This window comes from Conexibacter sp. CPCC 205762, from assembly GCF_030646155.1.
In the GTDB taxonomy this organism is placed as follows: Bacteria; Actinomycetota; Thermoleophilia; order Solirubrobacterales; family Solirubrobacteraceae; genus Conexibacter.
Map to the genome: position 1 here is coordinate 1 of NZ_JAUTDN010000018.1, position 98,477 is coordinate 98,477.

Annotated in this window: 97 protein-coding genes and 4 pseudogenes; 66 read left to right on the forward strand and 35 right to left on the reverse strand. The window is 73.6% G+C overall.

Annotated features, from left to right (window positions below):
- A partial coding sequence (locus Q7L73_RS15070; RefSeq protein ID WP_304715582.1) for an SRPBCC family protein occupies window positions 1–550 on the reverse strand: 550 nt, incomplete at its 3' end.
- A gap of 26 nt (window positions 551–576) precedes the next feature.
- Between Q7L73_RS15070 and Q7L73_RS15075 the strand changes: the two genes are divergently transcribed.
- The 27 genes from Q7L73_RS15075 (at window position 577) to Q7L73_RS15205 (ending at window position 26,199) form a co-directional block, all read left to right on the forward strand.
- Entirely contained in the window at window positions 577–927 is a 351-nt protein-coding gene (locus Q7L73_RS15075) for a hypothetical protein (protein ID WP_304690556.1), read from the forward strand.
- The gene (locus tag Q7L73_RS15080; protein WP_304690557.1) at window positions 924–2,123 is read left to right on the forward strand and encodes a Rieske 2Fe-2S domain-containing protein; all 1,200 of its coding nucleotides are present in this window, start codon (window positions 924–926) and stop codon (window positions 2,121–2,123) included. Before Q7L73_RS15075 ends, Q7L73_RS15080 begins: the two co-directional genes overlap by 4 nt.
- Entirely contained in the window at window positions 2,120–2,623 is a 504-nt protein-coding gene (locus Q7L73_RS15085; protein WP_304690558.1) for an aromatic-ring-hydroxylating dioxygenase subunit beta, read from the forward strand. The genes Q7L73_RS15080 and Q7L73_RS15085 overlap by 4 nt, the downstream gene beginning before the upstream one ends.
- A gap of 49 nt (window positions 2,624–2,672) precedes the next feature.
- Window positions 2,673–3,392, forward strand: a complete 720-nt coding sequence (locus tag Q7L73_RS15090; RefSeq protein ID WP_304690559.1) for a GntR family transcriptional regulator — start codon at window positions 2,673–2,675, stop codon at window positions 3,390–3,392.
- 133 nt (window positions 3,393–3,525) lie between these two features.
- A complete protein-coding gene (locus tag Q7L73_RS15095; RefSeq protein WP_304690560.1) occupies window positions 3,526–4,116 on the forward strand; it encodes an amino acid synthesis family protein in 591 nt (196 codons plus the stop codon).
- A complete protein-coding gene (locus Q7L73_RS15100; RefSeq protein ID WP_304690561.1) occupies window positions 4,113–4,823 on the forward strand; it encodes a DUF4286 family protein in 711 nt (236 codons plus the stop codon). The genes Q7L73_RS15095 and Q7L73_RS15100 overlap by 4 nt, the downstream gene beginning before the upstream one ends.
- A gap of 24 nt (window positions 4,824–4,847) precedes the next feature.
- Window positions 4,848–5,861 (forward strand): dihydrodipicolinate synthase family protein, encoded by a 1,014-nt coding sequence (locus Q7L73_RS15105; RefSeq protein WP_304690562.1) that lies wholly within the window; start codon window positions 4,848–4,850, stop codon window positions 5,859–5,861.
- A gap of 2 nt (window positions 5,862–5,863) precedes the next feature.
- Complete coding sequence (locus tag Q7L73_RS15110) at window positions 5,864–6,880, forward strand: ornithine cyclodeaminase family protein (protein WP_304690563.1); 1,017 nt, start codon at window positions 5,864–5,866, stop codon at window positions 6,878–6,880.
- Window positions 6,881–6,972: 92 nt separating this feature from the next.
- Window positions 6,973–7,878: a VOC family protein gene (locus Q7L73_RS15115; protein ID WP_304690564.1), complete on the forward strand. Its 906-nt coding sequence runs from the start codon at window positions 6,973–6,975 to the stop codon at window positions 7,876–7,878.
- Entirely contained in the window at window positions 7,875–8,615 is a 741-nt protein-coding gene (locus Q7L73_RS15120) for an SDR family NAD(P)-dependent oxidoreductase (protein ID WP_304690565.1), read from the forward strand. Before Q7L73_RS15115 ends, Q7L73_RS15120 begins: the two co-directional genes overlap by 4 nt.
- A complete protein-coding gene (locus tag Q7L73_RS15125; protein WP_304690566.1) occupies window positions 8,612–9,541 on the forward strand; it encodes an alpha/beta fold hydrolase in 930 nt (309 codons plus the stop codon). Before Q7L73_RS15120 ends, Q7L73_RS15125 begins: the two co-directional genes overlap by 4 nt.
- On the forward strand, window positions 9,538–11,277 hold the full coding sequence (locus Q7L73_RS15130) for a thiamine pyrophosphate-dependent enzyme (RefSeq protein WP_304690567.1): 1,740 nt from the start codon (window positions 9,538–9,540) through the stop codon (window positions 11,275–11,277). Before Q7L73_RS15125 ends, Q7L73_RS15130 begins: the two co-directional genes overlap by 4 nt.
- Window positions 11,278–11,299: 22 nt before the next feature.
- Window positions 11,300–12,820, forward strand: coding sequence for an aldehyde dehydrogenase family protein (locus Q7L73_RS15135; protein WP_304690568.1), 1,521 nt, complete (start codon window positions 11,300–11,302; stop codon window positions 12,818–12,820).
- A 30-nt stretch (window positions 12,821–12,850) separates the two neighbouring features.
- On the forward strand, window positions 12,851–13,720 hold the full coding sequence (locus Q7L73_RS15140) for a polysaccharide deacetylase family protein (protein WP_304690569.1): 870 nt from the start codon (window positions 12,851–12,853) through the stop codon (window positions 13,718–13,720).
- Window positions 13,721–13,785: 65 nt separating this feature from the next.
- The gene (locus tag Q7L73_RS15145) at window positions 13,786–15,084 is read left to right on the forward strand and encodes a Rieske 2Fe-2S domain-containing protein (RefSeq protein WP_304690570.1); all 1,299 of its coding nucleotides are present in this window, start codon (window positions 13,786–13,788) and stop codon (window positions 15,082–15,084) included.
- On the forward strand, window positions 15,081–15,617 hold the full coding sequence (locus tag Q7L73_RS15150; protein WP_304690571.1) for an aromatic-ring-hydroxylating dioxygenase subunit beta: 537 nt from the start codon (window positions 15,081–15,083) through the stop codon (window positions 15,615–15,617). The genes Q7L73_RS15145 and Q7L73_RS15150 overlap by 4 nt, the downstream gene beginning before the upstream one ends.
- Window positions 15,614–15,808 carry a ferredoxin gene (locus Q7L73_RS15155; RefSeq protein ID WP_304690572.1) on the forward strand — a complete coding sequence of 65 codons (195 nt, stop codon included), beginning with the start codon at window positions 15,614–15,616 and terminating at the stop codon, window positions 15,806–15,808. The genes Q7L73_RS15150 and Q7L73_RS15155 overlap by 4 nt, the downstream gene beginning before the upstream one ends.
- Window positions 15,809–15,816: 8 nt before the next feature.
- Complete coding sequence (gene fni / locus Q7L73_RS15160; RefSeq protein WP_304690573.1) at window positions 15,817–16,929, forward strand: type 2 isopentenyl-diphosphate Delta-isomerase; 1,113 nt, start codon at window positions 15,817–15,819, stop codon at window positions 16,927–16,929.
- Between the two features lie 55 nt (window positions 16,930–16,984).
- Window positions 16,985–17,446, forward strand: coding sequence for a hypothetical protein (locus tag Q7L73_RS15165; RefSeq protein ID WP_304690574.1), 462 nt, complete (start codon window positions 16,985–16,987; stop codon window positions 17,444–17,446).
- Entirely contained in the window at window positions 17,443–18,018 is a 576-nt protein-coding gene (locus Q7L73_RS15170) for a UbiX family flavin prenyltransferase (RefSeq protein WP_304690575.1), read from the forward strand. Before Q7L73_RS15165 ends, Q7L73_RS15170 begins: the two co-directional genes overlap by 4 nt.
- A gap of 172 nt (window positions 18,019–18,190) precedes the next feature.
- A complete protein-coding gene (locus Q7L73_RS15175) occupies window positions 18,191–19,012 on the forward strand; it encodes an ABC transporter ATP-binding protein (RefSeq protein WP_304690576.1) in 822 nt (273 codons plus the stop codon).
- Window positions 19,009–19,815 (forward strand): ABC transporter permease, encoded by an 807-nt coding sequence (locus Q7L73_RS15180; RefSeq protein WP_304690577.1) that lies wholly within the window; start codon window positions 19,009–19,011, stop codon window positions 19,813–19,815. Before Q7L73_RS15175 ends, Q7L73_RS15180 begins: the two co-directional genes overlap by 4 nt.
- Window positions 19,815–20,597 carry an ABC transporter permease gene (locus Q7L73_RS15185; RefSeq protein ID WP_304690578.1) on the forward strand — a complete coding sequence of 261 codons (783 nt, stop codon included), beginning with the start codon at window positions 19,815–19,817 and terminating at the stop codon, window positions 20,595–20,597. The genes Q7L73_RS15180 and Q7L73_RS15185 overlap by 1 nt, the downstream gene beginning before the upstream one ends.
- 40 nt (window positions 20,598–20,637) lie before the next feature.
- Entirely contained in the window at window positions 20,638–21,741 is a 1,104-nt protein-coding gene (locus tag Q7L73_RS15190; protein WP_304690579.1) for an ABC transporter substrate-binding protein, read from the forward strand.
- A 5-nt stretch (window positions 21,742–21,746) separates the two neighbouring features.
- On the forward strand, window positions 21,747–23,384 hold the full coding sequence (locus Q7L73_RS15195) for a CocE/NonD family hydrolase (RefSeq protein ID WP_304690580.1): 1,638 nt from the start codon (window positions 21,747–21,749) through the stop codon (window positions 23,382–23,384).
- Window positions 23,385–23,400: 16 nt separating this feature from the next.
- The gene (locus Q7L73_RS15200; protein WP_304690581.1) at window positions 23,401–24,756 is read left to right on the forward strand and encodes an MFS transporter; all 1,356 of its coding nucleotides are present in this window, start codon (window positions 23,401–23,403) and stop codon (window positions 24,754–24,756) included.
- Between the two features lie 78 nt (window positions 24,757–24,834).
- Window positions 24,835–26,199, forward strand: a complete 1,365-nt coding sequence (locus tag Q7L73_RS15205) for an aldehyde dehydrogenase family protein (protein WP_304690582.1) — start codon at window positions 24,835–24,837, stop codon at window positions 26,197–26,199.
- A 61-nt stretch (window positions 26,200–26,260) separates the two neighbouring features.
- On the opposite strand, the gene Q7L73_RS15210 is transcribed toward Q7L73_RS15205, so the two are convergent.
- Window positions 26,261–28,342 carry a methyl-accepting chemotaxis protein gene (locus tag Q7L73_RS15210; protein ID WP_304690583.1) on the reverse strand — a complete coding sequence of 694 codons (2,082 nt, stop codon included), beginning with the start codon at window positions 28,340–28,342 and terminating at the stop codon, window positions 26,261–26,263.
- Between the two features lie 226 nt (window positions 28,343–28,568).
- On the opposite strand from Q7L73_RS15210, the gene Q7L73_RS15215 reads away from it, so the two are divergent.
- The 5 genes from Q7L73_RS15215 to Q7L73_RS15235 are packed head-to-tail and all read left to right on the forward strand — an operon-like array spanning window position 28,569 to window position 32,727.
- On the forward strand, window positions 28,569–29,549 hold the full coding sequence (locus Q7L73_RS15215) for an ABC transporter substrate-binding protein (RefSeq protein WP_304690584.1): 981 nt from the start codon (window positions 28,569–28,571) through the stop codon (window positions 29,547–29,549).
- Window positions 29,546–30,355, forward strand: coding sequence for an ABC transporter permease (locus Q7L73_RS15220; protein WP_304690585.1), 810 nt, complete (start codon window positions 29,546–29,548; stop codon window positions 30,353–30,355). Before Q7L73_RS15215 ends, Q7L73_RS15220 begins: the two co-directional genes overlap by 4 nt.
- Window positions 30,352–31,113: an ABC transporter permease gene (locus tag Q7L73_RS15225; RefSeq protein WP_304690586.1), complete on the forward strand. Its 762-nt coding sequence runs from the start codon at window positions 30,352–30,354 to the stop codon at window positions 31,111–31,113. Before Q7L73_RS15220 ends, Q7L73_RS15225 begins: the two co-directional genes overlap by 4 nt.
- A 13-nt stretch (window positions 31,114–31,126) precedes the next feature.
- On the forward strand, window positions 31,127–31,900 hold the full coding sequence (locus Q7L73_RS15230; protein WP_304690587.1) for an ABC transporter ATP-binding protein: 774 nt from the start codon (window positions 31,127–31,129) through the stop codon (window positions 31,898–31,900).
- Window positions 31,897–32,727, forward strand: coding sequence for a D-glutamate cyclase family protein (locus Q7L73_RS15235; RefSeq protein WP_304690588.1), 831 nt, complete (start codon window positions 31,897–31,899; stop codon window positions 32,725–32,727). The genes Q7L73_RS15230 and Q7L73_RS15235 overlap by 4 nt, the downstream gene beginning before the upstream one ends.
- A gap of 41 nt (window positions 32,728–32,768) precedes the next feature.
- Here the strand turns inward: Q7L73_RS15235 and Q7L73_RS15240 are convergent, their stop codons facing one another.
- Entirely contained in the window at window positions 32,769–34,106 is a 1,338-nt protein-coding gene (locus tag Q7L73_RS15240) for an FAD-binding oxidoreductase (protein ID WP_304690589.1), read from the reverse strand.
- Window positions 34,107–34,158: 52 nt separating this feature from the next.
- On the opposite strand from Q7L73_RS15240, the gene Q7L73_RS15245 reads away from it, so the two are divergent.
- Genes Q7L73_RS15245 through Q7L73_RS15255 form a run of 3 tightly spaced genes read left to right on the forward strand, consistent with a single transcriptional unit; the run spans window position 34,159 to window position 37,562 of the window.
- Window positions 34,159–35,004: a nucleotidyltransferase family protein gene (locus Q7L73_RS15245; protein ID WP_304690590.1), complete on the forward strand. Its 846-nt coding sequence runs from the start codon at window positions 34,159–34,161 to the stop codon at window positions 35,002–35,004.
- Window positions 35,001–36,215 carry an XdhC family protein gene (locus Q7L73_RS15250; protein WP_304690591.1) on the forward strand — a complete coding sequence of 405 codons (1,215 nt, stop codon included), beginning with the start codon at window positions 35,001–35,003 and terminating at the stop codon, window positions 36,213–36,215. The genes Q7L73_RS15245 and Q7L73_RS15250 overlap by 4 nt, the downstream gene beginning before the upstream one ends.
- A gap of 45 nt (window positions 36,216–36,260) precedes the next feature.
- Complete coding sequence (locus Q7L73_RS15255) at window positions 36,261–37,562, forward strand: hypothetical protein (RefSeq protein ID WP_304690592.1); 1,302 nt, start codon at window positions 36,261–36,263, stop codon at window positions 37,560–37,562.
- 17 nt (window positions 37,563–37,579) lie between these two features.
- Here Q7L73_RS15255 and Q7L73_RS15260 read toward each other — a convergent pair whose 3' ends face one another.
- The 3 genes from Q7L73_RS15260 to Q7L73_RS15270 are packed head-to-tail and all read right to left on the reverse strand — an operon-like array spanning window position 37,580 to window position 38,982.
- Window positions 37,580–37,927 carry a type II toxin-antitoxin system PemK/MazF family toxin gene (locus tag Q7L73_RS15260; protein ID WP_304690593.1) on the reverse strand — a complete coding sequence of 116 codons (348 nt, stop codon included), beginning with the start codon at window positions 37,925–37,927 and terminating at the stop codon, window positions 37,580–37,582.
- Window positions 37,927–38,160 carry a ribbon-helix-helix domain-containing protein gene (locus Q7L73_RS15265; RefSeq protein WP_304690594.1) on the reverse strand — a complete coding sequence of 78 codons (234 nt, stop codon included), beginning with the start codon at window positions 38,158–38,160 and terminating at the stop codon, window positions 37,927–37,929. The genes Q7L73_RS15260 and Q7L73_RS15265 overlap by 1 nt, the downstream gene beginning before the upstream one ends.
- 45 nt (window positions 38,161–38,205) lie before the next feature.
- Window positions 38,206–38,982: a hypothetical protein gene (locus Q7L73_RS15270; RefSeq protein ID WP_304690595.1), complete on the reverse strand. Its 777-nt coding sequence runs from the start codon at window positions 38,980–38,982 to the stop codon at window positions 38,206–38,208.
- A gap of 126 nt (window positions 38,983–39,108) precedes the next feature.
- Between Q7L73_RS15270 and Q7L73_RS15275 the strand changes: the two genes are divergently transcribed.
- Both Q7L73_RS15275 and Q7L73_RS15280 read left to right on the forward strand, forming a co-directional pair.
- On the forward strand, window positions 39,109–39,354 hold the full coding sequence (locus Q7L73_RS15275) for a hypothetical protein (RefSeq protein WP_304690596.1): 246 nt from the start codon (window positions 39,109–39,111) through the stop codon (window positions 39,352–39,354).
- A gap of 57 nt (window positions 39,355–39,411) precedes the next feature.
- Window positions 39,412–40,176 carry an SDR family NAD(P)-dependent oxidoreductase gene (locus tag Q7L73_RS15280; RefSeq protein ID WP_304690597.1) on the forward strand — a complete coding sequence of 255 codons (765 nt, stop codon included), beginning with the start codon at window positions 39,412–39,414 and terminating at the stop codon, window positions 40,174–40,176.
- On the opposite strand, the gene Q7L73_RS15285 is transcribed toward Q7L73_RS15280, so the two are convergent.
- Window positions 40,173–41,621, reverse strand: a complete 1,449-nt coding sequence (locus tag Q7L73_RS15285; RefSeq protein ID WP_304690598.1) for an MFS transporter — start codon at window positions 41,619–41,621, stop codon at window positions 40,173–40,175. The genes Q7L73_RS15280 and Q7L73_RS15285 overlap by 4 nt on opposite strands.
- Before the next feature lie 47 nt (window positions 41,622–41,668).
- Here Q7L73_RS15285 and Q7L73_RS15290 point away from each other — a divergent pair, with 47 nt between their 5' ends.
- Window positions 41,669–42,244 carry a TetR/AcrR family transcriptional regulator gene (locus Q7L73_RS15290; RefSeq protein WP_304690599.1) on the forward strand — a complete coding sequence of 192 codons (576 nt, stop codon included), beginning with the start codon at window positions 41,669–41,671 and terminating at the stop codon, window positions 42,242–42,244.
- On the opposite strand, the gene Q7L73_RS15295 is transcribed toward Q7L73_RS15290, so the two are convergent.
- Window positions 42,241–43,077, reverse strand: coding sequence for a helix-turn-helix transcriptional regulator (locus Q7L73_RS15295; RefSeq protein ID WP_304690600.1), 837 nt, complete (start codon window positions 43,075–43,077; stop codon window positions 42,241–42,243). The genes Q7L73_RS15290 and Q7L73_RS15295 overlap by 4 nt on opposite strands.
- A gap of 123 nt (window positions 43,078–43,200) precedes the next feature.
- On the opposite strand from Q7L73_RS15295, the gene Q7L73_RS15300 reads away from it, so the two are divergent.
- From Q7L73_RS15300 to Q7L73_RS15310, 3 genes are all read left to right on the forward strand, one after another.
- Window positions 43,201–43,974: an SDR family oxidoreductase gene (locus tag Q7L73_RS15300; protein WP_304690601.1), complete on the forward strand. Its 774-nt coding sequence runs from the start codon at window positions 43,201–43,203 to the stop codon at window positions 43,972–43,974.
- A 153-nt stretch (window positions 43,975–44,127) separates the two neighbouring features.
- The gene (locus Q7L73_RS15305; protein ID WP_304690602.1) at window positions 44,128–44,301 is read left to right on the forward strand and encodes a hypothetical protein; all 174 of its coding nucleotides are present in this window, start codon (window positions 44,128–44,130) and stop codon (window positions 44,299–44,301) included.
- Window positions 44,302–44,407: 106 nt separating this feature from the next.
- Window positions 44,408–44,767, forward strand: a complete 360-nt coding sequence (locus Q7L73_RS15310; RefSeq protein WP_304690603.1) for a hypothetical protein — start codon at window positions 44,408–44,410, stop codon at window positions 44,765–44,767.
- Between the two features lie 311 nt (window positions 44,768–45,078).
- Here Q7L73_RS15310 and Q7L73_RS15315 read toward each other — a convergent pair whose 3' ends face one another.
- The 3 genes from Q7L73_RS15315 to Q7L73_RS15325 are packed head-to-tail and all read right to left on the reverse strand — an operon-like array spanning window position 45,079 to window position 47,905.
- Window positions 45,079–46,248, reverse strand: a complete 1,170-nt coding sequence (locus tag Q7L73_RS15315) for a CaiB/BaiF CoA-transferase family protein (RefSeq protein WP_304690604.1) — start codon at window positions 46,246–46,248, stop codon at window positions 45,079–45,081.
- Window positions 46,245–47,372, reverse strand: a complete 1,128-nt coding sequence (locus Q7L73_RS15320) for a zinc-binding dehydrogenase (RefSeq protein ID WP_304690605.1) — start codon at window positions 47,370–47,372, stop codon at window positions 46,245–46,247. The genes Q7L73_RS15315 and Q7L73_RS15320 overlap by 4 nt, the downstream gene beginning before the upstream one ends.
- Window positions 47,369–47,905 (reverse strand): cupin domain-containing protein, encoded by a 537-nt coding sequence (locus Q7L73_RS15325; RefSeq protein WP_304690606.1) that lies wholly within the window; start codon window positions 47,903–47,905, stop codon window positions 47,369–47,371. Before Q7L73_RS15325 ends, Q7L73_RS15320 begins: the two co-directional genes overlap by 4 nt.
- Window positions 47,906–48,103: 198 nt before the next feature.
- Between Q7L73_RS15325 and Q7L73_RS15330 the strand changes: the two genes are divergently transcribed.
- From Q7L73_RS15330 to Q7L73_RS15375, 10 genes are all read left to right on the forward strand, one after another.
- Complete coding sequence (locus Q7L73_RS15330) at window positions 48,104–48,865, forward strand: GntR family transcriptional regulator (RefSeq protein ID WP_304690607.1); 762 nt, start codon at window positions 48,104–48,106, stop codon at window positions 48,863–48,865.
- Window positions 48,862–49,863: an ABC transporter permease gene (locus Q7L73_RS15335; protein ID WP_304690608.1), complete on the forward strand. Its 1,002-nt coding sequence runs from the start codon at window positions 48,862–48,864 to the stop codon at window positions 49,861–49,863. The genes Q7L73_RS15330 and Q7L73_RS15335 overlap by 4 nt, the downstream gene beginning before the upstream one ends.
- Window positions 49,860–51,464, forward strand: a complete 1,605-nt coding sequence (locus Q7L73_RS15340) for a sugar ABC transporter ATP-binding protein (RefSeq protein WP_304690609.1) — start codon at window positions 49,860–49,862, stop codon at window positions 51,462–51,464. The genes Q7L73_RS15335 and Q7L73_RS15340 overlap by 4 nt, the downstream gene beginning before the upstream one ends.
- 25 nt (window positions 51,465–51,489) lie before the next feature.
- Window positions 51,490–52,587, forward strand: a complete 1,098-nt coding sequence (locus tag Q7L73_RS15345; RefSeq protein WP_304690610.1) for a sugar ABC transporter substrate-binding protein — start codon at window positions 51,490–51,492, stop codon at window positions 52,585–52,587.
- 96 nt (window positions 52,588–52,683) lie between these two features.
- A complete protein-coding gene (locus Q7L73_RS15350) occupies window positions 52,684–54,162 on the forward strand; it encodes an aldehyde dehydrogenase family protein (protein ID WP_304690611.1) in 1,479 nt (492 codons plus the stop codon).
- Window positions 54,163–54,221: 59 nt separating this feature from the next.
- Entirely contained in the window at window positions 54,222–55,109 is an 888-nt protein-coding gene (locus Q7L73_RS15355) for a hydroxymethylglutaryl-CoA lyase (protein ID WP_304690612.1), read from the forward strand.
- A gap of 45 nt (window positions 55,110–55,154) precedes the next feature.
- Complete coding sequence (locus Q7L73_RS15360; RefSeq protein ID WP_304690613.1) at window positions 55,155–55,769, forward strand: type IV toxin-antitoxin system AbiEi family antitoxin domain-containing protein; 615 nt, start codon at window positions 55,155–55,157, stop codon at window positions 55,767–55,769.
- The gene (locus tag Q7L73_RS15365) at window positions 55,766–56,641 is read left to right on the forward strand and encodes a nucleotidyl transferase AbiEii/AbiGii toxin family protein (protein ID WP_304690614.1); all 876 of its coding nucleotides are present in this window, start codon (window positions 55,766–55,768) and stop codon (window positions 56,639–56,641) included. The genes Q7L73_RS15360 and Q7L73_RS15365 overlap by 4 nt, the downstream gene beginning before the upstream one ends.
- A gap of 40 nt (window positions 56,642–56,681) precedes the next feature.
- Window positions 56,682–57,953 carry a hypothetical protein gene (locus Q7L73_RS15370; RefSeq protein ID WP_304690615.1) on the forward strand — a complete coding sequence of 424 codons (1,272 nt, stop codon included), beginning with the start codon at window positions 56,682–56,684 and terminating at the stop codon, window positions 57,951–57,953.
- Window positions 57,950–59,344: a DUF4041 domain-containing protein gene (locus Q7L73_RS15375; protein WP_304690616.1), complete on the forward strand. Its 1,395-nt coding sequence runs from the start codon at window positions 57,950–57,952 to the stop codon at window positions 59,342–59,344. Before Q7L73_RS15370 ends, Q7L73_RS15375 begins: the two co-directional genes overlap by 4 nt.
- On the opposite strand, the gene Q7L73_RS15380 is transcribed toward Q7L73_RS15375, so the two are convergent.
- Window positions 59,341–60,000: a 3-oxoacid CoA-transferase subunit B gene (locus tag Q7L73_RS15380; protein WP_304690617.1), complete on the reverse strand. Its 660-nt coding sequence runs from the start codon at window positions 59,998–60,000 to the stop codon at window positions 59,341–59,343. The genes Q7L73_RS15375 and Q7L73_RS15380 overlap by 4 nt on opposite strands.
- On the reverse strand, window positions 59,997–60,701 hold the full coding sequence (locus Q7L73_RS15385) for a CoA transferase subunit A (protein WP_304690618.1): 705 nt from the start codon (window positions 60,699–60,701) through the stop codon (window positions 59,997–59,999). Before Q7L73_RS15385 ends, Q7L73_RS15380 begins: the two co-directional genes overlap by 4 nt.
- Window positions 60,702–60,773: 72 nt before the next feature.
- Here Q7L73_RS15385 and Q7L73_RS15390 point away from each other — a divergent pair, with 72 nt between their 5' ends.
- The 3 genes from Q7L73_RS15390 to Q7L73_RS15400 all read left to right on the forward strand — a co-directional run bounded on the left by Q7L73_RS15390 (window position 60,774) and on the right by Q7L73_RS15400 (window position 62,220).
- The gene (locus tag Q7L73_RS15390; protein WP_304690619.1) at window positions 60,774–61,649 is read left to right on the forward strand and encodes a LysR family transcriptional regulator; all 876 of its coding nucleotides are present in this window, start codon (window positions 60,774–60,776) and stop codon (window positions 61,647–61,649) included.
- 92 nt (window positions 61,650–61,741) lie between these two features.
- Window positions 61,742–61,957 (forward strand): hypothetical protein, encoded by a 216-nt coding sequence (locus Q7L73_RS15395; RefSeq protein WP_304690620.1) that lies wholly within the window; start codon window positions 61,742–61,744, stop codon window positions 61,955–61,957.
- Window positions 61,958–61,983: 26 nt separating this feature from the next.
- Window positions 61,984–62,220 (forward strand): type II toxin-antitoxin system HicB family antitoxin, encoded by a 237-nt coding sequence (locus Q7L73_RS15400; RefSeq protein ID WP_304690621.1) that lies wholly within the window; start codon window positions 61,984–61,986, stop codon window positions 62,218–62,220.
- A 78-nt stretch (window positions 62,221–62,298) separates the two neighbouring features.
- Here Q7L73_RS15400 and Q7L73_RS15405 read toward each other — a convergent pair whose 3' ends face one another.
- On the reverse strand, window positions 62,299–65,280 hold the full coding sequence (locus Q7L73_RS15405; protein ID WP_304690622.1) for a LuxR family transcriptional regulator: 2,982 nt from the start codon (window positions 65,278–65,280) through the stop codon (window positions 62,299–62,301).
- Window positions 65,281–65,362: 82 nt separating this feature from the next.
- Between Q7L73_RS15405 and Q7L73_RS15410 the strand changes: the two genes are divergently transcribed.
- Window positions 65,363–66,925: a calcium-binding protein gene (locus tag Q7L73_RS15410; RefSeq protein WP_304690623.1), complete on the forward strand. Its 1,563-nt coding sequence runs from the start codon at window positions 65,363–65,365 to the stop codon at window positions 66,923–66,925.
- Here the strand turns inward: Q7L73_RS15410 and Q7L73_RS28755 are convergent.
- The 4 genes and pseudogenes from Q7L73_RS28755 to Q7L73_RS15425 all read right to left on the reverse strand — a co-directional run bounded on the left by Q7L73_RS28755 (window position 66,922) and on the right by Q7L73_RS15425 (window position 70,073).
- On the reverse strand, window positions 66,922–67,326 hold the full coding sequence (locus Q7L73_RS28755; protein ID WP_370552393.1) for a VOC family protein: 405 nt from the start codon (window positions 67,324–67,326) through the stop codon (window positions 66,922–66,924). The two genes, Q7L73_RS15410 and Q7L73_RS28755, sit on opposite strands and share 4 nt — an antisense overlap.
- Window positions 67,327–67,341: 15 nt before the next feature.
- A pseudogene (locus tag Q7L73_RS28760) lies at window positions 67,342–67,665 on the reverse strand (VOC family protein); the annotation flags it as partial.
- A 10-nt stretch (window positions 67,666–67,675) separates the two neighbouring features.
- Window positions 67,676–68,896, reverse strand: coding sequence for a S9 family peptidase (locus Q7L73_RS15420; RefSeq protein ID WP_304690625.1), 1,221 nt, complete (start codon window positions 68,894–68,896; stop codon window positions 67,676–67,678).
- 16 nt (window positions 68,897–68,912) lie between these two features.
- Complete coding sequence (locus tag Q7L73_RS15425; protein WP_304690626.1) at window positions 68,913–70,073, reverse strand: serine hydrolase; 1,161 nt, start codon at window positions 70,071–70,073, stop codon at window positions 68,913–68,915.
- An 86-nt stretch (window positions 70,074–70,159) separates the two neighbouring features.
- On the opposite strand from Q7L73_RS15425, the gene Q7L73_RS15430 reads away from it, so the two are divergent.
- Window positions 70,160–70,600 (forward strand): hypothetical protein, encoded by a 441-nt coding sequence (locus Q7L73_RS15430; RefSeq protein ID WP_304690627.1) that lies wholly within the window; start codon window positions 70,160–70,162, stop codon window positions 70,598–70,600.
- Between the two features lie 552 nt (window positions 70,601–71,152).
- Window positions 71,153–71,923, forward strand: coding sequence for a hypothetical protein (locus tag Q7L73_RS15435; RefSeq protein WP_304690628.1), 771 nt, complete (start codon window positions 71,153–71,155; stop codon window positions 71,921–71,923).
- Between the two features lie 6 nt (window positions 71,924–71,929).
- On the opposite strand, the gene Q7L73_RS15440 is transcribed toward Q7L73_RS15435, so the two are convergent.
- Window positions 71,930–72,625, reverse strand: coding sequence for an SDR family NAD(P)-dependent oxidoreductase (locus tag Q7L73_RS15440; protein ID WP_304690629.1), 696 nt, complete (start codon window positions 72,623–72,625; stop codon window positions 71,930–71,932).
- A gap of 117 nt (window positions 72,626–72,742) precedes the next feature.
- Between Q7L73_RS15440 and Q7L73_RS15445 the strand changes: the two genes are divergently transcribed.
- The gene (locus tag Q7L73_RS15445; protein ID WP_304690630.1) at window positions 72,743–73,588 is read left to right on the forward strand and encodes a helix-turn-helix transcriptional regulator; all 846 of its coding nucleotides are present in this window, start codon (window positions 72,743–72,745) and stop codon (window positions 73,586–73,588) included.
- Between the two features lie 10 nt (window positions 73,589–73,598).
- On the opposite strand, the gene Q7L73_RS15450 is transcribed toward Q7L73_RS15445, so the two are convergent.
- The 3 genes from Q7L73_RS15450 to Q7L73_RS15460 all read right to left on the reverse strand — a co-directional run bounded on the left by Q7L73_RS15450 (window position 73,599) and on the right by Q7L73_RS15460 (window position 77,260).
- On the reverse strand, window positions 73,599–74,180 hold the full coding sequence (locus Q7L73_RS15450; protein ID WP_304690631.1) for a TetR family transcriptional regulator: 582 nt from the start codon (window positions 74,178–74,180) through the stop codon (window positions 73,599–73,601).
- 94 nt (window positions 74,181–74,274) lie between these two features.
- Window positions 74,275–76,365: a methyl-accepting chemotaxis protein gene (locus Q7L73_RS15455; protein ID WP_304690632.1), complete on the reverse strand. Its 2,091-nt coding sequence runs from the start codon at window positions 76,363–76,365 to the stop codon at window positions 74,275–74,277.
- A 109-nt stretch (window positions 76,366–76,474) separates the two neighbouring features.
- Window positions 76,475–77,260, reverse strand: coding sequence for a hypothetical protein (locus tag Q7L73_RS15460; RefSeq protein WP_304690633.1), 786 nt, complete (start codon window positions 77,258–77,260; stop codon window positions 76,475–76,477).
- Window positions 77,261–77,383: 123 nt separating this feature from the next.
- Between Q7L73_RS15460 and Q7L73_RS15465 the strand changes: the two genes are divergently transcribed.
- The 4 genes and pseudogenes from Q7L73_RS15465 to Q7L73_RS15475 all read left to right on the forward strand — a co-directional run bounded on the left by Q7L73_RS15465 (window position 77,384) and on the right by Q7L73_RS15475 (window position 80,275).
- A complete protein-coding gene (locus Q7L73_RS15465) occupies window positions 77,384–77,905 on the forward strand; it encodes a PepSY domain-containing protein (RefSeq protein ID WP_304690634.1) in 522 nt (173 codons plus the stop codon).
- A gap of 82 nt (window positions 77,906–77,987) precedes the next feature.
- Window positions 77,988–78,926 (forward strand): annotated as a pseudogene (locus Q7L73_RS28765) (histidine kinase dimerization/phospho-acceptor domain-containing protein); the annotation flags it as partial.
- Window positions 78,927–79,091: 165 nt separating this feature from the next.
- Window positions 79,092–79,598, forward strand: a pseudogene (locus Q7L73_RS28770) (sensor histidine kinase); the annotation flags it as partial.
- Window positions 79,598–80,275: a response regulator transcription factor gene (locus Q7L73_RS15475; protein WP_304690636.1), complete on the forward strand. Its 678-nt coding sequence runs from the start codon at window positions 79,598–79,600 to the stop codon at window positions 80,273–80,275. The pseudogene Q7L73_RS28770 and the gene Q7L73_RS15475, both read left to right, overlap by 1 nt.
- A 79-nt stretch (window positions 80,276–80,354) precedes the next feature.
- On the opposite strand, the gene Q7L73_RS15480 is transcribed toward Q7L73_RS15475, so the two are convergent.
- Both Q7L73_RS15480 and Q7L73_RS15485 read right to left on the reverse strand, forming a co-directional pair.
- Window positions 80,355–81,746: an ATP-binding protein gene (locus Q7L73_RS15480; RefSeq protein ID WP_304690637.1), complete on the reverse strand. Its 1,392-nt coding sequence runs from the start codon at window positions 81,744–81,746 to the stop codon at window positions 80,355–80,357.
- The gene (locus Q7L73_RS15485; protein ID WP_304690638.1) at window positions 81,743–82,402 is read right to left on the reverse strand and encodes a response regulator transcription factor; all 660 of its coding nucleotides are present in this window, start codon (window positions 82,400–82,402) and stop codon (window positions 81,743–81,745) included. The genes Q7L73_RS15480 and Q7L73_RS15485 overlap by 4 nt, the downstream gene beginning before the upstream one ends.
- 82 nt (window positions 82,403–82,484) lie before the next feature.
- Here Q7L73_RS15485 and Q7L73_RS15490 point away from each other — a divergent pair, with 82 nt between their 5' ends.
- Both Q7L73_RS15490 and Q7L73_RS15495 read left to right on the forward strand, forming a co-directional pair.
- Window positions 82,485–83,171, forward strand: a complete 687-nt coding sequence (locus Q7L73_RS15490; protein ID WP_304690639.1) for a DedA family protein — start codon at window positions 82,485–82,487, stop codon at window positions 83,169–83,171.
- Window positions 83,168–84,058, forward strand: a complete 891-nt coding sequence (locus Q7L73_RS15495) for an undecaprenyl-diphosphate phosphatase (protein WP_304690640.1) — start codon at window positions 83,168–83,170, stop codon at window positions 84,056–84,058. Before Q7L73_RS15490 ends, Q7L73_RS15495 begins: the two co-directional genes overlap by 4 nt.
- 7 nt (window positions 84,059–84,065) lie before the next feature.
- Here Q7L73_RS15495 and Q7L73_RS15500 read toward each other — a convergent pair whose 3' ends face one another.
- Both Q7L73_RS15500 and cysC read right to left on the reverse strand, forming a co-directional pair.
- Complete coding sequence (locus Q7L73_RS15500) at window positions 84,066–84,899, reverse strand: hypothetical protein (protein ID WP_304690641.1); 834 nt, start codon at window positions 84,897–84,899, stop codon at window positions 84,066–84,068.
- Window positions 84,900–84,980: 81 nt separating this feature from the next.
- Window positions 84,981–85,580: an adenylyl-sulfate kinase gene (cysC, locus tag Q7L73_RS15505; protein WP_304690642.1), complete on the reverse strand. Its 600-nt coding sequence runs from the start codon at window positions 85,578–85,580 to the stop codon at window positions 84,981–84,983.
- A 187-nt stretch (window positions 85,581–85,767) separates the two neighbouring features.
- Between cysC and Q7L73_RS15510 the strand changes: the two genes are divergently transcribed.
- Complete coding sequence (locus Q7L73_RS15510; RefSeq protein ID WP_304690643.1) at window positions 85,768–89,811, forward strand: family 78 glycoside hydrolase catalytic domain; 4,044 nt, start codon at window positions 85,768–85,770, stop codon at window positions 89,809–89,811.
- A gap of 60 nt (window positions 89,812–89,871) precedes the next feature.
- Here the strand turns inward: Q7L73_RS15510 and Q7L73_RS15515 are convergent, their stop codons facing one another.
- Entirely contained in the window at window positions 89,872–91,257 is a 1,386-nt protein-coding gene (locus Q7L73_RS15515) for an amino acid permease (RefSeq protein ID WP_304690644.1), read from the reverse strand.
- 49 nt (window positions 91,258–91,306) lie between these two features.
- The gene (locus Q7L73_RS15520) at window positions 91,307–92,737 is read right to left on the reverse strand and encodes an AarF/ABC1/UbiB kinase family protein (protein WP_304690645.1); all 1,431 of its coding nucleotides are present in this window, start codon (window positions 92,735–92,737) and stop codon (window positions 91,307–91,309) included.
- 39 nt (window positions 92,738–92,776) lie between these two features.
- Here Q7L73_RS15520 and Q7L73_RS15525 point away from each other — a divergent pair, with 39 nt between their 5' ends.
- Window positions 92,777–93,322: a PadR family transcriptional regulator gene (locus Q7L73_RS15525; protein WP_304690646.1), complete on the forward strand. Its 546-nt coding sequence runs from the start codon at window positions 92,777–92,779 to the stop codon at window positions 93,320–93,322.
- 84 nt (window positions 93,323–93,406) lie between these two features.
- Here the strand turns inward: Q7L73_RS15525 and Q7L73_RS15530 are convergent, their stop codons facing one another.
- The 7 genes and pseudogenes from Q7L73_RS15530 to Q7L73_RS15560 form a co-directional block, all read right to left on the reverse strand.
- On the reverse strand, window positions 93,407–94,450 hold the full coding sequence (locus Q7L73_RS15530; RefSeq protein WP_304690647.1) for a substrate-binding domain-containing protein: 1,044 nt from the start codon (window positions 94,448–94,450) through the stop codon (window positions 93,407–93,409).
- A complete protein-coding gene (locus Q7L73_RS15535; RefSeq protein WP_304690648.1) occupies window positions 94,447–95,166 on the reverse strand; it encodes an ABC transporter permease in 720 nt (239 codons plus the stop codon). Before Q7L73_RS15535 ends, Q7L73_RS15530 begins: the two co-directional genes overlap by 4 nt.
- Window positions 95,167–96,096: an ATP-binding cassette domain-containing protein gene (locus Q7L73_RS15540; protein WP_304690649.1), complete on the reverse strand. Its 930-nt coding sequence runs from the start codon at window positions 96,094–96,096 to the stop codon at window positions 95,167–95,169.
- On the reverse strand, window positions 96,093–96,812 hold the full coding sequence (locus tag Q7L73_RS15545; RefSeq protein WP_304690650.1) for an ABC transporter permease: 720 nt from the start codon (window positions 96,810–96,812) through the stop codon (window positions 96,093–96,095). Before Q7L73_RS15545 ends, Q7L73_RS15540 begins: the two co-directional genes overlap by 4 nt.
- A 4-nt stretch (window positions 96,813–96,816) precedes the next feature.
- Window positions 96,817–97,143 carry a DUF2149 domain-containing protein gene (locus Q7L73_RS15550; protein WP_304690651.1) on the reverse strand — a complete coding sequence of 109 codons (327 nt, stop codon included), beginning with the start codon at window positions 97,141–97,143 and terminating at the stop codon, window positions 96,817–96,819.
- On the reverse strand, window positions 97,140–97,808 hold the full coding sequence (locus Q7L73_RS15555) for a MotA/TolQ/ExbB proton channel family protein (protein WP_304690652.1): 669 nt from the start codon (window positions 97,806–97,808) through the stop codon (window positions 97,140–97,142). Before Q7L73_RS15555 ends, Q7L73_RS15550 begins: the two co-directional genes overlap by 4 nt.
- Window positions 97,808–98,477: pseudogene (locus Q7L73_RS15560) on the reverse strand (hypothetical protein); the annotation flags it as partial. The gene Q7L73_RS15555 and the pseudogene Q7L73_RS15560, both read right to left, overlap by 1 nt.

The window sequence follows — 98,477 nt, forward strand, 5'->3', positions numbered from 1 at the left end:
CGGCGGGCGTCGCGGGCGCGGCGGCGCCGACGGGCGGCGCGCCGGGCGCGGCCCCGGCTCCGGCGGGCGGCGCGGCCGCCAGATCGGCCAGCTCCGGCTGCTCGACCAGCTGCTGCTCCAGCCGTCTCGCGAACTGTCTCAGCAGGCGGTCGGCGACCTCTCTCATCACGCCGCCGCCGAACTGGGCGACGCGGCCGGTGACGGCGACGTCGGTGAGGAGGTCGATCGTGGTCCGCTCGGGGTCGTCCTCGACCGGCCGCAGCAGCGCGGTGATCGTCGCCTCGACGGTGCCGGAGCCGCGCGCCTCCTGGCCGCTGGCGCGCAGCACGACGGTGTTCGACGCCGGGTCGGCGGAGACGACGGTGACGCCGGCTCTGTAGGTGACGCCGATCGGGCCGACCTTGACTCTCATCGTCGCGCGCAGCTCGTCGCCCTCGTAGCCGTCGACGCTGACGCCGGGCATCGCCGGGGCGATCCGCTCGAGGTTCGTCAGCAGCGGCCAGGCGCGCTCGAGCGGCAGGCCGAGCGAAAACTCGTTGGCGATCTCCATGACAACAGTATACACTCGCCACTACGATGGATACCTCGCATGACGGCGGCATCGGCGGCTCGTGGACGGCGACGGCGAACGGCGACGTGGCGGCTTCGCGCACGACGGCGACGGCCAACGGCGACGCGGCAGCGCCGCGCGCGCTGGCGTCCGAGCGCCGGCTGGAGCTGGAGAACGAGTTCGGCCACGTGATCGTCGCGCTCGACCTCGGCGCGAACGGTCCCCGCCTCCGGATCGAGGACCTGCGCAACGGCCGCACGATCCACCTCGACCCGCTCGAGCTGGCCAGCCTCACGTGGCTGACGCACGATCGGCTCGGCCCGTTCCTCGACCCCAGTCAGACCGGCTGGCGCAGCGACGAAGGAGCATTCGAATGACGGCGATCACCGACCCCGCCGACCTGATCACCGACGACTGGCGCGTCCACGGCAGCATCTACACCTCGGAGGCGATCTTCGCCGCCGAGCAGGAGCGGATCTTCCGGACGAGCTGGCTGTACGTCGCGCACGAGAGCGAGCTGCGCAACCCCGGTGACTACAAGACGACGTACGCCGGCACGCAGCCGGTGATCGTCACGCGCGGCGCCGACGACGGCAGGCTGCGCGTGATGCTCAACCGCTGCCGCCACCGCGGCGCCGCCGTCTGCCAGGCGGAGTCGGGCTCGGCCAACTTCTTCCGCTGCCCGTATCACGGCTGGACGTACAGAAACACCGGCGAGCTGCGCGGGATCACCTACGACGACGCCTACTCCGACCTCGATCGCGAGCAGCTCGGCCTGACGCAGCTGCCGCGCGTCGACGTCGCGCACGGCTTCGTCTTCGCCAGCTTCGCGCAGGAGGGCCCGTCGCTGCAGGAGCACCTCGGCCACGCGCTGCCCTACCTGGAGCTGATCTCGCGGCAGGGGCCGGAGGGGATCCGGCTCTCGGCCGGCTCGCACCGGCTGGAGTACGAGGCCAACTGGAAGCTGCAGGTCGAGAACACGATCGACAACTACCACTTCGGCTTCGTCCATCGCAGCTTCCTCGAAGTGCTCGCCGACCGCGTCGGCGAGGCGCCGCCGATCATGCAGCAGATCCTCTTCAACGAGACCTACCGCACGGTCGACCTCGGCAACGGCCACTCGGTCCACGAGTTCGGCGACCCGCGCGCAGGCAACAACGGCGCGCAGCTCGGCGACCTGCCGTTCAACCTGATCGTCTTCCCCAACCTCTGCTTCGTCGGGGCGCAGGTGCGGCACGTGCTGCCCAAGCGCGCCGGCCACACCGAGGTGCGGCTCTACCCGATGTTGCACGAGGGCGCCAGCGACGAGTACAACACGGCGATCCTGCGCACGCACGAGGGCTTCTACGGCGCGGCCGGGATGGGCGGGCCCGACGACGTCGAGGTCGCCTTCGAGCGCGTCGCCGACGGCATGCGCGCGACCGAGCAGGAGTGGCTGGTGATGAGCCGCGGCGCCCACCGCGAGCAGCCGCAGCCGGACGGGACGATCGTCGGCCACTCGGCCGACGAGGTGCCGCAGCGGGCCTTCTACCGCGGCTGGCGCCGCGCGATGGCGATCGGCGGTGCGGCATGAGCGCGCTGACCCCGGAGGCCGCCGCGACCGGCGACCTCGCCGCCGTCGCCGCCTTCCTCTACCGCGAGGCCGAGCTGCTCGACGGCTACGAGCTGGAGGCGTGGCTGGAGCTGTACGCGCCCGACGCGACCTACTGGATCCCGCAAGGCGGCCGCGAGACGGACCCGCGCTTCGACGTGCAGCTGATGCTCGACGACCGCAGACGGCTGCGCGAGCGGGTGCTGCGGATCAACGGCGGCCACGCCTACTCGCAGGATCCGAGATCGAGCACCGTCCACCTGGTCGGCAACGTGCGGATCGCGGGGGAGGAGGAGGGCGCGCTCGACGTCCGCTCGGTGCAGCTGATCACCGAGCTGCGCAAGGGCAGGCAGCTGCTCTACTCGGCTCACGTGCGCCATCTGCTCGTGCCCGACGCGGCGCACGGCTTCCTGATCCGCGCGAAGGAGATCCGGCTCGTCAACAACGAGGTCCCGCTCGGCAACCTGACCTTCCTGCTGTAGGGGGTCAGAGAAGTGGAGCCAGCTCGGCCGCATTCTGTATACTGTTGACGTGAAGCCTTCCGATCTCTCCGCGGTGAAGCTGGAGCGCGGCTTCAGCGAACGCCGCATCACCGCCGATTACGTCGCGGACGCGCTGCGCGACGCGATCCACCGCGGCGAGCTGGCAGACGGCGCCGAGCTGAACCAGGCCGCGCTCGCGACCCATTTCGGCGTCTCGCGCGTGCCGGTGCGCGAGGCGATGCGCCAGTTGCAGGCGGAGGGCCTGATCGACACGCGCGCGCACAGACTCGCGGTCGTCAGAGCGCTCGACCTCGAACGCGTCGTGGAGCTGTACGACGTGCGCGCGCTGCTGGAGGGGTTCGCGATCGAGCGCGCCGTCCCGCGGCTGTCGGCGGCCGACCTGCGCGCCGCGAAGGTGCTCGACGAGCAGATGCTCGGCGACGTCGACCACGCCCGCTGGCTGGAGCTGAACGCGCGCTTCCACCGGCTGCTGTACGCGCCGTCGGAGGCCGAGACGACGCTGGAGCTGATCGACCAGCTGCGCGCCCGCGGCGAGCGCTACGTGCGCCTCTGGAGCCACGGGCCGGGGATCCACCGGCCGCTGGAGGCCGGCGAGGAGCACACCGCGATCGTCGCCCTCTGCGAGGCGCGCGACGCCGCCGGCGCCCGCGCCGCGATCGAACGCCACATCCATCACACGCGCGATCGTCTGATGGAGCACGGCAGCCGCGCCGCGGCCGCCGCTGCCGCCGCCGACGGCGCCGCCTGAGCATCGCCGGAGGCACGTGAGCCGCCGTCTCCCGCCTGGGGAGGGGGCGGCTTTCGCATGCCCGCAGATCCTCGGGTGAGCGCACCGCGATCGGCTGGCATTCGTCAAGAGAATGCTGTATACAGTTGCCAGTATGACCGTGACCACTGATTCGCTCGTCGTCCGCAAGTGGGTGACCGTCGTCGAGGAGATCGACCACGACGGCGGCCCGGCGGTCGAGGAGCCGCTCGTCAAGGCGGCCGTCGGCGTCGTCATCGCCAACCCCTACGCCGGCCGCTACACGGAGACGCTGGAGGCGCTGATCGAGCCGAGCATCCCGCTCGCCAGAGAGCTGGTCGCGCGCTGCAGAGCCGCGCTCGGCGGGCGCGAGCCGCAGAGCTGCGGCAAGGCCGCGATCGTCGGCACCAACGGCGATCAGGACCACGGCGTCGCCTGCGTCACGACCCCGTTCGGCGACGCGATGCGGGCCGAGATCGACGGCATCACCTGGGTCACCTCGACCTCGAAGGTCGCCGTCGCCGGCACGCCGATCGACGTCCCGCTCGCCTACAAGCGCGCGCTCTACGTGCGCGAGTACTACGACACGATCACGCTGACCGTGCCCGACGGCCCCAAGCCCGACGAGATCCTTGTCGTCGCGGCGATGGCCTCGCGCGGCCGCGTCCACCACCGTGTCGGCGGCCTCCGCAGAGACGAGGTCAGCGTCGGGGACGGCCTCCGATGAGCGCTCCCGCGACGCGCGCCGACGCCGGCGCCACCGCCGGCCTGCTCTTCTCCCAGATGCAGCCGCCGGCCGGCGGCGACCTGGCCGACTTCCACGACTGGTACGAGTCCGAGCACATCCCCGCGCGGATGGCGATCCCCGGCTTCGAGCAGGCGGTGCGGTACGAGCTGGCCACGCAGGAGGGCGGTCCCGAGACCGCCCGGTGGCTTGCCTGCTACTTCCTCGACGACGTCGCCGCGCTGGAGACCCCGGAGTACCTGCGGCTGAAGGCCGACCCGGGCGAGCGCACCGCGCGCATGCTCGCGAGCGTCGACCTCTTCACGCGCTACATCTGCGACCAGCTGTCCGACACGGGCAGAGCCGACGAGCAGCCGCACGCGCTGCTCGCGATCGCCTTCGCCGTCCCCGGCCACGACGAGGACGAGTTCAACGGCTGGTACGAGGAGGAGCACGTCCCGCTGCTGATGCAGGTCCCCGGCTGGCTGCGGGTGCGCCGCTACAAGGTGCGTCCCGGCTCGGCCGGCCCGCCGTGGACCCACATCGCCCTGCACGAGCTGCGCAGCGAGGAGGCGCTCAGCCGCCCCGAGCGCGCCGCCGCCCGTGACACCCCCCGCCGTGACGCGCTCGCCAAGCGCGACTGGTTCGACAGCGGCCGCTGGGTCTACCGACCGATCCACAGCGCCGCCCCCGCCGCCACCACCGCCTGACCCGAGAGAGGACCCACCCGCGCCATGGCACTTCCCTACACCCGCGCCGAGATCAAGGATCGCGCCCGCACCGAGTGGAGCGGCGCGTGCAACGTCACGCTGCCGTCGTTCAGCGCCGACTTCAAGACCCTGAACGAGGCCGGCATCGCGCACGACGTCAAGCTCGCCGCCGCGCAGGGCTACTGGGGCACGCTCGTCGCGTCCGAGTCGGGCACGACGACGGAGGAGTACAAGCGCTTCCTCGAGGTCGCCGCCGAAGCGGCGCCGGAGGGCTTTAAGCTCGTCGCCCACCTCAGCTTCTCGACCGTCGAGGAGTCGATCGAGGTCTGCAAGCTCGCCGAGGGCCTCGGCGTCGAGGCCGGCCTGCTGTCGTACCCGCCGATCTTCCGCCCCAAGAGCAGCGCCGAGATCGTCGCGCACACCAAGCACGTGACCGACAGCACGGATCTCGCGATGATCCTCTTCGGCGTCAACACGTGGGGCTTCAGACCGCTGCACCCGGCCGGCTTCCCGATGGACGCGCTGGTCGAGATGAGCAAGCTCGAGACGGCCGCGGCGCTCAAGTACGAGGGCGGCGGCGCTGCGCTCTTCAGCGCCTTCGAGGAGGCCCACTGGCGCTGCCACGAGCACGTCATCGTGCAGAACCCGATGGAGGTCCACATCCCCGCGATGGTGGCCAACTACGACGTCAGATGGTTCGGCACCAGCGGCTACGAGGCGTACGCCGACCGGATCCCGAAGCTGGTCGAGGCGGCCGTCGCGGGCGACCGCGAGCGGGCGATGGAGATCTTCTGGTCCTACCACCCGGGCCGCGAGACCAGAGGCGCCTTCCACGCCACCTTCGCCGGCGCGAACTTCATCCACCGCGTCGGCTGGAAGTACCTCGGCTGGCTGCAGGGCTACAACGGCGGCCTGCTGCGGATGCCGCAGATGCGCCTGCAGCCCGGCCAGATGAAGGCGCTGCGCGGCGGCCTGGCCGCCTCCGGCTTCGAGCTGCCGGCCGACGACGCGGAGTTCTACGCCGGCCGGACGGTGTGACGATGACGCTGTACCTGGGTGCCGACGACATGCGCGCGCTGGCGACGCATGCCGTGACGATGAACGCCGCGCGCGCCGCCGTCGAGGCCGAGGCGGCGGGGCGGACGGTCGTGCCGCCGCGGATGGACGTCGACCTCGAGCGCGGCTTCCTGCGCGTGATGCCGGCCGCCTACAACGACCTGATGGGCCTGAAGGTGATGACGCTCGTCAGAGGCCTCGGGACGCGCTACCTGATCCTGCTCTACAGCCAAACCAGCGGCGAGCTGATCGCGATGTTCGACGCCGACGAGGTGACGCGCCTGCGGACCGCGGCGACGACGACGCTGGCCGGCGAGATGCTCGTGCCGGGCGGCAGCGAGACGCTCGGCCTGGTCGGCTCCGGCTTCGAGGCCGAGGGCCATCTGCGCGCCTTCGCGGCGCAGTGGCCGCTGCGCGAGGTGCGCGTCTTCAGCCGCGGCCGCGAGCGCCGCGAGGCGTTCGCGGCGCGGATGAGCGAGGAGCTGGGGATCGCGGTCGAGCCGGTCGAGACGGTCGCCGCGGCGACCGGCAGCGCGCCCGTCTGCGTGCTGGCGACGAAGGCGAGCGAGCCGGTCGTCAACGGCGCCGACTTCCAGCCGGGCGCGGTCGTGCTGTCGATCGGCTCGACGCGGCCCGACCTGCGCGAGCTGGACGCCGCGACGCTGCGCCGCTCGGCCGCGCTGCTGGTCGACGACGCGCGCCAGGTCAAGCTGGAGTCGGGCGACATCATCGAGGCGCTCGCCTGCGGCGCGCTGAGCGCCGACCACGTCGTCGGGATGGCGCAGGCCGAGCCGGCGAAGCTGGTGCGCGACGGCGATCGCGACCTGCTCGCGTTCAAGTCGGTCGGGACCGCGATCCAGGACCTCGCGCTCGCCTCCGCCGTGCACGCGGCGGCGGTCGAGGCCGGGCGCGGTCGCGACGTCGGCGAGCTGACGCGGCTGAAGCCGTTCGCGGCCCCGCCGCCCGACGCGCTGCAGGCGATCGCCGAGGGCACGGCATGAGCCAGGACCGTCTGTCGAGCGCGCCCGGACCGACTGCCGGAAAAGACCCCTTGAGCAATCGCGAACGTGAGATGCTGCCGCCGATGGCGGGCATGGATGCCACCGCGGCGGCCGCACAGGAGAGCGCGGCCGCGACGCTCGGCCGGCTGGCGGGCGTCACCGTCGCCGTGCCCGATCCCGCCGCGACGGCCGCCTTCCTCGGCGACGGGATCGGCTTCGCCGTCGAGTCGCTGCCCGGCGGCGACGTCGCCGTCCGCTGCGAGGGCGACTACGGCCCGCGCGGCCAGACCGCCGTCGTGCTGCGCCAGGCACAGGGCGGGGCCGAGTCGCAGGAGCTGCTCGCGATCACCTGGGAGGTCGCCGACGGCTACGACTTCGCCGCGCTCGCCGTGCGTGCCGCGGAGGCCGGCGCGACCACCACCGAGACCCCCGCCGGCGGGCTCGCGCTCGCCGACCCCGCCGGCAACCCGCTCGTCGTCGAGCCGGCGGCGGCCCACACCGTCGCGCCGCCGGCGCCGGGCCTGCTCGGCCCGCGCCGCCTCGGCCACATCAACGTCAAGAGCGACGCGCCGCCGCGCTCCAGCGCCTTCTTCCAGCGCGTGCTGGGGCTGAAGCTGTCCGAGCAGATCGGCGACAACCTCTTCTTCCTGCGGATCGGCGCCGAGCACCACAACCTCGGGATCCGCCCCGGCGAGCGCGGGATGCTCCACCATCTCGGCTGCGAGCTGGCCGGCTGGCACGCCTACCAGCCGATCCTCGACCGGCTCGCCGCGCACGGCTGGAAGGTCGAGTACGGGCCGGGCCGCCACGTCCCGGGCCGCAACCTCTTCACGTATGTCGTCGACCCGTCCTCGGGGCTGCGCGTCGAGCTGTTCGCCGACATGGCGCAGATCGCCGACGAGCGCGGCCACGAGCCGGTCCGCTGGGAGGCCGGCGACCGCATGACGAAGACGATCAACACGTGGGGCCCGACCCCGCCGGCCAGCTTCCTGGCGTGAGCGGCTTCGACGGCAGAACGCTGCTGGTCGTCGGCGGCGCGTCCGGGATCGGGCTGGCGGCGGCGCGGCTGGCGGCCGCGCGCGGCGCGCGCCTCGTCGTCGCCGACGTCGCGGCCGACGGCGCCGAGACGGTCGGCGCGCTCGACGGCGAGGTCGCCTTCGTCCACGCCGACGCGACCGACGCCGACGCGATGCAGCACGCCGTCACGACGACGGTCGCCCGCCACGGCGGCCTCGACGGCCTGCTGGCGACGGTCGGCGGCGCGGTCATCGGCCCCGCCGACGAGCTGGACCCGGCGACCTGGGAGCGCGAGCTGACCTTCAACCTCGGCTCCGCCTACCTCTGCTGTCGCGCCGCGATCCCGCAGCTCAAGCAGCGGCCCGGCTCCGCGATCGTGCTGACCAGCAGCGGCCAGGCGGTCATGTCAGCCGCCGACCGCGCCGGCTACGCCGCCGCCAAGGCCGGCGTGATCTCCTACACGCGCTCGCTCGCGGGCGCGCTCGCGCCGGCGCGGGTGCGCGTCAACTGCATCGCCCCGGGGCCGACCGACACGCCGCGCTTCCGCGCGATGAACGGCGGCGACGAGGGCGTCGAGCGGGTCCGCGCGCTGATGCCGCTCGGCGAGATCCCGCAACCGGAGGACTGCGCCGAGGTGGCGCTCTTCCTGCTGTCCGGCGCCGCCCGCCAGGTGACCGGCCAGACCGTCCACGTCAACGGCGGCCTGTTGATGCCATGAGCGCTTCCCGTGCACGCGTCGGCCACGAGCCGAAGACCGGCCTCTACTACGAGCTGCTCGGACCGCAGACGGCGGCCGGCCCGCCGCTGCTGCTGATCCACGGCGGCGGCGCGACCGGCGCCTGCTGGCGCGCGACGCCCGACGGCCGCCTCGGCTGGGCCGACCAGCTCGCCGACCGCGGCCACCGCCTGTGGGTGACCGACTGGCCCGGCACCGGCCGCTCCGGCAACCGCGACGGGCTGGAGATCGACTACGCCGCCGTCGTCGAGGGCTACCGCACGCTGCTGCGCGAGACGATCGCCGAGCCGGTCGTCGTCGTCTGCCACTCGATGGGCGGCGCGGTCGCCTGGCAGCTGGTCGAGCACGAGAGCGACCTCGTCGCGGGCGTGCTGTCGGTCGCCGGCGCCTACCCGGCCAACGTCGCGCCGAGATCGCAGGTCGTCTCCGACGACGGCGCGGTCGCGGTCGTCGACTTCGCCGACACGGGCGTGCGGATGACCGTCGACCGGCGCGTGATGAACCTCTACGGCGACGGCTACGTCTACCAGCAGGGGATCGCGACCAGCACCCGCTTCCCGCTGGATCGCGTCGACGCGATGCGCGCCGGCTTCGTCGGGCTGCCGCCGCGGATGCTGCTGCAGCGGCTCGGCGTCGAGCCCGGGATGCCGACGATCGACTCCGGCGCCGGCTTCGCCGGCACGCCGATCCGCCTGCTCGCCAGCGCCGAGGATCCCGCCCACACGCGCGCGATCGAGGAGCGCACGCTCGGGCTGCTGCGCGGCTGGGGCGCGGAGGCGGAGCTGATCTGGCTGCCGGACCTCGGGATCGAGGGCAACGGCCACTTCATGATGTTCGAGCAGAACTCGGACGAGCTGCTGGAGGTCGTCGCAACCCAGCTGACGGCGGTCGGGGCGGTGGCGCGATGAGCGTCCGTCACGGCTCCGACGCGATCGTCTCGCACCTGATCGAGGCGGGGATCGAGCAGGTCGCCTTCAACCCCGGCGCGAGCTTCCGCGGCATCCACGACTCGCTCGTGCACACGCCCGGCGCGCCCGCGATCTCGCTCTGCATGCACGAGATGGTCGCCGTCTCGATGGCGCAGGGCTACGCGAAGGCGGCCGGCACGCCGATGGCGGCGCTGCTGCACAACGTCGTCGGCCTGCAGAACGCGAGCATGGCGATCTACAACGCCTGGTGCGACCGCGTCCCGCTGCTGCTGCTCGGCGGCACCGGGCCGAAGTCGAAGGCCAATCGGCGGCCGTGGATCGACTGGATCCACACCGCCTCGGTGCAGGCGAACATCGTCCGCGACTTCGTCAAGTGGGACGACGAGCCGCACGACATCGCCTCGGTCGCGGAGTCGTTCGCGCGCGGGCTGACGGCGACGAAGGCGCTCCCGTCCGGCCCCGTCTACCTCTGCTACGACGTCGACCTGCAGGAGGATCCGCTCCCGGCGGGCTTCGTCGAGCAGTCGATCGCGCAGTACGCCGTGCCGAGCCCGCCGGCGCCCGCGCCGGCCGACGTCGACTGGCTCGTGGAGCGGCTGCGCGCCGCGCGGCGGCCGCTGATCCTCGCCGGCTACGTGGGCGAGTCGCCGGCCCAGTTCGCGGCGCTGACGGCGCTCGCTGAGGCGCTCGGCGCGCCGGTCGTCGATACCGGCGTCCGTCACGCCTTCCCCAGCGGCCACCGCCTCAACGGCGCGGGCGTGCCGGGGCTGGTGGAGGAGGCCGACGCGATCCTCGCGCTCGACGTCGAGGAGCTGCACGGCCCGCTCGGCGCGCGGCTCGCCGCGACGACGACGGCGAGCGCGTCCGGCGCCGCCGACGCGGTCGCCGCGCCGCTGACGCTGCTGAACGTCACGCTCTCGACGCTGAAGCTGCGCGCCTGGGCGCACGACTACCAGCCGCTGGCGCCGGCCGAGCGGCAGATCACGGCCTCTGCCGACCTCGTCGTCGAGGCGCTGCTGCAGCGGCTGAAGGCCGACCCGCTCGACGCCGCGACCGTCAACGCGCGCGGCGACGCCGCCGCCGCGCGGATCGCGAGCGCACGCGCAGGGTGGAGCAGCGCGGCGAAGAACGCCACCGCCGACGGCGTCGTCCCGCTGGAGCGGCTGATCCACGAGCTGGGCGGCGCGCTGCGCGACGTCCCGTTCGTGCTCGGCGGCGGCACCAACGGCAGACTCGAGCAGCGCCAGTGGGCGCTCGACAGAGCGCGCCAGTACGCCGGCTGGGCCTCCGGCGGCGGGCTCGGCTACGGCGTCTCCGGCGCGCTCGGCGTCGCGCTGGCGCAGGAGCCGGGCACGATCACCGTCGACCTGCAGGCCGACGGCGACCTGCTGTTCCTGCCCTCGGCGCTGTGGACGGCCGCACACAAAAGGCTGCCGGTGCTGATCGTCGTCAACGACAACCGCCAGTACGGCAACACGGTCGAGCACGCGCAGAAGATCGGCCGCCTGCGCGGCCACGGCGACGGCAGCCGCTACGCCGGCGCCGGCCTCGCCGACCCGCCGGTCGACCTCGCCGCGATGGCGCGCTCGTTCGGCCTCTGGGCCGCCGGCCCCGTCTCCGATCCCGAGACGCTCGCCACCACCCTGCAGGAGGCGGTCGCGGTCGTGCGCTCCGGCCGCCCCGCGCTCGTCGACGTGCTGACCCCCGGCTTCTGATGACCCGCCAGAGAGGACCCCGATGACCGACACGCTCGTCCAGGACCCGATCGCCACGTACGTCGGCGGGCGTCAGTTCAGGATGCTGATCGGCGACGCGTTCGTCGACGCCGCCGACGGTGCCACCGCCGACGTCTTCGACCCCTCGACCGGCGAGCGCCTGACGACCGTGCCCGACGGCGGCGCGGAGGACATGCGCCGCGCGATCGCCGCCGCCAGAGCGGCGCAGCCGGCGTGGGAGCAGCTCGGCGTCGCCGGCCGCTCGAAGTGCTTCGCGCGCTTCGGCGAGCTGCTGCGCGAGCACCGCGAGGAGCTGGCGATGCTCGACGCGATCGACTGCGGCAACCCCGTCAGAGCGATGCGGATCGACGTCGACCTCTGCCACGCCTACCTCGACGGCTGGCCGCACATCGCCGGCGCGCTGACCGGCGACGTCTACCCCGCCAGCCCCGGCAACCTGCACTACACCGCGCACCGCCCGTACGGCGTCGTCGGCCGTATCACGGCGTTCAACCACCCGCTGATGTTCGCCGTCACGCGCCCGCTGCCGTCGCTGATCAGCGGCAACACGCTCGTGATGAAGCCCTCGCCGGACACGTCGCTGTCGACGCTGCGGCTGGCGGAGCTGTTCGCGCAGGCGTTCCCGGCCGGCGTCGTCAACATCGTCACCGGCGGCGCGGAGGCCGGCGACGCGCTCGTGACCGATCCCGAGGTCAAGCGGATCGCCTTCACCGGCTCGGTTCCGACCGGCCTGCTGATCCAGCGCCGCGCGGCCGAGTCGGGCACCGTCAAGCACCTGTCGCTGGAGCTGGGCGGCAAGAACGCGATGATCGTCTTCCCGGACGTCGATCTCGACGCGGCCGTCGAGGGCGCGATCTACGGCATGAACCTCGACGTCTGCCAGGGCCAGTCGTGCGGCTCCAACTCGCGCGTGCTCGTCCACAGCAAGATCCACGACGCCTTCGTCGCGAAGATGGCCGACAAGCTGGCCGCGTTCAAGGTCGGCGTCGCCTACGACGAGGGGACCGACGTCGGCCCGGTCGTCACCAGAGCGCACCACGACCGCGTCGCGAGCTACGTCGACTCCGGGATCGAGGAGGGCGCCGAGCTGGTCTTCGGCGGCCATCGTCCCGACGGCCTCCCGGCCGGCGGCAACTTCGTCACGCCGGCGCTGTTCGCGGGCGTCCGGCCGGAGATGAAGATCGGCCACGAGGAGATCTTCGGGCCGGTCGTCTCGACCTTCCGGTGGGACGACTACACCGGCATGCTGGAGCTGGCCAACGCCGTCGACCTCGGCCTGACCGCGAGCGTCTGGACGCAGAACCTCGACGTCGCGCACAAGACCGCCGACGCGCTCGACGCCGGCTACGTCTGGGTCAACGACTCGACCCGCCACTACTTCGGCACCCCCTTCGGCGGCTCCAAGAACAGCGGCATCGGCCGCGAGGAGTCGCGCGACGAGCTGCTCAGCTACCTCGAGCAGAAGGTCGTCCACACCCGCCTCGGCGACGCCGCCGCCGCGCTCGCGCGGATGGTCGGCTGAGCCCCGGACCCTGACCAGGAGCAATCAGCGATGGAGCACTCCTTCTTCGACTACTCGCCGATCGTCCGCCGTCAGGCGCCGCGGCTGCCCGACGGCAAGCGGCTGGCGGTCTGGATCGGGCTCAACGTCGAGCACTACCAGTACGGCCAGCAGGCGATGAGCCTCGCCCAGTTCACCGCCCAGCTCGTGCCCGACCCGCTCAATTACGGCTGGCGCGACTACGGCGTCCGCGCCGGCATCTGGCGGCTGATGGAGCTGCTCGACCGCCACGGCTTCCGCGCCAGCGCGATCACCAACGCCGAGGTCTTCGAGCGCTATCCGGAGATCGTCGAGGAGGGCGCCAAGCGCGGCTGGGCGTGGGTCGGTCACGGCAACGACAACTCGTCGTGGTGGGTCGGGATGGACCGCGCCAGCGAGATCGCGGCGGTCAACGGGATCGTCGAGGCGTTCACGCGCGCGACCGGCGCCGCCCCGAGAGGGTGGCTCGGCCCGGCGCTGACCGCGACCGAGAACACGCTCGACGTGCTCGCCGAGCTGGGCTTCTCCTACAGCCTCGACTGGGCCAACGACGACCAGCCGTACCGCTTCAACACCGGCACCGGCGCGCTCGCCTCGGTCCCGTACAGCAGCGAGGTCAACGACATCCCGGCGTTCGTGCTGCACCACCACACGGGCGAGCAGTTCGCGCAGTCGGTGGTCGACCAGTTCGACCAGCTCTACGAGGAGGGCGCTGAGGACCTGCGCGTGATGGGGATCGGGATCCACCCGTTCCTCGTCGGCCAGCCGTTCCGCGCGCGCCACTTCGCGCGGGCGCTGGAGCACATCGCCGGCCACGACGACGTCTGGCTGGCGACCAGCGACGAGATCGCCGACTGGTACCTCGGCGCGTCGAGAGCGTGACAGCGACCAATGGCAACTGTATACTGTCGGCCGACTGACCGGACTGGAGGCAGACGTTGTCGCACGTGACGCACCCCGAGAAGCTGTACGACCGCTTGCGGGCGACCGTCCGCCCCGAGGAGGGGGCGATCCCGCTGTTCGTCTACTCGGACCCCGAGGTCTACCGGCTGGAGCTGGAGCGGCTGTTCGGCAGAGTCTGGCTGTTCGTCGCGCACGAGTCCGAGCTGGAGGAGGAGGGCGCCTTCGTCGTCCGCCAGATGGGCGAGCAGTCGGTGATCGTCGCGCGCGGCGACGACGGCGAGATCCGCACCTTCCTCAACGCCTGCCGCCATCGCGGCATGAAGCTGACGAGCGAGGACTGCGGCGTCGCCTCGATGTGGCGCTGCCCCTACCACGGCTTCACGTTCGCCAACTACGGCAACTTCATGGGCACGCCGTTCGAGCGCGCCGCCTACCCGCCCAACGGCCTCGACCGCGAGCGGCTGAGACTGATCGAGGCGCGCTGCGAGTCGTACGCCGGGCTGATCTTCGCGACCTGGGACAAGGACGGCCCGTCGCTGCCCGACTTCCTCGGCGACCTGCGCTGGTACCTCGACATCTTCGCCGGCCGTGCGCAGATGGAGCTGGTCGGCGAGGCGCAGCGGTGGATCATCCCGTCGTCGTGGAAGCTGCCGTCGGAGAACTTCGCCTCCGACGCCTACCACACGGCCACCGCGCACGCCTTCCTCGCCAGACTCGGGCTCGTCAGAGGCGTCGACTTCGGCAGAGACGGCTACCACGTCGACGCCGGCGGCGGCCACGGCCTCGGCATGGGCGTCCACGACGACAGACCGGGCTCGTGGTTCCCGCAGGAGCTGGAGCCCGAGTACGCCGCGAAGCTGAGCCCGGACCAGCTGGCGCTGCTGCACCGCGTCAAGAACTTCCACGGCAACGTCTTCCCGAACCTGTCGTTCCTGATCCCGAACTTCATCCCGGTCGACGGGCAGCTCGTGACCGGCATGATGCTGCGGATGTGGCAGCCGGTCGGGCCCGACAGGCTGATGGCCTGGTCGTGGTTCCTGGTCGAGAAGAACGCGCCCGCCTGGTGGAAGGAGAAGGGGCGCAGAATGTACGTGCAGACCTTCTCCTCGGGCGGCATGTTCGACCAGGACGACACCGAGAACTGGGAGGCGCAGACCGAGGTCGCCAACTCGGCGCTGACGCGGCCCGACGAGGTCATGCTCGACTACACGATGGGGCTCGACGCGACCCCGCTGAGCGACTTCCCCGGCCCCGGCGACGTCTACGACGGCAAGTTCAGCGAGGCGGCGGCGCGCAGCTACTACCGCACCTGGCTCGACCTGCTGCTGGAGGAGGGCAGATGAGCTCGATCTGGATCCTGCCGGCGGAGGCGATCTCGCCGCAGGCGCGGATCGCGGCCGAGGACTTCCTCGTCGCCGAGGCCGCGCTGCTCGACGACCGCAGGTTCGACGAGTGGCTGCAGCTGTTCACCGACGACCTCGAGTACATCGTCCCGACGCGCACGATCCGGCGCCGCGGCAACGGCTCCGACGTCGACTGGTCCAGCCGCCACTACGACGACAACAAGGCGTCGATGTCGCTGCGCGTGCGGCGGCTGACCGAGACCGACGTCGCCTGGGCGGAGGATCCGCCGTCGTTCACGCGCCGGCTGATCTCCAACTACCGCTACGCGGCCGGTCCGGGCGAGACCGAGCTGACGGTCAAGACCAACCTGCTGCTGTTCCGCTCGCGCGGCATCAGCGGCCAGCACGATCTGATCGCCGGCGAGCGCACCGACGTGCTGCGCCTGGTCGAGGGGCGGCTGAAGATCGCCAAGCGCCACGTCGTGCTCGACCAGGCGACGCTCGGCACGAAGAACCTGGGAGTGTTCCTGTGAGAGTCACCGTCGACCTCGGCAGATGCAACGCGTACGGCAACTGCGTGATCGAGGCGCCCGACGTGTTCGACATCGACGACGCCAACGGGCTCGCGATCGTGCTCGACGCGAACCCGGCGGAGGAGAAGCGCGCGCAGGTCCAGGCGGCCGCGCGCCTCTGCCCGGTGCTGGCGATCGAGATCGAGGACTGAGGCCCGCGATGGCCGCGCTGGTCGGGCAGTCCTCGCACGCCGAGACGATGCGCCGGCGCAAGGCCGAGCACCTCGAGGTCGCGCTCGACGACGCCGTCGAGACGGCGACGCGGCCCGGCTGGCACGACGTCCACCTCGTCCACGAGGCGTTGCCGGAGGTCGACCTCGACGCCGTCTCGCTGCGCACGCCGCTGCTCGGCAAGACGCTGGAGCTGCCGCTGCTGATCGCCGGCATGACCGGCGGCCACGAGGGCGCGACCGCCGTCAACGGGACGCTCGCGCGCGCCGCCGAGCGCCACGGGCTCGCGATCGGCCTCGGCTCGCAGCGCGCGGCGCTGGTCGACCCGTCGCTGGAGCCGACGTACGCGGTCGTGCGCGAGCAGGCGCCCAACGCGCTCGTGATCGGCAACATCGGGGCGGCGCAGCTGATCGACCAAGCCGAGCGGCCGGCGCTGACGTTCGCGCAGCTGCGGCGGACGGTCGAGATGATCGACGCCGACGCGCTCGCGGTCCACCTGAACGTGCTGGAGGAGAGCGTCCAGCCGGAGGGCGACCGCCGCGCGCGCGGGATCGCGGAGGCGATCGGCGAGCTGACCGCGACGCTCGGCGTGCCGGTCGTCGTGAAGGAGACCGGCGCCGGGATCGCCCGTGAGACGGCGCTGAGGTTGCGCGCGCTCGGGGTCGCGGCGCTCGACGTCGGCGGCCTCGGGGGGACGAGCTTCGCGCTCGTGGAGCGGATGCGCGCGCGGCTGCAGGACGACGCGCGCGGGCTCGCGCTCGGCGACGACGTGGGGGAGTGGGGGATCCCGACCGCGGTCACGCTCGCCGGCGCACGCGCCTGCGGCCTGCCGCTGATCGCGACCGGCGGCGTGCGCAGCGGGCTCGACGCCGCGAAGGCGCTGGCGCTCGGCGCGACCGCCGTCGGTGTCGCGCGCCCGCTGCTGCTGGCCGCGCGCGAGGGCGAGGCCGCCCTCGACCTCTGGATCGAGCGGTTCGCGACGACGCTCGCGACCGTGCTGCAGCTGACCGGCTGCACGGAGCCGTCGCACCTGCGCGACCGCCCCTGCGTCGTGACCGGCGCCACGCGCGCGTGGATCGACGACCTCGGGTGGCGGGCGTGAGCACCGCGCCCGCAAGCCCGCGCCGCCCGCCCGCGACGCCGCCCGAGGCGCCGCGATGAGCCGCCCGCTCGACCCCGTCGTCCCGGGCCCGCTGCGGGCGCTGCTCGACGCCGACCCCGGCGACCCCGCGGTCGACGGCTTCACGCTGCTGCTGCTGACGCTGCGCGCGGACGGCTGGCCGCATCAGGCGATGCTGTCGGTCGGCGAGGTCGCGGCCGTCGCCGGCAACCGCCTCAGGCTCGCCGTCTGGCCGGGCTCGACCTCGACCGCGAACCTGCGCGCCCATGGCCGCGCGACGCTGACGGCCGTCGTCGGCGGCGTCGCCTACGCGCTCTTCCTGGCCGCCGAGCCGACCGCGGACGCCGGCACGCTCGCCTGCTTCGACGCGCGCGTCGAGCAGGCGACCGCTGACGAGGCGCCGTACGCCCGCCTCGACGGCGGCGTCCGCTTCACGCTGACCGATCGCGACGCGACGATCGCGCGCTGGCGCGAGACGCGGGAGGCACTGCAGCGGTGAGACGGATCGTGATCGGCATCAGCGGCGCCAGCGGGCCGCACTACGGCGTCCGCATGGTCGAGGTGCTGCGCGAGCAGACCGACACAGAGGTCCACGTGATCCTCTCCAAGGGCGCGCGCGCGACGATCGAGTACGAGATGGAGCGCGACCCGGACGAGCTGCTCGCGAAGGCGCACGTCGTCCACGACGAGCGCAATCTCGCCGCCTCGATCGCCTCCGGCACCTTCGTCACCGACGGCATGGTCGTCGCGCCCTGCTCGATCAAGACGCTGAGCGCGATCGCGACCAGCTTCAACGACAACCTGATCGTGCGCGCGGCCGACGTCTGCCTGAAGGAGCGGCGGCCGCTGGTGCTGCTCGTGCGCGAGACGCCGCTCCACCTCGGCCATCTGCGGCTGATGGAGCAGGCGACGGCGGCCGGCGCGGTCGTGCTGCCACCGGTCACGGCCTTCTACCACCGCCCCAGAACGATCGAGCAGCTGATCGACCACACGGTCGTCAAGACGCTCGACCAGTTCGGCATCCACCTCGATCTGATCGAGCGCTGGAGCGGGCCGCCCGCGGGCGGCTGACGCGCCCCGCAGGCGCACCCGCGCCTGCCCCGCCTGCTCCGCGTGGACAGAACGAACTGTCCGACTTTCGCCGCAGGGAGCGGTGAGCGGTTGACAGGGCGTAGTAGCCTGCATATCGTAATCTGTATACAGTCGGCACATGGAGAGAGACGACGGTGGTGAGGAGCGAGCGATGAAGGAGGCCACGGTGCAGCACGACCACGGCGCCATCGCGACGAGGTCGGCGACAGTGGTCGCGACCGGCGTCGGGAAGGTCTTCGGCAGTGGCGCGAACAAGGTCCAGGCGCTCGATGACGTCTCGTTCGAGGTGCCGCAGGGCAGCTTCGTCTCGATCCTCGGCCCCTCCGGCTGCGGCAAGTCGACGTTGCTGCGGCTGATCGCGGGCCTGCAGCCGATCTCCAGCGGTGAGATCCAGGTCAACGACCACACGCCGGACGAGATGCGCAAGGCGCGCGAGTTCGGCATCGTCTTCCAGCAGCCGATCCTGTTCGACTGGCGCACGGTCGAGCAGAACGTCGCGCTGCCGCTGCAGCTGATCGGCACGCCGAAGGAGGAGCGCAAGCGCCGCGTCAGCGAGAACATCGAGCTGGTCGGCCTCAGCGACTTCCGCAAGCACCGCCCCTGGCAGCTGTCGGGCGGCATGCAGCAGCGCGTCGCGATCGCCCGCGCGCTCGCCTTCGGCCCGCGCTTCCTGATGATGGACGAGCCGTTCGGCGCGCTCGACATGATGACGCGCGAGCGGATGCAGACCGAGCTGCTGCGGATCTGGGCCAGCCGCCCGGGGACGACGATCGTCTTCATCACGCACTCGATCTCCGAGGCCGTGCTGCTGTCGGACCGGATCGTCGTGATGAGCGCGCGGCCCGGCCGCGTGATGAGAGTGATCGACGTCGACATCGAGCGCCCGCGCACCGACGAGGCGCGCAAGGACGAGCGCTTCCTCGAGATCGAGGCGGAGATCCGCGATCTGATCTTCTCGCAGGAGCACGCGTGACCGAGCCGGGCTACAACCGCACGCGCGAGGCGCTGATCACCGCCGCGATCGTCGTCGGTGTGCTCGCGCTCTGGTACCTCGCCGCCGGCATCCTCGCAGCCGGCGACGACCCGCTCGCGAACTCGAAGCTGCCCTACCCGCACGTGATCGTCGAGCGCTTCTTCGACGACTTCTCGGAGGTCACCTCGGCCGCCTGGACGAGCCTCTCGACCGCGCTGATCGGCTTCGCGATCGGCACCGCCGTCGGGATCGTCCTGAGCGTGATCATGGTGCAGGCGGCGTGGATCGAGTCGGCCGTGATGCCGTACCTGCTCGCCGCCCAGATGGTGCCGATGATCGCGCTCGTGCCGATCTCGCAGACGGTCTTCAAGAACGACACCGCCACGCGCCTCTTCATCGCCGCGTTCATCACCTTCTTCTCGGTGACCGTCGCGGTCGTGCGCGGCCTCAAGGCGGCGCCGCCGCCGGCGCGCGAGCTGATGCGCTCCTACAACGCCGGCCGCCTGCGCACGCTGCGCTACCTCGACCTGCCGGCCGCGATGCCGATGCTGTTCAGCGGCCTGCGCGTCGCGGCGCCGCTGTCGCTGGTCGGCTCGGTGCTCGTCGACCTGATGGGCGGCTCGCAGGGGCTCGGCTATCTGATGCTGGCCGCGCAGACGTTCGGCCCGGCGCAGGCGACGCTCGTGTGGGTCGCGATGTTCGTGCTGCTGGCGCTCGGCTTCCTGCTCGCGCAGGCGGTCGTGATGGCCGAGAAGGTGCTCGCCCCGTGGCAGCCCGCGATGCGGCAGGGAGGCGGTCACTGATGCCGGTCTCGGTCAAGCAGCTGCGGGCGGTGCTGGCGCCGCTGGTCGTCTTCGTCGTCTTCATCTGGCTGTGGCAGACGAAGGTCTTCCACAATCTCTTCGGGCTGGAGACGTTCGCGGTCCCGCTGCCGGACAGAATCTGGAGATCGTTCGGCGACGACTCGAGCAGACTGCGCGAGGCGTTCGGCGAGACCTTCCTGCCGGCGACGATCGGCTACGTCGGCGGCAACCTGCTCGGCTTCGCGCTCGCGCTCTGCCTGATGGCGCTGCCGCCGGCGCTCGGCCGGCGCGGCTCCGCGCTCGGCGCGGCCGTCGCGGCGCTCCCGATCATGGCGGTCGCCCCGATCGTCGCGCTCTGGATCGAGAGCGAGCTGTGGTTCAAGTCGGTGACGGTGATGATCATCGTCTTCCCCTCGATGCTCGTCTACGCCTACCGGGGCATGACGAGCGTCGATCCGACGGCGCTGGAGCTGATGTACAGCTACCGGTCGTCGCAATGGCAGGTCCTCCGTGAGCTGCGGCTGCCGCATTCGGTGCCGCAGATCTTCACGGCGCTGAAGTACACGACGGTCCTGACGCTCGTGGCCGCCGTCATCTGCGAGATCCTGCGGGCCCACAACGGCCTCGGCTTCGAGATCCACGACGCGCTCGTCTCGTTCGGGACGGCGCGGGCATGGGCGGCGGTCGTGCTGCTGGGCCTGACCGGAATCGTCATGTACGTACTGCTGCTCCTCGTGGAGCGGTTCGGCTTCCCCTGGGCGCTGCGGCAGGACACGCCGTGAGCGCCCACCCCCGAAACCAGGAGGTATAGGCGTGCGAAGCATGCGCTGGCTGGTCGCCCCGGCGGCGATCCTCGCCCTGGCCGCAGCAGGTTGCGGCAGCAGCGACGACAGCAGTGACGACGGCGCGGACACGGCGGCGGCGACGACGGCCGACGGCGGTACCGCGACGACGGCCGACGCCTCGGCGCCCGTCTGCAGAGGCGACGACATCCGCTTCCAGCTGTCGTTCTTCCCGAACGCGCAGCACACCGGCTACCTCGTCGCGGACTCGCGCGGCTTCTACAGAGACGCCGGCGTCAACGTCAAGACGATCCCCGGCGGCCCGACCGTCAACCCGTCGCTGCAGCTCGCGCAGGGCAACGTCGACATGGCGATGATGGACTTCTCGGAGGCCGTCAACGCGAAGGTCAACGGCGCCGAGATCGTCTGGGTCGCGCAGACCTACCAGTCGGATCCGCTGCGCTACGTCTCGATCAACAGAGACTTCCCGCTGTCCGGTCCCGAGGCGCTCAGAGGCGCGGTCGTCGGCACGCAGCAGGTCGGCGAGCTGGAGCCCGAGCTGCGCGGCATGCTCGAGCAGGCCGGCCTGTCGCTCGACGACATCAAGATCAGATCGATCGACCCGTCGATCGAGACGCTGCTGAACAGACGCATCAACGTGCTCCCGCTGCAGACGTTCTTCCACATCTCGCAGCTGGAGGAGGCCGGCTACAGAATCCCCGGCGACATCGACGTGCTCGACCCGAACGAGCTGGGCGTCGGCGTGGCGGCCAACGGCGTCGGCGTCAACAAGGCCTTCTACGAGGGCCACAGAGACGCGGTCGCCTGCTTCCTGACCGGCGCGCTGAGAGGCTGGCAGACGGCGATCGACGACCCCAGATCGGTCCAGAGAGACGTCGAGGGCGCGCAGGAGGCCGGGCTCGCCTCGCCGAGAGCGACCGCCGAGAACATCGAGCAGACGATCGACCTCGTGACGAGAAAGACCGACGGCAGCGCCGCCGATCCGCTCGAGCTCGACATGACCTACCTGGAGGAGTCGCAGAGACGCCTCGCCGACGCGAGAGTGATCGAGGGCGAGGTCGACCTCAACGAGCTGATCGACCCCGAGCCGCTCGCGCGCGCGAAGGCCGCGGCGAGAGGCTAGGCACGATGGGATCGCGCACCGTCGCCGTCACCGTCGAGCGCGACGCCGAGTGCGTCGCGCGCGACGGGACGGTGCTGCGATCGGACGTCTACCGCCCCGCGGAGGCGGGGCGGCATCCGGTCCTGCTCGGTCGCACGCCCTACGGCAAGGAGACGTGGGGCCGCTGGATCGAGCCGGAGCGGACGGCCGCGGAGGGCTGGGTCGTCGTGATCAACGACATGCGCGGCGGCTTCGCCTCCGATGGTGAGTTCAACCCCTTCTTCAGCGACGTCGAGGACGGCTACGACGTCGTCGAGTGGTGCGGCGCGCAGGCGTGGAGCAGCGGCAGGGTCGGCATGTTCGGCTCCTCCGCGCCCGGCTTCATGCAGCTGCTGGCGGCGTCGGCGAGACCGCCGTCGCTGACCGCGATCGCGCCGATGCAGACGTGGACGAGCTTCGGCCGCGGCTGCGTCTACGACCCGGGCGGCGCCTTCATGCTGTTCACGGCGCAGTGGGCGCTGATGCTGGAGGGTGCCGATCCGGAGCGGCGGCTGGACGCCGCCGCGCCGGGCTGGGCGGAGCGGCTCGAAGCGGTGCGGCGGGCGCAGTGGGCGCCGGGCGCATGGCTCGGGGCTCCTTCGCTGCGGGATCACCCGCACCTCGCGCCGCCGTGGGCCGGCTTCTACCACACGTGGCTCGACCATCCCGACCACGACGACTTCTGGGCGCCGCTCGACCTGGAGACGCGCTTCGACGCGATCGACCTGCCCGCGCTGCACCTCGTCGGCCTGTTCGACAAGTTCCGCCTCGGCTCGACGCGCAACTACCGCGCGCTCGCCGACCGCGGCGTCGCGCCGCAGCGGCTCGTGCTCGGGCCGTGGACGCACGGGATCCCCGTCAGAGCGGAGGCGAGCCAGCGCTTCTTCGGCCCCGTGTCGGAGGTCGACGTGCGCGCGCTCGTGCTGCGCTGGTACGCGCACTGGCTGAGAGGCTCCGGGGACGGCCTCGTCGAGGAGCCGCCGGTGCGGATCTGGGTCCAGGGCACCGACGCGTGGCGCTCCGCGGAGGACTGGCCGCTGCCGTCGACGCGCGTGACGCCGCTGCACCTGCGGGCCGGCGGCGCGCTGTCGTGGGAGGGACCGGGGGAGGGGGAGGCCTCCGCCGCGTTCGTCCACGACCCGGCCGCGCCTGCGCCGACGACGCCCGACCCGCGCCAGACGCGCTCGGAGGGTCCGCTCGACCTCGCCCCGCTGGCGGCGCGCGAGGACCTGCTGGCGTACGCGAGCGAGCCGCTGGACGACGACCTCGAGGTGATCGGCGAGCTGACGTGCGAGCTGTGGGCGGCGGCGAGCGCGCCGGACGCCGACTGGGTCGTGACGATCACCGACGTCGGCCCCGACGGGACCGCGATGCGCGTCACCGAGGGGATGCTGCGGGCGCGCTACCGCGACGGCCACGACAGACCGGCGCCGCTGGAGCCGGACGCGGTCGTGCCGTATTCGATCCGCCTGCGCCCGACCGCGATCCGCTTCGCCGCCGGCCATCGCATCGGCGTGACCGTCGCGGGCGCGAGCTTCCCGCAGTACGACCGCGGCCCGGCCGCCGCCCAGACCGTCCTGCATGACGCCGCGCACCCGTCGCGGCTGCTGCTGCCGCTCGTGTGATCCGGAGCCGGCCGGCGTGAGCCGCAACCGCCGCGTCGTCGCGAGCCTCGTGCTCGCGGCGCTCGCGTACTCGACGATGCAGATGATGGTCGTGCCCGCGCTGCCGGCGATCCAGCGCGACCTCGGCGCCGACGCCGGCGCGACCGCCTGGCTCGTCTCGGCCTTCCTGCTCAGCACGACGATCGGCACGCCGGTGCTGGGGCGGCTCGGCGACGTCTACGGCAAGGAGCGTGTGCTGGTGCTCGTGCTCGTCGTCTTCGCCTGCGGCGGCGTCGTCGGCGCGCTCGCCGACTCGCTCGCGACGGTGATCGCAGCGCGCGTGCTGCAGGGCCTCGGCGGCGCCGTCTTCCCGCTCGCCTACGGCGTCGCGCGCGACACGCTGCCGGCGGGGCGCGTCGCGCTGGCGGTCGGGCTGATCTCCGGCTCCTTCGGCGTCGGCGGCAGCCTCGGGCTGGTGCTGTGCGGGCCGCTGGTGGAGCTGCTGTCGTGGCACGCGATCTTCCTGACGGGGACGGTCCTGCCGCTGATCGCGATCGTCGGGATCCGGCGGTCGGTGGCGGCGTCCGCGCGGCGCTCGCGCGTCTCGCTCGACTGGGTCGGCGCGGTCGGGCTGGCGGCGGCGCTGCTGCCGCTGCTGGTCGGCGTCGCGCAGGCGCGCGCCTGGGGCGTGCTGTCGGCCGGCGTGCTGGGGCTGGTGGCCGGCGGGCTCGCGCTGCTGTGCGCGTGGGCGCGCTGGGAGCTGACGCGGACGGCGCCGCTGATCGATCTGCGGCTGATGGCGCGGCGCTCGATCTGGCCCGTCAACGCGGTCGCGGTGCTGGTCGGCTTCTGCATGTACGCGACCGGCTACCTCGTGCCGCAGTTCGTCCAGCGCGACCCGGCGGTCGACGGCTTCGGCTTCGGCGCGGGCGTGACCGAGACCGGGCTGTTCCTGCTGCCGGAGCTGGGCGCGGGCCTGCTGTCGGGCGCGGCGGCGGGCGCGCTCGGCTCGCGGACCGGATCGAAGCTGCCGCTGCGGCTGGGGATCGCGACGATGGCCGGCGGCTACGCCGTGCTCGCGGTCGCCCACACGGTCGCCTGGCCGGTCTACCTCGGCACGCTGCTGGCCCACGGCATCGGCCTGAACCTGGCGTACACGGCGATGTCGAACCTGATCGTCGCCGCGGCGCCGGCCGAGCAGGTGGGGGAGTCGTCCGGGATGAACACGATGCTGCGCACCGTCGGCGGCGCGCTCGGCGCCCAGCTGGCCGGCGCGCTCGTCTCCGGCAGCGCCGACGAGCGCGCCTTCACGACGGGGTTCCTGCTGCTGGGCGGCGTCGCCCTGACCGCGCTGATCCTCTCTCGCACGGTGCTCGCCGAACGAGCTCCGTGAAGTTGCTGCGGTTTATCGACAGTAACTTCACGGGCCTCCGTCCAGGCGGCTGTCTCGATAGGTGTCTACTGTATACGGATGTCTTCAACTCACGTCCTCAGCGTCGACCCGGCGACCGGCGCCGAGCTGGCGCGCCATCCGCTCCACGACGACGCCGCGCTCGATGCCGCGCTCGGGCGCGCGCACGCCGCCCAGCGCACGTGGCGGACCGCCTCGTTCGAGCGGCGCGCTGAGGTCCTGCGCGCGATCGCCGTCGCGCTGCGCGCCGAGCAGGAGCGGGCCGCGCTGCTGATCACCGCCGAGATGGGCAAGACGCTGCGCGAGGCGCGCGCCGAGATCGAGAAGAGCGCGTGGGTCTGCGAGTACTACGCCGACCACGGCGCCGCCCAGCTCGCGCCGGAGACGGTCGCGACCGACCTCAGCGAGACGTACGTGCAGTTCCCGCCGCTCGGCGTCGTGCTCGCCGTGATGCCGTGGAACTACCCGGTCTGGCAGGTGATGCGGGCGGCCGCACCGGCGCTGATGGCCGGCAACACGATCGTCCTCAAGCACGCCTCCAACGTCACCGGCTCGGCGCTGCTGCTGGCCGAGATCCTCGGCGGCGTCGAGCCGTCGCTGCTGGAGACGATCGTCGTCCCTGGCCGCGCCGTCGCCTCCGTGATCGCCGACGACCGCATCGCCGCGGTCACGCTGACCGGCTCCGAGGGTGCCGGCGTCGCCGTCGCGCACGCCTGCGCCGAGGCGCTGAAGCCGTCGGTGCTGGAGCTGGGCGGCAGCGACCCGTTCATCGTGCTGGCCGACGCCGACGTCGAGGCCGCCGCCGCGACGGCCGTCAAGGCGCGCTTCTCCAACAGCGGCCAGAGCTGCGTCGCCGGCAAGCGCTTCATCGTCGTCGACGCGGTCGCGGAGGCATTCGAGGAGGCGTTCGCGGCGGCTGCCGGCGCGCTCGTGATGGGCGACCCGCGCGAGGCGGTCGACCTCGGCCCGATGGCGCGCGTCGACCTGCGCGACGAGCTGGCCGACCAGGTCGCCCGCGGCGTCGCCGCCGGCGGCCGCGTGCTCGTCGGCGGCAGCGTCCCGGACGGGCCGGGCGCCTTCTACCCGGCGACCGTCGTCGGCGCCGTCGCGCCCGACAGCCCGCTCGCGCGCGAGGAGACCTTCGGCCCGGCGGCGGCCGTCCTGCGCGTCGCCGACGCGGATGCCGCGATCGCGCTGGCCAACGCCTCCCCGTACGGACTCAGCTCCTCGCTCTGGACCCGCGACCTCGACCACGCCAAGCGCCTCGCGCCGCTGATCGAGGCCGGCGCCGTCTTCGTCAACGCGATGACGATCTCCGACCCGCGGATGCCGTTCGGCGGCGTCAAGCGCTCCGGCTGGGGCCGCGAGCTGGGCGCCTACGGCATCCGCGAGTTCGTCAACGTCCAGGCGATCTCGATCGCCTGAGCGCAGGACCCGCGGTCGATCGCTGTCGTTTATCGACAGCAATCGACCGCGGCTCGCCGGGTCAGAGCCGGAACTGGCCGACGAGACGCTGCAGCTCGTCGGCCGTCCGCGCCAGCTCCTGGGCGGAGGCGGCGATCTCCTGGGTGGAGGCGCTGGTCTGCTGGGTGGAGGCGGAGACCTGCTCGGTCGAGGCGGAGGACTGCTCGGCGACGGCGATCACGTCGGCCATGCTCGACTGCATCCGCGTCGCGCGGGTCGAGATGTCGCCCACGGCGCCGGCGATCTCGCCGACGCGGTCGGTCATCGCCTCGACCGCCGCGGCGATCTCCAGGAACGACTCGCGCGCCTGCTCGACTGTCTCGGCGCCGGTCTCGGTCTGCCGCGCGCCGGTCTCGACCGCCTCGACCGCCTTGCCGGTCTCGCGCTGGATCTCGTCGATCAGCTCAGAGATCGAGCGGGCGGCTGTCTGCGACTCCTCGGCGAGCTTGCGGACCTCCTCCGCCACGACCGCGAAGCCGCGGCCCTGCTCGCCGGCGCGGGCGGCCTCGATCGCGGCGTTCAAGGCGAGCAGGTTGGTCTGCTCGGCGATGCCGGTGATCGTGGCGACGATCCCGCCGATCTGCTCGGACTTGTCGCCGAGCGTGCGGATCGTGTTGGTCACGTCGGCGGAGGCGGCGCGCACGGACGACATCGCCGTCGTCGCGTCGGCGACCGTCTCGGCGCCGCGCTCGGCGACCGCGCGCGCCTGCTCGGCGACGCTCGCCGCGGCGTTGGCGCTGTCGGTCGAGCTGCCGGTCGCGGCGACGACGTCGTCGGTCAGGCGGCGGGCCTCGCCGACGGTGCGGACCTGCCGCTCGGCGCCGGTCGCGACCTCGCCGACGGCGGCGGCGATCTCGCCGACGGCGCGGCCGGTCTCCTCCGAGGTCGTCGCCATCTGCTGCGCGGCGCTCGCGACCGCCTGCGACTCCTGCGTGATCTGGCCGAGCATCGCGGCGACTCTCGCGCGCATCTCGTCGTAGCCGCCGACGGAGGCGTCGAGGCGCGCGAGCATCGCGTTGAAGATCTCGCCGAGGCGGCCGAGCCGGCGGCCCTCAGCGGCTTCGATCGGGCGCGTCGTCGTCGCCGCGGCGACGGTCAGGTCGCCGGCCGCGACGGCCGCCAGCGCCTGCTCCAGCGCCGCCAGGTCGTGCTCGGAGAGCGAGTCCATCCGCGCGACGAGAGCCTCCAGCGACGAGTCGTCGCCGAGCGCCTCGCGCAGCTGCGCGCCCATCTCGGCGAAGGCGTGGCGGAGCGCGTCCCGGTCGGACTTCGGCTCGACCGCGACGGCGAGGTCGCCGGCCGCGATCGCGCGCGCCGCGTCGGCGGTCTCCTCGAGGTAGCCGACCATCTGCTGGAAGGCGGCGGCGGTCTGGCCGATCTCGTCGCGCGATCTGATCGCGACACGCTGGGCGACGTCGCCGAGCGCGATCCCGCGAGCCGCGTCGCGCAGTTGGCGGACGCCGCCGGCGATCCCGCGCGAGAGCCACAGCGCGAGGCCGATCGCGATCAGCGCGACCGCGCCTATGAGGATCAGCACGATCGTGCGCGTCTCGCCGACCGAGTCGCTGGAGCGCGCGACCTCGGCGTTGGCGAGCGTCTGCTGATGTCTGAGGACCGGCTCGGTCGCCTCCGCGACGGCCGCGGCGGCGGCCTGCGCGGCGGGGCCGACGAGCGTCGCGTCGGCTGCGGCGCGGTCGCCCGCGGCGAGCTGCGCGGCGACCGCTCTGGTCGCGCCGAGGTAGGCCTGGAAGGCCTCGCCGAGTCTGGCGGCGTTGGCCTTGTCGGCCTCGTCGCTGCCCTCGGTCGCGCCCGTGTGGAGGATGCCGCCGATCATCCCGGCGCTCTCCTCGATTCTTCTGAGCAGTCTCGCGCGCGCGGGCCCGGCGGGCGTCGCGAGCAGCGCCAGCTGGTCCTCGCGGAAGTCCTTCAGCAGGCCGTCGAGGCCGTAGACGATCACGAGCGTCTCGAGCCGCTCGCCCCCGATCTCCTTCGTCACCGCGTCGACCTCGCCGAGCCGGGTGATGGAGACGGCTCCCACCACGCCCATCAGCGCCACGAGCGCGAGAAAGGCGCCGAGCAGCTTGCTCCGAACGTTGAACGTCACCTGAATAGTCCCCTTTCGCAAACCGGTTCTCGGTCCCGCTATCGGCAGCGATCGGTGGAGCTTCAGTGCGCCAGGACATTCTGTAGACAGTTGTCCGACTCGCGCGCTTGATTCGAACGGGACAACTGAATACAGTAGGCCGCCCGTCGCTTTGGGTCGTTTTTGAGGGAGGATTCACATGCAGGGTCGGTCGCTTCGCAGCCGCGGTACGTGGCGTGTTCTGGCGTTGGTCGCAGCGCTGCTGGCCGCGGTGACGTTCGCCGCCTGCGGCTCGTCGGATTCCGACGAGTCCTCGGGCAGCGGCGGCGCCGCCACGAGCGCCGCAGGCGATGGCGGCGGCGAGCTGACGAGCGTCAAGATCGGCGTCGTCCCGGCCGCGACCTTCGCGCCGATCTTCGTCGGCGTCGAGCAGGGCTTCTTCAGACAGCACGGGATCGACCTCCAGCTCGACGTCGGCGGCCTCGCGCCGACCGTCTTCCCGCGCATCCTCAAGGGCGAGCTGCAGCTCGGCGCCAACACCTGGGGCACGCTCGTGACCGCCAAGGCGCAGAACCTGCCGCTGACCGGCATCGCCCCGGTCGACTCCGGCGGCACGACCGCCGAGGACGACTACCAGGGGATCGTCGCCGCGCCCGGCGGCGTCAGAGACCTCAGCGAGCTGGAGGGCAAGACGGTCGCCGTCCCGACGCTGAAGTCGTTCACCGACTCGCAGGTGAAGGCGGTCCTGAGAGAGAACGGCGTCGACGTCTCGAAGGTCAGATTCACCGCCCTGCCGTTCCCCGACATGCCGGCCGCGCTGAAGGCCGGCCGCGTCGACGCCGCCGGCGTCGTCGAGCCGTTCATGGGCCAGATCGTCGGTGATGGCGGCACGCTGCTGGCGCCGCTCTCGCGCGGCCAGCTGATGGGCGCGATCGTCGCCTCCGAGAAGTGGGTCGAGGACAACAGAGAGACGGTCGCGAACTTCGACGCCGCCTGGCAGGAGACGCTCGACTACGCCGACAGAAACCCCGACGCGGTCCGCAGAGCGCTCGTCACCGGCCTGAGACTGCCGGAGGCCGTCGCGCAGAGAATCACGCTGCCGATCTGGGTCCACGAGATCGACGAGGCGAAGGTCCAGGAGATCTCGGACATGATGCTCGAGACCGGCGCGATCACCGAGCCGGTCCCGGCCAGCTCGCTCATCACCCCGTTCCCGCTGGCGCCGTGACGGCTGCGGCGCGCGTCCAGTCGCTCCCGCGCACGCGCGCGGGGTCGGCCCTGCTCGGCGGCGTCGGCGTGCTGCTGGCGCTCGCCTGCTGGCAGCTCGCGCCGGCGATCGGGCTCGTGCCCGGCGACGACATCCCGCCGGCCGCCGACGTGCTCTCGAAGCTGGCCGAGCTGGTCGGCACGAGCGGCTTCTGGAGCGCGACCGGGGCGACGCTGGCTGGCGCGGGGATCGGCCTCGCGATCGCCGTCGTCGCCGGCGTCGCGCTCGGGATCCTGATGGGCTCAAACACGCTCGCGTGGCACGCGCTGCGCCCGACGGTCGAGTTCCTGCGGCCGGTGCCGGGCGTCGCGCTGATCCCGGTCGCGATCCTCGTCTTCGGGCCGTCGCTGAAGGGCGACGTGCTGCTGGTCAGCTTCGGCTGCCTCTGGCCGATGCTCGTGCAGACGCTCTACGGCGTCAGAGCGGTCGACGAGGTCGCGCTCGCGACCGCGCGCTCCTACGGCCTCGGCCGCTGGGAGCGGGTCCGCTTCGTGCAGCTGCCGAGCGCGCTGCCGTACATCGCGACCGGCCTGCGGATCTCCTCCGCGATCGCGCTGATCGTCGCGGTCACGGCCGAGCTGGTCGCCGGCAACGACGGCCTCGGCGACTCGATCGCGCTGGCGCAGTCGGCCGGCCAGACCGAGGAGATGTACGCGCTGATCGTCACCGCCGGCATCCTCGGCGTGCTCGTCCACATCGTCTTCGCGGCGTTCGAGCGGCGGCTGCTGCACTGGCACCAGTCGCAGCGTGCGGGGGTGGAGGGATGAGCCGCGTCCGCTGGCTCGGCGTCGAGGTCGGCGCGACCGCGCTGATCGTCGCGCTGCTGTGGCTGTGGGCCGACGGCAACGAGAGCTACGCGGTCGCGCCGCTCTCCGACGTGCTGTCGTCGTTCCGCGAGACGTGGCTGTTCGCGCACGTCGGCAGCGACGTCGTGCCGAGCCTCGTGCGGATGGGGCTCGGCTACGCGATCGCGATCGTCGCCGGGGTCGCGATCGGCTTCGCGCTCGGCCTCTCGCCGGTGCTGGCCGCGGTCGCCGCGCCGGTCGTCAGCTTCCTGCGCGCGATCCCGGCCGCGGCGCTGCTGCCGCCGGCGATCATCCTGTTCGGGATCGGCGGCGGCACGAAGGTCGCCGTGATCGCCTTCGTCTGCCTCTGGCCGATCGTCCTCAACACCTCCGACGGCGTGCGCGAGCTGGACTCGACGATGCTCGCGACCGCGCGCGTCTACGGGATCAGAGGGCTGGAGCGGCTGCGGATGGTGATGCTGCCGGCGGTCGCGCCGCGGATCTTCGCCGGCATGCGCACCAGCCTCGCGATCGCGATCCTGCTGCTGGTCACCAGCGAGATGGTCGCCAGCACCGACGGCATCGGCTACTTCGTCTTCCAGGCGCAGCAGCAGTTCGCCGTCGACGACATGTGGGCCGGCGTGCTGCTGCTCGGCCTGCTCGGCTTCGGACTCAACATGGCGTTCGGCGCCGTCGAGCGACGCGTGCTGCGCTGGCACGTGCGCGACGGCGCCGACTGAAAGGAACGGTTTCGTGCTGGAAGTTGTCGGATTGTCGAAGAGCTACCGCTCGGGCGCGAAGGTCACGCACGCGATCGAGCGGCTCGACTTCGCCGTCGAGGAGCACGAGTTCGTCGGGATCGTCGGGCCGTCGGGGGCGGGCAAGACGACGCTGCTGAAGTGCATCGCCGGCCTGCTGGAGCCGACCTCCGGGCAGACGCTGCTGCGCGGCGCCGTCGTGACGGCGCCGCCGCCGGAGCTGGCGGTCGTCTTCCAGGACTACAGCCGCTCGCTGTTCCCGTGGCTGACGGTGCGGCGCAACGTCGAGCTGCCGCTGCGGCACAAGGGCGTCGCGGACAAGGGCGCCGCCGCCTCCGAGGCGCTGGCGGCCGTCGGCCTGGCCGGCTTCGAGAGCCACTACCCGTGGCAGCTGTCGGGCGGGATGCAGCAGCGTGTCGCGATCGCGCGGGCGCTCGCCTACCAGCCGAAGGTGCTGCTGATGGACGAGCCGTTCGCTTCCGTCGACGCGCAGACGCGCGCCGAGCTGGAGGACCTCGTGCTGCGCGTGCGCGAGCAGTTCGGCGTGACGATCGTGCTGGTGACGCACGACATCGACGAGGCGGTCTACATGTCAGACCGCGTCGTCGTGCTGAGCAGGCCGCCGTCGACGGTCCGCGAGATCCTGCCGGTCGAGCTGCCGCTGCCGCGCGACCAGATCGAGACGAAGGCGCTGCCCGCGTTCGCGTCGCTGCGCGCGCGGGTGTACGAGGAGATCATGCAGGGGCAGGCGAAGGCGCCGGCCGCGTGAGTGCCGGCGGCGTCAGCGGCGGCCCCGGCGCGGCGGGCGCGGGGGTCGACCTCGGCGCCTACCGCGCGGCCGTGCGCGCCGGCAGGTGGGAGGGGCCGACGCGGGCCGTCGCGCGCGGGCGCGTGCAGTGCAACCTGATCGTGCTGCCGTTCGAATGGGCGGAGGCGTTCGGCGCCTGGTGCGCCGCCAATCCGGCGGTCGCGCCGGTGCTGGCGCGCTCAGAGCCGGGCGATCCGCGCCTGCCCGCGCTCGGCGCGATCGACCTGCGCAGCGACCTGCCGCGCTACCGCGTCTTCCGCGACGGCGTCGCGGTCGAGGAGGTCGGCTCGCTCGACGGGCTGTGGCGCGACGACCTCGTCGCGTTCGCCTTCGGCTGCTCCTTCTCGCTGGAGGAGGTGCTGCGGCGCGGCGGCGTCGACCTTGCCTACGAACGGCGCGGCTTCGGCGGCGCGATCTACCGCACCACGCGCGAGACGGTGCCGGCGGGGCCGTTCGCAGCGCCGCTGGTCGTCTCGATGCGGCCGCTCGCGCCCGCGGCCGCCGCGCTGGCGGTCGAGCTGAGCGAGCGGTACCCGCAGCTGCACGGGGCGCCGGTCCACGTCGGCGATCCGGCGGCGCTGGGCGTCGTGCTCGACGAGCCGCTCGACGCGATCGGCGCGGTCGACGTGGCGGAGGGCGAGCTGCCGGTCTTCTGGGCCTGCGGCGTCACCCCGCAGCTGTCGCTGGAGGGCGCGCGACCGCCGCTGGCGATCACGCACCTGTCCGCCCACATGCTCGTCACCGACCTGACGCTCGACGCGCTCGACGCGCTCGACGCGGCGGCGTAGCCGCGCGCACGCGTCGGGCCGTCGCCGCGTTCGGCCGCCCCTCACCACGCGGGCGGGAAGAGGCCGCGCGGGTCGTACTCGCGCCGCACGTCGAGCAGCCGCTCCCATGCGGCGGCCGTGAAGCAGCGCCGCGCCCGCTCCGGGTGGCGGACGACGTCGGTCTCGTTGACGTAGGAGCCGGCGCTGAACGGCTCCAGCGCCGCCTGCGTGACGTCGTTCCAGCCGACGTTGATCGCGTCGTCGTCCTGGTCGCCCCACTTCGCGCCCCACGACAGGAAGCCGCGCGCCGCGATCGAGACCGCCATGTCTGGCAGGGATCTCGAAGGCGCTGGGCGGTAGTCGACCATCGCGATCGTGCGCGGACTCGGCGCCAGCTCGACCCGCCGCGCGAGCGCGACCGTCGCGCCGACCGGGTCGTCGGTCCAGATCGTGTCGTTGACGGTGCGACCGGGCTCACCGGTGATGCCGCCGGCGTAGAGGCGCGCGAAGCTGACCGGCGCGGGGCCGGCGGCGTCGAGCGCGCCGGGCGGGGCGCTGTCGGCGAGCGTCGCGAGCGCGGCGCGCGCGTCCGCGATCTCGCGCTCGAAGGCGATCGCGACCGCCTTGCAGACGTGGCCGCCGGTCGCCGTCGCCTCCAGCGAGACGAACCGCTCGACGTTCGCGCCGTCAGGGCCGTCGGCGTGAGCCTGCAGCCACTGCGCGACCGCCCGCGCCGCCTCGAACGGGTAGGTCCAGCGGCTGCTGTGCATGCCGGCGGGGAGCGGGAAGGTCCGCAGCCGGAAGCCGACCGCGACGGCCGGGAAGCCGGGTCCGGCGCCGCGCGCGGCCCAGAACAGGTCGGGATGCTGCTCGGCGCTGACGGTCAGCAGCTCGCCGGCGGCGGTGACGACGTCGACCGCCTCGACGTTCGCGGCCGAGAACTCGCCCCAGGCGACGCCGTTGAAGCCCATCCCGCCGCCGAGCAGGAAGCCGCCGATGCCGACGCCGCCGCTGTGGCCCTGCGGAAAAGCGCGGCCGTGGCCGGCGAGGAAGGCGGCGACCTCGGCCGAGCGGATCCCGGGGCCGACCTGCGCGGTGATCCCGTCGTCGAGCATCCGCGCACAGGCGAGCGCGGAGACGTCGAGCATGATCCCGCCGTCGCGCAGGAAGGCGGCGGCGTGGCTGTGTCCGGTGCCCTTGACGGTGACGGGCATCCGCCGCTCGGCGGCGTGCCGCACGACCGCGACCACGTCCTCGACGCTCGCCGCTCTGACGATCAGCTCGGGCCGGCGCGGCGGGACGTTCAGCACCCACGTGCACTCGCGGCGGACCTGCTCGTAGTCGGCGTCGCGGCGGGCGGTGACGGTGCCGGTGAGGGCGGGCAGCAAAGCCTCGATCATGAGGCAACAGAATACAGTAGCCTCTTCTCATGCCAGTGGTCTCGCTGGACGAATGGATGCCGCGCCTGTCGCGCCCGTCGCCGTCGCCGGCACGAGGCGGGCGATGACGGCGGAGCGGGTCGTCGCGCTCGTGCTCGCGGCGGGCGCCGGGCGGCGCTTCGGCGGCGCGAAGCAGCTCGCGCAGATCGACGGCCGGCCGCTGCTCGAACGCCCGCTGCGCGCGCTCGCCGGCGTCGCGGGCATCGCCGAGACGCTCGTGACGCTCGGCGCCCGCGCCGACGAGGTGCGCGCCCAGGCCGACCTCCACGGCGCCCGCCCCGTGCTCGTGCGCGGCTGGGACGAGGGCATCGCGGCTTCGCTGCGCGCGGGCCTCACGGCGGCAGCGGATGCCGACGCGCTGCTCGTCGTGCTCGGCGATCAGGCGTGGCTGCGGGCGGAGCATGTCGAGCACCTGCTCGCCTGCGCACGCGCCGCGCCGCCGTTCCCCGCTGTTCGCGCCGTCCATGACGGCGTTCCCGGCCACCCGGTCCTGCTCCGCCGCCCGCTGTTCCCGGCGCTGGCCGAGCTGCGCGGAGATCGCGGCGCCGGCGCGCTGCTGCGCGGGATCGGCGTCGTCGAGGTCGAGCTGGGCGCGGCGGCGGTTGCGGACGTCGACCGGCCCGCAGACGTCGCCGCTCGCGGAGGGCCCGCCCCTCGTCCGGCGCCGACCCCGCACGCGGCGCCGACCCCTCGCGCTGCGCCCGCCCCTCGTCCGGCGCCGACCCCGCACGCGGCGCCGACCCCTCGCGCTGCGCCCGCCCCTCGTCCGGCGCCGACCCCGCACGCGGCGCCGACCCCTCGCGCTGCGCCCGCCCCTCGTCCGGCGCCGACCCCGCGCGCGGCGGAGGCCGCGCGATGAGCGTCGTCAGCGACCAGGCGGGCGTCGTCGGCGACTGGCTCGCGCGCGGGCGGCGGGTCGCGCGGGCGGTGCTGGTCGCGGTCGACGACTCGGCTCCGCTGCCGGCTGGCGCGGCGATGTTCGTCACAGCGGAGGGCGAGATCGAGGGCTCGATCAGCGGCGGCTGCGTCGAGTCGGCGGTCGTCCACGAGGCGACCGAGGTGCTCGACGGCGCCCCGCCCGCGGTCCACTCCTACGGCATCTCCGACGCGCTCGCCGGCACCGCCGGCCTCACCTGCGGCGGCACCGTCCACGTCTTCGTCCACGCGCTCGACGAGGACGACGCCGCCGCCGTCGCGGCCGTCGCGAACGCCGTCCGCGCCGGCCGCCCCGCCTCGCTCGCGACCGTCCTCGACGGCCCCCGCGCCGGCGCGACCGCTGCGCTGATCCCGGGCGGCGACGCCCGCGACGACCCCGCCATCGCCGCACCGCCGGCGTTCCGCGAAGAAGCCGCAGCCCTCGCCGCGACGCCGGCCCGTCGCGCTGACGTCGTCGCGCGCGGCGTCCTGCGCGGCGTCCCGCCGCTGCTCGCGCGCGCGGTCGCACGCGATGCCGCCGGGCTGCTCGACCAGGGCGTCACGACGATCCGCTGCTACGGCGCCGACGGCGCGACGCTCGGCGCCGACCTGCGCGTCTTCATCCGCTCCTTCGCCCCGCCGCCGCGGCTGCTGATCTTCGGCGCGATCGACTTCTCGGCCGCGCTCGCGCCGCTTGCCCGCGAGCTCGGCTACGCCGTCACGATCAGCGACCCGCGCAGGCAGTTCGTGACCGCGCCGCGGTTCGCGCGCGCGGCGTCGGTCCACGTCGGCTGGCCCGACGAGGCGTTCGCGGCCGGCCGCGACCGCTTCGGCCCGCGCGACGCGATCCTCGTTTTCTCGCACGACCCGCGCCTCGACGTGCCGGCGCTGCAGCGCGCGCTCGCGACGGAGGCCGGCTACGTCGGCGCGCTCGGCAGCCGCCGCACCACCGTCGAGCGCAACGAGCGCCTCGCCGCGGCCGGCGTCACCCCGGTCCAGCTCGCCCGCCTGCACGCGCCCTGCGGCCTCGACATCGGCGGCCGCACGCCGGAGGAGACGGCGATCTCGATCCTGGCCGAGATCGTCGCCGTCCGCGCCGGCCGCTCCTCCGCGCCGCTGCGCGAGACCGCCGGCTCGATCCAGACGCGGCCGTAACGCCACGTGCACAAGCGGCCGGAAAGCGGTTGGTAGCGTCGCCGCATGCGACAGGGGCAGAGGGGGTGGGCGGCTGCCGCGGCGGCCGCGATCGGGGCGTCGGCGCTGCTCGCGTCCGCGCCGGGAGCGTCGGCGGAACTGACGCCTGAGGGGCCGGCGACGCTGTCGAGCGTCTGGCGCGGCGTGGTCACGCTGGAGGGGATCCCTCCGCGCGTGCTGCAGGCGGTCAGGATCACGGTCGGCGAAGGGAGTCAGGCCGGGCTGGTGCGGCTGCGCGTCAGCGATCGCTCAGAGGACCCGGGGCGCGGCGTGCAGCTCGGCGACTGGTTCACGCTGCCGGCGGAGCCCGGCGTCTACACGTTCCCGGCTCCGCGCGTGGTGACGGACTATCGCTCGCTCGTGCTCGGACTCGACCAGCAGAGCGGCGGCCACGCGATCGTCGACCAGGCCGCATGCCGCCCCGAGCTCGGCTTCCTGGGCGACGTCTGCCAGGTCGTGAGCCTCGACAGCTGGACGCCGTTCCTTGCCGACTGCCTCGCAGCTCTGCCGCCGGAGCGCGGAGAGGGAGAGCCTGCGCCGTCGTCGCGGCGCCCCGGCGAGCGGCTGCGGATCGCGCCCGTCAGCGAGGTCGACGCCGACCGCGACCTCGCCGGCGACAGAACGGAGGACCGCACCGATCTGACGGTCAGCGCCGCCGTCGGCAGAGACAGCATGCTCAGGGCCACCATCACCAACCGCGGCCCGCGCGCGGCCGACCTGCCATGGGTGACCGTCGACCGCCCGCTGCAGAACGGCTGGTGGCCGGCTTGTCTGGTGGCCGGGCCGCGCCAGTTCGGGTTGGCGGAGCCGTGGATCGACGGCGCCAGCAGTTGCCGGCAGGAGCCGCTGACGCCGGGAGCGTCGCGCACGGTCACGCTGCCGGTGATCGACGACAGAGCAATGAAGGTGATGGTCAGCTCCGAAGGTCCCGATCTCGCGCCGGCAGACAACACTGCCGTCGTCGCTCCGCGTGGGTGGGGCCCGGAGCGAGCGACCGGCGGCCCGCGCTCCAAGCCGGTCGTCAAGGCACGGCTGACGGTCCGCTCCCGCGTCGGCGGCGTGCGGCTGCGCCTGCGCGGCGCCAGGAGCGGCACCGCGCGCCTGGCGCTGATCGTCCGCTATCGCGGCAAGCCCCGCCGCACGGCCCGCACCGTCGCCTTGAGAGCCGGCGTCGCGCGCACGTTGACGGTCCGCCCCCTGCGCGTCCGCGGCGTCTTCCCGACCGGCAGAGCGAGGCTGACCGTGACGATCACCGCCCCCGGTTACGCGCCCCGCACGCTCCGCCGCAGCGTCCGCCTGACGCGCTGAAGGACGGGGCGGGCGAACTACCCGCGCGTCAGCGCGAGCGCCCGCTGCAGGCCGTTGTCGACCTGCGCCATCAGCCAGTCGGGCAGCGTGTCGATCCGCTCCTCGAGCGCGTGGCGGTCGATGGTCGCGAGCTGTGTGACGTTGACGACGGAGTCGGTCGGCAGACGGGTGAGGTCTGCCGGGACGGCCACGTTGCCGGGGAGCGCGGCGAGCCGCGCGGTGCTCGTGACGACCGCGACGGTCACCGTCCGCAGTCGAGAACGGTTGTAGGGGTTGGCGCTGACGATCAGCGCCGGACGTCGCAGGGCGGGCGCCGAGCCGCGCGGCAGACCGAAGTCGGCCCACCAGATCTCGCCGCGTCGCATCAGCCGCGGTCGTCGCTGGCGAGTGCGGCGGCGGCCGCGTCGGTGAAGGCGTGGTCGGCCGGCAGGTCGGCGATCGCGGCGTCGATCGCGGCGGTCGTGCCGTCGTCGTCGAGTGTGTCCAGCCACCGCTCGGCAGCGCGGGCGAAGAATTCGCTACGCGAGACACCGAGCTGCTTCGCCGCGATCTCGACGCGCTCGAAGGTGCTGTCGGGGACCGAAATGGCCGTCTTCATGGTGTGGAGTATAACCCGTTTATACCGGCGTTCTCTTGCACGCCGTCATCTCAGCCGCTTCAGCTCGACGTTGATGGTGCCGTCGACGTAGCAGTCGCCGTCCTCCAGCGGGTTGAAGGGGGAGGAGACTCTTCTGCCGTGGGTGGCGGTGACGGCGTCGCAGGTGCCGACCAGCCGCATCACGCGGATCAGCTTCTTCGCGCGCCCGAGCGTGAGGGCGGAGGAGACGCGCAGGTCGAGCGGGACGGTGATGCTCGCCGCCGGCCACTGGAGGGCGGAGAGGACGAGGCCTGGCGTTCTGCCCCGCATGTCGGGCGTGGCGCAGTCGCCGCCTCTCTGCGTCGGGCCCTCGACGCGGCCGATCCGCACCGCCAGCTGTCTGCGCCCGTCGCCCGCGAGCCCGCTGGTCGTGATCCCGATCTGGCTTCTCGGCAGCGCGAAGCCGCTGCAGGCCGGTCTCGTCAGCTCGATCGGCTCGTACGGCGCGCAGAAGTTGCGCTCGTCGTAGCCCGTGATTCTGCTGCCGAAGCTCGCGCCGCGGATCCAGCCTCTGGCGTTGGCGACGCCGATCCCGCCGGAGACGGAGACCGTCACGCGCTGTCTGAGGCTGAAGTCGGCGCTGTTGACGAGCGTCCACCACTGCGACGGCGAGCAGTCGAGCAGCTCCCCGTGCGCGCGCTTGACGGTGATCCCGCCGGTCACGGTCAGCTGGGCGGGGTAGAGCGCCGACCTGCCGGCGGCGCTGGCGGCATCGGAGGCGACGACGCCGGCGGCGAAGACGATCAGCAGCGAGACGGCGAGAAGGCGAAGACGAGCGAGCATCCCGGCATCGAACAGCGGCCGCCCCGCACGCGCATCGGTGGAAGCACGGGAGCCGGCGCGCGTCGCCGCGCGACGATCCGCTGACGCGCGTGTTTGCGCACCGCGACGGCGGGCAGTTGAGCCGTCATGGAAGGCGGAATCGCAATTCTCCTCATCGTGATCGTGCTCGTCGTCGCGGGCGTGGTCGGACTGGTGATGTACCTGTCGGGCATCTCGCTCGGCGCGAAGGCAGACGCCGAGTCCAACCACCTGGCGCCCGAGCCGGTCGAGCGCAGAGTCTCGGCTCGCGAGGCCGAACGGCAGCTGAAGCCCGAAGCGCGCGACGCGCGTGAGCACGAGCATCAGCCGCGTCGCTCGCGGGCGGCCGGCTGAGCGCGGCGGGCACGACGTCACGGCGATCGGGTCGGCCTCGCGCCTACCCTGGTCGTCATGACCTCCGTGCTCATCACCGGCTCCGCTGACGGCCTCGGCCACGAGGCCGCGCGCCAGCTGCTCGCCGACGGCCACGACGTCGTCCTCCACGGGCGCTCGCCCGCGCGCGCACGCGAGGCGCTCGCGGCGTTGCCGCGGGCGCGCGGGACGGTCGCCGGGGATCTCTCGACGCTCGCCGGGATGCGCGCGGTCGCCGAGCAGGCGAACGCGCTCGGCCGCTTCGACGCGGTGCTGCACAACGCCGGCGTCTACCTCGGCCCGCGTGCCGCGACGGCCGACGGGCTCGAGCGCGTCTTCGCCGTCAACGTGCTCGCGCCGTACGTGCTGACGGCGCTGATCGAGCGGCCGCAGCGGCTCGTCTACATGACCTCCGGGATGCACGAGTCGGGCGTGCTGCGGCTCGACGACGCGCAGTGGCAGCAGCGCGAGTGGAATGCGACGCAGGCCTACTGCGACAGCAAGCTGCACGACGTGCTGCTCGCGTTCGCGGTCGCGCGCCGCTGGCCGCAGGTGCGCGCCAACGCCGTCGACCCCGGCTGGGTGCGGACGAAGATGGGCGGCGCCGGCGCGCCCGACGGCGTCGAGGAGGGCTCCGCGACGCAGGCGTGGCTGGCGGCGGCGCCGGAGGCGGCGCAGGAGACCGCCGGCTACTGGCACCACCTGGAGCGCCGGCAGCCGCGCGCGGAGACCGCCGACCCCGCCGTGCAGGAGGAGCTGCTCGCCCTCTGCGCGCAGCTCAGCGGCGTCACGCTCCCGGACTAGTGCCCGCCCGTCGGTTCGGCCGGCGCGCGGCGAGGCAGCAGCCGCGCCGGCCCGAGGCAGGCGACGACGGCCGCGAGCACGACGATCAGCGTCACCGTCATCGCATGCGTGAAGCTTCCGCCGACCTGCAGGAAGACGGTCGTGACGAGCGCTGAGCCGGCGCCGGCCGCGAGCTGCTGGACCGCCGACAGCGAGCCGGAGGCGCTGCCGGCCTCGTCGGCGTCGATGTCGCCGAGCGCGATGTCGAAGATCGTGCCGTAGCAGGCGCCCATGCCGAGGCCGGTGACGAAGATCGCCGGCGCCAGCTGCCACAGCGTCAGCTCGGCGCCGTTCACGATCACGAGCGTCAGCAGGCCGCCGACGCCGAGCGCGAGGATCGCGAGGCCGGCGAAGATCAGCGTCCGCCCGAGCTTCGCCATCAGCCCCATGCAGGCGCCGGCGGCGACGATGATGCCGGCGGTCAGCGGCAGCAGCCCGAGCGCCGTGTCGCCCGGGTCGGCGCCGAGCGCCTGCTGGATGAACAGCGACAGCACGTAGGCGAGGCCGCTGGTCGCGGCGAAGACGACGAGGCCGGTGACGAGGCCGGAGGAGAAGCCGCGATTGCGCAGCAGCGACGGCTTCAGCAGCGGGTCGGCGGCGGTCACCTGGCGGCGGCCGAAGGCGGCGAAGGCGAGCAGCCCGGTCAGCAGGGTCGCGATCGGGAGCGGCGACCAGCTGTCGGAGGAGCCCTCGATCAGGCCGAACAGCGTGCCGCCCATCGCGAGCGCGAGCAGGCCCGAGCCGATCGCGTCGATGCTGACGGACGGGTCGCCGTCGTCGTCGCGCGGCAGCAGCTTCAGCGCGGCGACGGTGCCGATCGTGCCGAGCAGGAGGTTGACGAGGAAGATCGGCCGCCACGAGAGCCCGGCGACGTCGGCGTCGATCAGGAAGCCGGCGATGATCGGCCCGCCGACGGTCGCCAGCCCCAGCAGCGGCGCGAACAGGCCGAAGGCCGTTCTCAGCATCTGCGGCGAGAAGGTCTTCGTCATGATCGCCATCCCCTGCGGGATCAGCAGCGCGCCGAAGGCGCCCTGGACGACGCGCGCGCCGATCAGCACGGCCGGCGTCGGCGCCAGCCCGCAGACGGCGGAGGCGGCGGTGAAGCCGACGATCCCGACCAGGAACAGCCGCCGTTGGCCGTAGCGGTCGCCGAGGCGGCCGCCGACGACGAGCAGCACGCCCATCGCGAGCGCGTAGGAGGCGCCGAGCCACTTCAGCAGGCTCGCTCCACCGCCGATCTCGCCGCTGATCGTCGGCGCGGCGATGTTGGTGACGGTCGAGTCGATCATGTCGAGCGCGTCGGCGAGCAGGACGAGCCCGAGGATGGCCCACATCAGGCGGGTGCTGGCGGAGCGGGCGGCGGGCGCCTCCGCAGCTTGGGTGAGCGATGCCGAAGTCGTAGTCATACAAAAAGCATAGTCGTTCTACTTTTGGAGTCGATATGCTTGTCCGTATGGAGACCGTCGGCCGTCGCGAGCGCAAGAAGGCGCAGACCCGCCAGGCGCTGTCGGACGCCGCCACGCGGCTGTTCCGCGAGCGTGGCTTCGACGCCGTCACCGTCGCGCAGGTCGCCGAGGAGGCGGACGTCTCGCTCGCGACGCTGTTCAAGCACTTCCCGGACGGCAAGGAGAGCCTCGTCTTCTCCAGCGGTGAGGAGGACGGGCGCTCGGTGCCGGAGCTGGTGCGCGAGCGGCCGGCGGGCGTGACCGTGCTCGACGGGCTGGAGGCCGTGATGCGCGAGCGCGGGCCGTTCGAGCTGGAGCCGTCGCCCTGGGTGGCGCAGCGGATCGAGCTGATCATGGCGACGCCCGCGCTGCGCGACCACGCCCGCCGCCGCTGGCTCGCCAGCGCCGATCCGATCGCCGCGCTGCTGGCCGCCGAGGCCGGCCGCGACGCGCCCGCCGTCGAGGACCGCGCGCTCGCCCGCTACGCGCTGGAGATCCCCGACGTCGCCGGCGACGCGCCCGACCCGCGCGCCGCGCTGGAGTCGCTGTTCGCGCGGCTGCGACGCGGGTGGGCGGGGGCCTAGAGGCTCCAGTCGCCGAGCAGCGCGAGCGCCTCGGCCGACGGCGAGCCGGGCTCGGCCGAGTAGACGAACAGCGTCTGGTCGGGATCGTCGGGCAGCGGCAGCGCCTCGTAGGAGATCGTCAGCGGCCCGACGACCGGGTGGTGGTAGCGCTTCGTGCCGTGGCTGCGTCTCAGCACCTCGTGGCGCGTCCACCAGCCGGCGAACTCGGGGCTCTTGATCGTCAGCTCGCCGATCAGCGCCGACAGCTCCTGGTCGTCGGGGTTGGCGCCGGCGTCGAGCCGCAGCATCGCGACGTTCTCTCTCGCGATCGTCTCCCAGTCGACGTACAGCTCGCGCGTCGCCGGGTCGAGGAAGATCCAGCGGGCGTGGTTGCGCGCGGCCGGCGGCAGCGCGTCGAAGTCGCACAGCAGCGCCCGCGCCATCCGGTTGGTCGCGAGGATGTCGAGCCGCCGGCCGAGCACGAACGCCGGCGTCGGCAGCGTGTCGAGCAGCAGCCGCACGCCGGGGCGGACGCGCTGCGGCCGGGAGGCTCTGCGGCGGGCGGTCTGCGGGGCCGGCTTGGCGAGGTCGAAGAGGTGGGCGCGCTCGTGCTCGTCGAGCCGCAGCGCGCGGGCGATCGCGTCGAGCACCGAGGCCGAGACGCTCGCGTTGCGGCCCTGCTCCAGCCGCACGTAGTAGTCGACGGAGACGCCGGCCAGCCGCGCCAGCTCCTCGCGCCGCAGGCCGGGGACGCGGCGGTGGCCGTCGCCGCGGTCGAGCCCGACCGCCTCCGGCGCCAGCCGCGCGCGGCGGGAGCGGAGGAACTCGCGCAGCTCCTGCTTGGTCGTCGTCATCGCCTGCCGAGTGTAGGCGCGGCGGGGTGCCGGCTGGGTGGGGAAGCTGGACCCCCTGTCGGCCCGTCCCCAGGCTGGACGCGCCTCTTCTCGCGCGGCGCCGGCGGTGGTGTCGTGGTCGCCATGACCAACGACACCACCTCACTCGCCGGCCGCGTCGCCGTCGTCACCGGCGCCTCCAGCGGGATCGGCGCGGCGACCGCGCTGGCGCTCGCGGCCGGCGGCGCGAAGGTCGCGCTGACCGCCCGCCGCCAGGATCGTCTCGACGCGCTCGCGGCGCAGATCGCCGACGCCGGCGGCGAGGCGCTGCCGCTCGCGCTCGACGTCACCGACCCCGACGCCGTGCAGCGCGTCGCGTCGCTGGTCGGCGAGCGGCTCGGCCGCGTCGACCTCGTCTTCGCCAACGCCGGCGTGATGCTGCCGGCGCCGATCGAGGAATTGCGGCGCGACCAGTGGGACCGGCAGATCGACCTCAACCTGAAGGGCCTGCTGTACACCGTCGAGGCGTTCGTGCCGAGCCTCGTCGCCGCGGCCGCCGCCGATGACGGCGTCGCCGACCTCGTGCTGACCTCCTCGATCGCCGCCCAGCACCTGTTCCCGAACTTCGCCGTCTACTCGGCGACGAAGGCGTTCGTCTCCCACCTCGGCGACCACCTGCGAACCGAGCTGGGCCCGCAGTTCGTCCGCACCGCGGCGATCGAGCCGGGGATCGTCGCGACCGAGCTGCAGAGCCACGTCACCGACGCCGGCGTGCAGGCCTGGCTGGCCGGCGCGGCCGAGTCGATGGAGCTGCTCGTCGCCGAGGACGTCGCCCGCGTCGTCGCCTTCATCGCCGCCCAGCCGCGCCACGTCAACCTCTCGCACGTGCGCGTGATGCCGACGCAGCAGGAGGCCTAGCGGGCGGCGGCGCCTCCCGTCCGCATCCTCGCGCGCCCATAGGATCCGGCGCATGCCCATGGACAGCGCCGAGGCGCAGCGCCGGATCGACGCCGAGATCGCGACCCTGCGCGCGCACAGCTACGAGATGGCGGAAGCGTGCAGGAAGTGCGGGTGGTGATCGAGCTCGTCCACGTCGATGCGCCGCCACGCGCGGTCGATTCAGAGCGGGCGGCGCTCCGCGCGGCGGCCCAGGCGGAGCGGGAGTGGCAGAAACGGATCGAGGGCACGGCCGACGATCCGTTGGTGAGAGCGCTCGAGGGCGCGAGGCGGCTTCGCGGTCTCTGACCCAGCGGCGACTACCGCGAGACTGACAGAGCACGGGCGACTCAAGGTTTCCGGTGCGTGGCCGTCCACTGACGGTAGAAGCGAATCCCCGGAGTCAGGAGCTGCCGTGTCCCGTCGTCTGAAGTCCGCCGTGCTCGTCCCGCTCGTCGCGCTCGCCGCCGTCCCCGCGCTCGCCCACGCCGATCGCACGCCGACCGGCGCCGAGGCGAAGGCGATCGCGACCGCCGCGAAGGTGCCGGCGAGATGCCTGAAGATCCGCGTCTCGACGGTCAACGAGGCCTACGCCGGCATCTGGCGCCGCAACCTCAAGAAGGGCTGCGAGAAGTACCAGGCCGACGGCATCGCGGTCTACAAGAAGGGCCACCACGGCTGGAAGTTCGTGACCGCCGGCAGCTCGTTCGACTGCCCGGTCCCCGGCACGCCGAAGGCGGTCGCGAAGGACCTCGGCGTCACCTGCCACAACTGAGCCGCTCTCTTCCGAACGGCGCGCGCGTCTCCCCCGATGGGGCGACGCCGCGGGCACGTTCTCCGGTGCCGGTGACGTGCGCCGATGCGCGAGCGTTGGCGGCGTCACCACACCGGAAGAAGGGACGTTCGATGTTCTCTCGTCTGCTCGTCGCCAGCGCCTGTGCGCTCGGCATCTCCGGGGCGCTCGGCGCCTCCTCCGCGCTCGCCGAGGAACCGATCCGGTGACCTGCTCGTCGGCAGACAGGACCCGGTCGCGGCCGAGCGCGCCGGGCAGCGGATCCCCGGGCACCGGGTCGCGACCGGCTGACCTCAGCCGCGCGCCGCGTCGATCCCCAGCTCGGCCAGCACCTCCTGCGTGTGCTGGCCGAGCGCGGGCGGCGGCGTGGGCGTGGCGTCCGGGCCGAGGAAGGGCAGGCGCAGGTGGGGGAGCGCGCGATCTGTGGGTCTGTCAGACCCGGAGATTGCGTCCTGCGACAGAAACAACTGGCGCTCGACCGTCAGCGGGTCGGCGAGCGCGACATCGAGGCGGTTGACGGGGGAGACGGGCACCTCCGCGTCGCGCAGCAGCGCGGCCAGCGCCTCGCTGCCGTGCCGGCGCGTCTCCGCCTCCAGCAGGTCATGCAGCTCGGGTCGGTTCGCCAGGCGGTCGGCGACGGTCGCGAAGCGCTCCTCGCCGGCGAGCGACTCGATCCCAAGCGCGCGGCAGAGGCGGCGGAAGATCGCGTTGTTGCCGGCCGCGACCATCACCGTCCCGTCGGCGGTCGCGAAGGTCTCGTACGGCGCCGCGATCGGGGTCGCCGCACCGGTCCGCTGCGGCGGCGTGCCGGTCGCCAGCATCGACAGCAGCTGGTGGCACATCAGGAAGAAGCCGGCGTCGACCAGCGCCGTCTCGACGCGCTCGCCGGCGCCGGTCGCCGCGCGCCGCGCCAGCGCCGCCTGGATCGCCGTCGCCGCCCACATCCCGGTCGTGATGTCGATCAGCGACGGCGGCACGCGCGCCGGCTCGCCGTCGGGGTGCCCGTTGGCGGCCATGATCCCGCAGAACGCCTGCACGACCGGGTCGTAGCCGGGCAGGTCGCGCCCGAGCGGCCCGGTCCCGTAGGCGTTGACCGAGCAGTAGACGAGCCGCGGGTTGCGCGCGCGCAGGGCATCCCACGACAGCCCGAGGCGGTCGAGCTTGCCGGGGCGGAAGCTCTCGACGAAGACGTCGGCGCGGTCGACCAGCCGCAGCACGGCGTCGAGCCCCTCGGCGGTCGTGAGATCGAGCGCGACGCTGCGCTTGTTGCGGTTGAACGCCTGGAACAGCGTCGCGACCTCGTCGTGGAACGGCGGCAGCCAGCGGCCGTCGTCGCCGTGCGGCCGCTCGACCTTGACGACGTCGGCGCCGAGGTCGGCGAGCACCATCGTCGCCATCGGGCCGGCGATCATCGCCGTCAGGTCGACGACCCGCAGCCCCTCGTACGCGCGCGCGAGCGTCATCGATCGAGCGCCGGGCGGATCAGCGGCTTGATCTGCTCCATCCGCCGCATCGCCGCCATCGCCTCGGCGAGCTGCCCGAGGCCGTACTCCTGGCCGAGCATGCGGCCCCATTCGAAGCGGTCGCGGTAGCGGTCGAGCGCGCTCATCGCCGTGTGGTAGTCGCCGATCGCGCCGCTCATCGAGCCGCGCATCTGGATCCCGCGCGTGACCATCGTCGCGACCGGCAGCGGCTGCGGCGGCCCGCCGAGCGTCCCCATCAGCACGTAGCGGCCGTTGCGGGCGACCATCTCGACGCCCTCGCTGACGACGCCGGGCGCGCCGGCCAGCTCGAACAGGACCGAGGCGCCGCGGCCGGTGATCGCGCGCACCGCCTCGACGCGCGCTCTCGGATCGCCGTCGGGGTCGACCAGCACGACGTCGGTCGCGCCCCACTCGCGTGCCAGCTCGAGCCGCTCGGCCGGGCCGCCGACGACGACCAGCCGGCGCGGCTGGTGGAGCGACAGCAGCGCGGTCGCGAACAGGCCCAGCGGCCCCGCGCCCTGCACGACGACGGTGTCGGTGAAGTCGATCGGGCCGGCGATCTCCAAGGCGCGGACGACCGTTCGCAGCGCGCACGAGCCGGCAGACGCCCAGCCGCTCTGCACCGCGTCCGGCACGCGCACGCGCCCGGCCTCCGGCCGCACGATCCCCAGCTCGGCGAAGGTGCCGGTGAAGTGCGGCGGCAGCGAGCAGTCGTTGAGGTAGCCGATGTAGCGGGTCGAGCAGAGGACGGGCTCGCGCTCGACTGTGCACTCGTGGCAGTGGCCGCAGGGCGCATGCGCCCACACGACGCGGTCGCCGACGCGCAGCTCCTGGCCGACGCTGTCGACCTCGGCGCCGGCGCCGATCTCCGTCACGATCCCGGCCATCTCGTGGCCGAGGATCAGCGGCGGCGTGATCGGCAGCACGCCGGCCATGTGGCCCTGCCAGACGTGCACGTCGGAGCCGCAGACGGTCGCGACGTCGATCTCGACCACGAGCCCGCCGGGCGCCGCGGTCGGCGCCGGGAACTCGCGCACCTCGAACGCGGCGCCGTACTCCTCCAGCACGGCGGCGCGCGCGGTCCGCTGCGCGACGGCGCTCATGCTGCGCGCTCCGCGCCGACCAGCACGAACAGCAGCTCGACGCGCTCGGCGGACCGGTTCGTCCAGCGGTGTGAGGTGCCGTTCTGGACGATCGTGTCGCCGGCCCGCAGGGTCCGCTCCTCGCCGCCGGGCAGCTCCAGCACGACCTCGCCGGAGAGCACGATCGCGACGTCGGTCGTGTCGCTGCGGTGCATGCCCGGGTCGTCGTCGGCGAAGGTGTCGAGCAGGCCGGGGAAGACCGCGTTCGTGTGCGCCAGCGCCTCCGCCGAGCCGGCGTCGTCGGGCACCGGGTGATCGGCCGGCGGCAGCGAGAAGGTGACGAAGCGGAAGCCGCCGACGGGCGGGAAGTGGTCGCGCCAGGCCGGCTGCTCGCCGCTGTCGGGGTAGGCGGCGGGGCCGTCGGCGCCCCACAGGTACAGCATCTCGACGCCCGGCAGGCCGGGCGAGGTCTGGGGCTGCAGGGCCGCGTCGCTGGCAACGATCGCGGCGCCCGCGGCGTCGTGGCCGGTGACGACCCGTCGACGGCTGGCCATCGCTCTCTCCTCTCGATCTCTCACTCCAGCTCGGCGGCACCTCGCGGTGTGCCGAGCGAGGCTGAATGTATACCAAGTGAGCCTCAGATGGCCAGAATCGGCATTAAATTCACGAAACGGGATACCGAATGCTTGCAATCGGTACTCCGAACCGTTAGGACTTGCAGCGTCGTCCCGCAGCACCCAGAGGAGAGAGAGATGGAGCGACCCGCTGACCGCGCGGACGCCGACAGCGGCCGCCGCGACGCAACCGAGCATGCCTACCTGGAGATCCGCAGCCGGATCGCCAGCGGCGAATATCCGCAGGGCTCCCCGCTGCCCGAGGCGGCGCTGTCGAGAGCGCTCGGCGTCAGCCGCACGCCGGTCCGCGCGGCGCTCGCGCGGCTCAACGCCGACGGGCTGGTCGAGCAGATGCCGAACCGGCGCGTCGTCGTCGCGCAGTGGAACGCCGGCGACGTCGAGGAGATCTTCAGCCTGCGCGCGGTGCTGGAGTCGCACGGCGCGCAGCTCGCCGCCGTCCAGGTCACGCCCGAGCAGGTCGGCGAGCTGGAGGCCCTCTGCGACCAGATGGAGGCCGCGCTGGCGGCGCAGGAGCCGGGCTGGCTGCAGCAGGTGACCGCGCTCAACAACAGGTTCCACAGCGGCGTGCTGGCGGCGACCGGCAACAGGCGGCTGGTGGCGCTCGTCGCGTCGATCGTCGAGATCCCGCTGACGCACCGCACGATCGGCCGGTACACCGTTCCGGAGCTGGAGCGCTCGTGGGCCGAGCACCGCGCGATCACCGAGGCCTTCCACCGCCGCGACGGCGAGTGGGCCGGCGCGATCATGCGCTCGCACATCCTCACCGGCCGCACGATCACCGTCTACGGCGCCGGCCACCCGACCGCGGCCGAGCTGGACCCGCTCGCCGATCCCGAGTCGATCCCGGCCATCGCCGACGCGAAGGAGCAGCAGAGATGAGCGTCGCCACCCCCTCGGCGCCCGACGTCGCGGCCGCCCCTGCCGCGCAGCCGTCGCTGGCGCGCCGGATCGCGACCAACCGGCCGGCGATCGCGACGCTGTTCCTCGTGCTGCTGGTCGGCTACTTCACGCTGCGGCTGCCCGACACGTACCTGACGGCCGACAACATGAAGTCGATCCTGACGCAGCAGTCGGTGCTGATCGTGCTCGCGCTCGGCGTCACCTTCGTGCTCGTGATCGGCGAGTTCGACCTCTCGTTCGCCTCGACGCTCGGCCTCGCCGGCGCCGTCTCGATCCTGCTGATGTCCGACCGCGGCGTCTCGCCGCTGATCGCGATCCTCGCCGCGCTCGCCGTCGGCGTCGCGGTCGGCACCGCCAACGGCGTCGCCGTCGCGTGGGGCCGCGCGCCCGCGTTCATCGCGACGCTCGCGGCCGGCTCGGTCGCGGTCGGGATCGAGCAGCTGCTGACCGACAACGAGACGATCGCGGACAGAATCCCCGGCTCCTACCTCGACTTCACGCTCGCCGAGAAGGCCGGGCTGCCGCTGTCGACGTGGCTGACGCTCGCGCTCGTGATCGTCGCGATCGTGCTGATGTCGTTCACGACCTTCGGCCGCCGCCTGCGCGCGACCGGCCTCAACCCGAGCGCGGTCACGCTCGCCGGCATCTCCGTCAGCAAGGTCCGCCTCGCCGCCTTCGTCGCGCTCGGCCTGATCGCCGGCCTCGCGGGCGTGATGGTCACCTCGCAGGGCGGCTCGTACTTCCCCAACTCCGGCGCCGGCCTGCTGCTGCCGCCGTACTCGGCCGTCTTCCTCGGCGCCGCCGTCGTCGGGCGCGGCCGCTTCAGCCCCGGCGCGACCGTCTTCGGCGTCGCCTTCATCGCGCTGCTGGAGCGCGGCCTGACGATGCTCGACCAGAAGGCGGCCGTGATCCAGCTGATCGAGGGCGCGGTGCTGCTCGCGGCGGTCGTTCTCGCGCGCCAGGAGCGGAAGCGGTGAGCGCCGCGGCGGAGGCGGCCGGCGGCGTGGCGGGCGCGCCGGGCGCGGCGGCCGCGCTGCGGGCCGAGGGCGTCGGCAAGCGCTACGGCGACGCGGTCGTGCTGAGCGACGTCGCGATAGAGCTGCGCGGCGGCCGCGTCGACGGGCTGATCGGCCGCAACGGCGCCGGCAAGTCGACGCTCGTCAACGTCCTCACCGGCCGCACGCCGGCCGACGCGGGGACGATCGCCGTCGGCGGCGCGGCGCTGTCGCTGCGCGGTCCCGCCGACGCGCTCGCGGCAGGCGTCGTCGCGGTCCCGCAGGAGCTGGTGATGCCGCTCGACATGACCGTCACCGAGGTCGTCACCTTCGGCGCCGAGCCGACCCGCGGCGCCTTCCTCGCCCGCCGCCGCGCCGACCGCGAGGTGCGCGAGCTGCTCGCCTCGATCGGGCTCGACGTCGACGTGCGCAGACGCGTCAGCGAGCTGCCGGTCTCGTGGCAGCGGGTCGTGCTGCTGGCGCAGGCGCTGCACCGCGCGGCGAGAGTGCTGATCCTCGACGAGCCGACCGCGGCGATGAACGCCGAGGACTGCCAGCGCGTGCTGGCGGTCGTGCGGCGGCTGCGCGAGCGCGGCCTGGCGATCCTCTACATCAGCCACCGCTTCGACGAGGTCGAGCAGCTCTGCGACCGCGTCACGGTGATGGCCGACGGCCGCGTCGTCGACGCGATGGAGGGCGACGCGCTCACGCACGCGCGGCTCGTGCAGGCGATCACGGGCTCGGAGGTCGAGGCCGAGCGGCCGGCGCGGCGCACGCGCGGCGGCGCCATGGCCAACGCCCCCGCGCCCGGTGACGCGGTCGCGCCCGCCGGCGCCTCCGCGCCCGCCGACGCCCCCGCCCTCACCGCCACCGCCCTGCGCGGCGCCAAGCTCGACGGCGTCGACCTGCGCGTCGCGGCGGGCGAGATCGTCGGCGTCGCCGGGCTGCCCGGCTCGGGCGTCGAGGAGCTGTTCCTGCAGCTCGCCGGCCACGAGCGGCCGGCCGGCGGCAGCGTCGCCGTCGGCGAGCGCAGGCTGACCTCGATGCGCGCCGCCAAGCGGCTCGGCGTCAGCTTCCTGCCGGCCTCGCGCGCGGCGGCGGCGCTGACGAGCGAGCCGGTGCTGGAGAACCTCGCGCTGCCGGCGCTGGAGCAGTGCGGCCGGCGCGGGTTCGTCACGCCGGCCGCGATCCGCCGGCGGGCGGGCGAGGTGGTCGAGCGGCTGTCGCTGCGGCCGGTCGCCGAGCGGCGGATGGGCCAGCTGTCGGGCGGCAACCAGCAGCGCGTGCTGGTCGGCGCGAAGCTGCTCGCGCAGCCGCGCTTCCTGCTGCTGGAGGACCCCACGGTCGGGGTCGACGTGGCGGCGCGCGCCGAGCTGCACGCGCTGCTGTGGAGTCTTGCCGACGAGGGCTTCGGCTGTCTCGTCGGATCGAGCGACGCGGAGGAGCTGCTCGAGCTCTGCGACCGCGTCGCCGTCTTCCGGCGCGGCCGCATCGTCGCGTCGTTCGCCGCCGCCGAGGCGAGCGAGCAGAAGCTCGTCGCCGCGATGACCGGCGATGTCGCCGCCCCCGCGGCGCACCAGTAACACCCCACAGAGGAGGAGAGAAGGGATGCACGGTTCACACCGGCACTGGCTGCTGGCTGCCTTCGCAGCGGTCTGCCTCGCCGTCACGTTCGCTGCCTGCGGCTCGTCGGACAACGACTCCGGCTCGTCCGGCTCGACCGGCGCCAGCACATCCGCCGACAGCGGCGGCGGCGCCAAGAAGGTCGACGAGAAGACGATCGGCTGGGTCGACGGCACGCTCGCCGGCTCGTTCCAGCAGCGCATCTACCAGGCCGGCAAGGACGCGATCGAGCACGTCGGCTGGAAGGTCAAGACGGTCGACACGAAGGGCGACCCGGCTGCTGCCGCCTCGGGCGTCTCCAGCCTCGTCAACTCCGGCGTCGACGGGATCATCATGTCGGCGGTCACGCCCTCGACGGCGCGCGCCGGCCTGCTGCAGGCGAAGGCCAAGAACATTCCGGTGCTGATGGTCGGCTCGGCCGTCGACGACTCGCTCGACGAGTCGCTCGACCTGACCTACATCGGCGGCGACGAGGTCGCGCTGACGAGACCGCTCGGCGACCTGATGGTCAGCAGACTGAGAAGAGGCGACACCGTCGGCATGCTGACGACGACCGCGCTCGCCTCGGCCGTGCAGCGGACCGACGCGCTGAAGGCGCAGCTGGAGGAGGCCGGGATAAGAGTGGCGACGCCGCTGGAGACCGGCTTCGACTTCACCGCCGGCGTCAGAAACGCCAGCTCGCTGCTGAACCAGAACGCCGATCTGACGGCGATCGTGCCGATCTTCGACCTCTGGACGGCGGCGACCGTCAGCGCGATCAAGGCGTCGAAGAAGCCGGTCAAGGTCTACTCGTTCTACGCCGACGCGGTCAACACGCCGCTGATGCGCAAGAACCCGCAGATCATCGACGGCCTCACCGACGGCACGATGATCAGCGCCTCCTACGTCGCGGTCGACAGACTGCTCGACCACTTCGCCAACGACGGCGAGATCAGCGCCGACGGCGTCGAGCCGTACGACTACTCGGAGATCACGACCGACAACCTGCCGCCCGGCAACCAGAACGGCCCCGTCTCGCAGGCGGATGCGGCGAGACCGTTCTACGAGAAGTGGGCGACGGAGTACGGCGTCCCCGCCAACTAGCCGCACCCCACCTGCCGCACCTGCCGGACGCGGCGCGCTCCCCCTGCGCGCCGCGTCCGGCGCCCTCCACCACCTGCCTTGAACGAAGGAGGCCCGATGCCGCTCGCGACGACCGAGCACCTGCACAGCCACGACGCGCCGCTCGCGGAGGAGTTCCCGCTGGAGATCGGCGGCGAGCCGGTCGCGCCGGAGCGCTGGAACGACAATCTCGACCCGGCGACGGGCAGAACGCTCGCGCGCGTCGCCTCGGCGACCCCGGCCGAGGTCGACGCCGCCGTGCGCGCCGCGTCGGACGCTGCGCCCGCCTGGGCGGCGCTGGCGCCGAGCGTCCGCGGCGGCCTGCTGCGCAGGCTCGGCGAGCTGGTCCGCCGCGACGCCGACACGCTCGCGCGGCTGGAGACGCGCGACACCGGCAAGCCGCTGACGCAGGGCCGCGCCGACATCACCGCCGCCGCCCGCTACTTCGAGTTCTACGGCGCCGTCGTCGAGGGCTTCCACGGCGACACGATCCCGCTCGGCTCCGAGGCGATCGCGCTGGTCGACCACGAGCCGCACGGCGTCACCGGCCACGTGATCCCCTGGAACTACCCGGCCCAGATCACCGCCCGCTCCGTCGGCGCCGCCTTGGCGGTCGGCAACGCGACCGTGATCAAGCCGGCCGACGAGGCTCCGCTCGTCGCCCTCTGTTACGCGCGGTTGGCGCGCGAGGCCGGCTTCCCGGCGGGTGTCGTGAACGTCGTCCCCGGCGACGGCCCGAACGCGGGCGCCGCGCTGACCGCCCACGACGCGATCGACCACGTCTCCTTCACCGGCTCGGTGCTGTCCGGGCGCGCGGTCGCGGGCGCCTGCGCGGCGCGCGGGCGGCCGTCGCTGCTGGAGCTGGGCGGCAAGTCGGCGCACGTCGTGCTGGCCGGCGCCGACCTCGACCGCTGCGCGCCCGTGATCGCGCGCGCCCTGCTGCTGCACGCGGGGCAGACCTGCACCGCCGGCACGCGCGTGATCGTCGACCGCTCGCTGCACGAGGAGCTGCTGGAGCGGCTGGCGCCGCTGCTGGCCGGCGCGACGCTCGGGCTCGGGCTGGAGGACCCGGCGGTCGGGCCGCTGATCACGCAGAGACAGGCCGCGCGGGTGGCGGGCTTCGTCGCGCGTGCGCAGGAGGACGGCGCCGCGCTCGTGGCGTCCGGCTCCGTGCCGGACGGCCTCGCCGGCTTCTACGCCGCGCCGGCGCTGTTCGACCGCGTCGCGCCCGAGAGCGAGCTGTTCCGCGAGGAGGTCTTCGGCCCGGTGCTGGCGGTGACGCCGGTCGACGGCGACGTCGAGGCGGTCGAGGCGGCCGAGGCGACGCGCTACGGCCTGACCGCGGCCGTCTGGTGCCAGGACGTCGACCGCGCGCTGCGCGCCGCGCGCGCGCTGAAGGTCGGCCAGGCGTGCGTCAACGGCTACGCGCCGGGCGGCGGCGTCGAGCTGCCGTTCGGCGGCGCGAAGGACTCCGGCTACGGCCGCGAGAAGGGCGTCGCCGCGCTGGCCGAGTACAGCCGCCTGCGGACGCTGTTCATCGACCTGTCGCGGGCGTGAGCGCGGCCGGCGACGCGACCACCGGACGTTCGCACCCCGCTGAGGGGGTCGAACGTCCGGTGCTCCTGCCGGGCCTGCCGGCGGCGGTCCGCATCCGCGACGTCGGCCCGCGCGACGGGCTGCAGTCGGAGGCGCCGCTGCCGGTGTCGCTGCGCGTCGCGCTGGTGCGGCGGCTGGCGGCGGCGGGGGTGAGGGAGATCGAGGTCGGCGCCTTCGTCTCGCCGAAGGCGGTGCCGGCGATGGCCGGCGCCGCCGAGGTGCTGGCCGAGCTGGACGACCTCGACGGCGTCGAACGCGTCGCGCTGGTGCCGAACCTGCGCGGCGCGCGCGATGCGGTGGCCGCCGGCGCCGACGCGCTCACCTGCACGATCTCCGCCTCGCCCGAGTACAACCGCCGCAACGTCGGCATGACGATCGACGAGTCGCTCGCGCAGATCGAGCAGATCGGCGCGCTCGCCGCGCCCTCCCTCGACGTCGTGATCTCCTGCGCCTTCGGCTCGCCGTACGAGGGCGAGATCGCGGTCGCGGAGGTGGCGCGCATCTCCGCCGCCGCCCGCGCCCGCGGCGCGACCCGGATCACGCTCGCGGACACGACCGGCATGGGCACCCCGCGCGGCGTCGCCGAGCTGCTCGACACGCTCGGACCCGCCGTCGGCATGCACCTGCACGAGACCCGCAACACCGCGCTCGTCTGCGCCTACGAGGCGCTGCGCCGCGGCGTCACCCGCTTCGACAGCGCGCTCGGCGGCCTCGGCGGCTCGCCCTTCGCCACCGGCGCCGCCGGCAACCTCGCGACCGAGGACCTCGTCAACCTGCTCGACGACCTCGGCGTCGCCAGCGGCATCAGCCTCCCGCGCCTCCTCACCGCCTCGCGCGAGCTGGAAGCCGCCGTCGGCCGCCCACTCCCGAGCGCCGTCGCGCGCAGCGGGCCGCGGCTGGCGGCCTGAGACAAAAACTACACACACATATATGTTGGGTATAGGATTTGTCTCATGTCGGAGAACGTGCATCCAGCCGTCGCGCTGTTGCGGGAGCAGTTCGCCGGCCGGCCGTTTCGTGTCTCGGAGGCCGTCGCCGCAGGGGTGAGCCGTGCGACACTTCACCGCCTGCGGGTGGCGGGCGAGCTGACGACGGTCGCTCGTGGCGTCGTGCAGCTGCCAGACGCAGGGATGGGGATGTCGTCGGGACTTGCGGCCGTCTCGGCGCGCGTCCCGCGAGCGACCATCTGCCTGAACTCGGCGCTCGCGTTCTGGGACCTGACCGATGAGGTCCCGCGCCAGGTGCACCTGGCGGTTCCGCGCGGCACGCACCGACCGTCCATCGACCAGCCTGAGACACGCGTCCACACGTTCGACGCCGGCACCTTCGCGATCGAGCGTCAGCAGGCGCAGACTGACGTCGGCGAACCGTTCTGGGTCTACGCCCCGGAGCGCTCGGTGATCGACGCGATGCGGCTGACGCGCTGGGTCGGGCGCGACACCGCGCTGCATGCATTGCGCCGATATCTGGCACGTCCAGGCGCCGATCCCGCCCATCTCGCCGAGCTTGCCCGCGAACTCGGCGGGAGTGCTCAACTGCGACCAGCGCTGGAGACGCTGCTCAGTTGACCGCCGCCATCTCGGTCGACCAGGTGGCCGTCGCCGCGTACCACGCGCTCCGGGCGAAGGCCCGCGCCGAGCACGGCGGCAACACACAACCGTTGCTGGTCGTCTACGCCGTCGAGTCGTTCCTGCGTCGCCTGGCCGTCTCTGAGTACGCCGAGCGGATGGTGCTCAAGGGCGGGATGCTGATGGCCGCCAACAGCATTCGCAGCATGACCCGTGACGCTGATCTCTCCGCTCGGCGGCTCCCCAACGACGAGGAGCACGTGTGCGCGGTGGTGGCAGCGATCTGTGAGATCGAGCCTGAACCGCACGACGGCGTCGCCATAGACCCGGCCTCGATCAGGACCGAGGCGATGCGCGCGGGCGATGTATACCAGGGAGTTCGCTGCAAACAGGTCGCGGCGCTCGGCCGAGCGCAGATCCCGTTCGCGCTCGACCTCTCCTTCGGAGATCCGACAGAGGCGACCATGATCGAGCTGGAGTCGATCATCGATCGCGCTCCCGTTCGTCTCGCCGCCTATCCGCTCGCACTCAACCTGGCCGAGAAGGTCGTCACCGCAATGCAGCGCCGAGAGACCAACACCCGTGATCGTGACTTCGCAGACCTCTGGGTCGCCAGTCGCCGCCACCTCGACGCGACGGACCTGCGCCGGCACGTTCTCGCGATCGCGTCGCATCGGGGGCAGCAGTTGATTCCGCTGGCGGAGGCGTTGGCGGACATGCCGGATCGCCAGCAGCCGTATGCGGCAATGGTGGCTCGCATGTCGTACCTGACTCCGCCGCCGGAGCGGTGGAGCGACCTCATCGCCGACGTTGTCGCGTTCGTGGATCCGCTGCTGGTAGAAGGGGAAAGGCAGACCCGTAAGTTGTCGTAGGCTTCAGCGCGACAAACGGGCATTTGCAGGAGGGATGGGGATGGCCAGGCGACGGGGCTTCTGGGCGGAGTTGCAGTACCAGAATCAGCTTGCGGCGAGACAGCGCGAGCGGGAAGCGAGAGCGCGAGCGCGCGCCCACGCCGCCGCGGTTCGTGAAGCCGAGCGCGCGCAGAGACAGGCCGAGCGCGCTGCCGTCGCGGCAGGGCGAGCGCGGGAAGCCGAGCGAAAAGCCGCTCAGAGAGAGGCCAAGCGCCTGCACGAGCAGTACCGCCAGGCCGAGGTCGAGGCGCTGAACACAGCTTTGGCGGAAACGGCGGAGGACCTGTCGTCGGTTCTCGCGGCGACGCTCGACGTCGACGACTTCGTCGACCTCGAGACGCTTCGCGTCACCGCGAGACATCCGCCGTTCCTTCGGTCGGACCTCGAGGTTCCCACGCCGGAGGTCGTGCCTGTCACGGCGCCGCCGGAACCCCAGTTCGTCGAGCCGGAGCCTCCAAGAGGCATCGGCAGCGTCTTCGGCGGCAAGAAGAAGCATGCGGCCGCCGTCGCAGCCGCGCGCGAAGCGTTCGAGGAGGCGCACCGCGCATGGCAGGCGGAGGCGGCGAGGGTTCCGGCCCTCCAGCTGGAGCAGATGCAGCAACGCGATGCGCGCGAGCATCAGCGGCTGGCCGCCTTGCGTGCCGCTCAGGAGCAGTACCGCAGCGAATGCCACGCACGCGAAGCCGAGGCCGCTGAGGCCAACGAGAGCCTCGACGCGCTGATCCGTGGGCTCTCGGCCGGCGAGGACGCGGCGGTCGACGAGTACGTCGGGATCGTGCTTGGGAACTCCGTCTATCCCGAGGTCCTGGAGGTCGCGCACGACTACCGGTTCGATGCCGAGTCGCGAGAGCTGGTCCTGACCGTCCTGATCGGCGCGCCGGATCGGCTGCCCGTCGAGAAGAGCTTCCGCTGGGTGAGAGCCAGAGACGAGATCATCGCGACGGCGCTGTCCAGAAAGGACCTCAAGGAACGCTACGCGGGCGTCGTCCACCAGGTGGCGCTGCGGACGTTGCACGAGATCTTCGAGGCCGATCGAGAGGGCAGGATCCAGACGATCTCCCTGCACGTGGCGACCGAGACGAAGGACCCGGCGACCGGGCTCGAACGCCGCGTCGACTTCGTCGGAGTCGGCGCTGAACGCGATTCCTTCATCGAGTTCGACCTTCACAACATCGTCCCGGCCGCGACACTTGAGCACCTCGGTGCGGCGCTCTCGAGAAACCCCTACGACCTCGTCGGCATCGACACCGCTCCCGGCGTGCGCGGGCGATGACGCCGGTCGGCTACTCGTTCAGCGCTCCGCCCGGGTGGCACGTGCCCGGCGGCGGATGGGTTCCGCCGGAAGGATGGACTCCCGATCCGTCGTGGCCTCCTGCGCCCGCGGGCTGGGAGTTCTGGGTCCGCGAGACGGTGGCAGCTCCGTCCGCACCGGAACCGGCGCCCGCGCCGCGCGCCGTCCCGTCTGTCGTCGCGGCGAACGCGCTGCCGGGATTCGTGCCGGAACGCGTCGAGGCCGTTGTGCTGCCGGAGCAGGACGTGCTCCGCCGGCGGGTCGCGGAACTCGAGACCGAGGTCGGGCGTCTGCGGGCCGAGGTGACCGTCGAGCTTGACGACGAACGCGTTCTGCAGGACGTCGGCATCTACCGCTACCACCATCCGCTCGAGAACGCCGCTGAGTACAAGGCCGAGCTCGAAGCGCTGAACGTGCAGATCAAGGAGATGGTCAAGGCCGGCGAAGCCGTTCTCGCCTCGGACATGTTCACGTTCAACAACTCGCTCGCGAGAGGCCGCAAGATGACGGCCGAGTTCTCCAAGCTGATGTTGCGCGCGTACAACGCCGAGGCCGACAACTGCGTGCGTGCGCTGCGAGCGGGCAACGTCGTGACGGCGAAGAGACGCCTCGAATCGTCAGTGGCAGCGATCGCGAAACTCGGCACCATGATGGAGATGCGCGTCAACCCGGACTACCACGCGCTGCGGCTGCGCGAGCTGGAGCTGACCGCCGACTACCTGATGAAGCTTCAGGTCGAGAAGGAAGAGGCGCGCGAGGAGCGCGAGCGTTTGCGCGAGGAGCGTAAGGCTGAGCAGGAGCTGGCGGCGGAACGCGCGCGGCTGGACAAGGAGCGAGAGCACTACCTCAACGCTCTCCAGGCACTCGCGGCGAGTGGCGACGAGTCGGCGATCGCCGACCTGAACGACCGGCTGCAGCAGATCGACCAGGCGATCGAGCAGAACGACTACCGCACCGCCAACATCCGCGCGGGCTACGTCTACGTCATCAGCAATCGTGGCGCGTTCGGTCCGAACATCGTCAAGATCGGGCTCACACGGCGGTTGGAGCCGATGGACCGCGTCCGCGAGCTGGGAGACGCCTCCGTCCCGTTCCCGTTCGACGTGCACGCGATGTTCTTCGCCGACGACGCCGTCACGGTTGAGTCCGATCTCCATCGTGCGTTCGCCGAGCGGCGGGTCAACATGATCAACCAGCGCCGCGAGTTCTTCTTCGCGACGCCGGCAGAGGTCCGTGCAGTGCTGCTCGAACAGGTCGGGAACCTCCTGGAGTTCGCGGACGAGCCCGAGGCGACCCAGTTCCTGCAGAGCAAGAAGTACTGGCCCGCCGAGATCGCCGCACCGACCGGTCCGAGCAACGCAACACAGCTCTAGAGGTCGACCGCGAACTCCGCGCCGGTCGCCTCGCGCACCTGCTCGACCGTGACGCCGGGCTGGGTCTCGACGAGGGTGATGCGGGGGCGGCCGTCGGGGGCGCGGGGGAAGTCGAAGACCGCCAGGTCGGTGATCAGGCGGTCGACGACGGCGCGGCCGGTGAGCGGGAGGGCGCAGGACTCGACGACCTTGGAGGCGCCGTCGCGGCTGCGGTGCTCCATGATCACGACCGTGCGCTTGGCGCCGTGGACGAGGTCCATCGCGCCGCCCATGCCCTTGACCATCTTGCCGGGGATCATCCAGTTGGCGAGGTCGCCGCCGGCCGAGACCTCCATGCCGCCGAGGATCGCGAGGTCGACGTGGCCGCCGCGGATCATCCCGAACGAGGCCGCGCTGTCGAAGTAGGAGTGGCCGGCGACGGCGGTGACCGTCTCCTTGCCGGCGTTGATCAGGTCGGCGTCGACCCCCTCCTCGGCCGGGTAGGGGCCGATCCCGAGCAGGCCGTTCTCCGACTGCAGCAGCACGCCCGGCCGCGCGGCGCCGGCGTCGGCCAGCAGCGTCGGCATGCCGATCCCGAGGTTGACGATCTGGCCGTCGGCGATCTCCTTCGCCGCGCGGGCGACGATCAGCGCGCGCGGGCTGATGGCAGCGCTCATGCCGCCACCGCCACGGTGCGGCGCTCGATCGGCTTCTCGGCCACGGGTGCCTGGAATATCCGCTGGACGAACGCGGCGGGGGTGTGGATCGCGTCGCCGTCGAGCGCGCCGACCGGGACCAGCTGCTCGACCTCGGCGATCGTCACGCGCCCGGCCGCGGCGGCGAGCGGGTTGAAGTTGCGCGCGGTGCGGCGGAAGACGAGGTTGCCGAGCGCGTCGCCCTTCCACGCGCGCACGAGCGCGACATCGGCGACGATCGCGTGCTCGAGCAGGTGCTCGACGCCGCCGAACCAGCGCGTCTCCTTGCCGTCGGCGACCGGCGTGCCGGCGCCGGCGGGCGTGTAGAAGGCGGGGATCCCGGCGCCGCCCGCGCGCAGCCGCTCGGCGAGCGTGCCCTGCGGCACCAGCTCGACCTCCAGCTCGCCGGACAGGAACAGCCGCTCGAAGGTCTTGTTCTCGCCGACGTACGACGACACCATTCGCGCGATCTGGCCGCTCTCCAGCAGCAGGCCGAGGCCGACGCCGTCGATCCCGCAGTTGTTGCTGACGACCGTCAGGCGGCGCGCGCCTTGGGCGCGCAGGGCGGCGATCGACGCCTGCGGGATCCCGCAGAGGCCGAATCCTCCGACCGCGACGGTCATCCCGTCCTCGATCGTCGCGACCGCCTCGGCGGCGTCCGCGACCACTTTCGTGCTCTCCATGACAGGCGATCCTGCGTGCGTCGCACTCAGAAGTCCAATACCGAGATCGATCCAGTCTCATAAGCTTTGGCTATGGAACTGCGGCAGTTGCGCTACCTCGTCGCGCTCGCCGACGAGCGTCACTTCACGCGCGCGGCGCTGCGCTGCCACGTCGCGCAGCCGGCGCTGTCGCAGCAGATCGGCAAGCTGGAGGGCGAGCTGGGCGTCGCGCTGGTCGAGCGCACGACCCGCCGCGTCGCGCTGACCGGCGCGGGCGAGGCGCTCGTCGCGCGCGCCCGCCGCGTGCTGGCGGAGCTGGACGCCGCCGACGCCGAGCTGCAGCAGCTGACCGGCCTGCTCGCCGGCCGCCTCACGATCGGCATCACGCAGACGCCCGGCCCGTTCGACCTGCTGCCGCTGCTGCGCCGCTTCCACAGATCGCACCCCGGCGTCGAGCTGGCGGTGCGCGAGGGGCTCAGCACCGACCTCGCCGACGAGCTGCGGGCTGGCGCGCTCGACGTCGCGCTGCTGTCGCGGCTGCCGGCGGCCGGGCGCGAGCGGCTGACGCTGCAGCCGCTGGCGAGCGAGCCGCTCGTCGCCGTGCTGCCGCCGGCCCACCGGCTCGCCGGCCGCAGACGGATCGACCTCGGCGAGCTGCGCGCGGAGCCGTTCGTCGTCTTCCACGACGGCGCGACGATCCGCGAGGCGGTCGCGGCGGCGGCGCTGGCGGCCGGCTTCGCGCCGCGCGTCGCGTTCGAGATCCAGGAGGTCGGCCGCACGCGCGCGGTCGTCAGCGCCGGCCTCGGCGTCGCGGTCCTGCCGCGCTCCGACGCGACCGCCCCCGGCCCGCGCGTCGCGGTCGCCGAGCTGCGCCCGCGCCTGCGCCACGAGATCGCGCTCGCGACCCGCGCCGACGGCGCCCACACCCCGGCCGCGCAGGCGCTGCTGGCGCTGGCGGCGGCCGGCTGAACGGCAACGTCAGGCGGGCAGAAATCCTCGGAGCCAGCGGACTCTGCATCCGAATGGCGCCGATGTGGATCGTCATGCTCTAAGTTCCGTTCATGGCAGAGCCCAACGATCAGAAGTCGTGGATCAGATATCTCCAAGACGAAGGTTGGGTCCATGAACGTGGGGGCAGCCATCAGGTCAAGATGACCAAGCCCTCATGCCGGCCGATCACCCTGCCGATGAATAAGGGCGAGCAGTACGCCAAAGGCATGAACGCTGCGATTCGGAAGCAGTCCACCGCGAACGATCCTTCTAAGCAGTCGGCTTGATCGCGTGCCCTAAGATGAGAGGACAGATGCCCTCCACCAAAGAGATCCCCGTGAAGATCCACTTCGAAGACGGCTCCATGTGGGCGACCGTTGACGATATGCCTGGTGTCTTCGCAACCGGCGATACGCTCGAAGAGTTGCGCGGGAGCCTTTCCGAAGGTATCTCGCTCTATCTCGCTGAGAACGGTCAGGACGCACCTCCTGTTGACGTGACGTCCCTCGCCCCCGCCGAGACGCACACACAGGCCGCGCTGGCCTGTTGATCCTGAACTTCAGATGGTGATTGCGAGAGGCCCTGATCGGGCCTCTCTTCTTTAACTCGAGGCAGCGCTGGCGGCGGGCTAGCCGGTCCAGTCGCGCACAAGCTCGGTGCGGGAGCGGACGCCGAGCTTGCGGTAGGCGAGCCGCAGGTGGTGCTCGACGGTGCGGGGGGAGAGGAACAGCGCCTCGGCGATCTCGCGGTTGGTGGCGCCGCCGGCGACGAGGCGGCAGACCTCGCGCTCGCGGGCGGTCAGCTCGTCGGCGCCGGCGAGCGTGGCGGCGGGCTCGCCGGCGGCGGTGCCGCGGGCGCCCGCGCTCGCGCCGCCGGGAGCGCCCGCGCCGCGGCCGGAGCCGGCGCGCTGCTGCCTGCGCTTGCCCCCGCAGGCGACCAGCTCGGCGCCCGAGCGGGTCTCCCAGGGGGCGGCACCCAGTTCGGCGAAGGTGGCGTGGGCGGCTGACAGCAGGGCGCGGGCGTCGCTGCGGCGGCGGGCGCGGCGCAGGCGCTCGCCGAACGCGAGCTGGGTGCGGGCCAGCTCGAACGGCAGCGTCACGCGCGCGTGCGCGGCGAGCGACTCGGCCAGCAGTGCGTCGAGCTGCGAATCGTCCGCCAGCAGGGCGCGGCAGCGGGCGGTCGCCGCGGCGGCCCAGGCGCCCTCGGTGCGGCGGGCGTCCTCGGCCAGCTCGTCGACGACGACCGCGGCCTCCTCGGGCCGGCCGCAGCGCACCAGCGCCTCGGCCAGGTCGGCCTCGGTGTAGAGCATCGAGGGGTCGGTCCAGCCGATCGCGCGCGCGTGCTCGCGTGCGCGCCGGAGATGGACGACCGCGCGCTCCGCGTCGCCCTCGCCGAGCGCCAGCTGCCCGAGCGCCTGCTCTGCGCAGGCGAGCGTCGTCGTCACCTGCAGCGCGCTGCCCTGCTCCAGCACGCGCGCGGCGTGGGCGGCCGTCGCGGCGGCGTTGCCGCGCTGGCACTCCAGCAGCGCGTACATGGCGGAGGCGAACGAGGCGGCGAACCCTCTGACGCCGCCGTCGTCGGCGATCGCGACCGCCTCGGCGGCGCAGGCCTCGGCGCGGTCCCAGTTGCCGCGGCGGCGGTGGAGGCCCGAGTGGACCGCCAGCGGCAGCGCGAGCGCGTCGACGGCGCCGTGCTCGCGCGCGCGGCGCGTCAGCATCGTCAGGCGCGCGTCGGCCTCCTCGTGATCCTCCATCCAGACGTGGCAGAGCGCCGCGACCGACAGCAGGTCGTGCAGCGGCCCGACCGGGTCGATCTGCTCCAGCGCCGCCCGCTGGCTGAGCAGCAGCGCGCGCGCCTCGCGGTGCTCGGCGAGCGCGACCAGCGCCTGCGCGTGGAGCGTCTGCGGGATCACCTTCATCGCCTCGGGCACGAGCGCGGTCGTGCGGTCGGTCAGCCGCACCAGCCGCGCGACCGAGCCGCGCGAGACGAGCGCGACGCAGGCCTGGATCAGCAGCATGCTGGCGCGGCCGGGATCGCTGCCCTCGATCGCGTCGGCCTCCGCCTCGAGCATCTCGTAGGCCTCGGCCGGCTGGCCGGCCTGGAGGATCGCCATCCCGCGCAGCAGCTGCACGTCGGCGCGGCGGCCGGGCTCCGCGGCGGCCGCCAGCAGCGGGTCGAGCAGCCGCAGCGCGCGCTCGGGATCGCCGGCGACGGTCGCGGCCGCGGCGGCGGCGAGCGTGCGGTTGGTCGCGGTGACGGGGTCGGGCGTCAGCTCGGCGGCGCGCTGGAACATCGTCGAGGCGGTCGCGGGCGCGCCGCGGCGGCGGGCGTCGACCGCGAGCGCCTCCAGCTCGGCCGCGAGCGGCTCGTCGACGGCGGTCGCGGCGACGGCGCGATGCCAGGCGCGGCGCGGCTCGTCGGTGACCGCCGCGAGCGTCAGATGCGCGCGGCGCCGGCGGCTCGGCGAGGCCGCGTGGTAGACGGCCGAGCGGATCGACGGGTGGCTGAAGCGCACCAGCCGCGGCGACAGCGCCAGCAGCCCCGCGTCCTCCGCGGGCGCGAGCGCGTCGAGGCCGCCGGCCTCCGGCGCGGGCGCGGGGGCGACGGGCGCAGGCGCGGGGGCGCCGTCTGCCACGCGCAGCGCGGCGGCCAGCGCGACCGCGTCCCCGTCCGCGCTCGTCGCGGCCAGCAGCAGTGCATCGCGCGCGGGCTCGGGCAGGGCGGCGACGCGGGCGGCGGCGAGGCGCTGGAGGCGCTCGCCGGCGGGGAGCGGGAACGGGAGGACGGCGAGGCCCTCGCGCTGGTCGGCGGTCAGCTGGGCCGGCGCCTCGACGAGCGCGAGCGGGTTGCCGCCGACGGCGTCGACGAGCGCCTCCGCGACCGCGGCGCTGACGCCCTGGCGGCGCGCGAGCGTGAGCGCGTCGGGGCGCGACAGGTCGCGCAGCGGCAGCAGCGGCACGCCCGGCCACGCCGGCTGCGGGCCGTCGCGCAGCGAGCGCACGACGATCACGCCGACGCCGATCCGCCACGCGCGCCGCGCGACGAACTGGACCGCCCCGCGCGAAGCCGGATCGAGCCACTGGACGTCGTCGACCAGCAGCGCCAGCGGCTCCCGCCGCGCGGCCTCCTCCAGCAGCGCCAGCGCCGCTCGCGCGAGCACGACCGGCGGCGCCTCGCCAGTCGCGCCGCCCTTTGCAACACCCGCGCCGCGCTTGGCGTCACCTGCGCCGCCGTTTGCGTCATCCGCGCCGCGCTTTGCGTCACCCGCGCCGCCGTTTGCGTCATCCGCGCCCGCGTCGAGCGCGAGCGCCTCGCGCAGCACGCCCGCGTCGCGCGCGGGGAGCGCCGGGAGCAGGGCGACCAAGGGCAGCAACAGCTCGCCCAACCCTGCCAGCGGCAGGTCCAGCTCGCTCTCGACGCCGGTCGCCTCCAGCACGCGCAGGCCGTCGTGGGGGAGGGCGGTGAGCAGGGCGCTCTTGCCGGTGCCGGGCTCGCCTTCGAGCAGCAACGCGCCGCCGCGGCCGGCGCGCGCCTCGGTCAGCAGTGCGGTCAGCTGGGCCAGCTCGTCGTCGCGACCGACGAGCGGGCTCTGGTCGGCAGCCCCCGGCATCGGCCCGGAAGCCTACGTGGCATGCGAGCATCCGTGGTCCTACGGATGCGGAGAGCGGACCGGTCGGGCGATGATCGCGCGCATGATCCGACCGCTGCTCGCGGTGATCCTCGGCCTTGCCGCCGCCGCGCTGCTGTGCGCGTCGACCGCCTCGGCCACGATCACGCTCACCTACTCCGGCACCACGATCGGGATCCAGGGAACCGGCGACAACGCCACCTACCTCGGGTTCGACAACGGCAGAACCACCGTCACGGTGCGCAACTCGACCGGCGTGGTGAACAGCAGCGGCGGCGCCTGCGTCGAGGAGGTCGTCGTCCCGCTCGGCAGCTACTTCCACTGCCCCGGCGCCGCGACGGCGCTGAGCGCGAGCTACGGCGCCGGCTTCGACCACCTGCAGCTCGAAGGCGTCTGCATCCCGTCGATCACGGCGACGATGGGCGACGGCACGAACGAGTTCATGCGGCCCGACGGCTGCCCGGCCGACCAGCTCGCGACGATCACCGGCGGCAGCGGCTACGACTGGTTCGTCGGCGGCAACGGGCCCGACCACTTCATCGGCCTCGGCGGCGACGACGAGCTGCGCGGCCACGGCGGCGACGACATCCTCGAGGGCGGCGAGGGCAACGACAAGCTGTGGGGCGAGGACGGCAACGACACCGTGCTCGGGCAGGGCGGCAACGACAGACTGCGCGGCGACGCCGGCAACGACACGATCGCCGGCGGCGACGGCGACGACCAGATCGGCACCGACGACGTCGGCGGCGGCGCCGACGACATCAGCGGCGGCGCCGGCTCCGACTACCTCGACTTCGACGCGCACCCGGGCGGGATCTCGATCACGCTCGACGGGGCCGCCAACGACGGCGCCCCCGGCGAGGGCGACAACGTCCACGACGACTTCGAGAGAATCTACGGCTCGCGCGGCAACGACACGTTCGTCGGCGGCCCCGGCAACGACGTCTTCAACGGCGGCAGCGGTGCCGACACGATCCACGGCGGCCCCGGCAACGACGAGCTGACCGGCGGCTCGGATGCCGACCAGGTCTTCGGCGACGCCGGCAACGACACGCTCTACGGCGGCGAGAGCGACGACGTCGTCGACGGCGGCCCCGGCCGCGACAGCCTCTTCGGCGACTACTCGGCCTGCTCGTCGTGGAGCTGCCCGGCCGGCAACGACACGCTGCTGGCGCGCGACGGCGAGGGCGACGCGGTCAACTGCGGCGCCGGCGCCGACATCGCGACCGTCGACGCGGTCGACACGATCTCCCAGGACGGCTTCATGCTGTGCGAGACGATCGACCGCGCGGCCGCGCCGGCACCCGATCCGCAGCCGAGAGGGGGCGGTGGCGGCGGTGGCGGCGGCGGGACGACGACCTCGCCCTTGAGAGCGGCAAGCGCGAGAGGCGGCGCCCGCCGCGTCACCGTCACGGTCACGCTGCGCAGAGCCGCGACGGTCACGATCACGGTCACCAGGAGCGGCGCCCGCAGAGCGCTCGGCACGGTCAAGCTGAAGGCGAAGAAGGCCGGCAAGCTGACGACGACGATCAGACGCGTCGGTCGCAAGCCGCTCAAGCCCGGCAGATACAAGCTCGTCGTGAAGGTCGGCAAGACCTCCAAGACCTTCACGGTGAAGGTGCGCTAGCCGCCGCGGTTGTGGTTGACGACCTCGACGTTGTGCCCGTCGGGGTCGAGCACGAAGGCGCCGTAGTAGCCGGGGTGGTAGACGGCGCGCTCGCCTGGCGCGCCGTGGTCCTCGTAGCCGGCCGCGATCGCGGCGGCGTGGAAGGCGCGCACCGTCTCGTCCTCGCGTGCGGGGAAGGCGATGTGGACGTGCTCGGTCAGCGGCCGCTCGTCGCGCACGAACGAGAAGCTGAAGTCGCTGCCGCCGAAGCCGACGTACTGCGGCTCCTCGTGCGTCAGCTCGACCCCGGCGTGCGGGGCGATCGTCGCGTAGAAGCGGCCGGAGGCCTGCGGGTCGCGGACGCGGAAGCGGAGGTGGTCGATGCTGCCGACGGGGACCGTCTGCGGGCGGTCGATCAGCATCGCCTCGACGCTGTTGCCGTCGGGGTCGAGCAGGAAGGCGCCGTAGTAGCTCGGGTGGTACTGGGCGCGCGGGCCGGGCTCGCCGTCGGAGCGGTAGCCGGCGTCGACGCCGGCCTGCCAGAAGGCGTCGACCTGCGCGGCGTCGCCGGCGCGGAAGCCGATGTGGAGGCCGCGGGTGACCGGGTGCTCGCCGTCGGTCGGGCCGATGTCCCAGTCCTCCCACTCGACCAGCGTTGCGTCCGCGTGGCCGGGCTCGACGCCCAGCTCGCTCAGCACGGTGCGATAGAAGCGCTCGGAGGCCGCGAGGTCCGAGACGGCGATGCCGACGTGATCGAACATGTGGCGGAGGCTACCCCGCGAGCGTCTCGTCGAGCCAGTCGTAGACGCGCTGGTGGTAGAGGCGGCGCCCGGCGCCCTCGCAGTGCCCGGCCGCGCCCTCGGCGGTCGTGAACGGGACGAGCGTCTTGCGCTCGACGGTGAGCGCGTCGAACAGCGTCAGCGCGCCGGCCGAGGTCGGGTCGCCGTCGTTGGTGCTGAGCAGCGTCGGGCAGGCGATCTCGGCCGCGACGTCGGAGACGGTGAAGCGGGTCATCTCGGCGAGCACGTCGAAGAGGGTCGATCTGCCGTGCACGAGCATGCCGCGGTCGCGCAGGCGCCACTGCAGCAGCGGGTCGGCGTCGGGTCCGTCGAGGAACGCCGCCATCGGGTCGAGCGCGCTCGGGTCGATCGCCGGGAAGGCCGCTCTCTGCTCCTCCGTCAGCGGCAGCCGGCCGACGAGGTTGTGGCGCTGGTCCCACTGGCCGGGATCGGCGACGAGCGCCGCGACGCGGTGCTCGCGGCCGGCGGCGCGCGGGGCGAGGAAGCCGCCGAAGCTCCAGCCGCTCAGCACGATTCTGGCCGGGTCGACGTCGTGCCGCCGCAGCGCGAAGTCGACGACCGCGCCGACGACCGTCTCCCAGTCGGGTCGCATCGTCAGGCCGTCGCGGATCAGCGCGCGGCCCTGCCCGGGGCCGTCGTACAGCAGCACGTTGCAGCCGCGCTCGTACGCCGCCGACGCGTGCGCGACGAACATCTCGCCGATCGTGCCGTCGTAGCCGTCGGTGTAGACGACCGTCGGGCGCGGCTCGCCGGAGAGCGCTCCGCGCGCCCGCACGAAGATCCCCGGCAGCGAGGCGCCCTCGAACGGGATCTCCAGCCACTCGGCGAGCGGGTCCCAGAGCGCGACCGCGCGCTGCAGCGCCGCGACCTCGGCGGCCGAGTTGCCCGTCAGCCACTCGTCGCGCGCGGGCGTGAAGAAGGGCGCGTAGGCGGTGCGGAAGTAGGTCGCCGCGCGCAGGTACGCCTCGCGCGCGGAGACCTCGTGGCCGGCCGCCGCGGAGGCGTCGGCCTGGTCGCGCAGGGCGGTCGCGGTCGCGCTCCACTCGCGCGCCCACGCGTCGCGGTCGAGCGCGTCGCCGATCCGGTCGATCGTCGCGCGGCACTCGCCGAAGTCCGACCCGCCGTAGGCGGCGTGCATCAGCGTGCGGGCGCCGAACGCCTCCCACATCTCGTTCTCGCTCAGCCAGGCCATCGCGAACTCCCCTTTTTCAGTTGCTCGGCAGCGTACCGGGGGCGATCGTCGCCGCCAGCGCGTTGAAGATCGCCGGCGCCGGGTTGCCGTTCGCGCCGCCGATGTCGGCGTTCGTCAGCACCACGATCGACAGCCTGCGCTTCGGCAGGTAGGCGATCTGCGTGTTGTAGCCCGGCAGCTCGCCCGAGTGCAGCAGCCAGCCGGCCGCCCGGCCGAGGCCGAACAGATAGGCTCTGCCGGCTCTCTCGGAGTGCGGGTTGGGCTTCAGCCGCTCGGCCTGCGTCGCCGGCTTCAGCAGCGCGCCGCTGCCGACCGCGCGGGTCCAGATGCGGAGGTCGCCGAGGGTCGAGACGATCTGGCCGGCGGCGTCGGCGAAGGTCGGGTTCCAGCCGGTCGCGTCGAGCACCGCGCCGCTCTCGGCGCCCTGGATCGTGAAGCCGCTCCACGCCGGCGACGGCAGCTTCAGCAGCGGCTTGTACGTCGTGTGCCGCATGCCGAGCGGGCCGAACAGCTGCTCCTGCATGACGGTCGCGAGCGCTCTGCCGGTGACCTGCTCGACGATCTGGCCGAGCATCACGAAGTTCGTGTTCGAGTAGTCGAAGCCGGCGCCGGGCGCGAACCTGACCGGAAGGCCGGCGCTGATCGCGATCAGCTGCTGCGGCGTCCAGGCGGCGGTCGGGTGCGTGAGGAACCGGTCGACGGTCGCGGCGTCGGTGCTGTAGCTGGCGATGCCGCTGCTCATCGTGCCGAGCTGGCGGATCGTGATCCCACTCGCGCCGGGAAAGGCGGGGAACCAGCGGTCGATCGTGTCGTCGAGCGTCAGCCTGCCCTGGTCGGCGAGCCGCAGGATCAGCGTCGCGGTGAAGGTCTTCGTGACCGAGCCGATGCGCGTGTGGTCGCCCAGCCGCGGCACGCGGCCGCTGACGCGGTCGGCGACGCCGGTGGCCGCCGTCCAGCCGCGGTCGCCGACCCAGACGCCGGCGATCGTGCCCGGGTTCCACGTCTGCCGCGTGACCGTCGCGAGCGTGCGGTCGAGCCGCTCCTGCGTGCGCGCGCCGAGCTGGGCGGCGCCCGCGGCGGCCGGCAGCAGGGCGGTGAGAGCGGCGAGGGCCGTCGCGGCCGCGAGTGCGACGATGCGCGCGCAGCGGCCGGGCGAGGCGGGGGAGGGGATGCGCATGCGCCCGATTCTCGCGTCCGCGCGCGGCGTTGACGATGGACTCAGGTCCCTTTCCGAGCGCTTCGCGCTGTGCCAGCGTGGCGAGCATGCCGATCGATACCCCGCCGCCCGTCGTTCAGCAGGTGATCGTCTCCCCGCGAGCCGGCCAGCGGGTGACGAGACCGCCGCTGCGGCTCGTCGTGCGCGCCAGGCGCGAGCACAGCGACCTCGTCGCGCGCCTCAACGGCGTCTCGATCGGCGACGAGTTCGCCCGCTCCGGCCGTGGCCTGCGGCGGCTCGACGTGAGCGCCAGCCACGGGCTGCGCCACGGCCGCAACGTGCTGACGGTGCGGGCGCGGACCGGTGCGACCGTGCGGCGTGCGCGCGTCACCTTCACGATCGCCAACCGCCACCCGATACCGGGCGCCGGCCGCGCCCGCCACACCGTCACCGGCCGCTGGATCCGGCTGCAGGGGCGGGTCGTCAGACCGTCGGCGGCAACACGATCGCGACGAGCGTCCCCGCCAACTCCGGCAGCGGCTTCCTGATCGGCGCCTACGACGCGCGCACGCTCGCGCCGCTGGCGACGGCCGACCTCAACACGGGCGTCCCCGACGACGTGCTCGCCGGGCTCGGCGGCTTCATCGCGAAGTGGTCGAGCCCTGGCGCGGTCTTCGCGCTCACCTCCTACGGCCCGGGGATGCTGACCGGCGGCCAGATCGTCCGCACCGTCGCCGCCGACGCGGCGGCCGCGATCGCCTCGATCGGCGGCACGCTCGACACGTTCAACACGGCGATCACGACCGCCGGCAGCGGCTACGCGCTGATCGGCTGGGCCGGCGCCGGGGCCGGCGACGGCGTCGAGACGAGCGGCGCCGGCGCGCGCCTGCGCGGCGCGCTCGCGCCCGACCCGGCGTCGCGGCTGAAGCCCGCCAACGTCAGCGCCGACGGCCCGCCCGCGGAGAAGCTGCAGCAGCTGCTGGTGCAGACGCCGAAGACCAGATGGAGATACGACGGCGACGCCGAGCACACCGCCGCGCTGCAGTGGATCGGCGACCGGACGCGCGTCGGCGGCGACCTGCGGCAGGCCTACTGGCGCCGTGACGGCGTCGATGGCCGGCGCGGTCGAGGGCGTGCAGAACGGCTGGCTGTCGAACTCGGCCGGCAGCGCGCCCGACCCGACCGTCACGCGCGTCGCGGTCGACGACCTCGCCTCGACGCTGGAGCAGCAGTCGCAGCAGGCGGTCGACTCGTTCGGCAGGGTCGGCAACGCGATCCTCAGCGACCCGGCCAAGCTCGCGGCAGTCGGCGCCAACGCCGACTGCATCCCGCGCGGCAGCGGCTCGCGCGGCTGCGCGCCCGGCTTGGAGCAGTTCGACACCTCCGACGCCGACGAGGCCGCCAACGCCGCCAGCCTGTCGGTCGAGCGGGTCCTCTACGAGCAGATCGTGCCGCTCAGCTACCCGGTCTGGAACACCGGCATGACGCGCTCGGCCGACCCCGCCGCCGACTTCGGCTGCAACGACGTCCACATCGCCGAGCACAGCCCGTTCACGGGCGCGCCGCGCGGCTCGTGGTCGTTCACGCTGGAGCAGGTCGCGACCACCGGCGAGCCCGACCCGCTGCCGCGCATGGACACGAAGCGCTGGCGCGTCTGGAGCATGCTCGGGCAGACCGCCGACGGCACCTACCTGCGCCCGGCCGACGCGCTCCTGCTGCGGATGTTCGGCGCCGCCGACCCCGACGACAGACTGGCGCCGCTCGGGCTGCTGCCGCAGCGGCTGATGAGCGAGTCGACCAGCAGGTTCCCCGTGCCGAGCGACTACGACTGCCGCTGGACGATCCCCGGCACGGGGATACCGGAGCCGTGAGCCGGGCTACCAGGCGACCGGCCCGGCGGCGTCGCTGAACGTGCCGGTCGGGCCGTCGGCGCCGATCTGCGCCAGCCGCACGATCGCGTCGGTGCCCTGCTCGACCGTCTGTGGGCCGGAGTGGCCGTTGAGGTCGGTCGCGGTGTAGCCCGGGTCGACGGCGTTGACGCGGAAGGCCGGCAGCGCCTTCGCCCACTGCGTCGTCAGCATGTTGACGGCCGCCTTGGAGGCGCTGTAGCCGAGGTTGTGGACGCCGTGCTCGACGCGCGACGGGTCGGCCGTCACGACGAACGAGCCGAGGCCGCTGGAGACGTTGACGATCACCGGCTCGCGCGAGCGCTCCAGCAGCGGCAGGAACGCCTGTGTGACGCGCACGACGCCGACCGTGTTGGTCGCCAGCACGGCGGCGACCTCGTCACCGCTCTCGCCGAGCGTGCCTCTCATCGAGGCGACGATGCCAGCGTTGTTGATCAGCACGTCGAGGCTGTCGATCTGCGCGACCGCGGCGGCGATCGAGGCGTCGTCGGTGACGTCGAGCTGGACGAAGCGGGCGCCGAGCTGCTCGGCGGCGGCGCGGCCACGCTGCTCGTCGCGCGCTCCGACCCAGACGCTGTGGCCGGCGGCGAGCAGGCGCCGCGCGGCCTCGTGGCCGAGGCCCTTGTTGGCGCCGGTGATGAGGATCGTCTTCTGCGTGGTGGTCATGCGGTTCAGCGTGGCGCTCGGCCTGGTGGCTCATGAGGGGGCGGCGTTGCCTAGGACTGACAGGGCGACGATCACAGGCGCGCGATCGGGCATGATCGAGCTGCTATGACGGTCAGCATGGAACACGAGCTGGGCGCCTGCCTGCGCTCCTGGCGGGAGCGGCTGCAGCCCGAGGCGATCGGCCTCGGCGCGGCCGGCGGCGCGCGCCGCCGCGCGCGCGGGCTGCGGCGCGAGGAGGTCGCGCAGCTCGCCGGGCTGTCGGTCGACTACCTCGCGCGGCTGGAGCAGGGCCGCGCCGCCAACCCGTCGCCGTCGGTGCTGGCCCCGCTGGCGCGGGCGCTGCGGCTGAGCAGCACCGAGCGCGACCACCTCTACCGCGTCGCCGGCCAGGCGCCGCCCGGGGCGGGGGAGATCGACCGCCACATCACGCCCGGCGTGCAGCGCGTGCTCGACCGGCTCGCCGACGTGCCGGTGCTGGTGCTCGACGCGAGCTGGCAGATCGTCGCGCTGAGCCCGCTCGCGACCGCGCTGCTGGGCGAGCTGGAGATCTCCGCGACGGCGCGCGCGAGCAACATCGCCTGGCGCCAGTTCACCGGCATGGAGACGCGCGTGCGCTACGAGGCGGGCGGGCGGGAGACGTTCGAGCACGGCGTCGTCGCCGACCTGCGCGCGACGCTCGGCCGCCACCCCGACGACAGCCGGCTGGCCGCGCTGATCGACGACCTGCGCGCGGCCTCGGCGCGCTTCGCGCAGCTGTGGGAGCTGGGCGAGGTCGAGCGCCACCAGGGCGGCGAGAAGTGGGTCGATCATCCCGAGGTCGGCCCGATCGAGATCGCCTGCGACGTGCTGAGCGTGCGCGACAGCGAGCTGCAGCTGGTCGTCTACACCGCCGCGCCCGAGTCCGACAGCGCGCGGGCGCTCGCGCTGCTCGGAGCCGTGGGGCTGCAGCGGTTCGAGGGGTGAGGCGGGGTTCTCAGCCCGCCGCGAGGATCGCGTCGAGGTGCGCGTGCGGGTCGCTGACCTCGCCGGCGCGCATGTCGTCGAGCCAGACGCGGAACGCGGCGACGCCGCGCGCGACGAGCAGCCGCGTGCGCCAGTCGGCCGGCGGCTCGCCGCCGCTGCGGCGCACGAGCTGGTTCGCCATCGCGCGCTCGCTCTCCGGCAGCTGCATCGGCGCGATCGCGCGCATCGCGCTCGTCTCCTGCACGACGCGGAAGTAGGTCGTCAGCCGCTCCCAGTCGGCGAGCATCCAGTCGGCCAGCGCGCGCAGGCCCAGCTCGACCGTCGCGCGGTCGTCGAGGCCCGCGGGCGCCGCTGAGATCGCCTGCTCGACACGGTCGGCCATCTCCCGCATCGGCTCCATCACGACCTCCTCCTTGGCCGCGAACCAGCGGAAGAAGCTGCGCTCGGAGACCTCCGCCGCGGCGCAGATCTCGGCGACCGAGACGTCGCCGAAGCCGCGCTCGGCGAACAGCGCGATCGCGACGTCGACCACTCTCGCCTGCGCCGCCGCGCGCTTGCGCTCGCGCAGCGAGCCGCCTTCTCTGGTGCTCATCGGGTGTTCGCTTCTGCGGCGACGCGCATTTCCCTGCGCGATCGTGGCAGGCCCCGCCGCGCAGCGGCGGCGGGGCCCGCGCTGGGCCGTCGGGTCAGGCTTCGGCGAGCTTGAACTGGCCGACGAGCCGCTCCAGCTCCTCGGCGGTGCGCGCCAGCTCCTGCGCGGAGGCGGCGATCTCCTGCGTCGAGGCGCTCGTCTGCTGCGTCGAGGCCGAGACCTGCTCGGAGGAGGCCGACGACTGCTCCGCGACGGCGGCGACCTCGGCGAGGTTGCGCTGCATCGTCTCGGCGCTGGTCGAGATCTCCTCGATCGCGCCGGCGATCCCGCTGACGCGCTGCGCCATGTCCTCGACGCTGGTGCCGATCCGCAGGAACGAGTCGCGCGCCTGCTCGACGGTCGAGACGCCGTCGTGCGTGCGCTCGGCGCCGCTTTCGACGACCTCGACGGCGCGGCCGGTCTCGCGCTGGATCTCGGAGATCAGCGTCGCGATCGAGCGCGCCGCCTGCTGCGACTCCTCGGCCAGCTTGCGGACCTCTTCGGCCACCACGGCGAAGCCGCGGCCCTGCTCACCGGCTCGCGCCGCCTCGATCGCGGCGTTGAGCGCGAGCAGGTTGGTCTGCTCGGCGATGCCGGTGATGGTGGCGACGATGCCGCCGATCTCGTCCGACTTCTCGCCCAGCTGGCGGATCGTCGCGGTGACGTCGGTCGAGGAGGCCTGCACGGCCTCCATCGCCGCGGTCGCCTCGCCGATCGCGGCCGCGCCCTCCTCGGCGACCGTGCGCGCCTGCTCGGCGGCGTCGGCGGTCTGGCGGGCGTCGGCGGTCGAGCTGCCGGTCGTCGCGACGACGATCTCGCTCAGCTCGCGCGCCTCGCCGACGGCGCGCACCTGGCGCTCGGCGCCGGCCGCGACCTCGCCGACCGCGTTGGCGATCTCCCCGACGGCGCGTCCGGACTCCTCCGAGGTCGTCGCCATCTGCTGCGAGGCGGCGGCGACGGCCTGCGACTCCTGCGCGATCTGCCGCAGCAGCGACGCCATCTTGTCGCGCATGCCGTTGTAGCCGTCGACCGACTCTCTCAGCTGCTCCAGCATCGCGTTGAAGATGTCGGCCAGGCGCCCGGGGGCGAGGCCGGCCTCGGTCTCGATCGCCCGCGTCGTGCTGGGCGCCTCGACCGTCAGGTCGCCGGCGGCGACGGCCGCCAGCGCGCTCTGCAGCGCGGACAGGTCCTCGTTGCTGAGCTGCTCCATCCGCTCGACCAGCTGCTCCAGCGAGGAGCGGTCGCCGAGCGCGTCGCGCAGCTCCCTGCTCATCGCCGCGAAGGCGGTGCCGAGCGCGTCTCTGTCGGACTTCGGCTCGACGTTGACCGCGAGGTCGCCGGCGGCGATCCGGCGGGCGGCGTCGGCGGTCGCGTCGAGGTAGGCGACCATCTCCTTGAACGCCTCGCCGGTCTCGCCGATCTCGTCACGCGACTTGATCTCTATTCTCTGCTCGACGTCGCCGCCGGCGATCCCGCGGGCCGCCTTCAGCATCTGCTGCACGCCGCCGACGATCCCGCGCGACAGCAGCAGCGCGATCCCGATCCCCGCCAGCGCCGCCGCGATCAGCAGCACGACGATGATCGTGCGCGTCGAGGCGACCGTGTCGTTGGCTCTCTTCGCCAGCTCGGTCGACGATCTGCCGCGGAAGTCGGTCGCCGCTCTCAGCGACGCCTTGACCGCGTCGTAGGCGGCCTTGCCTTCGCCGATCGACATCAGCGCGATCGCGTCCCGCTCGCGGCCGGCGTCGGCCAGTCTTCTGTAGTCGGCGGTCGCCGCGACGTACGTGTCCCAGTCGTCGGTGAACGCTCTGAATCTCGCCGCACCGGCGCTCGAGGTCGCCAGCGCGGTGCCGGTTCTGAGGCCGGTGTCCATCATTCTGAGGTCGTCGGCGATCGTGCCGACCATGTTCGCTCTGTCTCTGGCGTCTATCGCCGTCACGTAGCGGAGCTGATCCTTGCGATAACCCTGCGTCGCGTTGTTGAGCAGCGCGTAGTTCTGCAATGCGGGTACGGCGTTGTCGCCGAGCTGGGTCGTCGTCTTGTTGATCGACCCGAGCTTGACGATCGCAAGCAGCCCGACCGCGATCATCATCGCGATCACGAGCAGGAAGCCGCCAAGCAGCTTCGTACGGACGGTGAACCTCATCTTTTCTGCCTCCATGCAGCGACCGATACGGGGAGCGGCGAGGGCCTGGGCCGCAGACCGGAGATCGGTGTCAACACCGCGAACTTGACACCGTTAGGGCGCCTACTTCCTAATTCACACCAAAAACGTTCTCGTTCTCTTGAGTGCGGTCGCGCTTTGTCACCGTGAGAAAAGCGACGAGCGCGAGGATCGCCGCGAGGAAGACGAGGCTGGTGGTCGTCGTGCCGAGGCCGCGGCCGCCGTCGGCGGTCGGCTGCGACAGCCAGTCGCCGAGCGAGGCGCCGAGCGGGCGGGTGAGGATGTAGGCGAGCCAGAAGGCCAGCACGGCGTTGAGCTGGAGGCGGAAGTGGGCGAGCGCGATCAGGGCGATCGCGCCGCCGAAGATCAGCGCGGAGGGGAAGTAGCCGATCGCGAATCTCTCGGCGATCAGGTCGCCGGCGGCCGTGCCGAGCGCGAACGTGAAGAGGATCGCCAGCCAGTAGAAGGCCTCGCGGCGGGTGGTCACGATCGTGTGGATCGAGAGCGTCCGCTCGACCGCGTACCAGGCGGCGAAGGTGACGGCCAGCAGCGCGCTGAAGACGAGCGTGCTGGTCAGCAGCGGGACGCCGTAGTTGTCGGTCAGGTTGTCCGTGATCAACGTGCCGACGATGCTCAGCAGCACGACCGCGACCCAGTAGAGGGCGGGAATGTACCGGCGTACACGGAACTGCGCGACGAGCGTGACGACGAGCAGGCTGCCCATCACGTAGGTGGTGCCGGTGAGGCCGAGGCCGAGGCGCGCGTCGAGGTTGTCGGCGGCGGTCTCGCCGACGGTCGTCGCGAGGATCTTGATCAGCCAGAAGGCGAGCGTGACCTCTGGCACCTTGTTGAGCATGCGGCGAGCTGTGATTGACATGCGCCGACCATCGCGCCACTCGCCTGACAGTCGCCTGAACAGCCGCCGGCCGGCTCATCGCCATCTCATCGGGTCTCCGTAGAACCCCTGTCGTTCCCCAGTCCACCACCCCAGGAGAACGACATGAAGATCTCACGCAGAGTCCTGATAGGCGCCGGCGCGGGCATCGTGCTGGCGGCCGGCGGCACCGGCGTCGCGCTCGCGACCGGCAACGGCCCCGGTTCCGGCTCCGAGCAGGAGGGCGGCGCCCCGGTGCCGGCCGCTCAGGCCGCGCAGGCGAAGGCGGCCGCGCTGAAGATCACCGGCGGCGGCACCGTCACCGCGCTGGAGAGCGACAGCGAGAAGGGCGCCGCCTACGAGGTCGAGGTCAAGCAGCCCGACGGCAGATCGGTCGACGTGCGGCTCGACAGCGCCTTCGCGCCCGTCGGCCAGCCGGAGGCGAACAACGACTCGGGCGAGCAGCACGGCGACCACCAGGACAGAGGCGACGGCGACGGCGAGACCGCCGACGACAAGGGCGGCGTCGCCGACAAGGGCGACGGCGACGGCGAGAAGGCCGACGACAAGGGCGCGGCCGGCAAGGTCGACAGAGGCGACGGCGACGGCGAGACCGCCGACGACGCTGCCGCTGCCGCCAAGCGCTGAGCCGTTTAGGGACGCGGCATAGGCTGTCGGTGTGAGCCGCGTCCCGATCCGGCTGCGCGTCACCGGCGCCTTCGTGCTCGTGATGGCGCTCGTCCTCGTCGCCACGGGCGTGTTCGTCGACGCGCGCGTCCGCTCGGAACGGACGCGCGCGCTCGACGCCGAGCTGCGCTCGCAGGTGCTCAGCGGCGACGCCGACAGCGTCCGCGCCGCCCGCGACGAGCTGGCGCAGCTGCTCGGCAGTGACGGCGCCGTGCTGGCGCACTCGCCGGAGGCTGGCAGCACGCCCCTGCTGCCGCCCGCCGAGGTGCGGACCCTGCTCGAGGGCGCGGGGTCCGGCCTCGGCGCGGGCGGCGGCGCTGGCGGCTCTGGCTCCGGCGGCGGCTCCGGCTCCGGCGGCTCCGGTGCGGGCTCCGCGACGGGCGGCGGCACCTCGGGCGGCAGGGACGCGCACGGCAACGGCGAGGCGCGCGACGAGACGGTCGTCACGACCCACGCCGCGACGATCCACGGCGAGCGCGTGCGGCTGTTCGCGGCGCCCGCCGACGACGGCCAGCTGCTGGTGATCGGCCGCGGGCTCGACGACCTCGACGACGAGATCTCCGCGCTGCGCACGACGCTGCTGCTCGGCGGCCTGGCCGCGCTGGCGCTTGCGGCGCTCGCCGCCTACGCCGCGATCGGCGCGGCGCTGCGGCCGGTCGAGCGGATGCGCGGGCGCGCCGCCGCCGTCTCCGACGCCGATCCGGCGGCGCGGCTGCCGGTGCCGCCGGCCGACGACGAGATCCGCCGCCTCGGCCTGACCTTGAACGAGATGCTCGACCGCCTCCACGACGCGCTCGCGCGCGAGCGCAGGTTCGTCGCCGACGCCAGCCACGAGCTGCGCACGCCGTTGTCGATCCTCGCCGCCGAGCTGGAGCTGGCCGCGCGCCCCGGCCGCGACGCCGCCGAGCTGCGCGCGACGATCGACTCCGCCCGCGAGGAGACCGACCGCCTCACGCGGCTGGCGGAGGACCTGCTCGTGCTCGCCCGCGCCGACCGTGACGGCCTGCCGCTGCGGCGCGAGCGGATCGAAGCGGCGACGCTGCTGCGGACCGTCCGCGACCGCTTCGCCGCCCGCGCCGAGGCGGCCGGCCGCGCGGTCGAGGCCGACGCCCCGCCCGCGCTGATGGTCGACGCCGACCCGCTGCGCGCCGAGCAGGCGCTCGGCAACCTGCTCGACAACGCGCTGACCCACGCCTCCGGCACCGTCCGCCTCACCGCCGCGCCGGTCGCCGCAATCACGGGCGCGGATGCCGCGAACAGCGGCGCGGATTCCGCAATTGCTGGCGCGGATGCCGCAATTGCTGGCGCGGATGCCGCAATCACTGGCGCGGATGCCTCGCGCATGAGCGGCGTGCGGCTGCTCGTGACCGACGACGGGCCCGGCCTGCCGCACACGCTCGCCGGCGCGGTCGCGTTCGAGCGCTTCAGCCGCGGCGACGAGGCGCGCGGCCGCGGCGGCGCCGGTCTCGGCCTCGCGATCGTCGCCGCGATCGCCCGCGCCCACGGCGGCGACGCCGGCGCCGACGGCGCGACCGTCTGGATCGACCTCCCCGCCGCCGCCCCTCCGCCGCCGCAGCAGCCGCCCGCGGCGGTCTCCGACATCGCCCCGCCCGACAGCGACGACGCCCCGCCGCCCGTGCGTGAGGCCCCCTGATGCGGGTGCTGGTGGTCGAGGACGAGCCGAAGCTGCGCGCCGCGATCCGGCGCGGGCTGAGCGAGGACGGGCTCGTCTGCGACGTCGCCGAGCGCGGCGAGGACGCGCTCTGGATGGCCGGCTCCTCCGCCTACGACGCGATCGTGCTCGACGTGATGCTGCCGGGGATCGACGGCTTCGAGACCTGCCGGCGGCTGCGTGCCGACGAGGTCTGGGCGCCGGTCGTCTTCCTGACCGCGCGCGACGCCGTCCACGACCGCATCGCCGGCCTCGACCTCGGCGGCGACGACTACGTCACGAAGCCGTTCTCGCTCGCGGAGCTGTCGGCGCGGCTGCGCGCGCTGGCACGGCGCGGGCCGGTCAAGCGCCCGTCGCTGCTGCGCGCCGGCGAGCTGACGCTCGACCCCGCGACGCGGCGTGTCGCGCGCGCGGAGACGGAGATCGACCTGTCGATGCGCGAGTTCGCGCTGCTGGAGGCGTTCATGCGCCGGCCCGGCGAGGTGCTCGAACGCCATCAGCTGCTCGACCTCGCCTGGGGCGGCGACTACGAGAACCGCTCCAACGTCGTCGACGTCTACGTCCGCTACCTGCGCGAGAAGATCGACCGCCCCTTCGGCGCCGAGACGATCGAGACCGTCCGCGGCGTCGGCTACCGCCTGCGCGGGGGCAGCGGCTGACGCGGCGGGCGGGCGGCGGTCGGGCGTCGGCTGCGGCGACTGATGCGCGGGGCGGGCGGCGGCTTGCGGCGGGCGGGCGCTACCGCGCCGGCAGCGTCAGCGTGACGCGCCCGGCGCCCGGCTCCGCCGTCACCTCGCCGCCAGCCGCGCGCGCGAGCCGGAGGGCGAGCGGCAGGCCGAGCCCCGCGCCGCCGGCCTCGCTGACGCCGGGCGCGAAGAGCCGCTCGAGGTCACCGGCCGGGAAGCCGGCGCCGTCGTCGGCGACGGCGATCGCGACGCCGCCGCCCCCGACCGCCGCGACGCTCACCTCGACGCGCCCGCGCGCATGCCGGATCGCGTTCGCCAGCAGCGGCGCCAGCGCCTGCTCGACCAGCCGCTGCTCGGCGGCGACGCGGACGCCGGCACGCGGGGAGGAGGCGGCGTCTCGCGGGAGGCGGGCGGCGTCGCGCGGGGGCGGGCCGCCGTCGGGTGGCGAGGGGGCGGGAGGCGGCGAGGCAGCCAGCTCGACGCCCGCCGCGCGCGCGGCTGGGGCGGCTGCCGCGAGCGCTTCGGCGACTGCCACGACGGGGTCGCTGTCGCCGCGCTCGCCCTCGCCGCGGGCGGCTGCCAGGAGGGTGTCGATGACGCCCTGGAGGCGGTCGGTGCCGGCGACGATCCGCTCCAGCGCGGCGCGCGTCTCGGCCGGAGCCTGCGGGTCGCCGAGAGCCAGCTCGGCCTCGCCGCGGACGCCCGTCAGCGGCGTGCGCAGCTCGTGCGCCAGCTCCGCCGACAGCCGCTGCTCGCGCCGCAGGCTGGCGGCGATCCGGCCCAGCAGCGCGTCGAGCGTCGCCGACAGGGCGGTCAGCTCGTCGCGCGGCGGGCCGAGGTCGAAGCGGCGGTCGAGGTCGTGCTCGCTCCAGTCGGCCGCCTGCGCGGTCATGTCGGCGACCGGCTGCAGCGCCTTGCCGACCGCCCGCCGCGCCAGCAGCGCGCCGATCGCGACGATGCAGAGGTCGAGGAACACGAGCGCCAGCAGCGTCAGGTGCTCGGTCCGCTCGTAGGGGTCGAGCGCGACGCCGACGACGACCGTGCCGATCCGCTCGCCGCCGTCGCGCACCGGCTCGGCGCGCAGCCGCACCTCGTCGTCGACGGTGCGGTCGGTCGCGCGCGTGACGCCGGCGAGCGAGCGCGCGGTCCGCTCGACAGCCGGGCTGACGCGCGGCCGCCGCAGCGCTCTGCCGGTGGCGTCGAAGACCCACGTCTGCTCGTCCAGCACGTCGTCGGGCGCGCCCCGCACGACCGTCCGCCCGCCGACGCGCGCGACGGCGGCGATCTGCGCGTCGGCGCGCTCGTCCAGCGTCGAGCGGATGTCGCGCGAGAGCTGGCCGTGGAGCAGCAGCAGCGCGCCGGCGCTGAGGATCGCGACGCCGCCGGCGAGCACGAGCGCGGTCGCGAGCGTGACGCGGTCGCGCAGGTCGAGGCGGGATCTCACCGCAGCACCCAGCCGACGCCGCGCACGGTCTCGATCCGCTGCTCGGCGCCGAGCGTCGCGAGCTTGCGGCGAAGGCGGCCGGCGTAGGCGTCGAGCGTGTTGTCGTGGACGATCGCGCCCTCGGGCCAGGCGGCGGCGACCAGCTCGCGGCGGCGCAGCACCTCGCGTGGCCGCGCGACCAGCGCCGCCAGCAGGCGGAACTCGGTCGGCGTCAGCTGCGCCGAGCGCTCGCCGGCGCGGGCGGCGTGCGCGGCCGGGTCGAGCCACAGCGCGTCGTCCCCGCGCGGGCTGGGGGGAACCGCGCGTCTCAGCAGCGCGCGGATCCGCACCAGCAGCTCGGCCAGCGCGAACGGCTTCGTCAGGTAGTCGTCGCCGCCGGCGTGGAAGCCGGCGAGCCGGTCGGGCAGCGCGTCGCGCGCGGTCAGGAAGATCACCGGCACCGTCACGCCGTGGCCACGCAGCGCCTGGCAGACGTCGCGGCCGTCGGCGTCGGGCAGGCCGACGTCGAGCACCAGCAGGTCGGGCGGCGCGGCGCTGAACGCCTCGACCGCCTGGTGGCCGGTGATCGTCGCCCGCACCTCGAACCCCTCGGCCCGCAGCGCCCGCTCCAGCAGCGAGCGCAGGTCAGGGTCGTCTTCGCACAAACCGATCCGCATCGCACCTGATCATGGCGACTCCGCGCGGCGGCGTCAGGTTGCAGTCAGGTTCCGTTCAGGCGGCGTGAGCGATCGTGGCCGCATGCTCGCATCGCTCCAACTCGCCTCCCTCTCCACGACCGTCGTCGACTTCATCGCCCGCCACGGCCTGCTGGCCGTCTTCGGGCTGATGCTCGTCGACGCGCTGCTGCCGGTCGGCGGCGAGCTGACGATGCTGTACGGCGGCGTGCTGGCCGCCGGCGTCGTCGCCGGCGCCGACCTGTCGCTGTTCGGCCTGCATCCGCACGACGGGCTGCAGGCGTACCTCGCGGTCGTCGCCGCCGGCACGCTCGGCTACCTGCTCGGCTCGCTCGCCGGCTGGCTGATCGGCCATCGCGGGGGAGAGCCGCTGCTGGAGCGTCACGGCCGCTGGCTCCACCTCGGCCCGGAGCGGATGGAGAAGGCGCGCGCCTGGTTTCACCGCTTCGGCGCGCGCGCCGTCTTCCTCGGCCGGCTGACGCCGCTCGTGCGCTCGTTCATCTCGGTCCCGGCCGGCGTGCTGCGCGCGCCGCTGCCCTCCTACACGCTGTTGACCTCCCTCGGCAGCTTGATCTGGTGCGCGGCGTTCGCGGGCGCCGGCTGGGCCGTCAGCGGCAACTGGGAGACGGTCCACCACGCCTTCCGCTACGCCGACTACGCGGTCGTCGTCGCGCTGCTCGGCGTCGCCGCCTATGTCGTCGCGCGCGCACGCAGAGCGCGCCGCACGGAGCCGGCCGGAGCGGGTCGATGAGCGCCCCGATCAGCGTCGCGCAGGGGATCGTGCTCGGCCTGCTGCAGGGGATCGCGGAGCCGTTCCCGGTCTCCAGCCTCGGCCACGGCGTGATCGTCCCGTCGCTGCTCGGCTGGGACGTCCACCAGAACGACGACTGGTTCCTCGCCTTCCTCGTCGCGTCCCACCTGGCGACCGCGATCGTGCTGTTCCTGTTCTTCGTCAGAGACTGGCTGCGGATCCTGCGCGGCCTCGGCCGCTCGCTGCGCGACCGCCGCATCGACCCCGCCGACAGCGACGCGCGGCTCGGCTGGCTGCTGGTCGTCGGCACCCTGCCGGCCGGGCTGCTCGGCCTCGCGCTGGAGCACTCGCTGCGGGCGCTGTTCGCCTCGCCGACCTCGGCCGCGATCTTCCTGACGCTCAACGGCGCGCTGCTGCTCGCGTTCGAGCGCTGGCGGCGGCCGGCGCCCGAGCAGGCCGCCGGCCGGCCAGGCCCGGCCGCGGCCGAGGAGTCCGATGCCGAGATCGCCCGCACGCTCAGCTGGCGTGCCGCGATCGGGATCGGCACGGCGCAGGCGGCGGCGCTGATACCGGGCATCTCGCGCTCTGGCATGACGATGGGCGGCGGCCTGCTGGCCGGCCTCTCGAACGAGGATGCGGCCCGCTTCGGCTTCCTGCTGGCGACGCCGATCATCGGCCTCGCGGCGCTCTACAAGCTGCCCGACCTGTTCGGCCCGGCCGGCGACGGCGTGCGCGGCGCGGCTCTGGCCGGCGCGCTCGCCGCCGCCGCGACGAGCTGGCTGGCGATCCGCTTCCTGCTGCGCTTCTTCGAGACCAACCGGCTGACGCCGTTCGGGATCTACTGCCTCGTCGCGGGCGCCGGCGCGGTCGTCGCGCTGAACGTGTGAGCGCGCCTCAGCGGCACAGACCGGCCGGCACCTTCGACGTCTCCAGCGTTCTGCCGGCGGCGTCGAGGGCGGCGATCGAGACCGGTGCGTCGCCGCCCGTCAGCGCCGTCGCGAACAGCCGCGCGCGCATCTTCGAGCCGGCCGGCGGGGCGAGCGCCGCGGTCGTCTCGACGCGGCCGCCGGCATAGGTCAGCGCGATCTGCGCGGTCGCGGGCGGGGCGACGCCGTAGGCGAAGAAGCCGGTCTTGCAGGTCGCGTTCTCGAACTCCCAGTCGAGCCGCGCGTCGATCTCGGCCTGGTCCTCGAAGCAGCGTCCGACGCCGCTGCCGTGCGCGCGCAGCTCCACGCAGGGCGCGAGGTGGTCGCCCTGGCCGGCGGTCAGCGACCAGGCTCTGCCGTCGTCGCCTCGGCCGCCCGCGATCCGCCGCTGCGGCTCGGCTCTGTGGAAGCTGACGAAGGCGTAGTCGCCGCCGTCGGGGCCCTCCAGCAGACACCAGCTGGCGCGCGCCGAGATGTCGCGCGGGAGGCGGAAGGTCGCGCGTCTGGCGTCGAGCGGCCAGCGGCCGCGGGCGTACGCGTAGCGGGAGCGCTGGGAGGGCTCGATCGGCTTGAAGGTCGTGCCGCAGGCGGCGAACAGGCGCGTCGCGCGCTGCTCGCCCCATCTGTGCGAGAAGACCGCGCCGCTGCGGGGCGTGACGAGCTTCGCGGTCAGCACGCGCCCGTCGAGCGTCAGGCGGACCTGGGTGCCGCGGTCGACGCCGCTGCGACGAGCGGCGTCTGCGGCGGGAGCGGCGGCTGCGAGCAGCAGCAGCGCCAGCAGCAGGGAGCGGATGCGAGGCATCGCGCGAGGATAGGGCGCCGAGCGCCGATGTGCCAGCGACGCGCCCTTCGCGCCGCGCCGCGCCCGCCGCGCTGCGCCCGCCTACGCCGCGGTCAGCCGCGTCAGCACGGCGCTGACGGCCTCGACCGCCTGCGCGGTCGACTGCGCGGGGGTGATCTCGACCTCGGCCGCCGTCGGCGGCTCGTAGGGGAGGTCGAGGCCGGGGACGTCTCTCAGCTCGTGGTCGGCGACCGCTCTGTAGACGCCGTAGGGGTCGCGCGCGGCGCACATGCTCTGCGGCGTGTTGACCCACACCTCGACGAACGGGAGGCCGTCGCGCTCGTGCAGCTCGCGGGCCGCCTCGCGGCCGGCCGCGAACGGCGACACCGCCGCGACGATCGCGATCGTGCCGGCGTCGGCGAACAGCCGCGCCAGCTCGCCCATGCGGCGGTTGTTCTCTCTGCGCTCCGGCGCCGTGTAGCCGAGGTCGGCGCAGACGCCGCCGCGCATCGCGGTCGCGTCGAGCCGGTAGGTCGCGCGGCCGCGCTCCAGCAGCGCCCGCTCGAGCGCGTCGGCGAGCGTCGACTTGCCGGCGGCCGGGAGGCCGGTCAGCCAGATCGTCGCCCCGGTTCGTCTCAGCGATCTCCAGCGGCTGTCGCGCGACACCGCGCCTTCATGCCATACGACGTTCGCGCTTCTCACCGGCAGGATGATAGGCCGGTCCTCAGCGGCAGCGTCGTTTCGCCGCCGCGCTCCGGCGCGCCGACGCGCCAACGCAGCCATCGGGCGGACCGATTGGTTCTGAAGGGTATTGGGAGATTTTTCTCCAAAACGATCTAAAACGACCGTATGCTCCCGTCCGCACGTCTTGAGGAGAGAGGAGCAGGAGTTGGTCCCCACCCCCCGTTTGCTGCGCGGCGGAGTCGTCGCAGCGATCGCCGTCGCGGCCGTCGCGCTGCCCGTCGCCGCCTCCGGTGACGATCCCGGCGCCGGCCCGAGCCCGACGGCGCTCAACGTCGAGCTGCAGCCGAAGCCGCTCGTCGTCCAGGACCTGACCGCGCCGAAGCTGGCCTGGCACGTCCGCTCCGACGACGCGGACGTCGTCCAGCGCGCCTACCAGGTGCGCGTCGCGACGACGGCGGCCGGCCTCGCCGACGGCGGCACGCCGCTGTGGGACTCCGGCCGCGTCACGTCGGCGAGCTCGACCGGCGTCGCCTACGCCGGCCCGGCGCTCAGCCCCGGCACGCGCTACCGCTGGTCGGTCCGCACCTGGACCGTCAGACGCGGCGCCGACAGCGGCGAGCAGGGCAGCGTCAGCGACTGGTCGCAGGCGGCCCAGTTCGGGACCGCGCGCAGCAGCTGGGAGGCGACGCCGATCTGGGTCGTCAACAACGACAGAAGCGCCGGCTGGACCGACTACACCGTCAGCGCGAAGCTCAGAATCGACGCGATCGCGGGCGGCTTCCAGTTCCGCATGAGAGACGCGAGCAACGGCCTGATGTGGCAGTTCCGCGCCGACACCAACACGCTCGTGCCGCACACGCTCAGAAGCGGCACCTACGCGACCAGCGGCACGGCGACGAGAATGCCGACCGGCATCTCCCTCGGCGACGGGCAGACCCACACCGTCGCGATCAGCGCGATCGGCGACACCTACACGACCTCGGTCGACGGCACGCAGGTCGACCAGCGCACGATCTCCGGCTTCGGCAACGGCTCGGTCGGCTTCCGCAACGGCCGCACCGAGATCGCCAGATGGGACGACCTCAGAGTGACGGCGCCCGACAGCACCGTCCTCTACTTCAACGACTTCTCCAGAGCGGCCGGCGAGATCGGCTGCGGCACCGTCGCCGGCGGCGTCATGACGGTCCCGTTCTCCGGCGTCTGCGTCCTCGGCGGCACCGCCGACTGGGCCTTCCTGCGCGGCACCGTCGCGCTGCAGGACAAGCCGATCGACTCGGCGACGCTGTACGCGACCGGCAGCTCGCGCGACGACACGCGCCAGTTCGTCTACCGCACCTGGGTCAACGGCAGACTGGTCGGCCTCGGCCCGACGGTCGCGCCCAGAAGCGGCACGCTCGCCTACGCCGGCTACGACGTCACCGGCCTGCTCAGACAGGGCGCCGACAACGTGCTCGCCGCACAGGCCTACACGAAGAAGGACCAGCGCTTCCTCGGCCAGCTCGACGTCGTCTACGGCGACGGCACGACGCAGACGTTCGGCACCGGCGCCAGCGGCTGGAAGGGCTGGGCCGGCTATCAGGTGTTCGTCGGCGGCGCCTCGATCGGCACCGGCTTCTTCGCCGCGCCGGCCGAGAACCTCGACGCGCGCATGTTCCCGTTCGGCTTCGAGGGCGGCGGCTTCGACGACAGCGGCTGGACCGCCGTCACCGAGAAGGCGCCGCTGACCAACCTCGTCGGCGCGCAGACGGTCAATCCGGTCGAGATCGACGAGCCCGCCGCGAGCGTCAGAGAGCTCGAGCCCGGCCGCTTCGTCGTCGACTTCGGCCGCGCCTGGATCGGCGGCATCAGACTGCACGTCGCCAACGGCACCGCCGGCAGCCAGGTCGACGTCAGACTCGGCGAGGAGCTGAACAGCGACGGCACCGTCCGCTACGCGATGCGGACGGGCAACACCTACCGCGACACGTGGACGCTCGCCGACGGCGAGCAGACGCTGCAGCACTGGGGCTACCGCGTCTTCCGCTACGTCGAGCTGACGAACCTGCCGGCCGGCTTCACGATCGACGACGTCAAGGCGACCGCGCTGACGACGCCGTTCGACCGCGGCGAGTCGAGCTTCAGCTCCGACGACCCGGCGCTGGACCAGGTCTGGCAGTTCACGAAGAACTCGATCGAGGCGCTCGACTTCGACGCCTTCATGGACTCGGCGACGCGCGAGCGCAGCGCCGAGTACGGCGGCGACACCTACATCAACCTGATGGCCGAGCATGCGCTCAGCTCCGACCGCGCGCTCGCGCGCTGGTCGACCGAGTACACCGCGTTCCGCCCGTCGTGGCCGAGCGAGTGGCGCTACGCGACGATCCTCGCCGCCTGGGAGGACTGGCAGCAGACGGGCGACACGACCTCGCTCGCGCGGCAGTACGACGCGCTGCGCGCCTTCCTGCCGACGGCCTACGTGACCTCTGACGGCCTGCTGAAGAAGCCGACCTCGGTCAGCGGCGTCGACGACCTCGTCGACTGGCCGGCCGGCGAGCGCGACGGCTACGTCTTCAGACAGGTCAACACCGTCATCAACGCGTGGGCGTACAGATCGTTCGCCGACATGGCCGAGATCGCGAGCGTGCTCGGCAAGGACGCGGACGCGACCAGCTTCGCCGGCTACGCGGCGAGACTGCGCCAGGGGATCGACACGAAGCTGTGGGACGCCGACAGAGGCGCCTACCGCGACGGCCTCAACGACGACGGCAGCGTCGTCGCCCACTGGGCGGTCCACGCCAGCGCCTTCGCGCTCGCGTTCGGGATCCCCGAGCCGGCGAGAGCGGCGAAGGCCGCCGCCTACCTCGACGGCCGCGGGATGTCCTGCAGCGTCTTCTGCGCGCAGTTCGTGCTGCAGGGGCTGACGAACGCCGGCCGCGCCGACGCCTCGATCAGAATGATGACCGCGACGTCGCAGCGCTCCTGGCTGCACATGATCGAGCTGGGCGCGGGCGCGGTGATGGAGGCGTGGGACCCGGCGCTGAAGCCGAACACCTCGTTCTCGCACCCGTGGGCGTCGAGCCCCGTCGTCAACGTGACGAAGGGGATCTTCGGGCTCGCCCCGGCGGCGCCGGGCTGGTCGCGCTTCACGGTCGCGCCGCAGCCGGGCACACTCGGCCAGGCGTCGATCAGAACGCCGACCGTCCGCGGCGAGATCGCGGCCTCGTTCACGAACACGAGCGCCGACGGGATCGTGCTGAGACTCACCGCCCCGGCCAACACGGTCGCGGAGGTGACGCTGCCGCGCGTGCTCGGCGGCCGCGACGAGATCCTCGTCGACGGCGCCGCCGTCGCGACGACCGTCGACGGCGACCTGCTGCACGCCGACGTCGGCTCCGGCAGCCACACGCTGACGGTGCCGCAGCCGGTCGACACCGCGCCGCACACGGCGTTCGACGTGCCGGAGTTCCCCGACCAGGCGCAGGCGACGATCGGCCCGGTGCGCAGAGTGGTCGTCGAGAACAGCGGCATCTCCGATCTGCTCGTCACGCGCGTGCGGATCAAGGACGCCGACGGCCTCTCGACCGGCGACTTCGTGCTCTCCGACGAGAGCTGCACGGACGGCCCGATCGCGCCGCGCGCGACCTGCGAGGTCTCGATCCGCTTCGCGCCCGGCCGTGAGAACGTCGTCTCGCACGCGACGCTGGTGCTGACCGACAACACGCCGGCGGGCACGTCGACCGCCGCTCTCAGCGCCAGAAGCGGCGGGCTGCCGCAGGGCCCGAAGGGCGACGACGGCGAGAGAGGCGAGCAGGGCGACCCGGGCGAGTCCGGGCCGAAGGGCGACAGAGGAGACACCGGCGCCAACGGGCCCAGAGGCGACACCGGCGCGCCTGGCGCCAAGGGCGACACCGGTGCGAGCGGCGCCAACGGAGCGAAGGGCGACACGGGGGCGGCCGGTGCCAACGGCGCCGACGGCGCGCCCGGCGCGAAGGGCGACAAGGGCGACAGAGGCGCGGCCGGCCGTGACGCGAAGGTCGTATGCAAGCTCACGAGAGTGAAGGGCAGGCAGCGCGTCTCGTGCACGGTCAGCACGGCCAAGGCGGGCAAGAAGGCGGCGGTCCGCAGCGTCGCTCGCGCGCGCCTGACGCGCAACGGCCGCACCTACGCGAGCGGCCGCGTCGGCGCTCTGCGCACGACCCGCACGGTCGCGCGCGGCCAGCGCTACACGCTCAAGGTCGGCGGCCTCACGCTCGCCGTCCGGCTGCGTTAGCGGGACGCGCTCAGACTCCGGCGGCCGCTTGGGAGGCGGCCGCCGGGGCTCCGCCGGCGCTCAGCCGGCTGCGCGCGCCCGCCGCCGCGTCACGACCAGCGAGGCGAGCACGATCACGGCGATGCTGATCGCGCTCGGGATCAGCTGCGAGCGGACGGCGGGGACGAACAGGAAGGCGGCGAAGATGCCGACCATCGCGGCGATCGTCAGGTACGTCAGCCACGGGAACAGCCACATCTTCAGCGTCAGCGCCTCCGGCGTCTCGCGCTCGATCTGCCGCCGCAGCCGCAGCTCGCTGACCGCGATCAGCAGGTAGACGGCGACCGCGACCGCGCCCGCGCTGTTGACCAGCAGCGTGAACGCCTCGCCCGGCAGCGCGTACGCGATCACGATGCAGGCGAGGCCGACGGCGCTCGTCGCCAGCGTCGCGCGCTGCGGCACGCCGCCGCGGTTGAGCCGCGTCAGCGCCCGCGGCGCGTCGCCGGCGCCGGCCTGCGCGTACAGCATCCGCGGGGCGGCGTAGATGCCGGAGTTGAGCGCCGACAGGACCGCGGTCACGATCACGATCGCCATCACCTCGGCGCCCCAGCCGAGCCCGATCGTGCTGAGCGCGTCGGTGAACGGCGAGTCGCCCGATCTGATCGTCTGCCACGGCACGATCAGGACGATCAGCAGGATCGAGACGACGTAGAAGACGAGCATCCGCACGATCATGCTCATCGTCGCGCGCGCGATCGACCGGCCGGGGTCGTCGGACTCGGCGGCGGCGATCGTCACGACCTCGCCGCCGTAGAAGGCGAAGAAGACGACCACGACGCCGGCGAAGATCGGCGCGACGCCCGCGGGCGCGAAGCCGCCGCCGTCGGTCAGGTGCTGCAGGCCGGGCGAGTCGCCGGCGCCGACCAGCCAGCCGAGGCAGATGGCGATGAAGATCACGATCGCCGTCACCTTGATCGACGCGAACCAGAACTCGAACTCGCCGAACGAGCGCGCCGAGCGGAGGCTGGTCGCGGTCAGCAGGCACAGCAGCACGCCCGCCATCACGGCGACGGGCAGGTCGACCCAGCGCTGCAGCAGCGTCGCGCCGGCGGTCGCCTCGATCGCCAGCGTGATCGTCCACTGGTACCAGTAGAGCCAGCCGATCGTGAAGCCGGCCCACGGCCCGATCCCGTCGCGCGCGTAGGCGGAGAAGGAGCCGAGCGCCGGCCGCGCGACCGCCAGCTCGCCGAGCATCCGCAGCACCGACAGCACGATCGCGCCGGCGATCAGGTAGGACAGCACGGCCGCCGGCCCGGTCGCGGCGATCACGGTGGAGGAGCCGACGAACAGCCCGGCGCCGATCACGCCGCCGAACGCGATCATCGTCATGTGACGCTGTCTGAGCGTTCTCTGCAGCTCGGGCTGCGCGTCCTGCGGCGGGTGTTCTGCGGTCGCGGCGATGCTCACGTGGTCGGCTGACGGCGGCCCGGCTTGAGCGCCGGCGCGCCGCGTCGCGTCAGCCGCGCCCGCGTGTGGCGACGAACGCCGCCTCGGCCTCGCCCAGCGGGGTCGAGGGGGCGGCGCCGTGGAGGTACTCGGCGGCGATCGCGCCCCAGTCGGCGCCGGCCCGCAGCTGGCCGAGCACGACCGCGACGATCCCGTGCATGCGGCGGATCAGCAGCGCCTCCGGCGGCAGCGTGAAGAGGTTCGCCTGCGCGCGGTCCTCCGAGCGCTCCTGCTTCGAGCGGCCGCCTTCGCGCTCGCGCGGCGGTCTCGCGTCGCCGGGGGAGAAGCGGCGGTAGCCGGGGCGCGCATACCAGCGCGTCGCCAGCGCCAGCGCGCCCATCGCCCACTCGGGGTCGACCGCCGCGGCACGCGCCGGCGGCAGGTAGCCGGCGGTCACGAGCGCCTGCGTGAGCGCGTCGGGGTCGCGGTCGCGCACGGCAGCGGCGAGCGCCGCCTCGCCGGTCACGCGTGCCGGCGGCACGTCGCGCAGCAGGCCGAAGTCGAGGAAGCAGACGCGCCCGTCGGCGCACAGCAGGTAGTTGCCGGGATGCGGGTCGCCGAGCGCGATCCGGTCGCGGTAGGTGAGGCCGAAGAAGAAGCGGAAGACGATCTCGCCGTAGCGGTCGCGGGCCGCCTCGTCGAGCCGCCGGACGGCCTCGAAGCGCTCGCCCTCGACGTACTCGGAGATCAGCACCCGCTGCGTCGAGAGGTCGGTGCGGACGCGCGGCACGCGCGCGAACGGGTGGCCGCGCAGCAGCCGCTCGACGCGCCGCTGCGACTGCGCCTCCAGCTCGTAGTCGAGCTCCTCGCCGATCCGCTCGCGCAGCTCGGTCATCAGCGCCTTCGCGTCGATCCCCGGCGCCAGCCGTCTCACCAGCGGCAGCAGCAGCGAGGCGTTGCGGAGGTCGGTCTCGACCGCCTCGGCGACGCCCGGGTACTGGACCTTGACGACGACCTCGTCGCCGTCGCGGGTCGTCGCGCGGTGGACCTGGCCGATCGAGGCGGCCGCGAAGGCGCGCTCGTCGAACGCGCTGAAGGTCTGCGACAGCGGCCCGCCCAGCTGCTTGCGCAGCAGCGCCTCGAGCTTCGGGAAGGGGACCGGCGGCACGTCGTCGCGCAGCGCGGCGAGCCTTCTCTGCAGCTCCTCCTGCTGCTCCTCCGGCAGGCCGTCGAAGTCGGCCAGCGAGATCAGCTGCCCGACCTTCATCGCAGCACCGCGCATCTGCCCGAGCTGCGTCACGAGCTGGTCGACGAGCGCGGCGGTGCGCTCCTGCTCGGCCGCCTCGGCCCGCTCCGGCGAGCGGACGCGGTTGGCGGCGCGCATCCCGGCCCAGCGCGCGCCCTGCCCGGCGACGAGGCCGCCGACGCGGGCGGTGCGGGCGAGCCGCCCGGTCGGCAGTCTGCCGGCGGCCGGCTCGTCGTCGTCGCGTTCGGCGCTCATGCCACTGAGGATATGCACCGGCCCGCATATGCTCCCGGCGTGCGCACGAAGAGAGAGCTGTCGAGCGGCGAATGGGCCGTGCTCGCGCTGCTGTGCGAGCGGCCGGCGCACGGCTACGCGATCGCCGCGGCGATGGGCCCCGAGGGCGAGATCGGCCAGATCTGGGCGCTCGGCCAGCCGCTCACCTACCGCGCGCTGCAGGTGCTGCAGAGACTGGAGCTGGTGGTGGTCGCGGGCGAGAAGGCCGGCGTCGGCGCGCCGAGACGAACCGAGCTGAAGGCGACCGGGAAAGCGAGAAGAGCGGTGGCGGCATGGCTGGTGGAGCCCGTCCAGCGCCCGCGCGACCTGCGCTCGCAGCTGCTGTTGAAGCTCGCCTTCCTGCGCCGGCTGGGCAGTTCCCCGGCGCCGCTGCTGCGGGCGCAGCGGGAGGTGCTGGAGCGGCGGCTGGCGGAGCTGGTCGAGGAGCAGGAGCGCGCCTCGGAGACGCTCGCCGACGTGCTCCGCTGGCGCGCGATCAGCGCCGAGGCGGGGCTGCGCTTCGTCGACGAGCTGCTCGCGCGCGAGGCCGGCGCGGGTCAGGCGTAACCGGCGGCGAGGCGGGCACGCGCGAGGCCGGCGCGGGTCAGGCGTGACCGGCGGCGAGGCGGGCACGCGCGAGGCCGGCGCGCCTCAGCGGTAGTCGGCGGCGAAGCGGGCGAGGGTGCGGCGGCCGCCCTTGGTGAGGACGACGAGCGGCGGCTCGGCGGGCGCGGGGCGTCTTCTCAGCAGCGCGTAGGGGACGTCGACGAGCGCGTTCGCGAGGTCGCGCAGCCGCGGCGCGACGAGACAGCGCAGGACCGGGTCCTCGCGCAGCGCGTCGAGCGCGGCGGCGGTCGCGATCGCCGGCGCGCCGACGCCGCCGGCGTACAGCCGCGCCCAGCGCGCCCGCGGCGTCGCGGCCCGCAGCGCCTGCGCGGCGCCGGCGGCGGCGCTGTCGTTCCAGGCCAGCACGACGCGGACGCGCGGATAGTCCTCGAGCGCGCGGGCGACGGCTGCCTGCGCGTCGGCGGCGGCCTGGGCGGTCGTCGCGGCGACGGCGCGCAGCGCCGGCGCGCGCCGCTCCAGCTCCGCCAGCAGCGCCGCTTCCCATGGTCTGCCGCGGACTGCGAACGGGTCGGGGGTCGGCGATCGCTCGGGCGGCCGCACGATCAGCACGTCGGCGCCGTCGGGCGCGCCGCCGCCGCCGGCCCAGGCCGAGAGGTGGCCGGCCAGCAGCCGCGCCGAACGGGCCGGATCGGTCGCGACCGCCGCGCTCGTGCTTGTGCGCGCGAGCGGTGCACCGTAGGTGACGATCTGCACGCCGCGCGCGATCGCGGCGGCCGCGAGCGGGTCGATCGCGGTCGCATCGAACGGTGCCACGACGGCGACTCTGAAGCCGCTCTGCTCGCCCGTCAGTCTCGCGAACTGCGCGCTCTGCGCCGCGGCGCCGGCGGCGTCGCTGCTGAACGTCAGGTGCGCGCCGCGCCGGGCCGCGTGCTCGCTCATCAGCTCTCGCAGCCGCTCGACCGGCGGGTAGTAGGAGGCGTAGTCGATCGCGATCGAGCGGGCTGTGATCGCTCTCGTGACCGGTCCTGGCTCGTCGTCGCCGCAGCCGGCCAGCAGCGCTGGCGCGGAGACGGCCGCCAGCGCGCCCGCGCCGGCACGCAGCAGCGTGCGCCGATCGACCGGCCTCACACGAGGCCTTCCGCGGTCGCGTCCCGCGTGCGGCCCTGCTGGACGAGCGTCAGCACGAGCGCGAGCAGCAGCAGCAGCGCCACCAGCACGAGCGCGTCGGCGATCGCGCCGGGCGTGTCGGAGGCGGCGAGATCGAGCAGCACGGTCGATGCGAGCGTGTTGGTCGAGCCGCGGATGTTGCCACCGACGATCACGACCGCGCCGACCTCCGCAAGCGCCGAGCCGAGCGTCGCGATCACGGCAGCGGCCAGGCCGACGCGCGCCTCGCGCAGCGCCAGCAGCGCCCGCTGAGGCCGCGAGGCCCCGAACGCGCGCGCCTGCTCGAGCAGGCCCGGCGGCAGCGTCCGCAGTGCCGCCGCCGACAGCGCGACGACGATCGGCAGCGCCAGCAGCGTCTGCGCGAGCACGACCGCCGGCGGCCGGTAGTCCCAGCTGAGGCCGCCGAGCGGGGACGCCGGCAGCAGCAGCAGCGCGAGGTAGACGCCGAGCACGACCGGCGGCAGCCCGAGCCCGGCGTTCGCGAGCGTCAGCCCGATCCGCCGCGCGCGCGTGCGCCCGTCCGCCAGCCACAGCGCCAGCGGCAGGCCGGCGAGCAGCGCGAACAGCGTCGCCAGCGAGGCGAACCAGAGCGTTCGCAGCGCGGTCTCGACGAGCGCGCCGTCACCCCCCGCGATGCGCGCGAACGCCTCGTCGAGCAGGTGCAGGACGAACGCCATCTAGCGCGCTCCCGCGGCGATCCGCACGCCACCGTCGATCCGCACCCGCACCAGCTCGCCGGCGGCCGGGCCGGGGTGCGGGAGACGCAGCTGCAGGAGGCCGCGCTCGTCCTCCAGCTCCAGCTCGCACAGCAGCCCGTCCTCCTCCGGGATCCGGTGCGTCACACGGCCCGCAAGCGGTCCGGCGGGATCGGCGACGACGTGGCCAGGCCGCAGTCGCACGGACGCGCCGTCGGCCTCACGCAGCTCACCGCTGAAGCCGAGAAAGCCCGCGAGCGCCGCCGTCGGCGGCTGCTCCAGCAGCTCCGCCGTCGGCCCGCTGACCAGCTCGCCGTCGAGCAGGACCGCGACGCGGTCGGCGAGCGCCCACGCCTCGGCGCGGTCGTGGACGACCAGCAGCGTCGCTCGCTCGGGTGCGCGCAGGAGGGTCGACGCGTCGTGCAGCAGCTCCGCGCGGGTCGGCGCGTCGAGGCCGGCGAACGGCTCGTCGAGCAGCAGCGCGTCGGGCTGGAGGGCCAGTCCGCGGGCGAGATGGACGCGGCGCGCCTCGCCGCCGGAGAGCGCCGCCGCCGGCCGTTCCGCCAGCTGCTCGACCCGCAGCGCCCGCAGCGCCGTCAGCGCCCGCTCACGGCGCTGGTCGCGCGGCACGCCCCACCACGCCAGCGCCGCTTCGACGTTGGCGCGGACGCTCCGTCGCGCGAGCGCCGGGGCCTGCAGCGCGGCGGCGACGCGGCCGCCGCGCTCGACGCGGCCGGCGGCCGGCTCCAGCAGCCCCGCGAGCGTCGCCAGCAGCGTCGACTTGCCGGCGCCGTTGGGGCCGAGCAGCGCGACCACCTCGCCGCGTCTCAGCTCCAGCTCGACTCCCTGTGCGAGCGTGCGCGAGCCGCGCGCGATCGCCAGCTCGCGCGCCGCCAACGGCACCGCGCTCACGTCTGCGCCGCCCACGTGCGGCGGTGCTGCAGCCGCGTCAGCGCGGCGGCGAGCACGAGGAAGATGCCGAGCAGGACGGTCCCGTAGGCGACCGCCGCCGCGTTCTGGCCGCCCATCTCCCAGTTCGTCAGCGCGGCCGTCGCGAGCGTCGCGTTCCCGAGCGAGGTGCCGACGACGAGGATCGCGCCGACCGCCGCCATCGCCGTCCCGAGCGCCGTCAGCAGCGCCGCGACGACGCCGATCCGCGCTTCCCGCAGCGCCAGCAGGGCGGTCTGCCACGGGCTCGCGCCGAACGCGCGGGCCTGGTCGAGCAGCGCGGCCGGGACGGCCTGCACGGCGGCGGCGGTGAGCGCGATCACGATCGGCAGCGCCAGCAGCGTCTGCGCGAGGATCACGGCGTCGAGCGTGTAGATCCAGCCGAGTCCGGCGAGCGGACCGCCGCCCCAGCGCGAGTCAGGCCACAGCGCGACCCACAGCAGCAGCCCGAGCACGACCGGCGGCGTTCTCATGCCGGCGTTGGCGAGCGTCAGCAGCACGCCGCGCCCGCGGAAGCGGCGCAGTCCGAGCAGGCAGCCGAGCGGCAGGCCGAGCAGCGCCGCCAGGAGCGTCGCCTCAACGCCGATCCGCAACGTCCGCAGCGTCGTCGCGATCAGGTCCCTGTCGCCGTGGACGATCAGCCGGAAGGCGTCGCCGAGCCCGTCGAAGAGCGCGTCCACCGGCTCATCTCCCCGTTACGTAGACGAGTCTGCCGTCGGCGAGGCGGTAGACGGAGCCGACTCTCGCGCCGGTCCCCGCGGCGCTTCTTCTCGACAGCTCCAGCGTCTTCAACTGGTCGCCTCTCTTGACGATGATCGCCTGACCCGACGGTGTCTGGCGGATCAGCGTGACCGCTCTTCTCGTCAGCAGATCGGTCAGGTCGAGCGACTGCAGCGCGGCGAGCAGGAAGGCGACCGCGAGCACGAGCCCGAGGTCGAACATGTTGACGAGCCCGTCGAGCGGGTCGCCGGCACGGTCGGCGTGGCGCTGCGCGCGCGGCGTGACCTTCACGGCGCCACCGCCTCCGTCGCCGCCGTCGGCGGGATCGTGACCGGCTCCAGCGAGGCGCCGACGTACTCGAGATCGGACAGGTCCTGCGCGTAGAGGCGGTCGCGCACGAGCGCGATCCCGAAGGCGATCGCGCCGACCATCAAGCCGAGCACGGTGATGCTGAACGCGACGCGCAGGTTGTCGGTCAGCTCCTGCACGTCGCCGGAGGCGAGCCCGGCGAGCGCGGGGGAGAGCGGGATCAGCGTCCCCATCAGCCCGAGCGCGGGGCCGGCGCGCACCAGCAGCCGCGGCCGCTCCAGCCGCCGCAGCGACTCGAGGTCGAAATCGGCCAGCGCCTTCGCCATCCCCTGCTCGCCGAGCGGCCCGCCGACGTGCCGCAGCATCCGCCCGACCGCCGCGCGCATCCGCTCGCCCGAGACGACCCGCTCCAGCGCCAGCCCGGCCGCTGCGCGGTCGCCGCGCCCGAGCAGCGCCGCGGCCTCCTGCGTCGCCCGCTCCAGCGCAGCCGGGTCATGTCGCCGGCGCCGCAGCAGCTCGACGGAGAGCGCTCCCAGCTCGACCAGCACGAGCGCCAGCGCGACCAGCGCCAGCAGCAGCACCGGCACTCTCAGCGCACTTGCGGCGTCGAAGATGACGTCTTCGATCGTGGCGAGCGGGATCGGCATCAATTCGCCTCGTCCGCACCGCGTCGGCGCCGCAGCAGCCCCGCCTCGCGCAGCGCGCCGCCCCCGACGAGCAGCGCGATCGCGGCGACGCCGGCCAGCCAGACGGCCGACGAGCGCGAGCTGCCGCCGGCCTTGACCGCCGCCTGCTCGTGCGGCGTCAGCCGCTCGCCGAGCGCGCGCGCGAGCTGCTCGGGCGCGACGCCGGCGGAGGCGAGCAGCAGCCCTTCGACCCGCTGCGGCCGGGTGTCGGAGCTGTCGCCGCCGCGAACGCCGGCAGGTGTCGATCGGTCCGTCCCGCCACTGGCCGGTGCCGCGGCGCTGCCGTCGTGGTTCGCTGCCGGCGCGCTCGCGTCGCCGCCGCTCGCGCCGGCCGAGCCGGAGCCCGCCGTTCCCGCGCCGGCGTCGTTCGGCTCCGGCGAAGGCGTGGCCGGTCTCGCGGCTTTCGCCTCGTCGCCGGCGCTCGATCGCGGCGTTCCGCGGTCGGTCGCGCTCCCGCCCGGGACGACGCTGCCGCCGCGCACGCGTCCGCCGGCGCCGCCGCCGGCTCTGCTGCCGCCGCGTGACGGTCCGGCCGTCGGCCCGCTGGAGCCGCCGCCGCGCCCGCCCGCGCCGGCGCCGCCCGAGCCGCGTCCGCCGTTCCCGCCACCGGCGCCGCCGAAGTCGGAGGCC

Bases quoted from the DNA above. Each gene is read 5' to 3' on its own strand.
- Q7L73_RS15075 (WP_304690556.1), top strand. From the start codon at position 577: ATGGATACCTCGCATGACGGCGGCATCGGCGGCTCGTGGACGGCGACG.
- Q7L73_RS15080 (WP_304690557.1), top strand. From the start codon at position 924: ATGACGGCGATCACCGACCCCGCCGACCTGATCACCGACGACTGGCGC.
- Q7L73_RS15085 (WP_304690558.1), top strand. From the start codon at position 2,120: ATGAGCGCGCTGACCCCGGAGGCCGCCGCGACCGGCGACCTCGCCGCC.
- Q7L73_RS15095 (WP_304690560.1), top strand. From the start codon at position 3,526: ATGACCGTGACCACTGATTCGCTCGTCGTCCGCAAGTGGGTGACCGTC.
- Q7L73_RS15100 (WP_304690561.1), top strand. From the start codon at position 4,113: ATGAGCGCTCCCGCGACGCGCGCCGACGCCGGCGCCACCGCCGGCCTG.
- Q7L73_RS15105 (WP_304690562.1), top strand. From the start codon at position 4,848: ATGGCACTTCCCTACACCCGCGCCGAGATCAAGGATCGCGCCCGCACC.
- Q7L73_RS15110 (WP_304690563.1), top strand. From the start codon at position 5,864: ATGACGCTGTACCTGGGTGCCGACGACATGCGCGCGCTGGCGACGCAT.
- Q7L73_RS15115 (WP_304690564.1), top strand. From the start codon at position 6,973: ATGGATGCCACCGCGGCGGCCGCACAGGAGAGCGCGGCCGCGACGCTC.
- Q7L73_RS15125 (WP_304690566.1), top strand. From the start codon at position 8,612: ATGAGCGCTTCCCGTGCACGCGTCGGCCACGAGCCGAAGACCGGCCTC.
- Q7L73_RS15130 (WP_304690567.1), top strand. From the start codon at position 9,538: ATGAGCGTCCGTCACGGCTCCGACGCGATCGTCTCGCACCTGATCGAG.
- Q7L73_RS15135 (WP_304690568.1), top strand. From the start codon at position 11,300: ATGACCGACACGCTCGTCCAGGACCCGATCGCCACGTACGTCGGCGGG.
- Q7L73_RS15140 (WP_304690569.1), top strand. From the start codon at position 12,851: ATGGAGCACTCCTTCTTCGACTACTCGCCGATCGTCCGCCGTCAGGCG.
- Q7L73_RS15150 (WP_304690571.1), top strand. From the start codon at position 15,081: ATGAGCTCGATCTGGATCCTGCCGGCGGAGGCGATCTCGCCGCAGGCG.
- fni (WP_304690573.1), top strand. From the start codon at position 15,817: ATGGCCGCGCTGGTCGGGCAGTCCTCGCACGCCGAGACGATGCGCCGG.
- Q7L73_RS15165 (WP_304690574.1), top strand. From the start codon at position 16,985: ATGAGCCGCCCGCTCGACCCCGTCGTCCCGGGCCCGCTGCGGGCGCTG.
- Q7L73_RS15175 (WP_304690576.1), top strand. From the start codon at position 18,191: ATGAAGGAGGCCACGGTGCAGCACGACCACGGCGCCATCGCGACGAGG.
- Q7L73_RS15185 (WP_304690578.1), top strand. From the start codon at position 19,815: ATGCCGGTCTCGGTCAAGCAGCTGCGGGCGGTGCTGGCGCCGCTGGTC.
- Q7L73_RS15190 (WP_304690579.1), top strand. From the start codon at position 20,638: ATGCGCTGGCTGGTCGCCCCGGCGGCGATCCTCGCCCTGGCCGCAGCA.
- Q7L73_RS15195 (WP_304690580.1), top strand. From the start codon at position 21,747: ATGGGATCGCGCACCGTCGCCGTCACCGTCGAGCGCGACGCCGAGTGC.
- Q7L73_RS15205 (WP_304690582.1), top strand. From the start codon at position 24,835: ATGTCTTCAACTCACGTCCTCAGCGTCGACCCGGCGACCGGCGCCGAG.
- Q7L73_RS15225 (WP_304690586.1), top strand. From the start codon at position 30,352: ATGAGCCGCGTCCGCTGGCTCGGCGTCGAGGTCGGCGCGACCGCGCTG.
- Q7L73_RS15240 (WP_304690589.1), bottom strand. From the start codon at position 34,106: ATGATCGAGGCTTTGCTGCCCGCCCTCACCGGCACCGTCACCGCCCGC.
- Q7L73_RS15245 (WP_304690590.1), top strand. From the start codon at position 34,159: ATGGATGCCGCGCCTGTCGCGCCCGTCGCCGTCGCCGGCACGAGGCGG.
- Q7L73_RS15250 (WP_304690591.1), top strand. From the start codon at position 35,001: ATGAGCGTCGTCAGCGACCAGGCGGGCGTCGTCGGCGACTGGCTCGCG.
- Q7L73_RS15255 (WP_304690592.1), top strand. From the start codon at position 36,261: ATGCGACAGGGGCAGAGGGGGTGGGCGGCTGCCGCGGCGGCCGCGATC.
- Q7L73_RS15260 (WP_304690593.1), bottom strand. From the start codon at position 37,927: ATGCGACGCGGCGAGATCTGGTGGGCCGACTTCGGTCTGCCGCGCGGC.
- Q7L73_RS15265 (WP_304690594.1), bottom strand. From the start codon at position 38,160: ATGAAGACGGCCATTTCGGTCCCCGACAGCACCTTCGAGCGCGTCGAG.
- Q7L73_RS15270 (WP_304690595.1), bottom strand. From the start codon at position 38,982: ATGCTCGCTCGTCTTCGCCTTCTCGCCGTCTCGCTGCTGATCGTCTTC.
- Q7L73_RS15275 (WP_304690596.1), top strand. From the start codon at position 39,109: ATGGAAGGCGGAATCGCAATTCTCCTCATCGTGATCGTGCTCGTCGTC.
- Q7L73_RS15280 (WP_304690597.1), top strand. From the start codon at position 39,412: ATGACCTCCGTGCTCATCACCGGCTCCGCTGACGGCCTCGGCCACGAG.
- Q7L73_RS15285 (WP_304690598.1), bottom strand. From the start codon at position 41,621: ATGACTACGACTTCGGCATCGCTCACCCAAGCTGCGGAGGCGCCCGCC.
- Q7L73_RS15290 (WP_304690599.1), top strand. From the start codon at position 41,669: ATGGAGACCGTCGGCCGTCGCGAGCGCAAGAAGGCGCAGACCCGCCAG.
- Q7L73_RS15295 (WP_304690600.1), bottom strand. From the start codon at position 43,077: ATGACGACGACCAAGCAGGAGCTGCGCGAGTTCCTCCGCTCCCGCCGC.
- Q7L73_RS15300 (WP_304690601.1), top strand. From the start codon at position 43,201: ATGACCAACGACACCACCTCACTCGCCGGCCGCGTCGCCGTCGTCACC.
- Q7L73_RS15315 (WP_304690604.1), bottom strand. From the start codon at position 46,248: ATGACGCTCGCGCGCGCGTACGAGGGGCTGCGGGTCGTCGACCTGACG.
- Q7L73_RS15320 (WP_304690605.1), bottom strand. From the start codon at position 47,372: ATGAGCGCCGTCGCGCAGCGGACCGCGCGCGCCGCCGTGCTGGAGGAG.
- Q7L73_RS15325 (WP_304690606.1), bottom strand. From the start codon at position 47,905: ATGGCCAGCCGTCGACGGGTCGTCACCGGCCACGACGCCGCGGGCGCC.
- Q7L73_RS15330 (WP_304690607.1), top strand. From the start codon at position 48,104: ATGGAGCGACCCGCTGACCGCGCGGACGCCGACAGCGGCCGCCGCGAC.
- Q7L73_RS15335 (WP_304690608.1), top strand. From the start codon at position 48,862: ATGAGCGTCGCCACCCCCTCGGCGCCCGACGTCGCGGCCGCCCCTGCC.
- Q7L73_RS15345 (WP_304690610.1), top strand. From the start codon at position 51,490: ATGCACGGTTCACACCGGCACTGGCTGCTGGCTGCCTTCGCAGCGGTC.
- Q7L73_RS15350 (WP_304690611.1), top strand. From the start codon at position 52,684: ATGCCGCTCGCGACGACCGAGCACCTGCACAGCCACGACGCGCCGCTC.
- Q7L73_RS15360 (WP_304690613.1), top strand. From the start codon at position 55,155: ATGTCGGAGAACGTGCATCCAGCCGTCGCGCTGTTGCGGGAGCAGTTC.
- Q7L73_RS15370 (WP_304690615.1), top strand. From the start codon at position 56,682: ATGGCCAGGCGACGGGGCTTCTGGGCGGAGTTGCAGTACCAGAATCAG.
- Q7L73_RS15375 (WP_304690616.1), top strand. From the start codon at position 57,950: ATGACGCCGGTCGGCTACTCGTTCAGCGCTCCGCCCGGGTGGCACGTG.
- Q7L73_RS15380 (WP_304690617.1), bottom strand. From the start codon at position 60,000: ATGAGCGCTGCCATCAGCCCGCGCGCGCTGATCGTCGCCCGCGCGGCG.
- Q7L73_RS15385 (WP_304690618.1), bottom strand. From the start codon at position 60,701: ATGGAGAGCACGAAAGTGGTCGCGGACGCCGCCGAGGCGGTCGCGACG.
- Q7L73_RS15390 (WP_304690619.1), top strand. From the start codon at position 60,774: ATGGAACTGCGGCAGTTGCGCTACCTCGTCGCGCTCGCCGACGAGCGT.
- Q7L73_RS15395 (WP_304690620.1), top strand. From the start codon at position 61,742: ATGGCAGAGCCCAACGATCAGAAGTCGTGGATCAGATATCTCCAAGAC.
- Q7L73_RS15400 (WP_304690621.1), top strand. From the start codon at position 61,984: ATGCCCTCCACCAAAGAGATCCCCGTGAAGATCCACTTCGAAGACGGC.
- Q7L73_RS15405 (WP_304690622.1), bottom strand. From the start codon at position 65,280: ATGCCGGGGGCTGCCGACCAGAGCCCGCTCGTCGGTCGCGACGACGAG.
- Q7L73_RS15410 (WP_304690623.1), top strand. From the start codon at position 65,363: ATGATCCGACCGCTGCTCGCGGTGATCCTCGGCCTTGCCGCCGCCGCG.
- Q7L73_RS28755 (WP_370552393.1), bottom strand. From the start codon at position 67,326: ATGCTGATCGACCGCCCGCAGACGGTCCCCGTCGGCAGCATCGACCAC.
- Q7L73_RS15420 (WP_304690625.1), bottom strand. From the start codon at position 68,896: ATGGCCTGGCTGAGCGAGAACGAGATGTGGGAGGCGTTCGGCGCCCGC.
- Q7L73_RS15425 (WP_304690626.1), bottom strand. From the start codon at position 70,073: ATGCGCATCCCCTCCCCCGCCTCGCCCGGCCGCTGCGCGCGCATCGTC.
- Q7L73_RS15430 (WP_304690627.1), top strand. From the start codon at position 70,160: ATGCCGATCGATACCCCGCCGCCCGTCGTTCAGCAGGTGATCGTCTCC.
- Q7L73_RS15440 (WP_304690629.1), bottom strand. From the start codon at position 72,625: ATGACCACCACGCAGAAGACGATCCTCATCACCGGCGCCAACAAGGGC.
- Q7L73_RS15445 (WP_304690630.1), top strand. From the start codon at position 72,743: ATGGAACACGAGCTGGGCGCCTGCCTGCGCTCCTGGCGGGAGCGGCTG.
- Q7L73_RS15450 (WP_304690631.1), bottom strand. From the start codon at position 74,180: ATGAGCACCAGAGAAGGCGGCTCGCTGCGCGAGCGCAAGCGCGCGGCG.
- Q7L73_RS15455 (WP_304690632.1), bottom strand. From the start codon at position 76,365: ATGAGGTTCACCGTCCGTACGAAGCTGCTTGGCGGCTTCCTGCTCGTG.
- Q7L73_RS15460 (WP_304690633.1), bottom strand. From the start codon at position 77,260: ATGTCAATCACAGCTCGCCGCATGCTCAACAAGGTGCCAGAGGTCACG.
- Q7L73_RS15465 (WP_304690634.1), top strand. From the start codon at position 77,384: ATGAAGATCTCACGCAGAGTCCTGATAGGCGCCGGCGCGGGCATCGTG.
- Q7L73_RS15475 (WP_304690636.1), top strand. From the start codon at position 79,598: ATGCGGGTGCTGGTGGTCGAGGACGAGCCGAAGCTGCGCGCCGCGATC.
- Q7L73_RS15485 (WP_304690638.1), bottom strand. From the start codon at position 82,402: ATGCGGATCGGTTTGTGCGAAGACGACCCTGACCTGCGCTCGCTGCTG.
- Q7L73_RS15490 (WP_304690639.1), top strand. From the start codon at position 82,485: ATGCTCGCATCGCTCCAACTCGCCTCCCTCTCCACGACCGTCGTCGAC.
- Q7L73_RS15495 (WP_304690640.1), top strand. From the start codon at position 83,168: ATGAGCGCCCCGATCAGCGTCGCGCAGGGGATCGTGCTCGGCCTGCTG.
- Q7L73_RS15500 (WP_304690641.1), bottom strand. From the start codon at position 84,899: ATGCCTCGCATCCGCTCCCTGCTGCTGGCGCTGCTGCTGCTCGCAGCC.
- Q7L73_RS15520 (WP_304690645.1), bottom strand. From the start codon at position 92,737: ATGAGCGCCGAACGCGACGACGACGAGCCGGCCGCCGGCAGACTGCCG.
- Q7L73_RS15535 (WP_304690648.1), bottom strand. From the start codon at position 95,166: ATGGCGTTCGTCCTGCACCTGCTCGACGAGGCGTTCGCGCGCATCGCG.
- Q7L73_RS15555 (WP_304690652.1), bottom strand. From the start codon at position 97,808: ATGCCGATCCCGCTCGCCACGATCGAAGACGTCATCTTCGACGCCGCA.